Origin of the sequence: Flavobacterium alvei, from assembly GCF_002920895.1 — a bacterium.
Lineage (GTDB): Bacteria > Bacteroidota > Bacteroidia > Flavobacteriales > Flavobacteriaceae > Flavobacterium > Flavobacterium alvei.
The window spans coordinates 230686-346028 of the sequence record NZ_PQVG01000003.1 but is presented as its reverse complement, the minus strand read 5'-3'; the positions used below and the strand labels follow the sequence as shown (position 1 = coordinate 346028).

Annotated in this window: 112 protein-coding genes (2 of these 112 only partly in view); 65 read left to right on the top strand and 47 right to left on the bottom strand. The window is 34.3% G+C overall.

The genetic code is table 11. The annotated features are described in order from the left end of the window. The 7 genes from pgmB to C3L50_RS06845 form a co-directional block, all read left to right on the top strand. Positions 1–575: the 3' portion of a beta-phosphoglucomutase gene (gene pgmB, locus C3L50_RS06875; RefSeq protein ID WP_103805424.1), read on the top strand. It extends 79 nt beyond the left edge of the window; 575 of the gene's 654 nt are visible here — the last part of the coding sequence; its start codon lies off the left edge, out of view; the stop codon is at positions 573–575. A 72-nt stretch (positions 576–647) separates the two neighbouring features. After that, positions 648–2942 carry a glycoside hydrolase family 65 protein gene (locus C3L50_RS06870; RefSeq protein WP_103805556.1) on the top strand — a complete coding sequence of 765 codons (2295 nt, stop codon included), beginning with the start codon at positions 648–650 and terminating at the stop codon, positions 2940–2942. Positions 2943–3060: 118 nt separating this feature from the next. Next, positions 3061–4899, top strand: coding sequence for a glycoside hydrolase family 13 protein (locus tag C3L50_RS06865; RefSeq protein WP_103805423.1), 1839 nt, complete (start codon positions 3061–3063; stop codon positions 4897–4899). Positions 4900–4964: 65 nt separating this feature from the next. After that, the gene (locus C3L50_RS06860; protein ID WP_103805555.1) at positions 4965–7328 is read left to right on the top strand and encodes a glycoside hydrolase family 31 protein; all 2364 of its coding nucleotides are present in this window, start codon (positions 4965–4967) and stop codon (positions 7326–7328) included. A 53-nt stretch (positions 7329–7381) separates the two neighbouring features. Continuing rightward, positions 7382–9034, top strand: a complete 1653-nt coding sequence (locus C3L50_RS06855) for an alpha-amylase family glycosyl hydrolase (RefSeq protein ID WP_103805422.1) — start codon at positions 7382–7384, stop codon at positions 9032–9034. 106 nt (positions 9035–9140) lie between these two features. Beyond that, positions 9141–9809 carry a glycerophosphodiester phosphodiesterase gene (locus tag C3L50_RS06850; protein ID WP_103805421.1) on the top strand — a complete coding sequence of 223 codons (669 nt, stop codon included), beginning with the start codon at positions 9141–9143 and terminating at the stop codon, positions 9807–9809. Next, the gene (locus C3L50_RS06845; RefSeq protein ID WP_103805420.1) at positions 9806–11014 is read left to right on the top strand and encodes a BaiN/RdsA family NAD(P)/FAD-dependent oxidoreductase; all 1209 of its coding nucleotides are present in this window, start codon (positions 9806–9808) and stop codon (positions 11012–11014) included. The genes C3L50_RS06850 and C3L50_RS06845 overlap by 4 nt, the downstream gene beginning before the upstream one ends. A gap of 59 nt (positions 11015–11073) precedes the next feature. On the opposite strand, the gene C3L50_RS06840 is transcribed toward C3L50_RS06845, so the two are convergent. After that, the gene (locus C3L50_RS06840; RefSeq protein ID WP_103805419.1) at positions 11074–11445 is read right to left on the bottom strand and encodes a helix-turn-helix domain-containing protein; all 372 of its coding nucleotides are present in this window, start codon (positions 11443–11445) and stop codon (positions 11074–11076) included. A gap of 196 nt (positions 11446–11641) precedes the next feature. On the opposite strand from C3L50_RS06840, the gene C3L50_RS06835 reads away from it, so the two are divergent. Together C3L50_RS06835 and C3L50_RS06830 are read left to right on the top strand one after the other, a co-directional pair. Continuing rightward, on the top strand, positions 11642–12172 hold the full coding sequence (locus C3L50_RS06835; RefSeq protein ID WP_133158856.1) for a hypothetical protein: 531 nt from the start codon (positions 11642–11644) through the stop codon (positions 12170–12172). A gap of 27 nt (positions 12173–12199) precedes the next feature. Further along, positions 12200–12520, top strand: a complete 321-nt coding sequence (locus tag C3L50_RS06830; RefSeq protein ID WP_103805417.1) for a hypothetical protein — start codon at positions 12200–12202, stop codon at positions 12518–12520. A gap of 92 nt (positions 12521–12612) precedes the next feature. Here the strand turns inward: C3L50_RS06830 and C3L50_RS06825 are convergent, their stop codons facing one another. Continuing rightward, a complete protein-coding gene (locus C3L50_RS06825) occupies positions 12613–13044 on the bottom strand; it encodes a tellurite resistance TerB family protein (RefSeq protein WP_103805416.1) in 432 nt (143 codons plus the stop codon). Between the two features lie 199 nt (positions 13045–13243). Here C3L50_RS06825 and C3L50_RS06820 point away from each other — a divergent pair, with 199 nt between their 5' ends. From C3L50_RS06820 to C3L50_RS06805, 4 genes are read left to right on the top strand one after another with little or no spacing between them, the layout of a single operon-like run. After that, positions 13244–13837: a HupE/UreJ family protein gene (locus C3L50_RS06820; RefSeq protein WP_103805415.1), complete on the top strand. Its 594-nt coding sequence runs from the start codon at positions 13244–13246 to the stop codon at positions 13835–13837. 8 nt (positions 13838–13845) lie between these two features. Beyond that, the gene (locus C3L50_RS06815) at positions 13846–14274 is read left to right on the top strand and encodes a deoxycytidylate deaminase (RefSeq protein WP_103805414.1); all 429 of its coding nucleotides are present in this window, start codon (positions 13846–13848) and stop codon (positions 14272–14274) included. 1 nt (position 14275) lies between these two features. Next, positions 14276–15847, top strand: coding sequence for a S41 family peptidase (locus C3L50_RS06810; RefSeq protein WP_103805413.1), 1572 nt, complete (start codon positions 14276–14278; stop codon positions 15845–15847). Positions 15848–15895: 48 nt separating this feature from the next. After that, complete coding sequence (locus C3L50_RS06805) at positions 15896–16723, top strand: alpha/beta hydrolase (RefSeq protein WP_103805412.1); 828 nt, start codon at positions 15896–15898, stop codon at positions 16721–16723. 14 nt (positions 16724–16737) lie between these two features. On the opposite strand, the gene C3L50_RS06800 is transcribed toward C3L50_RS06805, so the two are convergent. From C3L50_RS06800 to C3L50_RS06790, 3 genes are read right to left on the bottom strand one after another with little or no spacing between them, the layout of a single operon-like run. Further along, positions 16738–17346, bottom strand: a complete 609-nt coding sequence (locus C3L50_RS06800) for an FAD-dependent oxidoreductase (RefSeq protein ID WP_103805411.1) — start codon at positions 17344–17346, stop codon at positions 16738–16740. After that, positions 17346–17549: a hypothetical protein gene (locus C3L50_RS06795; RefSeq protein WP_103805410.1), complete on the bottom strand. Its 204-nt coding sequence runs from the start codon at positions 17547–17549 to the stop codon at positions 17346–17348. Before C3L50_RS06795 ends, C3L50_RS06800 begins: the two co-directional genes overlap by 1 nt. Positions 17550–17595: 46 nt before the next feature. Continuing rightward, complete coding sequence (locus tag C3L50_RS06790) at positions 17596–18171, bottom strand: MarC family protein (protein ID WP_103805409.1); 576 nt, start codon at positions 18169–18171, stop codon at positions 17596–17598. Positions 18172–18374: 203 nt separating this feature from the next. Here C3L50_RS06790 and C3L50_RS06785 point away from each other — a divergent pair, with 203 nt between their 5' ends. The 5 genes from C3L50_RS06785 to C3L50_RS06765 all read left to right on the top strand — a co-directional run bounded on the left by C3L50_RS06785 (position 18375) and on the right by C3L50_RS06765 (position 23930). Continuing rightward, positions 18375–18947 (top strand): DUF3109 family protein, encoded by a 573-nt coding sequence (locus C3L50_RS06785; protein WP_103805408.1) that lies wholly within the window; start codon positions 18375–18377, stop codon positions 18945–18947. A gap of 245 nt (positions 18948–19192) precedes the next feature. After that, complete coding sequence (locus tag C3L50_RS06780; protein ID WP_103805407.1) at positions 19193–20170, top strand: ribonucleotide-diphosphate reductase subunit beta; 978 nt, start codon at positions 19193–19195, stop codon at positions 20168–20170. Between the two features lie 276 nt (positions 20171–20446). Further along, positions 20447–22849 (top strand): ribonucleoside-diphosphate reductase subunit alpha, encoded by a 2403-nt coding sequence (locus C3L50_RS06775; protein WP_103805406.1) that lies wholly within the window; start codon positions 20447–20449, stop codon positions 22847–22849. A 62-nt stretch (positions 22850–22911) separates the two neighbouring features. Further along, entirely contained in the window at positions 22912–23397 is a 486-nt protein-coding gene (locus tag C3L50_RS06770) for an RDD family protein (protein WP_103805405.1), read from the top strand. A gap of 74 nt (positions 23398–23471) precedes the next feature. Next, positions 23472–23930 carry a GNAT family N-acetyltransferase gene (locus C3L50_RS06765; protein ID WP_103805404.1) on the top strand — a complete coding sequence of 153 codons (459 nt, stop codon included), beginning with the start codon at positions 23472–23474 and terminating at the stop codon, positions 23928–23930. A gap of 34 nt (positions 23931–23964) precedes the next feature. Here C3L50_RS06765 and C3L50_RS06760 read toward each other — a convergent pair whose 3' ends face one another. Then, entirely contained in the window at positions 23965–25713 is a 1749-nt protein-coding gene (locus tag C3L50_RS06760) for an ABC transporter ATP-binding protein (RefSeq protein ID WP_103805403.1), read from the bottom strand. Between the two features lie 123 nt (positions 25714–25836). On the opposite strand from C3L50_RS06760, the gene C3L50_RS06755 reads away from it, so the two are divergent. From C3L50_RS06755 to C3L50_RS06745, 3 genes are all read left to right on the top strand, one after another. After that, complete coding sequence (locus tag C3L50_RS06755; protein ID WP_103805402.1) at positions 25837–26124, top strand: ArsR/SmtB family transcription factor; 288 nt, start codon at positions 25837–25839, stop codon at positions 26122–26124. A 73-nt stretch (positions 26125–26197) separates the two neighbouring features. Further along, a complete protein-coding gene (locus tag C3L50_RS06750) occupies positions 26198–26947 on the top strand; it encodes an SDR family oxidoreductase (RefSeq protein WP_103805401.1) in 750 nt (249 codons plus the stop codon). A 156-nt stretch (positions 26948–27103) separates the two neighbouring features. After that, positions 27104–28450 carry a deoxyguanosinetriphosphate triphosphohydrolase gene (locus C3L50_RS06745; RefSeq protein ID WP_103805400.1) on the top strand — a complete coding sequence of 449 codons (1347 nt, stop codon included), beginning with the start codon at positions 27104–27106 and terminating at the stop codon, positions 28448–28450. A 106-nt stretch (positions 28451–28556) separates the two neighbouring features. On the opposite strand, the gene cysK is transcribed toward C3L50_RS06745, so the two are convergent. Further along, positions 28557–29468: a cysteine synthase A gene (cysK, locus tag C3L50_RS06740; protein ID WP_103805399.1), complete on the bottom strand. Its 912-nt coding sequence runs from the start codon at positions 29466–29468 to the stop codon at positions 28557–28559. Between the two features lie 154 nt (positions 29469–29622). Between cysK and C3L50_RS06735 the strand changes: the two genes are divergently transcribed. Both C3L50_RS06735 and C3L50_RS06730 read left to right on the top strand, forming a co-directional pair. Further along, positions 29623–29916 (top strand): nucleotidyltransferase family protein, encoded by a 294-nt coding sequence (locus C3L50_RS06735; protein WP_103805398.1) that lies wholly within the window; start codon positions 29623–29625, stop codon positions 29914–29916. After that, positions 29906–30253 carry a HepT-like ribonuclease domain-containing protein gene (locus tag C3L50_RS06730; protein WP_103805397.1) on the top strand — a complete coding sequence of 116 codons (348 nt, stop codon included), beginning with the start codon at positions 29906–29908 and terminating at the stop codon, positions 30251–30253. The genes C3L50_RS06735 and C3L50_RS06730 overlap by 11 nt, the downstream gene beginning before the upstream one ends. Before the next feature lie 13 nt (positions 30254–30266). On the opposite strand, the gene C3L50_RS06725 is transcribed toward C3L50_RS06730, so the two are convergent. Further along, positions 30267–30767 (bottom strand): hypothetical protein, encoded by a 501-nt coding sequence (locus C3L50_RS06725; RefSeq protein WP_103805396.1) that lies wholly within the window; start codon positions 30765–30767, stop codon positions 30267–30269. Positions 30768–30904: 137 nt separating this feature from the next. Next, entirely contained in the window at positions 30905–32221 is a 1317-nt protein-coding gene (ahcY, locus tag C3L50_RS06720; RefSeq protein ID WP_103805395.1) for an adenosylhomocysteinase, read from the bottom strand. A gap of 252 nt (positions 32222–32473) precedes the next feature. On the opposite strand from ahcY, the gene C3L50_RS06715 reads away from it, so the two are divergent. The 6 genes from C3L50_RS06715 (at position 32474) to C3L50_RS06690 (ending at position 40452) form a co-directional block, all read left to right on the top strand. Continuing rightward, a complete protein-coding gene (locus C3L50_RS06715; protein ID WP_103805394.1) occupies positions 32474–33109 on the top strand; it encodes a 4'-phosphopantetheinyl transferase family protein in 636 nt (211 codons plus the stop codon). A gap of 195 nt (positions 33110–33304) precedes the next feature. Next, a complete protein-coding gene (locus C3L50_RS06710) occupies positions 33305–33778 on the top strand; it encodes a GNAT family N-acetyltransferase (RefSeq protein WP_103805554.1) in 474 nt (157 codons plus the stop codon). Positions 33779–33837: 59 nt separating this feature from the next. Beyond that, positions 33838–35094, top strand: coding sequence for an aspartate kinase (locus C3L50_RS06705; RefSeq protein ID WP_103805393.1), 1257 nt, complete (start codon positions 33838–33840; stop codon positions 35092–35094). 126 nt (positions 35095–35220) lie between these two features. Continuing rightward, positions 35221–38634, top strand: coding sequence for a hypothetical protein (locus tag C3L50_RS06700; protein ID WP_103805392.1), 3414 nt, complete (start codon positions 35221–35223; stop codon positions 38632–38634). 76 nt (positions 38635–38710) lie between these two features. After that, positions 38711–39244 (top strand): hypothetical protein, encoded by a 534-nt coding sequence (locus C3L50_RS06695; RefSeq protein WP_103805391.1) that lies wholly within the window; start codon positions 38711–38713, stop codon positions 39242–39244. Positions 39245–39387: 143 nt separating this feature from the next. Next, on the top strand, positions 39388–40452 hold the full coding sequence (locus tag C3L50_RS06690; protein ID WP_103805390.1) for a glycosyltransferase: 1065 nt from the start codon (positions 39388–39390) through the stop codon (positions 40450–40452). A 34-nt stretch (positions 40453–40486) separates the two neighbouring features. On the opposite strand, the gene C3L50_RS06685 is transcribed toward C3L50_RS06690, so the two are convergent. Further along, the gene (locus C3L50_RS06685) at positions 40487–41509 is read right to left on the bottom strand and encodes a LacI family DNA-binding transcriptional regulator (RefSeq protein WP_103805389.1); all 1023 of its coding nucleotides are present in this window, start codon (positions 41507–41509) and stop codon (positions 40487–40489) included. 471 nt (positions 41510–41980) lie between these two features. Between C3L50_RS06685 and rplM the strand changes: the two genes are divergently transcribed. The 6 genes from rplM to C3L50_RS06655 all read left to right on the top strand — a co-directional run bounded on the left by rplM (position 41981) and on the right by C3L50_RS06655 (position 46382). After that, positions 41981–42436: a 50S ribosomal protein L13 gene (gene rplM / locus C3L50_RS06680; protein WP_103805388.1), complete on the top strand. Its 456-nt coding sequence runs from the start codon at positions 41981–41983 to the stop codon at positions 42434–42436. Further along, entirely contained in the window at positions 42436–42822 is a 387-nt protein-coding gene (gene rpsI, locus C3L50_RS06675; RefSeq protein WP_103805387.1) for a 30S ribosomal protein S9, read from the top strand. Before rplM ends, rpsI begins: the two co-directional genes overlap by 1 nt. 216 nt (positions 42823–43038) lie before the next feature. Further along, positions 43039–43821 carry a 30S ribosomal protein S2 gene (gene rpsB, locus C3L50_RS06670; RefSeq protein WP_103805386.1) on the top strand — a complete coding sequence of 261 codons (783 nt, stop codon included), beginning with the start codon at positions 43039–43041 and terminating at the stop codon, positions 43819–43821. A gap of 136 nt (positions 43822–43957) precedes the next feature. Then, positions 43958–44920 carry a translation elongation factor Ts gene (gene tsf, locus C3L50_RS06665; protein ID WP_103805385.1) on the top strand — a complete coding sequence of 321 codons (963 nt, stop codon included), beginning with the start codon at positions 43958–43960 and terminating at the stop codon, positions 44918–44920. 179 nt (positions 44921–45099) lie between these two features. Next, positions 45100–45816, top strand: coding sequence for a hypothetical protein (locus tag C3L50_RS06660; protein ID WP_103805384.1), 717 nt, complete (start codon positions 45100–45102; stop codon positions 45814–45816). A 5-nt stretch (positions 45817–45821) separates the two neighbouring features. Next, entirely contained in the window at positions 45822–46382 is a 561-nt protein-coding gene (locus C3L50_RS06655) for a DNA-3-methyladenine glycosylase I (RefSeq protein ID WP_103805383.1), read from the top strand. A gap of 43 nt (positions 46383–46425) precedes the next feature. Here C3L50_RS06655 and C3L50_RS06650 read toward each other — a convergent pair whose 3' ends face one another. Further along, positions 46426–47451, bottom strand: coding sequence for a LacI family DNA-binding transcriptional regulator (locus C3L50_RS06650; protein ID WP_103805382.1), 1026 nt, complete (start codon positions 47449–47451; stop codon positions 46426–46428). 154 nt (positions 47452–47605) lie between these two features. Between C3L50_RS06650 and C3L50_RS06645 the strand changes: the two genes are divergently transcribed. The 4 genes from C3L50_RS06645 (at position 47606) to C3L50_RS06630 (ending at position 54213) form a co-directional block, all read left to right on the top strand. Further along, the gene (locus C3L50_RS06645) at positions 47606–50026 is read left to right on the top strand and encodes a TonB-dependent receptor domain-containing protein (RefSeq protein ID WP_103805381.1); all 2421 of its coding nucleotides are present in this window, start codon (positions 47606–47608) and stop codon (positions 50024–50026) included. 96 nt (positions 50027–50122) lie between these two features. Then, positions 50123–51436 (top strand): MFS transporter, encoded by a 1314-nt coding sequence (locus tag C3L50_RS06640; RefSeq protein ID WP_103805380.1) that lies wholly within the window; start codon positions 50123–50125, stop codon positions 51434–51436. A 110-nt stretch (positions 51437–51546) separates the two neighbouring features. Beyond that, positions 51547–52473, top strand: coding sequence for a carbohydrate kinase family protein (locus C3L50_RS06635; protein WP_103805379.1), 927 nt, complete (start codon positions 51547–51549; stop codon positions 52471–52473). Between the two features lie 6 nt (positions 52474–52479). After that, entirely contained in the window at positions 52480–54213 is a 1734-nt protein-coding gene (locus tag C3L50_RS06630) for an alpha-amylase family glycosyl hydrolase (protein WP_103805378.1), read from the top strand. Here C3L50_RS06630 and C3L50_RS06625 read toward each other — a convergent pair. Both C3L50_RS06625 and aat read right to left on the bottom strand, forming a co-directional pair. Next, positions 54210–54998, bottom strand: coding sequence for an MOSC domain-containing protein (locus C3L50_RS06625; protein ID WP_103805377.1), 789 nt, complete (start codon positions 54996–54998; stop codon positions 54210–54212). The two genes, C3L50_RS06630 and C3L50_RS06625, sit on opposite strands and share 4 nt — an antisense overlap. Continuing rightward, on the bottom strand, positions 54995–55639 hold the full coding sequence (gene aat, locus C3L50_RS06620) for a leucyl/phenylalanyl-tRNA--protein transferase (protein WP_103805376.1): 645 nt from the start codon (positions 55637–55639) through the stop codon (positions 54995–54997). Before aat ends, C3L50_RS06625 begins: the two co-directional genes overlap by 4 nt. A 66-nt stretch (positions 55640–55705) precedes the next feature. Between aat and C3L50_RS06615 the strand changes: the two genes are divergently transcribed. Further along, positions 55706–56443: a phosphatase PAP2 family protein gene (locus tag C3L50_RS06615; RefSeq protein ID WP_103805375.1), complete on the top strand. Its 738-nt coding sequence runs from the start codon at positions 55706–55708 to the stop codon at positions 56441–56443. A gap of 55 nt (positions 56444–56498) precedes the next feature. Here C3L50_RS06615 and C3L50_RS06610 read toward each other — a convergent pair whose 3' ends face one another. Further along, entirely contained in the window at positions 56499–56876 is a 378-nt protein-coding gene (locus tag C3L50_RS06610; protein WP_103805374.1) for a DUF3127 domain-containing protein, read from the bottom strand. Between the two features lie 186 nt (positions 56877–57062). Between C3L50_RS06610 and C3L50_RS06605 the strand changes: the two genes are divergently transcribed. Next, positions 57063–58208, top strand: a complete 1146-nt coding sequence (locus tag C3L50_RS06605) for a sensor histidine kinase (RefSeq protein ID WP_103805373.1) — start codon at positions 57063–57065, stop codon at positions 58206–58208. A 47-nt stretch (positions 58209–58255) separates the two neighbouring features. Here the strand turns inward: C3L50_RS06605 and C3L50_RS06600 are convergent, their stop codons facing one another. Both C3L50_RS06600 and greA read right to left on the bottom strand, forming a co-directional pair. Continuing rightward, a complete protein-coding gene (locus C3L50_RS06600; RefSeq protein WP_103805372.1) occupies positions 58256–58642 on the bottom strand; it encodes an HIT family protein in 387 nt (128 codons plus the stop codon). A gap of 99 nt (positions 58643–58741) precedes the next feature. Continuing rightward, complete coding sequence (gene greA, locus C3L50_RS06595; protein ID WP_103805553.1) at positions 58742–59218, bottom strand: transcription elongation factor GreA; 477 nt, start codon at positions 59216–59218, stop codon at positions 58742–58744. Between the two features lie 166 nt (positions 59219–59384). Here greA and C3L50_RS06590 point away from each other — a divergent pair, with 166 nt between their 5' ends. Then, complete coding sequence (locus C3L50_RS06590; RefSeq protein WP_103805371.1) at positions 59385–59834, top strand: Rieske (2Fe-2S) protein; 450 nt, start codon at positions 59385–59387, stop codon at positions 59832–59834. 61 nt (positions 59835–59895) lie between these two features. Here the strand turns inward: C3L50_RS06590 and C3L50_RS06585 are convergent, their stop codons facing one another. From C3L50_RS06585 to C3L50_RS06560, 6 genes are all read right to left on the bottom strand, one after another. Then, positions 59896–62058: a TonB-dependent receptor gene (locus tag C3L50_RS06585; protein WP_103805370.1), complete on the bottom strand. Its 2163-nt coding sequence runs from the start codon at positions 62056–62058 to the stop codon at positions 59896–59898. A gap of 236 nt (positions 62059–62294) precedes the next feature. Further along, positions 62295–62696 carry an alternative ribosome rescue aminoacyl-tRNA hydrolase ArfB gene (gene arfB, locus C3L50_RS06580; RefSeq protein ID WP_103805369.1) on the bottom strand — a complete coding sequence of 134 codons (402 nt, stop codon included), beginning with the start codon at positions 62694–62696 and terminating at the stop codon, positions 62295–62297. A 2-nt stretch (positions 62697–62698) separates the two neighbouring features. Next, entirely contained in the window at positions 62699–64819 is a 2121-nt protein-coding gene (locus C3L50_RS06575) for a DUF4301 family protein (protein ID WP_103805368.1), read from the bottom strand. Continuing rightward, positions 64777–65403 carry a nicotinamide riboside transporter PnuC gene (gene pnuC, locus C3L50_RS06570; RefSeq protein WP_103805367.1) on the bottom strand — a complete coding sequence of 209 codons (627 nt, stop codon included), beginning with the start codon at positions 65401–65403 and terminating at the stop codon, positions 64777–64779. The genes C3L50_RS06575 and pnuC overlap by 43 nt, the downstream gene beginning before the upstream one ends. After that, a complete protein-coding gene (locus C3L50_RS06565; protein WP_103805366.1) occupies positions 65404–66126 on the bottom strand; it encodes a geranylgeranylglyceryl/heptaprenylglyceryl phosphate synthase in 723 nt (240 codons plus the stop codon). 5 nt (positions 66127–66131) lie between these two features. Continuing rightward, positions 66132–66608, bottom strand: coding sequence for a TspO/MBR family protein (locus C3L50_RS06560; protein WP_103805365.1), 477 nt, complete (start codon positions 66606–66608; stop codon positions 66132–66134). A 93-nt stretch (positions 66609–66701) separates the two neighbouring features. On the opposite strand from C3L50_RS06560, the gene C3L50_RS06555 reads away from it, so the two are divergent. The 5 genes from C3L50_RS06555 (at position 66702) to C3L50_RS06535 (ending at position 72115) form a co-directional block, all read left to right on the top strand. Next, complete coding sequence (locus C3L50_RS06555) at positions 66702–67790, top strand: diphosphomevalonate/mevalonate 3,5-bisphosphate decarboxylase family protein (RefSeq protein ID WP_103805364.1); 1089 nt, start codon at positions 66702–66704, stop codon at positions 67788–67790. Positions 67791–67796: 6 nt separating this feature from the next. Next, positions 67797–68735, top strand: coding sequence for a mevalonate kinase family protein (locus tag C3L50_RS06550; RefSeq protein ID WP_103805363.1), 939 nt, complete (start codon positions 67797–67799; stop codon positions 68733–68735). A gap of 85 nt (positions 68736–68820) precedes the next feature. Further along, positions 68821–69738, top strand: a complete 918-nt coding sequence (locus tag C3L50_RS06545; protein WP_103805362.1) for a geranylgeranylglycerol-phosphate geranylgeranyltransferase — start codon at positions 68821–68823, stop codon at positions 69736–69738. A 225-nt stretch (positions 69739–69963) separates the two neighbouring features. Then, positions 69964–70980 carry an STM3941 family protein gene (locus C3L50_RS06540; protein WP_103805361.1) on the top strand — a complete coding sequence of 339 codons (1017 nt, stop codon included), beginning with the start codon at positions 69964–69966 and terminating at the stop codon, positions 70978–70980. 226 nt (positions 70981–71206) lie between these two features. Beyond that, a complete protein-coding gene (locus tag C3L50_RS06535) occupies positions 71207–72115 on the top strand; it encodes a pseudouridine synthase (RefSeq protein ID WP_103805360.1) in 909 nt (302 codons plus the stop codon). 86 nt (positions 72116–72201) lie between these two features. Here the strand turns inward: C3L50_RS06535 and serB are convergent, their stop codons facing one another. Next, positions 72202–73437, bottom strand: coding sequence for a phosphoserine phosphatase SerB (serB, locus tag C3L50_RS06530; protein WP_103805359.1), 1236 nt, complete (start codon positions 73435–73437; stop codon positions 72202–72204). 340 nt (positions 73438–73777) lie between these two features. Here serB and C3L50_RS06525 point away from each other — a divergent pair, with 340 nt between their 5' ends. The 6 genes from C3L50_RS06525 (at position 73778) to C3L50_RS06500 (ending at position 78573) form a co-directional block, all read left to right on the top strand. Beyond that, positions 73778–74257 (top strand): hypothetical protein, encoded by a 480-nt coding sequence (locus tag C3L50_RS06525; RefSeq protein ID WP_103805358.1) that lies wholly within the window; start codon positions 73778–73780, stop codon positions 74255–74257. A gap of 78 nt (positions 74258–74335) precedes the next feature. Next, the gene (locus C3L50_RS06520; RefSeq protein WP_103805357.1) at positions 74336–75115 is read left to right on the top strand and encodes a hypothetical protein; all 780 of its coding nucleotides are present in this window, start codon (positions 74336–74338) and stop codon (positions 75113–75115) included. A 169-nt stretch (positions 75116–75284) separates the two neighbouring features. Further along, positions 75285–75953 (top strand): hypothetical protein, encoded by a 669-nt coding sequence (locus C3L50_RS06515; RefSeq protein WP_103805356.1) that lies wholly within the window; start codon positions 75285–75287, stop codon positions 75951–75953. Positions 75954–75956: 3 nt separating this feature from the next. Then, a complete protein-coding gene (locus C3L50_RS06510) occupies positions 75957–76523 on the top strand; it encodes a hypothetical protein (RefSeq protein ID WP_165783982.1) in 567 nt (188 codons plus the stop codon). Between the two features lie 15 nt (positions 76524–76538). Then, positions 76539–77354 (top strand): hypothetical protein, encoded by an 816-nt coding sequence (locus tag C3L50_RS06505; RefSeq protein WP_103805354.1) that lies wholly within the window; start codon positions 76539–76541, stop codon positions 77352–77354. Positions 77355–77448: 94 nt separating this feature from the next. Then, the gene (locus C3L50_RS06500; RefSeq protein ID WP_103805353.1) at positions 77449–78573 is read left to right on the top strand and encodes a hypothetical protein; all 1125 of its coding nucleotides are present in this window, start codon (positions 77449–77451) and stop codon (positions 78571–78573) included. Positions 78574–78660: 87 nt separating this feature from the next. Here the strand turns inward: C3L50_RS06500 and clpX are convergent, their stop codons facing one another. From clpX to C3L50_RS06470, 6 genes are all read right to left on the bottom strand, one after another. Next, complete coding sequence (clpX, locus tag C3L50_RS06495) at positions 78661–79893, bottom strand: ATP-dependent Clp protease ATP-binding subunit ClpX (RefSeq protein WP_103805352.1); 1233 nt, start codon at positions 79891–79893, stop codon at positions 78661–78663. A 77-nt stretch (positions 79894–79970) separates the two neighbouring features. Beyond that, on the bottom strand, positions 79971–80642 hold the full coding sequence (clpP, locus tag C3L50_RS06490; protein WP_103805351.1) for an ATP-dependent Clp endopeptidase proteolytic subunit ClpP: 672 nt from the start codon (positions 80640–80642) through the stop codon (positions 79971–79973). A 228-nt stretch (positions 80643–80870) separates the two neighbouring features. After that, positions 80871–82196: a trigger factor gene (locus tag C3L50_RS06485; RefSeq protein WP_103805350.1), complete on the bottom strand. Its 1326-nt coding sequence runs from the start codon at positions 82194–82196 to the stop codon at positions 80871–80873. 118 nt (positions 82197–82314) lie between these two features. Beyond that, positions 82315–82659 carry a phage holin family protein gene (locus C3L50_RS06480; RefSeq protein WP_103805349.1) on the bottom strand — a complete coding sequence of 115 codons (345 nt, stop codon included), beginning with the start codon at positions 82657–82659 and terminating at the stop codon, positions 82315–82317. Positions 82660–82688: 29 nt separating this feature from the next. Then, positions 82689–83450: an alpha/beta fold hydrolase gene (locus tag C3L50_RS06475; protein ID WP_103805348.1), complete on the bottom strand. Its 762-nt coding sequence runs from the start codon at positions 83448–83450 to the stop codon at positions 82689–82691. 71 nt (positions 83451–83521) lie between these two features. After that, entirely contained in the window at positions 83522–84235 is a 714-nt protein-coding gene (locus C3L50_RS06470; RefSeq protein WP_103805347.1) for a pyridoxine 5'-phosphate synthase, read from the bottom strand. A gap of 99 nt (positions 84236–84334) precedes the next feature. Here C3L50_RS06470 and C3L50_RS06465 point away from each other — a divergent pair, with 99 nt between their 5' ends. The 8 genes from C3L50_RS06465 to murI all read left to right on the top strand — a co-directional run bounded on the left by C3L50_RS06465 (position 84335) and on the right by murI (position 93188). Then, positions 84335–84994 (top strand): CBS domain-containing protein, encoded by a 660-nt coding sequence (locus C3L50_RS06465; RefSeq protein ID WP_103805346.1) that lies wholly within the window; start codon positions 84335–84337, stop codon positions 84992–84994. Between the two features lie 94 nt (positions 84995–85088). Next, complete coding sequence (locus C3L50_RS06460; protein ID WP_103805345.1) at positions 85089–85973, top strand: NAD kinase; 885 nt, start codon at positions 85089–85091, stop codon at positions 85971–85973. A 170-nt stretch (positions 85974–86143) separates the two neighbouring features. Further along, entirely contained in the window at positions 86144–86821 is a 678-nt protein-coding gene (gene porG / locus C3L50_RS06455; protein WP_103805344.1) for a type IX secretion system protein PorG, read from the top strand. Between the two features lie 4 nt (positions 86822–86825). Beyond that, on the top strand, positions 86826–87566 hold the full coding sequence (locus C3L50_RS06450) for an isoprenyl transferase (RefSeq protein ID WP_103805552.1): 741 nt from the start codon (positions 86826–86828) through the stop codon (positions 87564–87566). Continuing rightward, positions 87499–90255, top strand: a complete 2757-nt coding sequence (locus C3L50_RS06445; protein ID WP_103805343.1) for a BamA/OMP85 family outer membrane protein — start codon at positions 87499–87501, stop codon at positions 90253–90255. The genes C3L50_RS06450 and C3L50_RS06445 overlap by 68 nt, the downstream gene beginning before the upstream one ends. A gap of 35 nt (positions 90256–90290) precedes the next feature. Beyond that, complete coding sequence (locus C3L50_RS06440; RefSeq protein WP_103805342.1) at positions 90291–91790, top strand: OmpH family outer membrane protein; 1500 nt, start codon at positions 90291–90293, stop codon at positions 91788–91790. A gap of 15 nt (positions 91791–91805) precedes the next feature. Further along, the gene (locus C3L50_RS06435; protein ID WP_103805341.1) at positions 91806–92306 is read left to right on the top strand and encodes an OmpH family outer membrane protein; all 501 of its coding nucleotides are present in this window, start codon (positions 91806–91808) and stop codon (positions 92304–92306) included. 105 nt (positions 92307–92411) lie between these two features. Beyond that, the gene (gene murI / locus C3L50_RS06430) at positions 92412–93188 is read left to right on the top strand and encodes a glutamate racemase (RefSeq protein ID WP_103805340.1); all 777 of its coding nucleotides are present in this window, start codon (positions 92412–92414) and stop codon (positions 93186–93188) included. Between the two features lie 5 nt (positions 93189–93193). Here murI and C3L50_RS06425 read toward each other — a convergent pair whose 3' ends face one another. Next, positions 93194–93712, bottom strand: a complete 519-nt coding sequence (locus tag C3L50_RS06425; RefSeq protein ID WP_103805339.1) for a gamma carbonic anhydrase family protein — start codon at positions 93710–93712, stop codon at positions 93194–93196. Positions 93713–93742: 30 nt separating this feature from the next. Next, positions 93743–94741, bottom strand: a complete 999-nt coding sequence (locus C3L50_RS06420; RefSeq protein WP_103805338.1) for a PorP/SprF family type IX secretion system membrane protein — start codon at positions 94739–94741, stop codon at positions 93743–93745. A gap of 156 nt (positions 94742–94897) precedes the next feature. Between C3L50_RS06420 and C3L50_RS06415 the strand changes: the two genes are divergently transcribed. The 3 genes from C3L50_RS06415 to C3L50_RS06405 all read left to right on the top strand — a co-directional run bounded on the left by C3L50_RS06415 (position 94898) and on the right by C3L50_RS06405 (position 98779). Next, the gene (locus C3L50_RS06415; protein WP_103805337.1) at positions 94898–95797 is read left to right on the top strand and encodes a NifU family protein; all 900 of its coding nucleotides are present in this window, start codon (positions 94898–94900) and stop codon (positions 95795–95797) included. Positions 95798–95920: 123 nt separating this feature from the next. Further along, a complete protein-coding gene (locus C3L50_RS06410; protein ID WP_103805336.1) occupies positions 95921–97936 on the top strand; it encodes a thioredoxin domain-containing protein in 2016 nt (671 codons plus the stop codon). Between the two features lie 18 nt (positions 97937–97954). Beyond that, positions 97955–98779 carry a mechanosensitive ion channel family protein gene (locus C3L50_RS06405; RefSeq protein WP_103805335.1) on the top strand — a complete coding sequence of 275 codons (825 nt, stop codon included), beginning with the start codon at positions 97955–97957 and terminating at the stop codon, positions 98777–98779. A 4-nt stretch (positions 98780–98783) separates the two neighbouring features. On the opposite strand, the gene tsaB is transcribed toward C3L50_RS06405, so the two are convergent. The 7 genes from tsaB to C3L50_RS06370 form a co-directional block, all read right to left on the bottom strand. After that, positions 98784–99452: a tRNA (adenosine(37)-N6)-threonylcarbamoyltransferase complex dimerization subunit type 1 TsaB gene (gene tsaB, locus C3L50_RS06400; RefSeq protein WP_103805334.1), complete on the bottom strand. Its 669-nt coding sequence runs from the start codon at positions 99450–99452 to the stop codon at positions 98784–98786. Positions 99453–99512: 60 nt separating this feature from the next. Beyond that, entirely contained in the window at positions 99513–100799 is a 1287-nt protein-coding gene (locus C3L50_RS06395) for an efflux RND transporter periplasmic adaptor subunit (RefSeq protein ID WP_103805333.1), read from the bottom strand. Positions 100800–100805: 6 nt separating this feature from the next. Beyond that, positions 100806–102164 carry a TolC family protein gene (locus C3L50_RS06390; RefSeq protein WP_103805332.1) on the bottom strand — a complete coding sequence of 453 codons (1359 nt, stop codon included), beginning with the start codon at positions 102162–102164 and terminating at the stop codon, positions 100806–100808. Between the two features lie 82 nt (positions 102165–102246). Continuing rightward, the gene (locus tag C3L50_RS06385) at positions 102247–103362 is read right to left on the bottom strand and encodes an efflux RND transporter periplasmic adaptor subunit (protein ID WP_103805331.1); all 1116 of its coding nucleotides are present in this window, start codon (positions 103360–103362) and stop codon (positions 102247–102249) included. A gap of 39 nt (positions 103363–103401) precedes the next feature. After that, entirely contained in the window at positions 103402–104670 is a 1269-nt protein-coding gene (locus C3L50_RS06380; RefSeq protein WP_103805330.1) for an ABC transporter permease, read from the bottom strand. A 2-nt stretch (positions 104671–104672) separates the two neighbouring features. Further along, entirely contained in the window at positions 104673–105920 is a 1248-nt protein-coding gene (locus C3L50_RS06375) for an ABC transporter permease (protein WP_103805329.1), read from the bottom strand. Continuing rightward, a complete protein-coding gene (locus C3L50_RS06370) occupies positions 105913–106614 on the bottom strand; it encodes an ABC transporter ATP-binding protein (RefSeq protein WP_103805328.1) in 702 nt (233 codons plus the stop codon). The genes C3L50_RS06375 and C3L50_RS06370 overlap by 8 nt, the downstream gene beginning before the upstream one ends. Positions 106615–106786: 172 nt before the next feature. On the opposite strand from C3L50_RS06370, the gene C3L50_RS06365 reads away from it, so the two are divergent. Further along, positions 106787–108196, top strand: a complete 1410-nt coding sequence (locus C3L50_RS06365; RefSeq protein WP_103805327.1) for a DUF4403 family protein — start codon at positions 106787–106789, stop codon at positions 108194–108196. Between the two features lie 47 nt (positions 108197–108243). Here C3L50_RS06365 and C3L50_RS06360 read toward each other — a convergent pair whose 3' ends face one another. From C3L50_RS06360 to C3L50_RS06320, 9 genes are all read right to left on the bottom strand, one after another. Beyond that, the gene (locus tag C3L50_RS06360; protein ID WP_317044954.1) at positions 108244–108417 is read right to left on the bottom strand and encodes a hypothetical protein; all 174 of its coding nucleotides are present in this window, start codon (positions 108415–108417) and stop codon (positions 108244–108246) included. A gap of 73 nt (positions 108418–108490) precedes the next feature. After that, the gene (locus C3L50_RS06355; RefSeq protein ID WP_103805325.1) at positions 108491–109039 is read right to left on the bottom strand and encodes a DUF420 domain-containing protein; all 549 of its coding nucleotides are present in this window, start codon (positions 109037–109039) and stop codon (positions 108491–108493) included. A gap of 2 nt (positions 109040–109041) precedes the next feature. Next, positions 109042–109728, bottom strand: coding sequence for an SCO family protein (locus C3L50_RS06350; protein WP_103805324.1), 687 nt, complete (start codon positions 109726–109728; stop codon positions 109042–109044). A gap of 12 nt (positions 109729–109740) precedes the next feature. Next, positions 109741–110382 (bottom strand): hypothetical protein, encoded by a 642-nt coding sequence (locus tag C3L50_RS06345; protein ID WP_103805323.1) that lies wholly within the window; start codon positions 110380–110382, stop codon positions 109741–109743. A 75-nt stretch (positions 110383–110457) separates the two neighbouring features. Beyond that, a complete protein-coding gene (locus C3L50_RS06340) occupies positions 110458–110808 on the bottom strand; it encodes a cytochrome C oxidase subunit IV family protein (RefSeq protein ID WP_103805322.1) in 351 nt (116 codons plus the stop codon). A gap of 20 nt (positions 110809–110828) precedes the next feature. After that, positions 110829–111806 carry a cytochrome c oxidase subunit 3 gene (locus tag C3L50_RS06335; RefSeq protein WP_103805321.1) on the bottom strand — a complete coding sequence of 326 codons (978 nt, stop codon included), beginning with the start codon at positions 111804–111806 and terminating at the stop codon, positions 110829–110831. 42 nt (positions 111807–111848) lie between these two features. Continuing rightward, positions 111849–112436: a cytochrome c oxidase subunit 3 gene (locus C3L50_RS06330; RefSeq protein WP_103805320.1), complete on the bottom strand. Its 588-nt coding sequence runs from the start codon at positions 112434–112436 to the stop codon at positions 111849–111851. Between the two features lie 2 nt (positions 112437–112438). Further along, complete coding sequence (gene cyoE / locus C3L50_RS06325; RefSeq protein ID WP_103805319.1) at positions 112439–113341, bottom strand: heme o synthase; 903 nt, start codon at positions 113339–113341, stop codon at positions 112439–112441. A 150-nt stretch (positions 113342–113491) separates the two neighbouring features. Next, positions 113492–115343 carry the 3' portion of an energy transducer TonB gene (locus C3L50_RS06320; protein ID WP_103805318.1) on the bottom strand. It continues 269 nt past the right edge of the window, so the window shows 1852 of its 2121 coding nt (coding positions 270–2121); its start codon lies off the right edge, out of view — the gene reads right to left on this strand; the stop codon is at positions 113492–113494.

Sequence of the window (115343 nt, the reverse complement as noted above, 5' to 3'; positions counted from 1 at the left end):
AAATCGCCGATTCTCTAGGTTTCGAATTCACACACCAAAACAACGAATTACTAAAAGGAGTTAGCCGTGTGCGCTCGCTTGATATAATTTTAGAATTAGGAAAAGTAAAAGCTCCACAAGAAGACAAAAACAGATGGCTCATTCAAAAAAATGAAGATTATTTGTCCTATTTAGTCGATATGGACGAAAGCGAAATCCTACCAGGAGTGATGCCTATTTTAAACTATTTGAAAGAAAAAAAACAACTTATAGCCTTAGGCTCTGCCAGTAAAAACGCTAGACCTATTCTCGAAAAAACAGGGACTTTATCTTATTTCGATGCTATTGTTGACGGAAATGACGTGTCGAATGCCAAACCCGATCCCGAAGTTTTCTTGCTTGCTGCCAAATTGTTAAACACTAAACCAGAAGATTCAATTGTTTTTGAAGACTCAGTTGCAGGAGTTCAAGCAGCCAATATTGGCGGAATGACAAGCGTGGGAATTGGTGAAGCAGCAACCCTGCACGAAGCAAAATATTTATTCAAAGATTTTACCCAAATGGATAAAACCTTTATCGATAATTTGATTAAATAAATTTGTTTCAAGTTTCAAGTTTCAGGTCAAAGAACTTGAAACTTGAAACCTGAAACCTTTAAACTAAAAAAAATGAACCAAGATTATATAAAAGCAGACAATTGGTCCATCATTGAAGAGGGATTTGATGCAGAGAGCGTAAAATCGTCCGAAAGTCTTTTCAGCATTGGCAACGGTGCGATGGGGCAACGCGCGAATTTTGAAGAAAATTACACAGGGAAAACCTTTCAAGGAAGTTATATAGCAGGAATTTATTATCCTGATAAGACCAAAGTAGGTTGGTGGAAAAATGGTTATCCAAAATATTTTGCCAAAGTACTCAACGCTCCAAACTGGATTGGAATCGACATCGAAATCAATGATGAAATCCTCGATTTGAACACTTGCACAGAAGTAAAAAACTTCCGTCGCGAGTTGAATATGAAAGAAGGTTGGTACAACCGTTCCTTCGAAGCTACTTTGCAAAACGGAACCGAAATTGGCGTAACTATTCGTCGTTTCCTGTGTATGAATCTGGACGAAGTGGGAATCATTAACTATGAAATCACCGCCTTAAATAAAGATACAAAAATAGTTTACAAACCTTATGTTGATGCTGGTGTAACCAATGAAGATGCCAACTGGGAAGAAAAATTCTGGGAACCATTGGATGTAAAAAGAACCGGAAATGCTGCATTTGTAACCGCTCAAACCTTCAAAACGCATTTCAAGGTTACAACTTTTATGCAAAATAGCATTTTTGTAAACGACAAAAACGGCAACATTTCTCCTTCCAATATAAAAACAGGAACCGATAAAATTCAATTTTCATACGATGTGATTATTGCCAAAGGACAAAAATCGTCCATTCAAAAAATTGGTGGTTACACGGTTTCTATGAATCACGAAAACACTGTTACTGCCGCAGAAACTGTAATAAAAGAAGCTTTAGCAAAAGGATATGACCAATTATTAGCTGACCAAATCGAAGCTTGGTCCAAAATTTGGGAAATGTCAGACATCACCATCGAAGGCGATGTGAAAGCACAACAAGGCATTCGTTTTAATATTTTTCAATTGAATCAAACCTATTCTGGCAAAGATTCTCGTTTGAATATTGGTCCAAAAGGATTTACTGGCGAAAAATACGGAGGCTCGACTTATTGGGATACCGAAGCCTATTGTATTCCATTCTATATGGCTACAAAAGACCAACAAGTCGCCAGAAATTTATTGACATACCGATACAATCAATTGGACAAAGCCATTGAAAATGCGAAAGACAATTTGGGTTTTACAAACGGAGCCGCTTTGTATCCAATGGTGACCATGAATGGCGAAGAATGCCACAACGAATGGGAAATCACTCACGAAGAAATCCACAGAAATGGCGCGATAGCTTTTGCGATTTTCAACTATCATCGTTTCACTGGCGATTACAGCTATATTCCCGAAAAAGGTTTGGAAGTTCTAATCGGAATTGCCCGTTTTTGGTATCAAAGAGCGAATTTTTCTACCGAAAAAAACCAGTATGTAATCCTTGGAGTTACTGGTCCAAACGAATATGAAAATAACGTAAACAATAATTTCTACACCAATTATATAGCCAAATGGTGTATTGATTATGCTCACGAACAAATTCAAAAAGTATCATTGGAATATCCATCAGACCACAAAAGCATCATCGAAAAAGTACAATTATCCGATGCTGAATTGCAAGATTGGAAAAAAGTTTCGGGCAATATGTACTTCCCTTTCTCAGAAAAATATGGTGTTTATTTGCAACAAGACGGTTTCTTAGATAAACATTTAGTACCTGTTAAAGATTTAGACAAATCGCAACGCCCCATCAACCAAAAATGGTCTTGGGATAGAGTTTTGCGTTCGCCTTACATCAAACAAGCCGATACTTTACAAGGGTTTTACTTCTTTGAAGATCATTTTACAACGGAACAATTAGAGAAACATTTCGATTTTTACGAACCGTTTACCGTTCACGAAAGTTCGCTTTCGCCTTGCGTGCATTCCATTCAAGCGGCAAAATTAGATAAGATGGATTTAGCCTATACATTTTATCTAAGAACCTCACGTTTAGACCTTGACGATTATAACAAAGAAGTAGAAGAAGGTTGCCACATCACCTCGATGGCAGGAACTTGGATGAGTATTGTGGAAGGTTTTGGCGGAATGAGAGTCAAAAATGATGCGCTTCATTTCTCTCCAAAAATTCCAAAAGAATGGACTGGATATACCTTTAAAATCAATTTCAGAAACCAGATTTTGAAAGTGGAAATCAATCACAATGAAACCAAATTCTCGCTCGAAGGAACACAAGAACTGACTGTATTTGTCAATGAAGATGCCGTTTTGGTGAAACCAAATCTTTAGAAACGGTTTAAAAATTAAAATCACATAAGGCATATAAGGACATATAAGAAAACTTAAATGAACTTATATGCCTTATATGTTTAATAATAAAGTTGAAATAAATTTAATTATTTGTCAAATGAAAAAACTATTTTTATTGTTCTTAATTTTTACGTCCTCAACTATGTTCGCACAAATCGAAAGAATAGAACCTCCTTTTTGGTATGCCGGGATGAAAAATCCCGAATTACAAATCATGTTTTATGGCAAAAACATTACGAAATATAATGTTTCTACCACCAATTCTATTCCCATTACAAAAGTGGAGCGAACATCAAATCAAAATTACATTTTCGTTACCATTAATACCAAAAATATACCTCCAAAAGAGTTTCATTTCCTTTTTAAAGAAAAAGATAAAGTTGTTTTTACTGAAAAATACAACTTAAAACAGCGAAGAGAAAACTCAGCCGAACGCAAAAGTTTTGACGCTTCAGATATGATGTATTTGATCATGCCAGATCGATTTTCTAACGGCAATTCTAATAACAACAGCGATGCCTCAACCACCGAAAAATACAACCGAGAATTACCCGAAGGACGACACGGAGGCGACATTCAAGGCATTATCAATCATTTAGATTACATCAAAGAACTCGGCGCAACAACCCTTTGGATTACACCACTTTGCGAAGACAACGAAGCCGTATATTCCTATCATACCTACGCCCAAACCGATGTTTACAAAATTGACCCTCGCTACGGAACCAACGAGGATTATGCCAGATTAGCTTCTGAAATGCATAAAAAAAACTTAAAATTAGTGATGGATTATGTTACCAATCATTGGGGAATGCAACATTGGATGATGAAGGATTTACCTACTCAAGATTGGATTCATCAATTTGAAAATTTCACACAAACCAATCATAGAAGAACAGTAATTCACGATATAAACGCATCAAAAAGCGATACCAAAATATGCATGGATGGATGGTTTGCGCCATCGATGCCCGATTTGAATCAAACCAATCCGTTGGTATTAAATTACCTTACTCAAAACGCCATTTGGTGGATTGAATTTGCCAACTTAGACGGTTTCAGAGTCGATACTTACAATTATGCCGATCCAACTGCCATCACAAAATGGACCAAAGCCATCACCGACGAATATCCAAATTTTAATATCGTTGGCGAAATTTCGATGCGCGATCAAGCTCAACTTTCCTATTGGCAAAAAGACAGTCCGATAGGTAAAATCCAGAATTTTAATTCCCATTTACCCAGCGTAATGGATTTTAATTTATCAGATGAATTATTACAAGTTTTCAATGTAGATGAAGGAAAGTGGGGACTTGGAATGGACAAAATCTATGATAATTTCACCAATGATTTTCTGTTTCCAAACCCCAACAATTTGTTGATTTTTGCCGAAAATCACGACACGCATCGCATCAATCACATCTATCAAAACGACCTTCGAAAATACAAAATGGCGATGGCATTGATAGCCACTGCAAGAGGAATTCCACAAACCTATTACGGTTCCGAAATTGGAATGGCAGGAAACAAAGACAAAGGCGATGCCGATATTCGTCAAGATTTTCCGGGCGGATGGGAAGGCGATACCAATAATGCTTTTACCAAAGAAGGCCGAAGCCAAGTTCAAAATGACTATTTCGATTTTACTTCCAAACTCTTCAATTGGAGAAAAAACAAATCGGTCGTTCATTTCGGAAAAATGACGCACTACATTCCAGAAAACAATACTTATGTCTATTTCAGACACAATGCAACTGAAATCGTGATGGTTGCATTCAACAACAGCAACGAAACCAAAACACTAAAAACGGAACGCTTTGCCGAAAATATAGGAAACTTCAAAACGGGGAAAGACATCATCACTGACCAACTAATTGACATTACACAAGAAGTTAGATTGGAACCCAAATCAGTTTTGATATTGGAATTGAAATAATTTAAACCATATAAGAAAAACTTAAATGACCTTATATGACTTATAGGGTTCAAAAAACACAAACAATGAAAAAATTACTTTTCTTATTATTGATAAGTTCACTTTCCTTTGCACAAAACGCAAATAGAAAATTCGAAAGCTTCAAAGAAGTCAACAATACATTAGAAATAAACACTTCGGAAGGTCAATATATCATCAAAGCCTATTCTGAAAAAATTGTAGAAACCTCTTTTATTCCAAAGGGAGAAACCTTTAATCCAAACTCTCAAGCCGTCGTTTTAGCTCCAAAAACTGGAATTTCAAAAATAATTGAAACGCCAAGTTTTATTCATCTTTACACCAAAGGAATATTAGTTTCAGTTCAAAAATCACCTTTTCAAATTTTTTATGGAAAAGGAAATCAAATGTTTTTGTCGGAAAAAAACGGCTACTCCAAAAAAGAAAACGCCGAAGTCATCGATTTCAACCTTGACAGTTCCGAAATGATTTACGGTGGTGGCGCAAGAGTTTTGGGAATGAATCGTCGCGGGAATCGTTTGCAATTGTACAATCGCGCCAGTTATGGTTACGAAACCCGAGCTGATTTAATGAATTTCTGCATTCCAATGGTGTTATCGTCGAAAATGTATGCGGTTCATTTTGACAATTCCGCTATTGGCTACTTGGATTTAGACAGCAAGAAAGAGAATACTTTGGCGTATGAAACCATTTCCGGCCGAAAAACCTACCAAGTAATCGTGGGCGATTCCTGGACGGATTTGATTTCGAATTATACCGATTTAACTGGAAAACAACCTTTGCCCGCTCGATGGACTTTGGGGAATTTTTCCTCTCGTTTTGGGTATCACTCCCAAGAAGAAGTCGAAAAAACCATCAAGAAATTCGAAGACGACCAAATTCCTGTCGATGCCGTGATTCTCGATTTGTATTGGTTTGGCAAAGAAATGAAAGGCACAATGGGCAACTTAGATTGGGAAAAAGAAACCTTCCCAAACCCCGAAAAAATGATGGCCGATTTGAATGCGAAAGGAATCAAAACAGTTCTCATTACCGAACCTTTTGTACTCACAACTTCCAAGAAATGGCAAGAAGCCGTGGACAAAAAAGTGGTGGCAACCGATAAAAACGGAAATCCATTTACCTATGATTTCTACTTTGGCAACACCGGAATCATCGACATTTTCAAACCAGAAGGAAAAGATTGGTTCTGGAATATATACAAACGATTGATCAACCAAGGAGTTGGCGGACTTTGGGGTGATTTGGGCGAACCCGAAGTTTTCCCTTCCGAAGCCTTGACTGCTGGCGGAAAATCCGACGAAATCCACAATGTTTACGGACACAATTGGGCAAAATTAATCGCCGACGGTTACAAAAAAGACTTTCCAAATCAACGTCCGTTTATATTAATGCGTGCCGGCTATTCGGGTTCGCAACGTTTCGGGATGATGCCTTGGTCGGGTGACGTGAGTCGTTCTTGGGGTGGATTGCAATCGCAAACCGAAATTTCCCTTCAAATGGGAATGCAGGGAATGGCTTATATGCACTCGGATTTGGGCGGTTTTGCCGGCGATTATTTCGACAACGAATTATACCTTCGTTGGTTGCAATACGGCGTTTTCCAACCGATATTTCGTCCGCACGCCCAAGAAGAAGTGGCATCAGAAGTGGCTCGCAAAGACATCATCACCAAAGCAAAAGCCAAGAAACTAGTAGAATTGCGTTACCAACTTTTACCGTATAACTACACTTTGGCTTTCGAAAACAGCCAAAAAGGAACACCTTTGATGCGACCTTTATTTTTTGAAGAACCCAACAACACCAAATTATTGACCGTTTGCGAAACCTATCTTTGGGGGAATGACTTCTTAGTTACACCCATCACAAAATCTGGAGTGACTTCAACCTCCGTGTATTTTCCAAAAAACAACAACTGGTTTGATTTCTATTCCGATGAAGAACAATTGGCTGGAACGACTTCAACCATTACCGTTGTTGAAGACCATATACCTGTATTTGTTCGTGGAGGCGCTTTTATTCCAATGATAAAAACCATCCAAAACACATCGAAATATTCTTTAGACAACTTCGATTTGCATTATTATTTTGATGCGAAAACCACTCAAAGTTCCGGAAAATTATACAATGATGACGGAAAAACGGCAAACGCTTTTGAAAAAGGAGCATTTGAAGTTTTGAATTTTAATGGCAATACCAATGGCAAAACAGTAGTTGTTAAATTGAGTTCTGAAGTTGGGAAAAACTTTCCATCATCTGATAAGAATGTTTCATTTATCGTTCACAATATAAAAGCAAAATCAGTAACCGGAAACGGAAAAACTATTGCTTTCAAAACCGTTAAAAACAATATAGAAATTCCAGTTTCTTGGAAAAAAGGAACAGCAATGGAAATCAAAATTCAATTATAATTTATAAAACCTAAAAGGTTTTATAAACCTGTTAGGTTCAAAACAAAACAAATATGAAAAAAAATATCATCTTTTCAATCGCATTTCTTTCGCTGCTTTTCATCAGTTGTTCTTCAACAAAAACATCGACAGCATCATCAAAAACTCCTTTTGTTTGGGAAAATGCTAATGTGTATTTTCTTTTAATCGACCGATTCAACAATGGAGATAAAACGAACGATCATACTTTCAATAGAAATAAACCAACGGGAAAATTGCGTGGTTTTGAAGGAGGTGATATTCGAGGTGTAATCCAAAAATTAGACGAAGGTTACTTTGAAAAACTGGGGATAAATGCCATTTGGATGACGCCCGTTGTCGAACAAATTCACGATGGAGTTGACGAAGGAACTGGTTATAGCTATGGATTTCACGGCTATTGGACCAGAGATTGGTCAGCATTAGATCCAAGTTTTGGAACTAAAAAAGATTTGGCCGAATTGGTTCAAAAAGCGCACGCAAAAGGAATTCGTATTTTATTGGATGCTGTCATTAATCACACCGGACCAGTCACTACCGAAGATTCAGCTTATCCAAATGATTGGGTTAGAACGACGCCAAAATGCACTTACAAATCTTATGATACTTACATCAATTGTACCTTGGTCGAAAATCTTCCAGATGTAAAAACCGAAAGCAATGAGGTTGTAGCTTTGCCGCCATTTTTAGTTGAAAAATGGAAAAAAGAAGGTCGTTATGAACAAGAAGTAGCCGAATTGGATGCGTTTTTCACCAAAACAGGTTATCCTCGTGCGCCAAAATATTACATTATGAAATGGCTGTCAGATTACATCACCGATTATGGTATTGATGGCTACCGAGTGGATACGGCGAAGCACACTTATGAAGATGTTTGGGCTGATTTCAAGAAAGTTTGCGATCAATCCTTTGCAGATTTCAAAAAAAACAATCCTGAAAAAGTATTGGACAACAATGCGTTTTTTACCGTTGGCGAAGTATATGGCTATAATATTGGAGCAAAAAAACTATTTGATTTTGGAGACAAAAAAGTGGATTATTTCGCAAATGGATTTACTGGTTTAATCAATTTTGATTTTAGAAACGAAGCCAAAATGAATTACGAAAAATTATATTCTAAATACAATTCAATACTTCAAAATGACTTGAAAGGCAATACGGTGATGAACTATGTTTCTTCGCACGATGACAGTTCTCCTTATGACAAGAAACGTGAAAAAACCTTCGAAAGTGGCACAAAATTATTGCTTGCGCCGGGAATTTCACAGGTTTATTATGGCGACGAAAGCGCTCGTCCGCTAGACATTCCGGGAACTATAGGAGATGCAACTTTGCGTTCGATGATGAATTGGGAGGAAATAAAAACCAATCCCGAAACCCAAAAAGTGCTTTTACATTGGCAAAAGCTAGGTAATTTCAGAAAAAATCATCCCGCCATTGGAGCAGGAATTCATCAAGAAATTTCGGCAAGCCCTTATGTTTTTAGCCGAACTTTTACCCAAGATAATTTCACGGATAATGTGGTTATTGGACTGGATTTACCAAAAGGACCGAAAGAAATTTCAGTAGGAACCATTTTCGAAAACGGAACGAAATTGAAAGATGCTTATTCTGGAAAAAAAGTCGTGGTTTCGAATGGAAAAGTTAGTATTGATAGCGAATTTGATATCGTTTTATTGGAAAAATAATTCAGAGCAAGAATTCAAACAATTATTCGCAAAGTTCCCAAAGTAAATGAATCCTTTGGGAACTTTGCTTTTTTCTTAAGTACCTTTGCGGTAAATTTAGCTGCAAATGAATCAACTTCTCAAAATTGGACATCGTGGTGTAAAAGGGTATGAACCTGAAAATACTTTAATCTCTTTTCAAAAAGCGATTGATTTGAAAGTGGACGGCATCGAACTGGACGTACATTTGAGTTCGGATGGTGAAATAATAGTCATTCACGACGAAACTATTGACAGAACTACCAATGGAAAAGGTCTTGTAAAAAATTTTTCTTCTTTGCAATTAAAACAATTTGGAATTCCAACTTTATCCGAAGTTTTAGAATTGATTAACAAGCAATGTTTTGTGAATATTGAGCTAAAAGGAATTGGAACTTCAAAACCTGTAGCCGAATTTATTGCTCTTTTCATTTCACAAAAAAACTGGAATCACACTGATTTTCTAGTTTCCAGTTTCGATTGGAAAATGTTGGAAGAAGTACAATTATTGAATCCAAAAATCCGAATTGGTGTTTTGACTGAAGAATCTGTTGACTTAGCTTTGGCTTTCGCCAAAAAAATAAAAGCCTATTCCATTCATCCTGATTATAGATTGCTAACAAAAGAAAATGTAGCTTTGATGCAAGAAAACGAATTCGAAGTTTATCCTTGGACTGTGAATTCAAAAGAAGACATTCAAAAAATAAAATCATTCAACGTAAACGGAATCATTTCCGATTTTCCTGATAAAATATGAACCAAAATTTTGACATAATAATTGTAGGCGGTGGCGCAGCGGGATTTTTTACGGCAATCAATATTGTGGAGAAAAATCCGAAGCTGAAAGTAGCTATTTTGGAACGGGGAAACGAAGTGTTATCTAAAGTACGAATTTCTGGCGGCGGAAGATGCAATGTGACCCACGCCTGTTTTGAACCCAACGAATTGGTAAAATTTTATCCGCGTGGCGAAAAAGAATTGCGCGGGCCTTTCCATCAATTTTGCTCTGGCGATACGGTGGAATGGTTCAGTAATCACGGAGTAGAACTGAAAATCGAGGATGATGGAAGAATGTTTCCCGTTTCGAATTCTTCGCAAACCATCATTGATTGCTTTATTGAAGCCACTCAAAAACTCAAAATTACTGTTTTGACTGGGCAAAGTCTAAAATCGATTTTCAAAAAAGAAAATTTTTGGAAAATAGAAACCCAAAGCAATAATTTTACAGCCGAAAAAATAATTCTCGCTACGGGAAGCAATCCAAAAATTTGGGAAATGGTGCAAACTTTGGGGCACACCATCGTAACTCCAGTTCCTTCCTTATTCACCTTCAACATCAAAGATTCGAGAATAAAGGAATTGCCTGGAGTTTCGGCACAAGTTTCTGTAAAAGTCAAAGACACAAAACTTACCTCAACTGGACCATTGTTAATCACGCATTGGGGAATGAGCGGCCCAGCTATTTTGAAATTATCGGCTTGGGGAGCCCGAATACTATCTGAAAAAAAGTATCAGTTCACCATTTTTATTAATTGGTTGAATGATTTGGACGCTGAAGATTCCGAAAAAATCCTTAAAAATCTAAAGCAAGAACACGCCAAAAAAATGGTTTCTAAGAAATCACCATTCGAAATCACCAACCGCCTTTGGGAAAGTTTGGTTTTAGCATCGGGTATTTCTGCCGAAACCAAATGGGCTGATTTATCTAAAGTTCAAATGCAAAACTTGGTCAATCAACTAACGAATTCTAGTTTTCAAGTGAACGGAAAAAGCACTTTCAAGGAAGAATTTGTAACTGCTGGCGGCATTGATTTAAAAGAAATTAACTTCAAAACGATGGAAAGCAAATTACACAAAAACCTTTATTTTGCTGGCGAAATCGTGAATATTGATGCTATTACTGGAGGTTTTAACTTTCAGAATGCTTGGACAAGCGGGTTTATTTTGGCGAGCAATTTATAATACAAATGTCCTGATTCAAACTCTAACTGGTTTTGCTTTATCAATTCAACTGCCAAATATTAACATTCGAAATTGCATAAGCACTGAGCAAAAGCATATAAAGGCGATAAATAGATTATCAAAAATGATTTAATTTGACTTTTTAACAACGCAATAATTTCTTCTTTTTCTTTAATGCGTAATTCGTATTGTTCTATCAACTTTTCGTCAATTGAAACCGTTTGATTGATGGTAGTTTCTTCTCCAAACAAATATGCAACACTGCTTTCCAGCAACTTCGAAATTTTAACAATTTCATTAGGCGTAAATGGAATTTCCCCTTTTTCTCTTCGGCTATATTGTGATTGATCTAAACCCAACTCGAATGCTAGATAACCTTGAGATAGTTTTTTTTCATCTCTAATAGCTTTGATTGTTTCGTGTAGCTGCATCTTTATTTGTAAGGATTATCAATTATGTTTAATTCACATAACAAATGTTGTTTTCACATTTGCCCATACAAATATATGCTTTTATTTGAAAGAAAAAAATTACTTATACAAATAAGTAAAAAAATAAAGCTGGTACAACAATAACAACTAATCCATTAACGTTTAACTATTTAACCTTTTAAAAAAATAAATAATTATGAAATCGAAAAAAATTAGCCTCAGATTTAAAAATCAATTGCTATTGAAGTGTTTTGCAATAGCACTTGTGTTCTTTAGTATGTCTTGTTCTAAAAATTCTTATGAATCATTAAGCAGCAATAATAGCGCTTTTGCAAAGAAAGTATTAGCAGATCCTCTTTTTGAAAATCTGGACAAAGCTTCTTATGAAGTAAAAATAAATGCCCTTAAATATGGTGGCGAAAAAATAGACCAAAATTTAGCCGCAATTCTTACAGAAGACATAAAAAACAATAAAATAACATCACAAGAAGAGTTAGTAAAGCGCAAAGAAGCAATAGGCTATAAGGACTATGATCTTCGGTCAAAAACAAGAATGGAATATGCAATGGCCTATTTAGCATTAATGAAAAAATATCCAGAATTAGCTCAAAACAAGACGGCTTTTTCAGAGTTTTTAGCAAAAAACAGTAAACACCAAATATCATTTGAAACCTCCCGAAAATTATTAGCCGAAAATAAAAACTCTAGAATGTATGTTGAAAAATAAAATAAATAATAATTCGGAATACTAATTATGTTGATTTTCTCAACGAGTTTTGTTAGTGCACAACCTCCAGCGCCGACAGCTGAAAGTTGTTATGCAAAATGGCTAGAGGGTATGACTATTGTTAATTCTACTTCGTATAGTGCAGAATGTGATGCTATGATACCATATATGCCAGAAGTTTCGAACCCTCCAACTGTTGAAGAATTTTTAGTTTTTACCCTATGGTATGAAGAGTGGAGTAATTGTGATATGGTAGCCGAATATCGATATCAACAGGATGTTGATTTAGTTAATACAGCCTATGATGAATGTATTGCACGAGTACCTGACCCTGAGGAAGAAAACTAAACAAAGAATAATTAAAATTTTCAATTATAAAATAAAAACAAACCCCGTTAGTTTTAAACTCTAACAGGGTTTGTTTTTATTTTACAATTTTCCTATCGATTCATATTTTGCATTTCACTAATAAAAGTATCTAAATCTACTTTTTTATCCACTAATGCCAATGCTTTATTTACTATATAATTGACATTAGCAGTAGTAAATCCTAGGGCTATAGCGAATTTTCTCAAAAGCGTTTCTTGCTTATCGCCTAGATGATGATCGTGATGCACCACTCTCGAAATATTGTATAAACTCTCCAACCTTTCAACATATAAATAAGGTGGATTTAATGGATATTTCAAAGGATTCTTCAAAATCTCTTTATATTCTTCCTCAGAAATATCAAGTTTTATCGCTAATTTGTCTAAAAACTTTTTCTCATCGGGATCAAATTCCCCATCTGCATACAAAACACGTACTACCGCAGAAAAACGTCCTTTTACTCGGTGTTTAAATTCACTATCAAATAATTCAGCTATTGACATAATAAACAGATTTTAAAGTTGTCCTATAAAGATACAACTTATTTCGATTTTTTCAAATACCAAAATCAATATTTTCATATGAATTTCTCTGCTTAGATAAAATAAGTGAAGCAAGAAATGCTTTTAACAGTATCCTATAAAACTAATTTCAAAATAAATTGTAAGTTTGACAACCCCTAATCTTATAAAACTATTAGTAATGTCAGAATTTTGGATTTTTTTCGAAAAAGGCTTGCGGCATATTCTAAACCTAACCGCTTATGACCACATATTATTTCTAATGGCTTTGACGATTCCGTATGCTTTCAAAGACTGGAAAAAATTATTGCTTTTAGTAACCATTTTCACCGTTGGACACACCTTAGCATTGCTTTTGTCTGTTTATGGAATTGTGATTATAAAAGTCAATTTGGTCGAATTTTTAATTCCAATAACCATTCTAATCATCGCTTTTTTTAATCTTTTCACGGCAGGAAAATCTTCAAAAGGCGAAAGCATTAGCGTAATTGGATTCGTAACTTTGTTTTTTGGAATTGTACACGGTTTGAGTTTTGCGGGATATTTTAAAACCTTAGTAAGCGGTTCGTCACAGTCAAAATTATTGCCCTTAACTGAGTTTTCATTAGGGATAGAAGCATCACAAATAGTTGTGGTTTTTATTGTATTGATACTTTCGTATATTGTTCAAACGGTCTTTAGATTTTCAAAACGCGATTGGACACTCGTAATGTCGTCATTTATCATCGGAGTTGTTTTGCCAATGATCATTTCGAGTAAAATTTGGATTAGATAAAATTAAAAATGGAAAAGAAAAAATTAAATAAATACGACAAAGCCTATCTTCGAATTGCCAAAGAATGGAGCCTTTTGTCCTATTGCAAACGCAAACAAGTAGGTGCTATAATCGTTAGAGATAAAATGATTATTTCTGACGGATACAATGGAACGCCTTCTGGTTTTGAAAATTGCTGCGAAGACGAAGAAGGTTTAACCAATTGGTATGTACTTCACGCAGAGGCAAATGCGATTCTAAAAGTAGCCAAATCTACCCAAACTTGCGAAGGAGCAACGCTCTATATCACGCTTTCTCCTTGTAAAGAATGTAGCAAATTAATTCACCAATCAGGCATAAAAAGAGTGGTTTATCAATTAGGTTACCGAGACACTTCTGGAGTTGATTTTCTAGAAAAAGCAGGTGTAATAGTAGAACAAATTGAAGTTTTAGACTAAAATGAAAACAAACCCTAAATACCTTCCAATACTCCTTTTTGCAACACTTGCCTTTGGAATTCTTTTGGGTGGATGGCTGAATTTTCCTGGGCAAAACCAGTTTTTGGCTAAAAACAATTCAAAAAACAAACTCAATAAATTACTTGATTTTATTGACAACGAATATGTCGATAAAGTAAACGCTGACACCATTACCAATCGAGCAATCGACAACATTTTGGCACAATTGGATCCGCATTCAGTCTATATTCCACCCAGCGAGCAAGCACAAGTTGCCGAAAGTATGCGTGGCGAATTTGTGGGAATTGGGGTGAATTTCTATATGTATAAAGATTCTGTTGCGATAATAAAACCAGTCGAAAATGGGCCTTCGGAAAAAGCGGGGATTCAATCTGGCGACCGAATTCTTTATGCCGACAAGACCAAATTGTTTGGACGAAAATTACCCACAGATAGTTTATTTTCTAAACTAAAAGGAAAAGAAGGTTCCGAAATTTTAGTCACCGTTTATCGAAAATCCGAAAACAAAAAAATAAACATTAAGATCAAACGAGGTGTCATTCCTATAAAAAGTGTGGATGCAGCCCTACTTTTGAACCCAACTACAGGTTACATAAAAATTAATCGATTTGCCGAAAGCACTTTCGACGAATTCAAAACGGGTTTGACACAACTGAAAGAAAAAGGCATAAAATCACTCGTTATCGATCTTCGTGACAATGGCGGTGGCTATCTCGAGCAAGCTGTGGCGATTGCAGACGAATTTCTAACAGACAAACAATTAATTGTTTATACCAAAGACAAGAATGGCACAATCGAAAAAACAATTGCTACAAAAACAGGTAGTTTCGAAAACGGAAAATTATTTGTTTTAATCAACGAAAACAGTGCATCGGCGAGCGAAATATTGGCTGGAGCCATTCAAGATAATGATAGAGGAACTATTGTAGGTCGTCGTTCTTTTGGAAAAGGATTGGTGCAAAGAGAAATGGATTTTGAAGATGGCTCAGCCGTTCGATTGACAATTGCTCGATATTACACTCCAACAGGACGATCGATACAAAAACCCTATACAAAAGGTACCGAAGATTATATGAAAGAATCTGAATCGCGTTTTAAAAGCGGAGAATTGTATCATAAAGACAGCATAAAAACACCAAACACACCCAAATTTAAAACCCCAAAAGGTAAAATAGTATATGGTGGTGGCGGGATTGTTCCCGATATTTTTGTCCCTCTTGAATTGGAATCGAGCAAAGAACACACGGCTTATTTATTGCAAACAGGAATTTTGGGTCAATTTGTTTTTGAGCAGTTAGACCACAACCGAAACGTTTTTAAAGGATTGACTTTCGAGCAATTTAAAGCCAAAATGGAGGGAACGGATTTGTATTTCAACGCCTTTCAAAAACACCTTTTCAAGAATGGCATAAATATGAGTTTAGACAATAACAAATTATTGGTTAAACGCTATTTAGCAGCCGAATTCTCTCGACAACTCTATAATGAAAGTAAATTTTATGAAATTATACTAAAGAACGATGCGATGGTAAAAAAGGTAGTAGCTCAATAATTTGTCTAAATAAAAATTAGATTATTTCATTAATAAACTTCAAAATTTATGAGAAAAACATTTTTTTTAATGTTGTTATTGGCATCATTTTCTCTGTTCGCTCAACAAGAATATGGCATAGAAAAAGACATACATTACTATCCAGAATCAGTTAACAAAAACGACAAATATATAGCTTCAAAATGCACTCTTGATGTTTATTACCCTAAAGGCAAGAAAAACTTTAGCACTATTGTATGGTTTCACGGTGGTGGCCTAACTGAAGGAAACAAAGAGATTCCAAAAGCACTAATGGAAAAAGGGTTTGCAATAATTGGAGTCGAATACCGATTTTCGCCTGTAGTTAATGCACCAGCATATATCGAAGATGCAGCTGCGGCAACTGCTTGGGTTTTTCAACACATTAACAATTATGGAGGAAATTCTAATTTAATTTTTTTATCGGGGCATTCAGCCGGAGGTTACTTGGCAATGATGATTACATTAGACAAAAAATATTTGAATAAATATGCCATTGATGCCAATAGTGTTGCAGGAATTATCCCTTTTAGTGGTCAGGCAATAACTCATTTTACGATTCGAAAAGAAAAAGGAATTGCTGAAACACAACCAACAATAGATGAATATGCTCCCCTCTATTTTGTTCGAAAAGATGCACCACCAATGTTTTTAATTACAGGCGACCCTGAAATGGAACTGTACGGACGTTATGAAGAAAACGCGTATTTGAACCGTATGATGAAACTTGTGGGAAATAAAACAACAACCCTTTGCAAACTCGAGGGCTTCAATCACGGCAATATGCCAGAACCAGCTTTCCCGTTACTAATCAATGAGGTCAATAGGATTAGTAAAGAAACTTTAGATAGAAAATAAAAGTAAAAACAGGATTATTTCTTAATACTATCGTGAACTTGAACTGAAAGACCTCCATTCCATAACGTAAGAATATCTAACCCAACAGAGGCACCACTTCCCACAGCAATCGCTACTTGGCTTCTTAATCCAGCAAGTGTTCCAGTTACATAAATGCCGTCTGCCACTTTGTGGTCGTTGTTTTGGAGTTGAATTCTTTGTTTTTCGGCTGGTGCTTTTTGATGAGGCATCACAAAATCCATTAAACCTTCGATGGCAAAAGTATTGGCAGCACCAATTCCCACAACAACCATTTTGGATTTATAACTGTTTTTATTTGTAGTAATGGTAAATTCAGGCGATTGGCCTTCAATCTTAAGAACTTTTTCGCTTGAAATTTGAGTAATATGAGGATACGTTTCAGATAAATGTTGAATACTTTCGACCAGTAAATCGGCACCTAATTTGCCTGGAGAAATTCCGTAAACATTATTTAAAACCGCTTCTTGAAGATTAGAATTTTTCTGATGAGCAATAACTCCAATAGTTTTATCAGTAACAAAAGGTTTGTTCTTGGCAGAACCCAAAACCAAAGCACAAGACATTCCAGAAACACCTCCGCCAATAATTAACACATCAAACATTAGAATTTATCGTTCATTTTTTCTTCGATGCTTTTTGACATTCTAAATATCAATAGAATTAAAATAGCGCAAAAAGAAGCAGCAATCCCGATAAAAGCAATCATACTATTGCCTTCGAAAGGATTTTTGAAGTCAAGCAAGCTAATATTAAATAAAATTAGCCCAATTGCCAAAACTACTAATATGTTAGTAAAAATTTTCATGTTCAGTATTTTAGTAAAATGATGGGTAAATTTATAAAAAATTAATCTACAGGAACAAATCTTTAACATTACCAGCAAATAATTTAACAGCTATAGCCAAAAGAACCACTCCAAAAGCCTTTCTTATCACTCCCAAACCATTTTTTCCTAACATTCTTTCGATTTTGGCTGATGATTTCAAAACGATATAAACCACAATAATATTCAAAACTATGGCAATAAGAATATTTACCGTTTGATATTGTGCTTTTAATGACAATAAAGTCGTCATTGTTCCAGCTCCTGCAATCAACGGAAAAGCAATAGGAACAATCGATGCCGAACTGGATTCTTCGTCGCGATAAATGCGAATTCCTAAAATCATTTCAAGAGCCAAAAAGAACAATACAAAAGAACCTGCAACGGCAAATGAATGCACATCAATACCAATTAATTTTAGTAATTCTTCACCAACAAATAGAAAAACAATCATAATCATTCCTGCAACAATAGAGGCTTTCTCTGATTCAATATGCCCGTGTTTGGACTTCAAATCAACCATAACAGGAATCGTTCCTACAATATCAATCACAGCAAAAAGCACCATTCCGACAGTCGCTATTTCTTTAAAATCCAATTCCATATTTCATAATTTTATGAGACAAAAGTAGTGTATTCTATGCGATTAACTCATAAATAAGGGTTAATTTTTAGCAAAACCATCAAACACACAGACCAACTACATCAGTTTCAAACTAAACTGTTTTACGATATTCAAATTATTTTTGAATTAAAAAACTAAAAATTTAACAGTCAAAATTCAGAATTGAAACCTATATTTGCAAAATGTTTCAACTAGGAAAAACCATCGTATCGGAAGATATTCTCGAAAAAGAATTTGTTTGTAATTTATCAGCTTGCAAAGGGGCATGTTGCGTCGATGGAGATGCTGGCGCACCATTAAGCGAAGCCGAAACCAAAATTATGGAAGCCATTTATCCAAAGGTAAAACCATTTCTACGCAAAGAAGGTGTTGCAGCCATCGAAGCACAAGGAACTTGGACCAAAGGCACCGAGGGCGATCTAGAAACACCTTTAATTGACAATAAAGATTGCGCATACGTCATCTTTGACGGAAAAACTGCATTATGCGGAATCGAACAAGCCTACAATCAAGGAATCGTGGACTGGAAAAAACCTGTTTCTTGCCACTTATACCCTATTCGTGTAAAAGATTTTACAGAATTTGCCGCAGTCAATTATGACAAATGGGACATATGCAATGACGCCTGCTCTTTAGGTAAAGAATTGGAAGTTCCTGTATATAAATTTGTCAAAGAAGCACTCATTAGACGATTTGGCGAAGACTGGTATTTTGAACTCGAAAAAGTCGCCAAGGAACTGAAAGAAGAACGTTAAAATAATTTAGAAACTTTCTTTTTTATCTCTTTTAAATCCCTATGTTTTAGGGTGTTTTCCATATTTTGCTGTTTATAACTATTTGACATACAATTATTTGTGATTTGTATGAAAAATATTCAAATTGTTAAAAACTCAAGCCGATTGTGAATAAGTTTGGCTTTTAATAACCGTGATAATTCACAATCTTTGTAATCGACGAAAAGCACATATTTCGTTAAAATCTCAAAAAAATAAAAATCGCAATGTCACAAATTGAACCAATCTTACAAGAAAACAAAAATCGATTCGTAATTTTTCCTATTAAACACCAAGATATTTGGGAATTTTATAAAAGTATGGAAGCCAGTTTCTGGACTGCAGAAGAAATTGATTTAGCTCAAGATTTAAACGATTGGAACAATAAATTAAGTGAAGACGAAAAATATTTCGTAAAACATATTCTTGCCTTCTTTGCAGCTTCTGACGGAATCGTAAACGAAAATTTAGCTCAAAACTTCGTTAACGAAGTGCAATATGCCGAGGCAAAATTCTTCTATGGCTTTCAGATAATGATGGAAAATATTCATAGCGAAACCTATTCGCTTTTGATTGACACTTATGTAAAAGATGAAGCCGAAAAGGACGAATTATTCAATGCCATCGAAAGATTTCCAGCTATTCAGAAAAAAGCAGAATGGGCTTTGAAATGGATCGAATCCGATTCTTTTGCCGAAAGATTAATTGCTTTTGCTGCGGTAGAAGGAATTTTCTTTTCAGGAAGTTTTTGTTCCATTTTTTGGTTAAAAAAACGAGGTTTGATGCCAGGATTAACCTTTTCAAACGAATTAATATCGCGTGACGAAGGCGTTCACTGTGATTTTGCTGTGCATTTACACAATCACCATTTGAAACATAAAGTATCAAAAGCACGTATCAGAGAAATTATTGTTGATGCTTTGAATATCGAAAGAGAATTCATTACTGAATCTATTCCGGTGAGTTTGATTGGAATGAATGCCACTTTGATGACTCAATATTTAGAATTTGTAACCGACAGATTATTAGTAGAATTAGGTTGCAAAAGAGAATACAACACAGCCAATCCTTTTGATTTTATGGATATGATTTCGCTTCAAGGAAAAACTAATTTCTTCGAAAAGAAAGTAGCCGAATATCAAAAATCAGGAGTAATGAATACCGATTCTGATGCTCAAAAAATTAGCTTCGACGCTGATTTTTAATATTTTTTTACCGCAAAGACGCAAAGTCGCTAAAAAAACAATTGTTAGTACTCTTTGTCAAAGTTTTAAATTTTGACAAAGATTTTTATAACATAAAACTAAAAAACTTTGTCAAAGTTTTAAATTTTGACAAAGTTTTTTATAACATAAAACTAAAAAACTTTGCGCCCTAGCGCCTTTGCGGCAATAAACCCTCGGGATTAGTTTCCCAAAAAATAATACAAATTCACCAAAATAGAAAAGGGATTTTCTGTTTTAAAAAACAACAACAAGATTATGTACGTAGTAAAAAGAGACGGCCACAAAGAGCCCGTAATGTTCGACAAGATCACAGATAGAATTAAAAAACTATGCTATGGTTTGAATGATTTAGTAGATGCCGTGAAAGTGGCAATGAGAGTAATTGAAGGACTTTACGATGGAGTTTCAACATCAGAATTAGATAATCTTGCAGCAGAAACTGCCGCTTCTATGACCATTGCGCATCCTGATTATGCACAATTAGCAGCTAGAATTGCCATTTCGAATTTGCATTCTAATACTAAAAAATCATTCTCGGAAACCATGAACGATATGTATCATTACATCAATCCGAGAACCAATATGGAGTCTCCTTTGCTTTCAGACCAAGTACATAAAGTGATTATGGAAAATGCTGAATTTTTGGATTCACACATTATATACAATAGAGATTTCAACTACGATTATTTTGGTTTCAAAACTTTGGAGCGTTCGTATTTATTGAAAATAAACGGAAAAATCGTAGAGCGTCCGCAACATATGTTGATGCGTGTTTCGGTTGGAATTCACTTAGATGATTTAAAATCGGTAATAGAAACCTACGACTTGATGTCGAAAAAATACTTTACTCACGCTACTCCAACTTTATTCAACGCTGGAACTCCAAAACCTCAAATGTCTTCTTGTTTCCTTTTGGCAATGAAAGACGATAGTATTGATGGAATTTATGACACTTTAAAAAACACCGCAAAAATTTCGCAATCGGCTGGTGGAGTAGGACTTTCTATTCACAACGTTCGTGCAACAGGTTCTTATATCCGCGGTACAAACGGAACCTCCAACGGAATTGTACCAATGTTGAGAGTATTTAACGATACGGCTCGCTATGTAGATCAAGGTGGTGGAAAACGCAAAGGAAGTTTTGCTGTTTACATTGAACCTTGGCATGCTGATATTTTCGAATTCTTAGACTTGAAAAAGAATACTGGAAAAGAAGAAATGCGCGCCAGAGATTTATTCTTTGCGATGTGGACTTCGGATCTATTTATGAAACGTGTACAAGAAAATGGCGATTGGACATTAATGTGTCCGAATGAATGCCCAGGTTTGTATGACGTTCACGGTGAGGAATTCGAAAAAATGTACACCGATTATGAAAAAGCAGGTAAAGGTAGAAAAACCATCAAAGCACACGAATTGTGGGAGAAAATTCTAGAATCGCAAATCGAAACTGGAACCCCATATATGTTGTACAAAGATGCTGTTAACAGAAAATCAAACCAAAAAAATCTAGGAACCATTCGTTCATCGAATTTGTGTACCGAGATTATGGAATATACTTCTGCAGATGAAATTGCGGTTTGCAATTTGGCTTCACTTTCGTTACCAATGTTTGTAGAAAACAAAAAATTCAACCACGAATTATTGTTCACAGTAACTAAACGAGTGACTAGAAACTTGAATAAAGTAATCGACAGAAATTACTATCCTGTTCAAGAAGCCGAGAACTCCAATATGCGTCATCGCCCAATTGGTCTAGGAGTACAAGGTCTTGCCGATGCTTTTATTATGTTGCGTATGCCTTTTACTAGCGACGAAGCTAAAAAATTAAACCAAGAAATTTTCGAAACTTTATACTTTGCAGCCGTAACCGCTTCGATGGAAATGGCAAAAGAAGATGGTCCATATTCTACTTTTAAAGGATCGCCAATTTCGCAAGGAGAATTCCAACACAACCTTTGGGGATTGAAAGATGAAGAACTTTCAGGACGCTGGGACTGGGCATCTTTAAGAAAAGAAGTTATGGAGCACGGAGTTCGTAACTCATTGTTGGTAGCACCAATGCCAACCGCTTCGACTTCACAAATTTTAGGAAACAACGAAGCATTCGAACCTTACACTTCTAATATTTATACTAGACGTGTGCTTTCGGGAGAATTTATTGTGGTTAACAAACATTTACTGAATGATTTGGTAGAACGCGGTCTTTGGAACGAAACATTGAAACAAGAAATAATGCGTAACAATGGTTCTGTTCAAAATCTCGATATTCCTCAAGACTTGAAAGAATTGTACAAAACCGTTTGGGAAATGTCGATGAAAGACATTATCGATATGTCTCGCCAACGTGGTTATTTTGTAGATCAATCGCAATCGTTGAACTTGTTTATGCAAAACGCCAATTACTCTAAATTGACTTCAATGCATTTCTACGCTTGGCAGTCTGGATTGAAAACCGGAATGTATTATTTGAGAACCAAAGCAGCAGTTGACGCGATTAAATTTACGTTGAACAACGATAAAAAAGCAGAGCCAGCACCAGCCGTAGAAGTTGAAGACACTACATCTTCAGTCGAAATGAGCGTCGAAGAATACAGAGCAATGATCGAACTGGCCAAAAACGCTGGTCCAGAAGATTGCGAAATGTGTGGGTCTTAAAATGAAAAATTATCTTATATTTGAAACAGTTATCTTTTTGGCAACTGTTTTTTTTTAATTAAATGGAAACAAAATTCACGATACCACACTACATTTTAGCATCAAAAACCACTCGTTTATTGAACTTTGTTATTGATATATTTTTCATCAATATATTGTCTGTATTTGTGTATTTATTGTCCAGTTTCGTAAAGGTCAATGCAAATTTTCCTAAATTGTCAAATTGGATTGATTCATTAGATCAATATGAGAAAATTATTTACAGAATCATAATTTGTTTTTTCTATTATGGATTAACCGAATATTTGCTTTCAAAAACTTTTGCTAAATATTTTACAAAAACAATTGTTGTTTCAGAAGATGGTTCAAAACCAAATTTCATTACTATTTTAGCCAGAACTTCTTTAAGAATTATGCCGTTTGAATGTCTTACTTTTTTGAGAGGTAGAGAGCCAGGTTTTCACGATGACTATTCTAAAACATTTGTGGTAATAAAAGACAAACTAGAAAATAGTAAAAAGGAGTTTTTAGAGTTTCAAAATTTTTAAGATAATAAGTTGACACTACTTCCTCTCCGCAAGCGCAACCGTCAAGCTTGTACCCATAAATTATTTAAAACAAAATGAATACAATTAAAATTCTTCGAACCACTTCAGAAAATCAAGATTTTGCAAAATTGGTTATTGCACTTGATGCTTATTTGAAGATATTAGACGGAGAAGATCACGAGTTTTATGCCCATTTCAATAAAACTAATTTATTGAAAAACGCGGTGATTTGCTATGAAAATGACATCCCTGTAGGCATTGGGGCTTACAAAGAATATGAGCCTAAAACAGCAGAAATAAAACGAATGTACACTTTACCCGAATATCGTGGAAAAGGAATTGCTTCAAAAATTATTCACGAATTAGAACTTTGGGCAAAAGAAGAAAATTACACTACTAGCATCCTCGAAACAGGCTTCAAACAAGAAGATGCAATCTATTTATACCAAAAATTAGGATATACAATCATTGAAAACTATGGTCAATATAAAGGTGTTGAAAATAGTGTTTGTATGAAAAAATCATTAGATTAAAACGTGTTTTTAGAACAAATACAATCGCATAAAACTACTTCCTCTCTCCTATTTGTTGTCTCCACATTGCATAATACAAACCTTTCTCATCCAATAAATCTTGGTGCTTGCCTTGTTCGATGATTTGTCCTTGTTCCAGAACAAATATCTTATCAGCGTGCATAATGGTTGATAAACGGTGCGCAATCAAAACCGTAATTTGATCTTGTTTGGACGAAATACTTCGAATAGTTTTGGTGATTTCTTCTTCGGTAATTGAATCTAATGCAGAAGTGGCTTCATCAAAAAGCAGTAAATGCGGATTTCTAAGTAAAGCTCTTGCGATTGACAAACGCTGTTTTTCGCCTCCTGAAACTTTTATTCCGCCTTCGCCAATGGTGGTGTAAATGCCATTTTCAGCACGAGCCAATAAATTTTGACAAGCCGATTTTTGTAAAACATCATCAATTTCTTCATCGGTGGCATTGGGTTTTACAAACAATAAATTGTCTTTTATCGTTCCCGAAAATAGTTGGGCATCTTGGGTTACAAAACCCAACTGTTGTCTTAATTCAGTGAGGTCAATTTCTTTGGCATTTTTTTCATTGTAAAAAATAGCGCCTTCGGCAGGATTGTATAATCCGACCAACATTTTTACTAAAGTAGTTTTTCCACTTCCAGATGGGCCCACGAACGCAATGGTTTCGCCAGCTTTTGCATCAAAAGAAATGTTTTTTACAGCATAAGAACTTGCCGTTTGGTGTTTGAACGAAATATTCTCAAAACGCAAGTGATTGATAGCGCCAATAGTTTTAGGATTCTCAGGTGTAATTTCGCTTTCGGAATCCATTAAGTGGGCAAAATTATCCATAGATGCTTTTGTCTCATTGAAAGTAGCAATCACGTTCCCCAATTCCTGCAACGGATTAAACAAAAAGAAAGAGAAAAACATCAATGTAATCATATCTCCTGGTTTGATGATGCCATTAAAAATGAACATATAAAGCGCAAAAACCAAAGTAGTTCGCATAAAATGAACCGTTGTTCCTTGAATAAAACTCAAAGACCGAATGAAACGTACTTTTTTGAGTTCTAAGCCAAGAATTTTTAGCGTTGTTGTGTTCAATCGATTCACTTCTTGTTCGGTTAAGCCTAAACTTTTTACGAGTTCAATATTTCGCAATGATTCGGTTGTAGCTCCAGCCAATGCCGTGGTTTCTCCTAAAATTTCTTTAGAAACTTTTTTGATTCTTTTGCCTAAAAACGAGCTAATGAAAGCAATCACCGGAACAGTCGCCAAGAATATTGGCCCCAAAAGCCAATGAATACTTACAGCATAAACCACCACAAAGACAATCCCAACTATAGACTGAAAAATCAATGAAATAGATAGGGTGATGAATTTTTCGCAATCAGTTTTTACTTTCTGAAGTTTCCCTAAAGTTTCTCCGCTTCGTTGGTCTTCAAAATCCTGAAAAGGCAATTGCAAGGCTTTTTGAATGCCATCGGTGTACATTTGCGCACCCGTTCGTTGAATGATGATATTGGTATAATAATCCTGAAAGTTTTTGGCAATTCTCGAAACCATTGCTGCGCCTAAAGATAGCGCCAGCCAGCCTAGAACCGCTTTGGTGAAACTGAGCTGATTGTGATTGAAGTTGGCAACACCAACGCCACATTCATTAAGCAGCTTACCAATAATAATGGAATCAAATAAAGAAAAACACTGATTGATGGTGGCTAAAAATAGCGCAATGTATAAAAGCGTTTTATGGGTTTTGATGTAGGCATATAATATTTTCATAGAAAATGTTTTAAAAGGAAATAATTCAAGCTAAAAGTAACTGTTGAACTTATTTATAGTGCAAATTTAAAAAATATATCGAAATATTTCGATATATTAAAAATATATTTTTATCTTTGCTCTATGATTACAAGTTTAAGCATAAAACAAGTCGAAAAAATCTCAAAAGCTTTGGGCGATCCATATCGTTTGAAAATTATGAAGATTGTCAGCAACAGCGAAAGTTGTGTGCAATGTTGTGATGTTTCTGCTGAATTTAATTTAGCTCAATCAACGATGTCGCATCATATAAAACAATTGATTGATGCTGATTTATTGATAGCTGACAAAGACGGACGTAATCTTAAATTTGTCGTTAATAAAGAAGTTTGTACTGCCTATGCGGATTATATCAACAGTTTAGTGCTTTAGCTTTTTTTTAATCAAAAACATCGAAATATTTAGATATTTAAATACTTAAAACAATAAAATTATAATAAAAACTATGAAAAAACTACAAAACAAAGTAGCTGTAATTACAGGAGGCAACAGCGGAATAGGATTAGCAACAGCAAAATTATTTGCAGAACAAGGAGCTAAAGTGGCCATTACTGGTCGCAATAAAAAGACCATTGACGAAGCGGTTTTCGAAATTGGAAATGCTTCTATTGGTTTGGTAAGCGATGTTTCGGATTTGAACAGCATTGATACTACTTACGGAACTATTAAAAATACTTTTGGAAAAATAGATGTATTAGTTGTGAATGCAGGTGTATTTATTGCAGCACCTTTAGCAGATTTTACGGAAGAAATGTTCGATCAAACGAGCGATATTAACTTCAAAGGTGTTTTCTTCACAATTCAAAAAGCGTTACCTCTTCTAAATGATGGCGCTTCGATTGTTATTACTGCCTCGACTGTAGCGCACAAAGGTTTTGCAACTACTGCGGCTTATTCTGCTTCCAAAGCAGCGGTTCGTTCACTGGCCAGAACTTTATCTGCCGAATTATTAGATAGAAATATACGTGTAAATGTACTTTCTCCTGGGCCTATTGATACGCCTTTATTTGAAAGAGGTGGAGCTTCCAAAGAAGAAGCAAACGGAACAAAAACACATTTCGCTTCAGGAATACCAGCCAAACGCTTAGGAACTTCAGAAGAAATGGCGGCAGGATTTCTTTATCTGGCTTCCGATGATTCTAAGTTTATGATTGGTGGTGAGCTGTTATTGGATGGTGGAGCAGCAACACTATAAAATTTTAGTTATTAATTTGTTTTTAAAAGAAGAAGCTCTTGTTGAATAAATCGACTAGGGCTTTTTTGATAAGAGAATAAAGCAAATCACAGCATTGGCGATTTGATTCTATTTTCTATTATCTTTGAATTCAAAAATCCAAAATCTCCAATCACAATGAACTGGGAACAACTATTGTCTTTAAAACGCCAAGGCGACAAAGGAAAACGATTACGAATTGAACAAGACGACACCCGTTTGGGTTTCGAAGTCGATTATGATCGAATTATATTCTCGTCGGCTTTCAGAAGTTTGCAGGACAAAACACAGGTTATTCCACTTTCAAAAACGGATTTTGTCCATACCCGACTGACTCATAGTATGGAAGTTTCGGTTGTGGGACGTTCCATTGGAAGATTGGTTGGAAAGAAAATCATCGAAAAATATCCACATCTAAAAGAAGTTCACGGTTTTCAGGCCAATGATTTTGGAGCTATTGTGGCTGCCGCTTCATTGGCACACGACATCGGAAATCCGCCTTTTGGACATTCTGGTGAAAAAGCCATTGGAGAATATTTTTCTATTGGAAAAGGACAACAATACAAAGACCAACTTTCGGCAAAAGAATGGCAGGATTTAATCGATTTTGAAGGCAATGCCAATGGGTTTTCAGTACTCACAGCAAGCCGGCCTGGAATTGAAGGCGGTTTAAGAATTTCGTATGCCACATTGGGGGCTTTTATGAAATATCCAAAGGAAAGTTTGCCCAAAAAACCAACCTCCAACATTGCCGACAAAAAATACGGTTTCTTCCAGTCAGACAAAGATTTTTTTCAAGACGTAGCTTCTGAATTGGGAATGATTCCAAACAAAGACGGTAACGACATTGGCTATGAAAGACATCCTTTGGCTTATTTGGTCGAAGCTGCCGATGACATTTGCTACACCATCATTGATTTTGAAGATGGCATCAATTTAGGTTTAGTTCCCGAAGATTTTGCCTTAGAATATTTGATAAAATTAGTTAAAGACAGTATTGACTCTTCCAAATACAATACTTTAACGACCAAAGAAGACCGAATCAGTTATTTGAGAGCTCTGGCAATAGGCAGTTTGATTAACGATGCTGTAAAAGTTTTTATCGAAAATGAAGAAGCAATTTTGGACGGAAGATTTCCTTTTGCTTTGACCGACAAAAGCAAATACAAAGTACAGATGGACGACATCATCAAATTGAGTGTCAAAAACATTTATCAAAGCCGCGAGGTTATCGAAAAAGAAATTGTGGGTTACCAAATTATCCAAACCTTGTTGGATAAATTCATAACTGCATTCAATAATAAATTTGATGGTAATTCGTCTAATTACGATAAACTTTTGTTGAAAATGTTACCCGAAAAATTCTTAGAAGAAAAAGCGGATTTATACCAAAGACTCCTTCATATTTGCCATTATGTTTCCCTTTTGACCGACGGAAATGCTTTGGAATTATACGATACTATCAATGGTAGGAAAACGCATTAAATACGAAGTTCGAGGCAAATCAAGAACAAAATCATTCTAAAAAACCTTTGACAAAGTTGGATTTATAACTTTGCCAAAGGTTTATTTTTTATAATTTATATGGATTTTAAAACAATCCTTCGATAGATAAATATCTTTCTCCTGTATCATAATTAAACGTCAATACAACGGCTCCATCTGGAATAGCATCTAGTTTTTTTGCTACTGCTGCCAAGGAGGCTCCTGTTGAAATTCCCACAAGAATTCCTTCTTCTTTGGCAATTTTTCTGGCGAATTCAAAAGCATCCTCTTTGCTTACTTGAATTACTTCGTCAATTAAATCACTGTTGTAGATTGATGGAACAAAACCGGCTCCAATGCCTTGTAGTGGATGTGGACCAGGAGTTCCGCCACTTAATACGGGAGACAATTCAGGTTCAACGGCAATTACTTTAAGATTAGGAAATTTGGCTTTCAAGACTTTAGCCACGCCGGTAATGTGCCCACCAGTTCCAACTCCTGTGATGACATAATCTAAACCATTAGGGAAATCAGCAATAATTTCTTGGGCAGTAGTTCTTTCGTGAACGGCTACATTGGCTGGATTGTCAAATTGTTTGGGTGACCAAGCATTTGGAGTTTCAAGAACTAATTCGGCAGCTTTTTCGATAGCGCCTTTCATCCCTTTTTCGCGTGGTGTAAGCACAAATTCTGCTCCATAGATTTCCATTAATTTTCTGCGTTCTACGCTCATTGAATCTGGCATCACTAGAATCACTTTGTATCCTTTCACTGCCGCAACCAATGCTAAACCTATTCCTGTGTTTCCTGAAGTTGGTTCGATAATAACGCTGTCAGCATTCAATAACCCTTTACTTTCCGCATCTTCAATCATCGCAAGAGCAATTCTGTCTTTGATACTATTTCCCGGATTCGTTCTTTCTAACTTAATCCAAACTTCTTTCTTGTTTCCAAACAATTTGTTGATTTGAACCACGGGTGTGTTCCCAATGGTTTCAATAATGCTTTTTGCTTTCATATTTGTTATGTTATGATTTGAATAGTATATTTTATGCTTTTTTAAGCAATGGCTAATTTACGGAAAAAAATAGAGCAGATTGGAAGGAGGAGAAAATCAATTTGTAATTTGTTTTGAATTTTTAATTAAATTTGTAAAAACCAATTAAAAAAAAATGAGTCTTACTAATTCTCAAATAAATATCATAAAAGATTTTTTTTCAAAGCAACCCGTTTTGAAAGCCTATCTCTTTGGTTCTTACGGAAGAGGAAGTGAAAACAAAGACAGTGATATTGATTTATTGGTAGAACTTGATTACAGCCAGCCCATTGGTTTAGAATTCATTCAAATGCAATTGGATTTACAAAAATTACTGTCTAAAAAAATAGATTTAGTTTCGGCCAGAGGACTCTCAAAATACATTCAGCCTATTTTAGATAAAGAAAAAAAGCTAATTTATGCAAGATAGATTAGGAGATAATGTTCGCTTGCATCACATCGCAGATGCTATAAATGAAATAGAAAACTATATACAAGATGTGGATTTTGATCATTTTGTAAAAAATTCGATGATGTTTAATGCTAGTTTACGTCAACTCGAAATAATTGGAGAAGCCAGTAACCGACTGTCTGAAATGATTTTAAACGATAATTCTTCCATCCCTTGGGCAAGAATTATTGGGTTACGAAACCTTGTCATTCACGAATATTTTGGCATAGATGATTTTACTATTTGGGATGTCATTAAAATAAATCTTCCTGATTTAAAAATTAAAATTTTGGATTTGCTGGAAGAAATTGACTAATTCAATTTGAAGATTATTTCCGATATTTGTTCTTCATATAATTTTCCTTTTTTATAATTTTCCCATCTTTAGAATAAAACTCCCAAATACTATCTTTTATCCAGCCATAACCAGTACTTATATAATATTCCTTTCTTTCTGGTTTTAAATTTGAGTAGGTATATTCAATTTGTTTATATTTTAATCCGCTTCTTTCATATTCCGATGTAGAATTTATATGTGAGACTGGTGAAATAGAGTGCCAAATAATAAGAAAAATAAAGAATGGTAGTGGAGTTGAAAAACCTAAAACTATTTTTTCTAAATAATTAGTTATTTTGATTTTATCAGTCCGAATATAAATTGCAATTGATATTCCAGCTACAATCCAAAATAATGGAAAAATAAATAAATAGCTTAAGGAAATACTTTCATCTTGATTTATATTATGAACCAAAAAGAATGTAATTAAGTTATAAAAAAAAGCAAATGCTAATAAAATAGGAATGTTTTGGTATTTGTTTTCAGCATTCATAAGTTTTTTTATTCAAATATAGCATGTTTTTTAATTTAAGATTTAAGAGCATTCTAAAGTCTTGAATAACAAAAACCCTCACATTTCTGCAAGGGTTTCTATCGTAATTCGTAATTTTTAATTCGTAATTAAAAATACTAATATCTGTAATACTCCGGTTTAAAAGGTCCTTCAACCGCAACACCAATATATTCTGCTTGGTCAACACGTAAAGTTTCCAATTCAACACCTAGTTTAGCCAAGTGCAACATAGCCACTTTTTCATCCAAATGTTTAGGCAACATATACACGTCGTTGTTGTATGCTGCGCTGTTTTTCCACAATTCGATTTGAGCTAGAGTTTGGTTGGTAAATGAGTTACTCATTACAAAACTTGGGTGACCTGTAGCACAACCAAGGTTTACCAAACGACCTTCGGCCAAAATGATAATGTCTTTTCCAGCGATAGTATATTTGTCAACTTGTGGTTTGATTTCGATTTTCGATGCACCGTGGTTTTTGTTCAACCAAGCCATATCAATTTCGTTATCAAAATGTCCAATGTTACAAACGATAGTTTTGTCTTTCATTTGTTCAAAATGAGAACCTAGAACGATGTCTTTATTTCCAGTTGTTGTGATGATGATATCCGCATTTCCAACAACAGTATCTAATTTTTTAACTTCAAAACCGTCCATTGCTGCTTGTAAAGCACAAATTGGGTCAATTTCAGTTACAGTTACAATAGAACCAGCACCTCTAAAAGAAGCTGCTGTTCCTTTTCCTACGTCTCCGTATCCACAAACTACAACTCTTTTTCCAGCCAACATAATATCGGTAGCACGACGAACTGCATCAACTGCAGATTCTTTACAACCGTATTTGTTATCAAATTTCGATTTAGTAACCGAGTCATTTACGTTAATTGCAGGCATTGGTAATGTTCCAGCTTTTACTCTTTCGTACAATCTATGAACACCAGTTGTAGTTTCTTCGCTCAATCCTTTGATTCCAGCAACCAATTCTGGGTAACGATCAATAACCATATTGGTCAAATCTCCTCCATCATCCAAAATCATATTCAATGGTTTTCTGTCTTCTCCAAAGAATAAAGTTTGTTCGATACACCAGTCAAAAGATTCTTCATCAAGACCTTTCCAAGCGTAAACCTGAATTCCAGCAGCAGCAATTGCAGCAGCAGCCTGATCTTGAGTAGAAAAAATGTTGCAAGATGACCAAGTCACTTCGGCACCAAGAGCAATAAGTGTTTCTATCAAAACCGCAGTTTGAATCGTCATATGCAAACATCCTGCAATACGAGCGCCTTTCAAGGGTTGTTCGTCTTTATATTCTGCACGAAGCGCCATCAAACCTGGCATTTCAGCCTCGGCCAATTCAATTTCTTTTCTTCCCCAAGCTGCTAGAGAAATGTCTTTTACTTTGAAAGCCACATAAGGCGTAGTCGTTGTACTCATTTATAGTATATTTGTATTGTAAAATTTTTTGCAAATTTACGCAATAACTTTATAATTTAAAAAGCGTTCGGGAATATTTATGATTTGTTTAATTTCCTAATCTTTTGAATTGTAATGAAATAATTTTTTTTAGAAGCTAATCCTGCTGTTCACTATATCTTTTGTGGCGAACCCCGCCACAAAAGGATGCCGTTTCCATCAGGGCTAAAACAACCTTCATAATTCAAAACGCCTAATTCGTAATTTAAGGAAATGCCTTTATTCAAAATCATAAACATAACTCCCACGACACAAATCTTGATTTGGAAAGTAACCGAATCCTTTGATGAGTTAGTAGAAAAAGTAGTTTTAAAAGAAAAAACACAACTTCGATTAAACGGAATGAAGTCCGAAATGCACCAACGTGCTTTTTTGAGTGTTCGTATGCTGATTCAAGAAATCGGGATTAACGATTTTGATTTACATTACGACGAATTCGGCAAACCCTATTTAAATGACCATCAACACATTTCAATCACCCATTCCCATAATTTTGCCGCGATAATTGTCAGCGAAGAAACCGTTGGAATTGATATGGAAATGCAACGAGAAAAAATAATTCGCATCGCCGATAAATTTGTAAACGAAAAAGAATTGAAGCGTTTGCAAAGTTTTGACTCTCTAGATTACATCAAAAAACTAACAGTAAAATGGGGAGCCAAAGAAGCCATTTTCAAAATTAGAAACGAAAAAGGAATCAGTTTCAAAGATCATATTCAAGTGAAACCATTCGAAATAGGAGAAAAAGAAACAACTGCCATTCTTGAATTCGAAAACCTAAAACAACCCTTCACCATATTCTTTGAAGAAATAGAAAACTTTACTTTGGTTTATGCTTTCGAAAAGTAAATTCTCCTAAAAATTATTAACCCACAACAATTTTGTTGTGTTTCTTCAATGAAATCGTTTTAGCAAAATTGAAGTCACAAATCTCGCTTTTTTTGTGAAATCAAAACTATTTTGTACCTTTCGATTATCATAATTGTATATTTGCCAAGTATTTTAGCAAATTTTGGCTTTATAATTATTTTCACAACCCAAATTATGATTATCAGAAAAGGAAATCCCGAAGACATGACAGGCGTATTAAGCCTTATTCAGGAACTAGCTGATTTTGAAAATGAACCAAACGCTGTAGTCATTACGGTCGAGGATTTAATTCGCGATGGCTTTTCATCCACTCCTTTATTTCATGTTTTTGTTGCTGAAGTCGAATCTACTATCGTCGGAATTGCTTTGTATTACTACCGATATTCCACTTGGAAAGGCAAGACTATTCATTTAGAAGATTTGGTTGTAAAAGAAAATATGCGTGGTTCAGGAGTAGGTTTTGCTTTGTATTCTGAAATTATGAAACAAGGAAAAAAAGATCAGGTTCGAAGAATTGAATGGAATGTTTTAGACTGGAATACGCCCGCCATAAATTTCTATAAAAAATCGGGCGCAAAAATCCTTGACGATTGGAGAGTTGTACAAATGGACGAGGCTGCAATTGATGCGTTTTTAGAAAAAAATTAATAAATACAAAACTCCAAATTTGGAATTTGGAATTTTAAAAAAATAGAATTTTAATAATTATGAGAGTATTCAAATTTGGTGGTGCATCAGTAAAAGATGCCGCAGGAATAAAAAACGTATATGACGTTTTACAAAAAGTAGGTTATGAAGATGTATTGTTGGTGGTTTCAGCAATGGGAAAAACAACAAATGCACTGGAAGATGTAATCAAAAATTATTTCGAAAAATCGGAAGAATTAAATGCATCGGTTCAAGAAGTAAAAAAATACCACAATCAAATTTTGTTGGATTTATTTGAAGACGAAAAAAACGAAGTTTTTGCCGCTGCAAACACGCTTTTCTCAGAATTAGAATATTTTTTGGCACACAACAAATCACCCAATTACAATTTTGTTTATGACCAAATTGTAAGTTATGGAGAATTAATTTCGACCACTATTTTAAGCCATTTCATGAGTTATATGGGCATCAAAACCCAATGGTTGGACGTTCGTAATTTTGTAAAAACCAATTCAAATTATAGAGATGCAGAAGTAGATTGGGAATTAACTCAAAAAAATATTGCCAAAAACGTAAAGAAAAAAATGCTAAACATTACCCAAGGATTTTTGGGTTCTGACGAAAATAATTTCACCACAACTCTAGGTCGTGAAGGCTCAGATTACACCGCAGGAATTTTTGCTTATTGTCTCAATGCCGAAAGTGTAACCATCTGGAAAGACGTTCCGGGAGTAATGAATGCCGATCCAAGATATTTTGAAAATGCGAGTTTGTTGAGTCATATTTCATATCGTGAAGCTATTGAAATGGCGTTTTATGGAGCAACCGTTATTCACCCAAAAACGTTACAACCACTACAAAAAAAGGAAATTCCTTTGTATGTAAAATCTTTTATAAACCCAATGCTACCTGGAACTTGCGTATCTAAAGGATCTGATTCTGAATGGCAAATCCCTAGTTTTATTGTCAAAAGAAATCAACTTTTGATTTCGCTTTCCTCTATAGATTTCTCTTTTATTATGGAAGAAAACATTAGCGAAATATTTGCTTTGTTTCATCAATTTAAACTGAAAGTTAATTTAATTCAAAATTCAGCCATCAGTTTTTCGGTTTGTGTTGAAGACAAATTCGAGAATTTTAAAGATTTAAATCCAATTCTTTCTAAGAAATTCAAAGTCGATTTTAATGAAAATGTAACGCTTTACACCATCAGACATTTTAATGATAAAGCGGCACAAACTGTCGAACAAAACAAAACCGTTTTGCTAAAACAAGTAAGCCGCGAAACGATGCAAGTGGTTACTAAGGAAAGTTAACAAACCTCTTCCAAATAATTTTACCGCAAATTCTCAAATATTTAAATTTGAGAATTTGCGGTTTTTTTATGAATACTTTTTCCCAATTATAAATACTACTTTTGACACTTTCGAGTTAAAGTATTTATGTTAAAAAATATCTTGATTTTGTTGGCAATATTAGGCTTTTCTGAACTCCACGCTCAGGAAAGCAATTCGCTATACAAAACCAAAAAAATTTTGGTTTCAAACGACACTATTCCCATTGAAAAAGAAAGTCTAAATTCCAGTTTTTTCAAATTGCTTGACGCCAATAACCATCCAATTGATAGTAGTTTCTACAAAATAAATTTCGAAAAAGGCATTTTATTATTAAACGAAAAATTGACTTCAAAATCAGATTCTATAACAGTTCAGTATTTAAAACTTCCTGAAATTTTAACCAAAGAATATCGGATTTATGACTCCAATAAAATGGTCAGTAATGAAGCTTCTAAGGGAAGTTTATATACCGTAGAAACTATTTCGCAGAAAAAAAACATCCCTTTTGAAGGCCTTAACACATCAGGAAGTATTTCGCGAGGCATTACCATTGGCAACAACCAAAACTCGGTTTTAACCTCCAATCTCGATTTGCAAATCACCGGAAAACTTTCAGACAAAGTAAGTCTGAGAGCTTCCTTGCAAGACAACAATATTCCGCTTCAAGATGGCGGATATTCTCAAAAGCTAGATCAATTTGACAATATTTTCATGGAACTTTTCAGCGAAAAATGGAATATTCGTGCTGGTGATGTTTTTCTTGAAAACCACAAAAGCCAATTTCTAAATTTCAATAAAAAAGCCCAAGGAATTTCGACCAGTTTTGACTTTGGAGGCGAGGACAACAAAACCAATATTTTTGCTTCGGCGGCATTGGTCAAAGGGCAATATGCTAAAAGTAATTTTGTAGGACAAGAAGGCAATCAAGGTCCATACAAATTAGTAGGCAAAAATGGCGAATTGTATGTTCTTGTCATTTCAGGTTCCGAACGAGTTTATGTCAACGGAATTCTTTTAAATCGTGGCGAAAACAAAGATTACACCATAGATTATAATGCTGGTGAAATCCTGTTTACACCGCTATTTACCATTACTTCCGAAATGAGAATTACAATAGAATACCAATATTCTGAACAAAATTACACCCGATTAGTCACTTATGTTGGCGGAACTCACGAAAATAAAAAATGGAGTTTAGGCGGCTATTTGTATTCTGAAAGCGATTTAAAAAATCAACCTCTGCAACAAAGTCTTTCGACTGAACAAACGCAAATTTTGGCCGATGCAGGTGATGATATGAATTTAATGGTAGCACCATCTGCCTATCTGGACTCTTATTCTGATAATAAAATTTTGTACAAAAAAACGATCATCAATGGGGTCGAAGTTTTCGAATATTCGAATAATTCACAGGATGTTTTGTACAATGTGAAATTTAATCAAGTGGCTGCCAATAAAGGAAATTACATTCTGAAAAACGCTGCCGCCATTAGTAGAATTTATGAATATATCGAACCCCTAAATGGAATTCCACAAGGAAATTACGAACCTATTATTCTATTGGTGGCACCAATAAAAACTCAGGTTGCCACCTTTTTAGGAAAATACAATCCCACCGAAAAAACCTTGATTGATTTTGAAATTGGCCTTAGCAACAACGATAAAAACTTGTTTTCGTCCATTGACGATTCTAATAATACAGGTTTGGCAACAAAAATAAATGCACGCCAGCGACTGTTTTCTAAAAAATGGAAGGTAGATGCTTTTGCCAATTATCAATTTGCACAAAAAGATTTCAGCACAGTCGAACGCCTTTACAGCATTGAATTTGGGCGAGATTGGAATTTGGGAACCACCACAATTGGCAACCAAAGTTATCTAGTTTCGGGTTTGCAAATGACTCTTCCTGAAAAAGGAAATTTGACTTATCAATTCGAAAAATTGGATTTTACTGGAAATTTCTCTGGCAATCGTCATATTTTAAATGCTAATTTTAAATTGAAAAATTGGGATATTCTTAGCCGAGGTAGTTTTTTGAATAGTGATGCAACAGTTTCAACATCAAAATTCTTGCGAAATCAAACCCAAGTAAAATATCATTTCCAAAAAAATTGGGTTGGAACCAGCTTGAAACTGGAAGACAATCAAGAAAAAGACAAAGTCAATAATCAATTTTCGGCATTAAGTCAAAGATTTACGGAATATGGTTTGTTTGCTGGACGTGGCGACAGCACCAAAGTTTTTGTGGAATTGGGTTATTTTAAAAGAGCCAACGATAGTTTGCAAAACGGAAGTATTCAACGGGTAAATAATTCGCAAACTTTGGCTTTGAGATCAAAATTGATTCAAACTAGTAAAAGTGATTTGTCGCTTTTTGTGAATTATCGTGTTTTAAATTTTGTAGATGCTACCCGAAAAAACGAACCTTCATTGAATTCCAGAATGATGTACAACGACCGTTTTTTCAATCAATTAGTACAATGGACTACTGTATTTGAAACCAATTCAGGTTCTATCCCACAACAGGAATTTACTTATCTTGAAGTGCCCGTTGGGCAAGGTGTTTATACTTGGAATGACTACAATAGCAACGGAATTCAGGAATTAGAAGAGTTTGAAGTGGCTCCTTTTCCTGACCAAGCCAAATATATTAGAGTGTATTTGCCCAACCGAATTTATATTAAAACACACCAAAATAAATTTTCACAATCCTTGATTTTAAACCCCAATCAATGGCAAAACGAAGCGGGTTTCAAGAAAATAGTCTCTTATTTTTACAATCAAACTTCCTATCTCGTTGATCGAAAAATTGAAAACAAAGGCGATAATTTCGATTTAAATCCGTTTAGCAAATCAGAGAAAAATGTTTTAGGATTGAGTTCAAGTTTCAGGAATAGTTTGTTTTTTAATCGAGGAAAACAATGGCATTCTGTAACCTACACTTATGTTCAAAACGAAAATAAAAATTTACTTTCCATTGGTTCTCAAGAAGCCAAAAATAGCTCTAATCAAATACAATACAATCATTTATATAAAAAAAGTTGGTTGTTTGGAATGTTTGCAAAAACCATCCAAACCTCTTTGACATCTGAAAATTATCCGGACAAGAATTATGAAATAAAAGGCTATCAATTGGCGCCAAAAATCAGTTATTTATTTTCCAAAAGCACCAGTTGGGATGTATTTTATGAACTTCAAAACAAGGAAAACCAAATTGGAAATTTAGAAACTTTACTCCAAAATAGATTTGGAACCTCCTTCACTTATGCTGGCAAAAAGAATTTTACGATGAATGGAGAAATCTCTTTTTACCAAAATAAATTTGTTGGCAACGACCTTTCATCAGTTGGATTTCAAATGCTTGAAGGATTGCAAGCAGGACAAAACCTGACTTGGCGATTGCTTTTTCAAAAAAATCTAACCAATTTTCTGGATATAAATTTCAACTATCAAGGGCGAAAAAGCGAAACTAGCCAAACCATTCATACGGGAAGTGTACAACTGAGAGCTTATTTTTAAAATATTGTTTTAGAAATTTAAACCCGTACTATTTTTTTTATTAACTTTATTCTTCAAACCTTAAAATCAAATTATTATGAAAAAATTAATTTTGTTATGCTTCCTTTTTGTTTTCTCAAACACTTTTTATGCTCAAACCACAAAATCAAAAAGTGAACCTACAAGTAAAGAAACCACCAAAAAAAAATCAAGTTATAATTACGACAAAGATGTTCCTGTAAAATCTACCAAAAAAGAGGCAGATTCGAAAACAAAATCAACAAAAGAAAAGACTAAAAAAGAAGCCGATTCAAAAGTCAAATCAACTAAAGAAGCTACTAAAAAATCGGGTTATGATTATGACAAAGATGTTTCTGTAAAATCAAAATCTAATAATGCCACCAAAACTAACAAATCGGATGTAAACAAAATTGATGCTAAAATAAAAGACGAAAAATACACTAAGGGAAATTCTAACAAGAAAACTACTTATAAAGAAACCAACGAAAAAGCACCAAAAACTCCAGATAGAGTAACAGGAGAATACAAAGGCAAAAAAGTATATACAGGTTCTAGAGGAGGGAAATATTACATCAATAAAAACGGAAATAAAACCTATATTCAAGACTAACTCTTTAGAAAAATATAAAACTGTCCAAAATTATTTTTTTTTGGACAGTTTTTTTATTCCTTAACTTAACGGTAAATTAATACTTTCAAAATAGGATTTGCTGTTGAATTCATACCTTTCGCTTTTAATTTGATGTAAAAAATATGAGTTTCAATACTACTAACAAAACCATTTTGATTGCCCCTTTAAATTGGGGTTTGGGTCACGCAACACGCTGCATTCCAATTATTAAAGCCTTGCAAGAAAATAACTTTATTCCCATTATAGCTTCTGATGGAATTGCACTTGAATTATTGCAAAAAGAATTTCCTTATGTTCAAACGCTTAAATTGCCTTCTTACCAAATTGAATATGCTAAAAATGGCAAAAATTTTAAATGGAAATTATTGAAAAACTTTCCTGAAATGATTAAGGCGATTTGGAAAGAAGAGAAAAAAGTCAGGAAATGGATTAAAAAATATGATATTGACGGCATAATTTCTGACAATAGGCTAGGTGTTTTTAGCAAAAAAATTCCCTCGGTTTATTTGACCCATCAATTGAATGTAATGACTGGAAGCACCACTTGGTTTACCAGTATATTGCACCAACATATCATCAAAAAACACGATGAATGTTGGGTTCCCGACTTTGAAGGAACGTCAAATTTATCATACAAATTAGGTCATATTGAAAATCCTGATTTTAATTTGAAATATATTGGAGCATTGAGTCGAATGCAAAAAAAAGAAACACCAAAACTATATGATTTGATGATTATTCTTTCTGGCCCTGAACCCCAACGCGAATTATTGGAAGACAAACTAAAAATAGAAATTCTGAAATACAAAGGAAGTGTTGTTTTCATAAAAGGAATTGTCGAAAAAGACCAAAAAAAGGAACAAATTGACCATGTTACTTTTTACAATTTTATGAATAGTAGGCAGCTGGAACAAACGTTTAACGAAAGTGAAATTGTGTTATGTCGCTCGGGTTATACCACGATTATGGACTTGGTGAAATTGGAGAAAAAAGCTTATTTTATCCCAACGCCAGGTCAGTATGAGCAAGAATATTTAGCCAAAAAACTAAAAGAAGAAGGTCTTGTTCCTTATTCGAAACAAGACAATTTTAGTATAGAAGATCTAAAGGAAATAGAAAATTATAAAGGATTACCATTATTGGAAATCCCTATTAATTGGAAACATTTATTTGAAGTTTTTGAATAATAAAAACTTCAAATAAATCTCTCAATTCCAATTATTAGGTTCTTGTTGACTCTCGAAATCTTAATTCGGTTTTGATTACAGTAGTTTTATACGGGGCTTCATTTTCTCCTTTTTCTAATCTTTCGATCAGTAATTCTGCTGCTGCTTCACCAATTTCTGGTCCGTGTTGACTAACTGTAGTTAAACTTGGAGATAATCTTCTTGAAGCAAGAATACCATCGGCAAAACCAATAATTGATAGATTTTCTGGTATTTTAAATCCTTTTTTTAGACTAATTCTCAAGGCAGCAACCGAGTCATTTTCATCTAAAGCAAAAACGCCATCAATTGATTTATTGTCGAATAAAATTTCGGCCTTTTCTTTTAAATCCTCCTCAGAATCGGTACGGATAATTAAATCTGGATTTACCTTAATATTATTGTTTTGCAAAGCTTTTAAATACCCATTGGCTCTTAATTTCCCAACACTTAAATTATCTGCCGAAGAAAGTAAAGCTATATTTCTACATCCAATATCTATCAAATACTGAGTTGCATTTAGAGCTGAATCAAAATCATCAACAACCACTTTATCACATTCTACTTCGTCAACAACTCTGTCGAACATAACAATTGGTGTTCCTTCGCTTATTATTTCTTTGAAGTGATTGAATTCATGAAGTTTTTGAGCTTCTTCTGATGGAGACAAAATAAAGCCATCGATTGTTCCATTGCTCAACATATCCATGGTGCTAATTTCTTTCTTCAAAGACTCGTTAGAAATACAAGTGATTACATTATATCCTTTCTCTTCGGCAACTTTTTCGATTCCAGTAAAAACTTTGGCGAAAAATGAATTTAAAATATTAGGAATGATTACGCCAATGGTTTTGGTCTTTCTGTTTTTTAAATTCAGACCAATTACATTGGGTTTATAATTTTTTAGTTTTGCGTATTCCTTAATTCTGGTTTTGGTTTGTTCACTAATTTCAGGACTATCATTTAGAGCTTTTGAAACAGTAGAAACGGAAACATTTAGTTCTTTAGCGATTTGTTTTAAAGTAGCTTTAGCTTTCATATATAAAATTAGTTTTAAATTGCTAAGGTAATAAAAAATACGAAGAATGAATTGTTGCCTCAATGATAAACCTTAATAAAATACTTTATTTGATAGAAATTGGGTTGTGAGTAAAGTCCTCAAAGAAAATTAAACCCTGTTTTAATTTAACTTACCAATTTCGGATAGCGAAAAACAAACTTTTGTATTGTTATTCAAAACTAAAAAGACAGCCATTCTCATTGCTGCAACAACTCTTTTAGAATAAAAAAAGGACTTGCTTAATGGTCAAACAAATCAAACAAGCTTCATCAAAAAACCAACACAAAGAGATTCAAAACAATTTGAAAAGCACAGTCCAAAAAAACAAACCGTTTACAGACTGATTATCAGAATAAAATAAAAATTACTGAGTATTTGCATTTCAAAAAAATAATTGTACTTTTGCACTCCCTTTATTGGGAATGGAATGTTTAATTAAAATAAATTATTGTGAACGCATTAAGCTACAAAACAGTATCGACAAGCAAAGCAACCGCATCTAAAGAATGGATCGTGGTAGACGCTGACGGTCATAACTTAGGACGTCTTGCAACTAAGGTCGCTATGATCCTTAGAGGGAAGTACAAGCCAAGTTATACCCCACACGTGGACTGTGGAGATAACGTAATTGTTATCAACTCAGAAAAAATCAACCTTACAGGTAACAAACTAGACGAAAAAACATATGTTCGTCATACAGGTTATCCAGGAGGACAAAGAACTTTAACTGCTAAAGTATTGCAAGCAAAAAACCCTGCATTATTAGTAGAAAAAGCCGTAAAAGGTATGTTGCCTAAAAACAAATTAGGAGCAGAACTTTTTAGAAATTTAAATGTTGTTGTAGGACCAGAGCACAAACAAGGAGCTCAAAAACCTAGAACTGTTAACCTAAACGATCTTAAGTAATGGGAGTAATTCACAAAATCGGTAGAAGAAAAACCGCTGTTGCACGTGTATATGTTTCAGAAGGAACAGGAGTTATCACTGTAAACAAAAAACCATTCGCAACTTATTTCCCAACTGCAACTTTACAATACAAAGTGTTACAACCAATGTCTATGACAGAAAATGCAACCAACTTTGATGTAAAAGTAAACGTTTACGGAGGAGGTTCAACTGGTCAAGCAGAAGCTGTAAGAATGGCTTTAGCAAGAGTAATGTGTGAAGTTGGCGAAGGAAACAGAGCTATCTTAAAACCAGAAGGTTTATTAACAAGAGACCCAAGAATGGTTGAACGTAAAAAATTCGGTCAGAAGAAAGCTCGTAAGAGATTCCAATTCTCTAAACGTTAATATTGCCTGTCTTGTGCAATTCGTACAAGACAAATTGATAATTAAATTAAAAAACAATGTTGTTGTTGTCCCGATGCGTTGGGAAATTAGTTTAGCATCTAAATGGGTTGAAAAGTTTATAGTTTATGGTTTATAGTTTCGAGTTGAAACAACAAACAATAAACAACAAACCAAAAAAACACATTGCTAATCAACAGAACGTAAACTAAATAAAAAATGTCAAACAAAGTAGAAGTAAAAGAATTACTAGAAGCAGGTGTTCACTTCGGACACATGACTAGAAAATGGGATCCAAATATGGCTCCATACATTTATATGGAACGTAATGGAATTCACATTATCAATCTATATAAAACTGCAGCAAAAATTGAAGAAGCTAACGAAGCCTTGAAAAAAATTGCAGCATCAGGTAGAAAAATATTATTTGTTGCTACCAAAAAACAAGCAAAAGACATCGTTGCCGAAAAAGCAGCAGCTTGTAACATGCCTTACATTACTGAAAGATGGCCTGGTGGAATGTTGACTAACTTTGTAACTATCAGAAAGGCAGTAAAAAAAATGTCTTCTATTGATAAAATGAAGAAAGACGGAACATTCAATACACTTTCTAAAAAAGAACGTTTGCAAGTAGATCGTCTTCGTGCTAAATTAGAGAAAAACTTAGGTTCAATCGCAGATATGTCTAGACTTCCTGCAGCATTGTTCGTAGTAGATATCAAAGCTGAACACATCGCAATTAAAGAAGCTCAAAAATTAAACATTCCAGTTTTTGCAATGGTTGATACCAATTCTGACCCAAGAGAGGTAGATTATGTTATCCCTGCAAATGACGATGCTTCCAAATCAATTGATAAAATTTTATCTATTGTAACTGCTGCGGTAGTTGACGGTTTATCAAACAGAGGTGCTGAAGCAGATATTCAACCAGAAGCTGCTACTGAAGAAGTAGATGCTGAAGTTGCAACTGCTGAAGTTGAAGCTCCAACAACTGAAGAATAAAACAAATTTTAAATTCCAAATTTTAAATTCCAAATTCCAAAAAAGTTAGTAACGTTTAGTTAGTAATTTGTTAAAATTGGAATTTGGGATTTGAAGGTTGGAATTTTTACTTTTATAACATTAAAAACATATTATTATGGCAACAATTACTGCTGCAGACGTAAATAAATTAAGACAAACTACAGGTGCCGGAATGATGGACTGTAAAAAAGCTTTAGTTGAAGCTGATGGAGATTTCGACAAAGCCATACAAAACCTTAGAGAAAAAGGACAAAAAGTGGCTGCTAACCGTTCTGACCGTGAGTCTAGCGAAGGAGCTGCCGTTTCTTTTATCAATGCTGACAAAACCAAAGGAGCTATCATCACTTTGAACTGCGAAACTGATTTCGTAGGTAAAAATGAAGCTTTCGTAACTTTAGCTAAAGAATTAGTTGAAAAAGCAATCAACTTTTCTTCTAAAGAAGAATTTTTAGCTTCAGATTTCAACGGAATTACTGTTGCTGAAAAATTAATTGAGCAAACTGGAGTTATTGGCGAAAAAATCGAAATCGGTGGTTTCGAAATTTTAGAAGGCGCTTTCGTTGGATCTTATGTTCACGTTAACAAAATTGCTGCATTAACTGCAATTTCTGCACCAATTGCTAATGGTGATGTTTTAACTAAAGACATCTCTATGCAAGTTGCTTCTATGGGAGCTGACACCTTATCTTACAAAGATTTTGATCCAGCTTTCGTTGAATCTGAACTTGCTGCTCGTATTGCTATCATCGAAAAAGAAAATGAAGAAGCTGCTCGTTTAGGAAAAACATTGAAAAATGTTCCTAAATACATTTCATTCTCTCAATTAACTCCTGAAGTTATTAAACAAGCTGAAGAAGATGCTAAAGCAGAATTAAAAGCTGAAGGCAAACCAGAACAAATTTGGGATAAAATTATTCCAGGAAAAGTGCAACGTTTCATCTCTGACAACACTACTTTAGACCAAGAGAAAGCCTTATTGGATCAAAACTTCATCAAAGATGATAGCAAAAAAGTGGGTGATTATGTTAAAGGATTCAATGTTGAAATCACAGGTTTTAAAAGAGTTACTTTAGGATAATTATAATTCATTATTCAATACCAAAAAGGGAGACTTATTAGTAAGTCTCCCTTTTTATTTTACATCCTTTTCCTTTGAAAATACTGACATCATTCTAATTTTATTACTAAAAAACAAAATACAAAATTTACTATATTTGCTTCTATAAAGACTTATTTTAAAATTCACAACTACAATCAATGGCTCATTTCAAAAAAACACTCCTGTTTTTAATTATTTTCAGTTTAATTAGTTGCGGAAAAAACAAAGAAAGCCAGGAACACGAATTAGAACAAAAAAAAGAACCTAGCTACGAACAAACTATCGAAACTATTAATGCAGAAGTCCCTAGAAAAGACACCACAAAAACTTCAAAAGAAGACAGCATAATAGCCATCAAACACTCTATTTTAAGAGAAAAAAAATACACAAAAAAGAAAGCAAATACTCCAACTGAAGAAAAAAAAGTAACTGAAACTAAAACAGTAACTGAAAACACCTCAGAAACAAATACCACTAAACCAGAAATAAAAAAAGTAAAAGCACCTTCATTTGTTTACATCAAAAAAATATTAAACGAATGTGAAACAGGAGTAACAATGACTCAAGAAGATTTAGTAGCCAAATTTAAGATTCCAAAAGAGGCAATGAAATTAGTTAAAAGTGTAACCAAAACCGCTCCAGACGAGCTGGATATTAAATGGAAATCAACTTGGCTCGTAGAAAAAATATCCGATGCTAAATTCAAAGACGGAAAACTTAAAATGAGATTCGAAGACAACAAAATGTACACTTCAGGCGGGGCCATCTCCATCAAATATGAAAAGAAATTATACTCTGATTTAATTTTGATAGGACGTGCTGCATACATTCCTACAGTAAAAGGGTTTTATTGGCAAATTGGAAACGGAAAATAATAAATATGGAACTTCAAAGATGCAGTTGGTGCTTATCCAGCGATTTGTATAAAAAATACCACGACGAAGAATGGGGTGTTCCTGTCTATGAAGACCAAAAATTATTCGAATTCCTATTGCTCGAAACTTTTCAAGCGGGTTTGAGTTGGATTACGATACTCAACAAAAGAGAAAATTTCCGCAAGGCCTTTGATGATTTCGATTACATCAAAATAGCCAATTATTCTGAGGCTAAAATTCAAGAATTGCTTTTGGACGCTGGGATTATTCGAAATAAACTTAAAGTATATTCCGCTGTATCTAATGCACAGGCTTTTATAAAAATACAAGAAGAATTTGGCAGTTTTTCCAAATATATCTGGGGTTTTGTAGATGGAAAACCAATCGACAACCATCGTAAATCACTAAAAGAAGTACAAGCTGCTACTCCACTTTCTGATACCATCAGCAAAGATTTAAAAAAACGTGGATTTAAATTTGTAGGCTCAACAGTAGTTTATGCACACATGCAAGCTACTGGAATGGTCAATGATCACGTTGAAGATTGTTGGACGAGAAATCAATAGGCAGTGTTCAGCTGTAATCAAACATATTTTCAAAAAAAGAAAATCATTTCTTCAAAGTAGATTCACGCACAATAACACTTGTTCCCAACTCGACTATTTTGGGTTCAAAAGGCTTACCATTCTTTCTACAAACTATTTCTTCAAGCAACAAGCCAAAAGCAGCAACCCCCATTTCATAATTGGGCTGATCTACAGTACTCAACTTTGGCGAGATTACTTGAGAAACAAACCAATTACTAAAACCAATTATGGCAATTTGGCCAGGCACTTGTATTCCGATTTCATTGAAATGCGCCAAAACTCCGATAGCCACTAAATCTGTAATGACAAAAATACCGTCAATACCCAAATCATCCTCAATAATTTGCTTTGCAAATACAACACCTTGCTCAAAAGTAATGCTTTTGCAGGCATACACTAATTTAGGATCAAAAGGAATTCCGTTTTTTTCTAAAGCTTTTTTATAACCTATAAAACGATCAATGGAGTTTTGAGGATTTTCAAGACCCCGAATATGGGCGATTTTTTTACAACCTTTGTCAATTAAATGCTGAACAGCCTCCATAGCCGCCTTTTGGTCATTAATAATCACTTTAGAACTCGGAATTAATTTAGAGATTTTATCAAATTGAACAAAAGGAATTTCTTTCCGAAGGATTTCCTTGATGTGAAAATCATTATTAGATTCATTAGAAAGTGACATAATAATGCCATCCACTCTTTTATTAATCAAAAGTGCCACTTGCTTTTTTTCCAACTCCAAAGATTCATTTGATTGCAGAATGATAACGAGGTATCCATTTTTTTCGGCCTCGGCAATAATTCCGTTAATTACATTGGAGAAAAAATGATGCACCACTTCAGGAATTATCAAACCAATGGTTTTAGATTCTTTGGTTCGCAAATTGACAGCAAAACTATTGGGTGTGTAGTTAAGTTCCTCAGCCAAAGCATAAACAGCCTTTCGAGTTTTCTCACTTACATCCGAATAATTTTTTAATGCTTTGGAAACCGTAGTTATTGATATTCCTAAAGTTTCAGCAATTTCTTTTAAGGTGGTCTCTTTCATATAACAAATATGAGAAAAATTTTTTTATGAAATCGAAAACGTTTTCGGTAATTTCGAAAACGTTTTCGATTATATTTATCTATTTTAAAATGGTTAAAAAAGTAGTTTTGATAAAAAATTACCAAATAAATTATTAACTAAACAAATTTAAACCATGAAAAAAAACCATTCATCATTTAAAAAAATCGGGCTGATTATAGCATTATTGCTTTTCAATTTGGGTTTTTCACAAAATGAAACTAATCCAGTTGTTGACACCACAAAAACAACAAAACTAGAAGATATTGTAATCACTGGAGTTGCCAACCCAAAAGCAAAAATCAAATCGAGTGTTTCTATCACTACTATGGACGTAAAACAAGTTGAACAATCGGCACCAAGATCGACAGCAGAAATTTTTAGATCCATTCCTGGAATTCGTTCTGAATCTTCTGGTGGAGAAGGAAACTCAAACATTTCGGTTCGTGGTGTGCCTATTTCTTCTGGTGGTTCTAAATATCTACAAATTCAAGAAGATGGCCTTCCTGTACTTTTGTTTGGAGATATAGCTTTTGCAACAGCCGATATTTTTACTAGATTTGATGGAAACACAGCAAAAATCGAAGCCATTCGCGGTGGATCGGCCTCTACTTTATCATCAAATTCCCCTGGTGGAATCATTAACTTTATCAGCAAAACTGGAAAAACTGAAGGCGGAATGGTAAGAACCAGTTTCGGATTGGATTACAACAATTTTAGAACCGATGTTGACTACGGAACAAAAATTGGTGAAGGACTTTATTTTCACGCAGGTGGTTTTTATAGAGCTGGCGAAGGAGTAAGAAAAACAGGTGTTACATCTAATAATGGTGGTCAAGTAAAATTCAATCTTACCAAAGAATTTGAAAACGGAAAAATTACGGTTTATGCTAAATTCTTAAACGACAGAGCTGCTGCTTATATGCCAATGCCGGTAAAAGTTACAGGAACAAACTCGAATCCAAGTTGGGGAAGCGTTAGCGGTTATGATGCTACGACTGGTGCTTTACAATCTATCTATTTGAACCATAATGTTGGTCTTGGCCCTGATGGTCAATTAAGAAGAGAAAGTGTTGCCGATGGAATGAATCCTGTTTCAAAATCAATTGGTGTAAACGCTTCATTTGATTTAGAAGGCGGTTGGAAAATAACAGAAAACGGTCGTTATTCTTCTAATAGCGGTGGTTTTATCGCTCCATTTCCAGCAGAAGTGGGTTCGGCAGCAGCAATTGCAGCTTCTTTTGGAGCAGGTTCTAAATTGACTTATGCCGATTCAGGAACTCCGTTTAACAACCCAAATGGATTGGTTTCTAGAATTCATATGTTCGACACTCAATTAAATGATTTAAGCAATTTCATGAATGACTTGAGAATAACCAAAAAATTTGATAAAATCGGTATTACTGCTGGTTACTTCAAATCACTTCAAAATATCTCAACTTCGTGGTTATGGAATTCTTACTTACAAGAAGTTTCAGATAACAATCCTCGTTTAATAAACGTAACAAATGCTACGGGAACATTATTATCAGACAACGGTTTGTATGCTTATGGAACTCCAGCTTGGGGAAATCTTGCTAGAAATTATGACACTCAATACAATGTTTCTGCTCCTTATGTAAACTTGTCTTTTGATGCTACCGAAAATCTTTCTTTTGAAGGAGGTTTGCGTTATGATTTAGGAAAAGTTTCAGGTTCATTCGCTGGCGGTACATCAAGAGCTTATGACATCAACAACAACGGAACAATATCAGTTCCAGAACAGAATGTTTTTGCTGTAAACACTGCTAATGAAACTGCTGTGAATTACGATTACGATTATGTTTCTTATACTTTGGGAGCCAACTATTTGTTGACTGCAAAACAATCTCTTTTTGCAAGATATAGTAAAGGAGCTGCTGCAAAAGCCGATCGTATTTTATTTTCAGGATTGGATTATTTAGATGGAAGCAAAATCAACGCTTTAGACTTTTTGACACAAGCCGAATTAGGATACAAACTTAAATTCCCAAAAGGGTATGCTTATGCAACCGCTTTTCACTCAAAAACGGATGAGCAAGCAGGTTATGAAGCCTCTACAAACAGCTTTATTAAAAACAATTATAAATCATATGGTTTAGAAATAGAATCGTCTTATAATGTGATGGATAACTTCAATTTAAAAGGAGCTTTCACTTACACCAAAGCCGAAATTACTTCTGGAGATAACGATGGAAATGAACCAAGAAGACAACCAAAATTGATGTACAATTTGATGCCAACTTATAACTTTTCATCTAATAAAAACACAGTTGGATTGAGTTTTATTGGTCAAACCAAAGCATATGCTCAAGATTCAAATCAATTAGTGATGAATGGTTTTGTAATTGTAAACGCCTTTGTTGAAGTTGGAATCACAAAAGGATTATCTGTAAACCTTTCTGGAAACAACCTATTCGATACTTTAGCAATTACCGAATCTGAAGAAGGAAATATCACAAACAATGCCGTAAATTATGTTAGAGCAAGACCAATGCCAGGAAGATCTATCTCAATGGCTTTGTCTTATAAATTTTAACAATGAAGTTAAATGTTAGTTAGTTTATAGTTAGTTACCAATTCCTGTACCATAAAAAGTACAGGAATTGATTTTTAAAAAATTAAAAAAATAGATATGGCATTTTCTAAACCTAAACTGAATTTTTGGCAAATATTGAGTATGAATGTTGGCTTTTTTGGCATTCAATATAGTTTTGGTTTACAGCAAAGTGCTGTTAACCCTATTTATGATTTTCTTGGTGCAAGCCCTGATGAGATTCCATTGCTGAATCTTGCTGGGCCAGTGACAGGATTATTGGTACAACCTTTAATTGGAGCCTTAAGCGATAAAACTTGGCATCCTAAATGGGGAAGAAGAAAACCGTTTTTTTTAATTGGAGCACTACTTTGTAGTGTGGCGCTATTATTATTTCCTTTTAGCAGTTCACTATGGATGGCGGCAGGATTGCTTTGGATTTTAGATGCCGGAAATAATACAGCAATGGAACCCTACCGAGCCTTTATTGCCGATAAATTAGATGAAGAACAACAACCTTTAGGCTTTCAAATGCAAAGTTTCTTTACGGGTTTAGGACAAACATTAGCCAATTTATCGCTGTTTATTTTTCCGATGATAATCATAGGAAAAACAGGTTCGTTACCCACTTGGGTTTACGCTTCCTTTTTTCTAGGAGCTATTTGTTCCATAACCACAATTTGGTGGAGCATTAAAACCACACCCGAAATCCCGCCAACAAAAGAAGAGTTGGCAGCAATACGAGCCAAAAAAGGAGGCCTATTCGAACCGCTTATCGAAATAATTGATGCCATAAAAGAAATGCCAAAAGTAATGTGGCAATTGGCTTTAGTCTATCTTTTTCAATGGTATGCTTTGTTTTGCTATTGGCAAAACTCCTCAAAAAGTATTGCTTTATCAGTTTGGGATGCGACTCCCAAAAGCAACCCTTCAGCTTATGAAGAAGCGGTAAGTTGGACTGGATTGGTCAATGGATGGTACAATATTGTTACTTTTTTGACTGCATTTGCTTTAGTAGGTCTCGCCAAAAAATTAGGTCCCAAAAAAGTTCACACTTTTTGCTTACTATTAGCTGCAGTTGGATTTTTATTGTTTCCACACATTCAAAACAAATACTTACTATTCTTTGCCATCACAGGATTTGGAATTGGATGGGCAAGTATGATGGGAATACCTTATTTAATGGTGGTTGGCGACATTCCAAAAGAACGATATGGCGTTTATATGGGTATTATCAATATGATGATAGTCATTCCAATGATAATTCAAAATCTATCTTTTGGATATGTATTGAAACATTTCTTAAATAATGATCCTCGTTTGGCTATCACTTTTGCTGGAGCACTTTTACTATTGAGTGCCGTTGCAACGCTTTTAATCAAAAGTAAAAACAGCATTCAAAACAAAAACTAAATTAAAAATTACGAATTACGAATTACGAATTAAAAATACGTTGCTAACAACCATTTTACAAGAGGAAAATACAGCGTTAAATTATTTGTAATTACTTAAAAACTAAAAAAATGAATACTATAGACATCCTTTGTGTTGGCGAGGTTCTTGTAGATTTTATTGGACATCAAACAGGAGTTCTCATCAACAACACCAGAGATTACCATAGATATATTGGAGGCTCTCCTACTAATGTTGCTATGAATGCTGCTCGATTAGGTTTGAATGCCACAATGATTGCCTCGGTTGGAAACGATGGTTTTGGAGACTATATTTTTGAAAGATTATCGAATGTTGGCGTAGATACAACTCACATAAAATCGTTAGATGACAAATCGACTAGTGTCATTTTTGTTTCTAGATCCGATGGAACACCCGATTTCATTCCGTATCGTGAAGCCGATTCGTATCTTTATGAAGAGCAAATTTCAACAGATACCCTATCCAAAACTAAAATATTTCACACCACTTGTTTTGCTTTAAGCAAAAATCCTGCACAAGAACTCATTTTAAAAAAGGCAGAAGAAGCCTTTCATTTAGGTTGCAAATTGAGCATCGATTTGAATTATGCCAAAAAACTTTGGAACAGTCAAGCCGAAGCTTTACAAGTAATTAAAACCTATTGCAAGTTTAATCCCTTAATCAAAATCAGCGAAGATGATATGCTGCGTCTTTTTGAAAAAGAACTGCCACACGATGAAATTTTTGATTTTTTTCATAATGAAGGAGTAGAAACAGTTTGCCTGACATTAGGAAGCAAAGGCGTTAAATTATCTCAAAAAGGACAAGAAGTGATTGAAATGCCAGCCATTAAAATTGATGAAGTGGTTGATACCACTGGGGCTGGAGACGCTTTTTGGTCGGGATTTTTATTTGCCTACATCAAGAAAAAAAACGTTACAGAATGCTTGGATGTCGCTTTAAAATTAGCGGCTTTAAAACTTCAAAATGTGGGACGATTGCCAGATAACATCAATATTTTATCTAATCTTTTATAAAATACTATGCTACAGAACGACAAAATAATCGCAAATGGTGTTATGCTTAACGGCTATCCCGATAGCATTGGAGAAAAATTAAGTGACACAATAAAGATGCTTCAAATGCCCGAATTTGATGGTGTGTTTTCTTTGTATTATGTATTACCCACCTTTTTTAATAGCGATTTAGACCGAGGTTTTTCTATTATTGATTATAATATTAACCAAGATTTAGTTAACACTGAAGATTTAAAGACTTTAAACAAACTCCATATAAAGCTGAAGTTTGACATTGTTTTAAATCATCTTTCGGTAGCATCTCCACAATTTAAAGACTTGCTCAAAAACGGAAATCAATCCAAGTACAAAGACTTTTTCATCAATTGGAACGAATTCTGGCAAGGAAATGGAATGGAGAATGAAGAAGGCATCATCATTCCGAATCAAGATTTTCTGAATAAATTATTTATGAGAAAATCGGGTTTACCTACATTAAAAGTCCGTTTTCCTGACGGAACAGAACAACCGTATTGGAATACCTTTTATCAACAGATAACCTATGCAAAAATCACCACTTCTGATTTAGAAACTTTAAAATTAACACCCGAACAACATGAATTTATTTGCAAAAAAGTAAATGATGCCATAGAAAAAAATGAAGATTTTAGCAGTATTAATTTTGAAAACTACACTAATTTAAAAGCTGAAATAATACAAATTGTAGAACAACATCGTTCGTATCTCGGGCAAATGGATGTGAACGCCGCATCGCCATTGGTTTGGGAATTTTATGAAGAAACCCTAAAAAAGTTAAGTCAATATGGTTGCGAAATTCTTCGTTTAGATGCTTTTGCTTATTTGCACAAACAAATTGGCGAATCCAATTTTTTCAACAAACCCGGTACTTGGGACTATTTAGAACGCATTAAACAAATAGCTACCAAAAATAATTTAATGCTTTTGCCTGAAATTCACGCTGAATACGGATTGCATCTGCACGACGAAGTGGCCAATGAAGGCTATCCCATTTATGATTTTTTCTTACCCGGATTGACAATACACACCATTGAAAACAAAACTAGTAAAGCATTACTTTCTTGGGCAAAAGAAATTATTTCCAAAGGATATAAAACAGTAAATATGCTGGGTTGCCACGATGGAATTCCTGTTTTGGATTTAAAAGGAAAAGAAGTTAATGGTCAATACAATAAAGGTTTATTAGAAGATAATGAAATCGAAGGTATTATGAATACCATCATAGAACGTGGTGGTCGCGTGAAAAATCTCTATGATCCTGCAGGGAACAAAATTTCATATTATCAAGTAAACGCTACTTTTTTTAGTGCATTGGGAGAGGACGAACAAAAGTTGCTATTAGCCAGAGCCATACAATTATTTATGCCTGGAATTCCACAAGTTTGGTATTTGGATCTTTTTGCTGGAAAAAATAATTATGAAGCTGCCGATAACGGCGGTAGTGCAGGTCATAAAGAAATAAACCGCACCACATTGACTATGGAAGCCATTGAAGAAGGGCTAAAAACAGCAATTGTAAAAAATCAGCTTGAAATCATTAGACTCAGAAATACTTCGAATGCTTTTTTGGGAACAGTCACCATAAACGATGCTTTTGAAGACAGAATTGACATTAAATGGACAAACGACACAACCATAGCCCATCTTGAAGCAAACCTAAAAACCTATAATTTCACGATTCATCATATTGAAAATAGCATCACAAAAGAAATGAATTTTTAGAAATTCACAACATCTCCAACAGCAATAATCCCTTCATTCAAACAGAATATATTGGTTCCAAAATAAACATTATTATTCGACGTTCGGTAGGTGCTTAAGGTTTTTAACGGTTCTTTAGCAACTTTTGCCGTTGCAGGATTATTGTTGACCATCACGCATCTGCCGCAAGGTTTGGCGTTTTTAAATTGTACATTTCCAATTTGAAAGGTATCAAAAAAATCTTCTTCGTGAGCGGTTAAACTACTAATAACAATATTGGGTCTGAATCGTTTAATGCTCACTTTTTCTTCCAATCTTTCGTTTAAAAATTCCAAACTTTTAGAGCCAATTAGCAAATATGGAAAAGCGTCGGCAAGGCTCACATTCAAGGTTTGATTCAATCGGGAACTGCTGTGTTTTCGATCACCATTATTTAAAATTTTAACCAATTTACAACTAAAACCCAAAGCATCGCTAAACCATTGGGAAGTCAATTTACTTATTTCAACAACTTGAGTATCATCGTCCCAAACTTTCGAAAAAATAGGTTTTTCTATATGTTCATCCATAAAAAATTCGTGGGTTGAATCCTGATGCGAAATGGTTATTTTACCTTCGTTAATCTCGGGATAAAACTGACTTAAATTAGGGTGTTCGCGCTGAGTAATCAATTCATTATTCTGATCAATCAACATCCATCTGCGGTCATTTTCGAAACCCATTTCTTGTGCTTTGGCGCTGGAAACAGCAATACCTGCAAGACTTTTGATGGGATAAATGTATAATTCGGTTACGATATAACTCATAATGATTTACTTTTTAGTATTTTCATAAAATCAATTCTGTCAATTTCTCGACAGCCTAAACTTTCCAAATGTTCGTTATAAACCTGACAGTCTAAAAGTTTATAATTATTGGCTTTTAATTGATCGACCAAAGCAATAAAAGCCACTTTAGAAGCATTTGAAACTTTGGAAAACATACTTTCTCCACAGAAAATATGTCCCAAATCGATGCCGTACAAACCGCCAACTAATTCCTCGTTTTGCCAAACTTCGACTGATTTGGCAATGCCCATTTCATTTAATTTGCAATACCCTTCAATCATATCATTAGTAATCCAAGTTCCGTTTTGACCGTTGCGTTTTATGTTTTGACAATTGGAAATAACGGCTCTAAAATTCTGATTGAAAGTAACTTTAAAAATATTCCGATTCAGGATGTTTCGCATACTTTTGGAAACCACCAATTCGTCCAAAAATAAAACCATTCTAGGATTGGGCGACCACCAAATAATAGGTTCATCGTCTTCAAACCAAGGAAAAATGCCGCTTTGGTAAGCCAATAATAATCGTTTTGGAGACAAATCGCCGCCAATAGCAAGAATTCCATCGTCATTGGCTTCGGAAACGGGAGGGAAAAATAATTCTTGGGTTAATAAATACATAGTTTGAAACAAAAGTATAAATTTGGCAAAGCTAATTTACATTTAAAAAAATCAATCTTAAAATCTATGAAATCAAAACTTGTTATTATTGTATTTTTATTATTGGTTTTCATAGGAAATGCGCAAACCAAAGATTCTATTTCAAGCCTAAAACCCAAAGAAAAAATAACTTACAAACAACTTATTGCTCCCGCTGCCCTGATAACCACAGGAACCTTGCTTTTGAACACTAAACTGAATGATGATTTACAAAAGAATGCTAACAAATTGTTTGGCGACAATTTTCATACTTCGGCTGATAATTATCTTCAATTTGTTCCTGTTGCTCAAATTTATTTAGGAAAGACCTTTGGATTTCAACCCAAAAACAATTTCAAACAGCAAACCATTAATATAGTCGTTGCCAATTTGATTATGGGAACCACTGTTTTCGCCCTAAAAAATACTACCAACCAAGAAAGACCCGATCAATCCGATAATTTAAGTTTTCCTTCAGGCCACACGGCACTAGCTTTTACCAACGCTTCTTTATTATATTACGAATACAAAGATTCAAATTTGTGGTATGCTAGTAGCGGATTTTTGTTTGCCACAGCAACTGGAGTTCTTAGAATTGCTAACAACAAACATTATACTTCGGATGTTCTTGCCGGAGCTGGAATCGGATTAGCATCAGGATTGATTGTTTCCTATTGGAATCCGTTTCATTCGATGACTTTGGGTAAAAAGAAAAAAACAACGGCCTTTGTTTATCCCCAAATTGGAAGTCAAATCGGGATGGGAGCATTAATTCAGTTGAATTAATTTCGTCAAAGTCCAAAAAAAATCCTTGAAAATTTCAAGGATTTTTTAGTTTTATTTAGAACGGTAAATCGTCTGGTTCATCTTCGTTGATGCTTGTTGCTGGCGGAAATGCTGCAGCGGCAGGTATTGGTGGCGCTGGAGCCGCAGGAGCTTCTGCTTGTGCTTTTGCTATTCTCCATCCTTGAATAGTATTAAAATAAACGGTTTCTCCTTGTGGATTAGTCCATTCACGACCTCTTAAATTAATGTCAATTTTTACAGCTTCGCCTACTTGATAATTATTCAACAAATCACATTTGTCTTGAACAAACTGAACCAAAATATGTTGTGGATATTGTTCGTCAGTTGTAACAACAACATCTCTTTTTTTGAAACCCGATGACCCAACCTCTTTGGTTTGATCAATCATTTTGATTTTCCCTATAACTTCCATCTTAATTTTTTATTTTTTTTGTGATACACAAATATAGTATTTTATCAGTTAGTTTCAAATTAAATACAATTTTCAGAAAATATTTTAATTCGATTGTTTTCGGATATTCTCTAAAAAGAATAACTCCCAAATAAACACAATCATACTTAAATTATTTCGTTATATTTATGCCTCAAAAATTAATTTATGCAGTTTTCCAAAAGTAGAAACACCAGTCGTTGGATTATTATTTTTGCTTCCTTTTTTATTATTTCATTAATACTTTGGAACACCTATACTTTTTTTCAGATTTTCAAACACGAAGAACGATTGAAAATGAGTCTTTGGGCCAATGCTGAAAAAATTCTAATCAATGCTGGAGAAAACACTGACTTAGAACTTCCCCTTCAAATTTTCAGCAACAATACTTCTATTCCGATTATGCTAACGGAGAACGACAGCATCATCAATTCTAAAAATATAGACGAGAAAATTATTGAGGATAAAAAAAGAGCAAATGCCTTTTTGTCTGGACTAAAAAATGAAAACGACCCCATCATTATTGAATATGTGCCCGGAAAATTTCAAAAAATATATTATGGAGATTCAGAGTTATTGAAAAAACTCAAATATTATCCTATTGCTTTATTACTCATCATTATCTTGTTTGCAGCATTGGTTTATAATTTTTATAAGAGTACCAAAATGGCAACTCAAAACAAGCTTTGGGCAGGAATGGCCAAAGAAACTGCGCATCAAATTGGCACACCATTGACATCATTAGTAGGCTGGGTCGAAATTCTTAAATCTGAAAATATCGATAAATCGACAACCGATGAAATCGAGAAAGATATTGAACGCTTGCAAACCATCACCGAACGTTTTTCGAAAATTGGCTCAGAACCTAAACTCGAAAACAGAGATATTGTTGAAGAAACCCATCAATCGTATAAATATTTGCAATCCCGATTTTCAAAACAAGTGGAGTTCTCATTCAAAGGTCCTGATAATCCAATATTTGCTTCTTTCAATCCCACTTTACACGGCTGGACAATAGAAAATCTTGTAAAAAATGCTATTGACGCCATGAAAGGTCGCGGAAAGTTATCTGTTTCTGTTGAAGAAGAGGGCGAATTTGTAAAAATAAAAGTATCGGATACAGGAAGTGGAATTCCAAAAAACCAATACAAAAGCGTCTTCGAACCTGGTTTTACGACCAAAAAAAGAGGTTGGGGTTTAGGACTTTCGCTAACCAAAAGAATTGTCGAAGAGTACCATAAAGGAACAATAAAAGTCTTGCATTCTGAAATTGGAAAAGGAACGACAATGCAAGTGAGTATTCTAAAAAATTGATTTGTCGTGTTTTAGTTTAGTGTTTTTTATTTTACAACTCACTTTCCTTACAAATTAGCCTGAATTTCCTTAGCCAAAACTTCAAATTCTTCTTTAGTCAAATTCACTTTATGTTTGAATGTCATTTCTCGCATTTCGTTCAAAGGAATCAAATGAACGTGAGCGTGTGGCACTTCAAGTCCTATGACAGTCATTCCAATTCTATCGCAAGGAACTGTTTTTTTGAGTGCTGCTGCAATTTTTTTGGAGAACTGCATTAGCCCAAGATAAGTAGTGTCATCGAGATCGAATAATTTATCTATTTCTTGTTTTGGAACACATAAAGTATGTCCTTTTGCATTTGGATTAATATCCAAAAAAGCAAAGAAATTTTCGTCCTCGGCTATTTTGTAGCAAGGAATTTCTCCGTTTATGATTTTAGTAAAAACTGTCATTTTTAATAAATTTACTATTTTGTTTAAAATAGTTTAAAGGTTTAAACTTCTAAAAACAACTTAAACCTTCAAACAATTTTTAAACTCTTAAACAAAAAATTAGTCTCTCGAAACTTCTAATATTTCAAATTTCAGAACACCGTTTGGGACTGTGATTTCAGCAACTTCTCCAACAGATTTTCCCAACAAACCTCGACCAATTGGTGAAGTCACAGAGATTTTTCCGGTCTTCAAATCAGCTTCACTTTCGGCCACAAGTGTGTATTTCATTTCCATTCCATTGGTTTGGTTCTTGATTTTCACGTTCGATAATACCAAAACTTTTGACATATCTAATTGAGTTTCGTCAATTAATCTCGCATTCGAATGTACTTCTTCTAGCTTAGCAATTCGCATTTCCAACATTCCTTGTGCCTCTTTGGCAGCATCGTATTCGGCATTTTCGGATAAATCGCCTTTATCTCTTGCATCTGCTATATCTTGAGATGCTTTTGGACGCATCACGCTTTTTAAATAGTCTAGTTCGTCTCTTAATTTTTTTAATCCTTCGGCTGTGTAATAAGATACTTTCGTCATAACTTCATCATTTATATAAAATAGAAAAAATCCCATCAGGACGGGATTTCTTTTCACAAAGATAGTACTATTTTTATTTTAATCTATAAATATAAGTTAAACATATCCATTTAAAAACTAAATAAATTAAATTTGTCTGACTAATAAATCAATTATATTCTGAATAATGAAAAAATATCTTCTTCTCTTGATTGCCTTTCCATTGCTTTTTGGTTGCGACACGAATTCTACGAATAACAACAATCCTTACATCCCGAATTACTCTTTTACTCTTGATATTAACATGAGTTTGCCTGCTTATTCCAGTCTAAAATTCGTGAGTAATGCTGTTTATTACCCAAGTCAAGGCGCTAGAGGTTTGTATATTTTCAATACTGGAAGTGGTTATGTTGCCTTTGATGGTGCTTGTCCTAACCAAGCATTGACAAGTTGTTCTACAATGAATTTCAAAAAATTAGACCCTAATGACCCATTAAAAATTGACAAAACAACAATTGTTTGCCCTTGCGACAACGCAGAATACAGTTTGTTTTCAGGTCAAAGTGCTGGCAAACAATATCCATTGAAGCAATATCGCGTGGAGGTTAACGGAGAAGTATTACGCATTTACAATTAGCAAAAAAATCCTGACAGTTTGAAATAACTGCCAGGATTCAACAAAGCATTATAAAAATAATCTAAAACTTCAAAGTCATTCCTGCCAAGAAATTAATTCCTGATTGAGGATAATAATACGGATAGACATCCCACATATAGCCATTTGACACATATTTCTTGTTCAACATATTATTGACCAAACCTGTTAAAACTATTTCTTTGAAAATGGTTTTAGGTTTTATGGAATATACAATGTTAAGATCGTTGACAAAATAATCTGGCAATCTGGATTCTACTGAATCAAAATTGTTCATAAACTGATCTCCAACAAATTTTTGCAACAACGAAATATGCAATTGCTCTATTGGAGAATACACTAGAATATTTCCGAAAATTACCGAAGGTGAATAAGCAATATTAGTGGTTACATCTCCTAACCCAATATTCATATCGACATTTTTATTATCACTCAAAGTAAAATTAGGTCGAATAATAAACTTTTTAGACAATTGAATTGTTGCATCAACTTCTAACCCCAAACGGTAACTTGTATCGCTGTTAGAACGAATTGGACTTCCTACATCGTCTAGTTTTCCAGTCAAAATCAGTTGGTCTTTGTAGGCCATATAATAAATATTTGTATTGATTTTTACTTTCTCAGCATTCCATCTCCAGCCCAATTCATAGTCATTTAGCTTTTCAGGTTTGGGGTTTCCATTTTCATAATCGGTTCGATTCGGCTCGCGATTGGCTCTTGCGTAGGAGAAATACAATTTGTTCTTTGCATCAATATCATAATTCAAACCTGCCTTTGGATTGAAGAAAGTAAAGGTATCATCGACTGTTCCTGTTTCCCAACTGTTGGCTTTGTAAGTTACATTTCGCAGTTGTAAATCACCAAACAAACTTATTTTTGGGGTGATTTGATAATTGGCTTTAGCAAAAATATTTCCGTCGGTTTTGGTTGCTTGATCTTCATAATAACGGTCGCCCAATTCGCTTTGCGAAGCATATCTAGCCCAAATTACTTTGCCAAAATGCACGCCTTCGTATTTGTTCCATCCACCGCCAAGAATTACATCCAGTTTTTCACTTTTGTAATTAGCTGAAAAAGTAGTGCCATAAAAATCGTTATCCAACCATTTCTGACGTACCAAATCGGTTGTATTTATGGTTGTCCCGCCAATAACAATTGGAGTTAATCCATAACTCGAAAATTTAGCATCTTCTTTATAGTTTTCATAATATCCTTTCCCTTTGGTATAATGAAACGCTAGATTGGTACTCCAATTTTCGGATAGCTTTTCGTTCCAATGCAATTGATAATGGTCTTGCTTATAATTATCGGTTTCATTGTCATAAAAACGAGTTTTTCCTGCTTCGTCAGTATATATTCCTGCCGAGTTGAAAGTTCTATCAGTTGCCATTGTTGCAGCATCAATTCCGTTCCAAGATTGGTATGTTTTTTCAGTTCCTCCAAAAACCAAAGCTTTGATTAAGGTTGTATTTCCGATATAGGTTCCTTGCAGAAAATAGGATTTCAAATTAGAACTGGCTCTATCAATATATCCATCAGATTTTAATACAGACAAACGTCCTGCCATTTCAAAATGGTTGTTCAATAAACCTGTACTGAATTTTACTGTGTTTTTATTAGTATTAAAACTCCCTAATGAACTTGAAATTTCGGCTGTTGCTTTTTTAGAATACGTTTCAGTCAGCATATTCAAACTGGCTCCAAAAGCTCCAGCACCATTAGTAGAAGTTCCAACTCCGCGTTGCAATTGAATACTTTCTAATGAAGAAGCAAAATCGGGCATATTGACCCAATAGGTTCCGTGGCTTTCAGAATCGTTATAAGGTATTCCGTTGATGGTCACGTTTACCCGAGTGGCATCGCTACCACGAACTCGAATTCCGGTATAACCCACACCATTTCCAGCATCGGAGGTGGTCACTACTGAGGGCAAATAGTTCATCAAAATAGGAATATCTTGCCCTAAATTTCGGGTTTTAATTTCCTTTTTGTCTAGATTACTAAAAGAAACAGGCGTTTTTGTAGTTACACGAACTGCAGAGACCAAAACTTCGTCAAGTTGATTGACTTTAGTAGTGTCTTTTGGTTTTTCTTGTGCAGTAGAGAAAATAGAAGTTAGAACAAAGAAACTAGATGTTATAAAAAGTTTGGACTTTGGACTTTGGACTTTGGACTTTAGTCTTTGTAAATAAAATAAATGGTTCATCCGTAAATAGTTTTACGAATAAAAGGGGGAATTATTCTTTTGTTAAATTAATAAATGATTGTTGTTCCAGACTTTTCGGATGACGTGCACTTCATCTTTATTTCTGTTTTCCCTTAACAGCATTACCTGTTCAGGTTCTATGGGTATAATCTCAGCTCGTTATTTAGAGCACCCCTTTGAGACGACGCAAACTTAAATATAAATTATGAATTATGAATTATTAGTTGGCAAAAAAATTAAAAATCAGGTTTCCGGCGCGACTTTTTAATTTCAGAAATATGATTTTTGTCCTTCATTCGTTTTCTAATCACCGATTTAGGGATTTTTGTGGCTTTTCTAATTTTTGGAACTACGAGGCCAGCGGTAATAATATCCAGAAACCTTTTGATAACAATGGCTTTGTTTTTGAGCTGACTTCGATCTTCGTCACAATTCAAAATCAAAATAGTATCAGAAGTTAATCTTGATGCCAATTTGAATTCTAACAGTGCTTTTTCATCTTCTGACAAAGCTTGCGAATTTTTCAAATCGAATGACAAGACCACTTTTGAGGACACTTTATTCACATTTTGACCTCCGGCTCCACTACTGCGAACCGCTTTGAACTGTAATTCGGATATGATTTTCTCTGGTTCCAAAACTATTGTGGTTGATGTGCTGTTTTTAATAAATCATTGACTGTTTTCACTGGATTGAAGGTAATCAAAGGCACTTCAACAAAAACAGTGATCCATTTTGCCATCGCACCATTCCACAAACCAGGCAATTCATAGCTTTTTACTATCTTACCGTAACTATTTTTTTCGACAATAAAACCGCTATTATGATCTATAAATTGAGTCAGATCAAATTTCTCATTTTTATAATTGCGGATTCCACAAACCAAATCTACAGGATTAAAATGAGTGGAACTCGACAGTATTTTTACTTGATTTTCATTAACCAAATCCACTTGTGAGGTTTCAACAATTTGCAAGGAATGATTTCCTCTGTTATCCCTAACCCAAAAAGGGCCTCCACCAGCTTCACCTTCGTTTTTTACCATTCCGCAAACACGAATGGGTCGATCCAGAATGGTTTTTAGGTAATCAATTTTATATTCTAACTTGTATTTTCTAAAATTTTCTTCTAATTCAATATTCAATTCATTAGTGGCAAAAGCAACAATTTCATTTAAATCATCTTCTTGAAAGTGATCCATTTCATTCAAATACCTAAAAACTTGTTGTTGCAATTCCGTCAAAATTCCCGCCAATGCTTTTTTGTACATTTCGATACTCTTGATGCGATTTTGAGCAACATTGTCTATGTTTTTAATAAAAACAATATCAGCTCCAAGACTATTTAAATTTTCAATTAAGGCTCCGTGGCCTCCAGGTCTGAAAAGCAATTTTCCATTTTCTTCTCTGAATGGTTTGTTGTTTAGATTAACAGCTATCGTATCTGTACTTTTATTTTGAAAAGAATAATGCGTTTCTATTGCTATTCCCGATTCCTTTTCAACTTTCTTTTTGGTGTTTTTTTCGATGTCTTCAAATAGCATTTTATGCGATTCAGAAACTGTAAAATGCAAACTTGCTTTTCCATTCGAACTAGAATAATTAGCACATTCATAGAAATGTTCCTCTATTGCTGTTGCAATATGAGCGGTGTATCTATGAAAGGGAAGAACTCCTTTTGGTTTATTAGCAAAATCAAAATAATCGGGTGAGAGCAGGTATTTTATAAAATAATAATTTTTATAATCTCTTTCTAAACTGTCAAAATTGGGAAACTTAGATTTTAATTTTAAATAGACGGTTTCAAAGAATGGAAATTTATTCATCCCAACAATAAAGATGGATAATTCGCTAGCTTTTTTTCTGTTAATATAGGCATTGATGGTTTCTTTTTCGATGTCAAATTCATTCAAAAATTCATTCAAAAATTTAAACATTCTGCTGGCGGCACCTGATGCAGGAACAAATTTTTCTAATTTAAAATTCGCTTTATTAGCATCAAAAAAATCGGCTTTTGCTTGAAAATCTTTTTCCGAAAGTTTCAAAATGCCTTTAGAAACCATTGCAGGCTCTACCAAAATTGCTTTTGAAATTCCGTTTTTAAATAAATCCAATTGACTTATAATGTTATCTATAGAAATTCCGTGTTCGAAAATTTGAACAAAATCATGGGAAGAAAGCCCCATTTTTTTAGCTTTTGCCAAATCATCAACAATCTGAATAGCTTTTTCTAAACGCTGCTTTTTAGTGCCAGAAATAGTAATAAAAGGTTTATTGTTATCTATTAACGATTGTTTGAAAACCGAAAAAACAGTTGCACGACCTTCAGGTTTGTCCCTCAAATCGTCTTTTTCCCAAGGCACATCAATATCGGTAAGAAAAAACAAATCGTACTCATGTTTTCGAGCTGCTTTGTCTAATAATGGGTCACAAAAGTTGTAATATACTTCCGAAAACACTTTGGTTACCATCAAATTGGTATCACAAAAAAGGAATTTATTAGCCGAAACAAGACTTTGGTTTTCTAAATTCAATTGACCATAAGCAATAGGCAACATATCGTTTACATCACAAATTTGTCCAGAAGTATCCCATTTCTCTTGTAGATAATCACGGGCAAATTCAGGAACAAATGCCGTCTGAAAATGCTCGGCAAGTTCTTTTGCCAAAGTAGTCTTCCCCGTAGATTCGGGGCCAAATAGGGCAATTTTAAGTATTGCTAAATCTCCTTTATTTGAGAGTTGTTTAAGTTTTTTTTCCATTCTAAATAACCATAAATGGCAACAATTGTGAATATTAAATACTGAAAACTCGTAAAAGTAAACCCTTTTGAAAAATACAAAGGAATGGAAATGATGTCACCAATAATCCAATATAACCAATTTTCGATTTTTCTTTTAGCCATCAACCACATTCCTACGAAAAAAATTCCCGTTAGGAAGGTATCTACATAAGCATACCAAGTGGTAAATTTGTCGAAATAGTGATACACCAAAACTACAAATGTGACCGTAAATATAAAAATAATTAGGCTCATTCGTTTCTCAGCCCTCGAAATTACCGAAATTGGGAATTCAACAACATCTCCTTTTTTTCTTGTCCAATGATACCAACCGTAAATACTCATTATGAAATAATACCCATTAATCATCATATCGCCCCACAAAACCCATTTCCACAGCAAATAAACATAGATTGATGTACTGACTAATCCTGTTGGGAATACCAAAATATTGTCTTTTTTGGCATACCAAACACTGAGTAAACCAAAAATCACCGCGACGATTTCTAAAGTAATATCCAAGGTGGAATAGGTTGCATATTGCGAAAAAAAGTACTCTATCATCTACGCATTTGAATTAAAAAAATCTATATTATTTTCAAAAGCTGTTCCAATCACCACCAAATCGGCACCCGAATCATAGGCTTTTTGAATTCCAAGCAAATCTACAATTCCACCGCCAACTAGCAACGGGATTTTTATATTTTGAGCTACTTTTTGAATCATTTCTAACGGAACAGCTTGTTTGGCACCACTTCCAGCTTCGAGATAAATTAATTTATTGCCTAATAATTCGCCAGCTTGTGCGGTTTGAACAACATATTCAATATTGTTTCGGTCTAATGGTTTAGTTTTACTAACTCGTTCTACAGCCGTTTTTGTCCCGCTTTCGATGAGAATATACCCAGTAGAAATAATTTCGAGTTGGGTTTTCTTTAAAATCGGAACGGCTTGAACCTGATGTTCGATTAGAAAATCCGGATTTCTACCAGAAATTAAAGACAGGAATAAAATCCCATCGGCTTGACCTGAGATTTGAGATGGATTTCCAGGAAATAACACAACAGGCAAATTACAATTTTGTTTCACTTTTATGATGAGTTCGTCCAAAATATTACTTTCGACAAGACTTCCGCCAATAAAAATATGTGTCGCTGGTGACTGATTTATTTTTTCGATTAATGTTTCTACATTCTTCAAATTGATTTTGTCTGGATCTAGAAGAATGGCGAGCAATTTCTCGTTTTCTAATTTTGATTGTAGAATTTGGCTGTAGAGGTTTTTCATAAATATTATTGATTCAACCACCAAATACTAGCATTCAAAACACTGGCAAAACTCACCCAAAGCAAGTAAGGAATCATTAAATAACCCGCAATTTTATTGATTTTTGAGAATTTAAAATAGGTTTCATAAATCATCAACCAAAGAATTATGATTTCGAGTCCAGCCAACATTGGATTTTTTAAACCAAAAAACAAATAGGACCACAAAGCATTCAATGCCAATTGAACGGCAAAAAACACCAAAGCTTTTTTGACAATTTCTTTTTCAAAATCTATTCGATCCCAAATCAATCCTGCCGCAACTCCCATCATTATGTAAAGCATACTCCAAACGGGAGCAAAAATCCAATTCGGCGGATTAAAGCTAGGTTTTATTAATGTAGGATACCAAGTCGTGATTGCCGAACGCGTAACCACTCCCGAAAAATATCCAACAACTAAACAAGTGGCAACCACAACGAGAATTTTTGAGATTTTATTCATCTTTATTTTTTTTCAAAATTAATCAAAACTTTTAAACGATTAAACGGTTAAACTTTTAAACGATAAAAAGTATCTTTGCAAAAAAAATAATTGATGTTTTCAGCAAACGATTTCATACCAACTGCCTATTCTCATTCAATAGAAAAAGGAAACTTCGAGTGGAGTTCTCCTAGTAACATCGCCTTGGTAAAATATTGGGGCAAAAAAGACAGTCAAATTCCAGCCAATCCTTCGGTGAGTTTTACGTTAAATAATTGCAAAACAATTACAAAACTGGCTTTCGACAAAAAACAAAATCAAGATACATTTTCTTTCGACTTGCTTTTTGAAGGCAAACCCAAAGAAGATTTCAAACCCAAAATTCAGCAATTTTTCGAAAGAGTTTTGGTTTACTTGCCTTTTTTGAAAGACTATCATTTTACCATTGATACTCAAAATACTTTTCCGCACAGTTCAGGAATTGCTTCTTCAGCGTCAGGAATGGCAGCGTTGGCAATGAATTTGATGAGTTTGGAAAAAGCGTTAAACCCTGAAATGACCAATGATTACTTTTACCACAAGGCTTCATTCTTGGCTCGTTTGGGTTCTGGAAGTGCCTGCCGAAGCGTAAAAGGTGAAGTTGTCGTTTGGGGCAATCACAACAATATTCAAGGAAGTTCTGATTTGTTTGGAGTAGCATTTCCGAAAGCCATTCACGAGAATTTCAAGAATTTTCAGGATTCTATTTTATTGGTGGACAAAGGCGAAAAACAAGTTTCGAGTTCTGTGGGTCATAATTTAATGAACGGACATCCATTTGCCGAAAGGCGATTTAAACAAGCGCACGAAAATCTGGATAAATTGATTTCTGTTTTCGAAAGTGGCAATTTGGAAGAATTCATAACCATTGTCGAAAGTGAAGCCTTGACATTGCATTCGATGATGATGACTTCGATTCCGTATTTTATTTTAATGAAACCCAATACCTTGCAAATCATCAATGCCATTTGGAAGTACAGAAACGAAACCAAAATACCAGTTTGCTTCACACTGGATGCTGGTGCAAATGTTCACGTTTTATACCCAGAAACTGTGAAAGAAACTGTTTTACAATTTATTAAGGACGAATTAGTTGGCTATTGTCAAAATGGTCAGTACCTTTGTGACCAAATTGGAATTGGAAGTCAATCATTAATTGATTAATTACATATGAAAGGACCTTTATTTTACTCAAAAATATTACTCTTTGGAGAATACGGAATCATTCGTGACTCGAAAGGTTTGTCTATTCCTTACAATTTTTACAATGGCGCATTAAAGAAAGATGAAAATCCTTCGGAAGCAGCCATCAAATCCAATGGCCATTTGAGACGCTATGTTTCTTATCTGGAAAATCTTCAGAGTGAGCAACCTGAATTAGTGAGTTTCGATTTAACTACTTTAAAAAACGATGTCGAAACTGGAATGTACTTTGATTCCAGTATTCCGCAAGGTTATGGCGTAGGAAGCAGCGGTGCATTGGTTGCGGCGATTTATGATAAATATGCTCAAAATAAAATTACAGTTCTTGAGAATTTGACTCGTGAAAAACTATTGCAACTCAAAACCATTTTCGGGCAAATGGAATCCTTTTTTCACGGAAAAAGTTCTGGATTAGATCCTTTAAACAGTTATTTGAGCATTCCTATTTTAATCAATTCTAAAGACCATATTGAGGCTACTGGAATTCCAACTCAAAGTTTACAAGGAAACGGCGCTGTGTTTTTAATAGATTCAGGAATTGTGGGCGAAACCGCTCCGATGGTGAATATTTTTATGGAAAAATTGAAAGACCAAGGTTTCCGTACTATGTTGAAATTGCAATTTATCAAACATACCGATGCTTGTGTCGAAAATTTCTTGGGAGGCGATATGAAATCGTTGTTTGCCAACACTAAAAAATTATCCAAAGTAGTTTTGAATCACTTCAAACCAATGATTCCAGAACAGTTTCACGGCATTTGGCAAGAAGGAATTGACTCTAACGATTATTATTTAAAACTTTGCGGTTCTGGCGGCGGTGGTTATATCCTAGGTTTTACACAAGACTTAGAAAAAGCAAAACGCGCCTTGAAAGAGTATAAACTGGAAGTCGTTTACCAATTCTAAATCTCCTCACCCCCAAGCCTCTCTGCAAAGGAGAGGGGAGGAAAAAACATACCTAGCGTTTTTCCGTTGCCAACCAAAATAGAAAATGAACAGAAAGTCCAAGATTCTTTTAATGAAAATTGCCAGTTTGTTCTCTGTGATTAGAGGGTACAACATTCCGATAATCGTTTTGGCACAATATCTTTCGGCTATATTCATTCTCGCTCCCGAAAAAAGAGCCTTGTCTGTTCTACTCGATTTTGATTTGTTTATTATTGTTTTTGCTTCTGCGTTGACTATTGCTTCGGGTTATATTATCAATAATTTCTACGACAGCAAAAAAGATTTAATTAACCGCCCCAACAAATCAATGCTCGACCGATTGGTCAGCCAAAAAACTAAACTTCAGGTTTATTTTGCACTTAATTTTATTGTGGCTTTGCTGGCGATTATAGTTTCTTGGCGAGCCTTTTTATATTTTTCAGCCTATATTTTCCTGATTTGGTATTATTCACACCGAATCAAAAAACTAGTCATTATAGGAAATTTGACCGCAGCTTTTTTGGCTATTTTGCCTTTTTTTGCCATTCTTTTGTATTACAAAAATTTCTATGAAGTCATTTTTGGACACGCCGTTTTCTTGTTTTTATTGATTTTAATTCGGGAGATGATCAAAGATTTAGAAAACATCAAAGGCGATTTGGCCAATGACTACAACACAATTCCAATACTTTATGGCGAAGAAACTTCTAAGAAAATAATCACTATTCTCACCATCACGACAATCATTCCGGTTTATGTTTTAATCGAAATTTTCGACGTGGGCTATATGGATATTTACTTCTATGCTTCTTTCATTATTTTGATTTTTTTCCTGCTGCATCTATGGAAATCTAACACCAAAGAACAGTATATTTTACTTCACAACGTCTTGAAATTCCTCATCGTGGCGGGCGTTTTCTGCATCATACTTATCAATCCGAGCGTACTTTGGCACGGAGAGAAATTGTTACGGTCGATTTGATTTTTCAGGAGCTTAATCCTGCTGTCCACTATATCTCTTGTGGCGAACCCCACCACAAGAGGATGCCGTTACCATCAGGGCTAGGGCATTTGTTTTCATAATGACGATTACAGGAAATTTTGTATCTTTCGAGAGTAATACTAAGCTATATAATTGAAATAATCATCCAAATTAACTGGATTGTGGTGATATATTTGCAATTTGTGGAAAAAGACGAAATTGAAAATGACAGAACTAAAATTATATAAATCTAACTCGAAAGGAATTAAAATTTTGGCTTTAAGCTTACCTTTTATATTAATTGGAATTTGGATGATTTCGGAAAAGCAAAATGGAACTTTTGATTATTATATGGGTTGGTTTGCTATTTCATTTTTTGGTTTAGGAATTCCAATTAGCATTTTTAATTTATTAGACAAAAGACCACAAATTATAATAAATGAAAATGGAATTTGGGACAGAACAATAAAGCAGAATGAAATCAAATGGGAACAAATTAAAGAAAGCTATTTGATAGATATATATAATCAAAAATTTATTTCAATTATTGTCGATGATACTTTTGTGTTTAAAAAAAATGCGTTTAGTTGGTTAAGCAATTTAAATAAATATGTTGGCGCCCAAAAATTAAACATAAATTTAAGTCAAATCAAAATTAACGAAGCCAAGCTGACAGATTTTATCAATAATATTAGAAGAACTGAAAAATATCAGCGAAATAATCTAATCAAAAACTTCAATTCTGATCAAACAATAAATACAATTTCAGACAATCAAAAATATGTTGCATACGTACTAATTTTAATATGTATGTTCGTTATTTCTTTGAGTAATTTTTATGCTTTTTGGGTAATAATGATTGCGATGGGTATTGGTGGATTGATAGCAAGATGGTATAGAGGAACAAATAACAACTCCAACTTAAGAAAATACTCGGAAAGAATAGCTTATTTAGGATTTACAAATATGATTTTAATAGTTCTTGCTTTTAAAACATATGATTATACAACAAATAAAATTGGAGTTCAATTAACAAATAAAATAGAAACTTATAAAACTGAATTTGGCAATTATCCAAATGAAGTAAAAACCATCATTGATAACCTTGATTTTAATCCAATTGAAAAATACATCGCTGACAATATTATTTACAAAAAAACAGATAAAGAATATGTTTTAGAACTTAAATTCTTAAATCATAACACCAAAGAATTTGACAGTGAAGTAAACGAATGGAATTAGTACTGCTTCAAAAACGGTAGTTTTGCACGACTTCTTTAGAAAGTGAATTCCTAAATCAACAAAAACAAGACGCTTTCAGCCTGACAAATAACAAGAATCAATAATTTAAAAACTGTAACTTTTATTAATATTGTCTTGCTTACAAAATTGAATGCCGTGTCCTAATTCAAAAACAATCAACAATTAAGCAATAATAAACTATCTTTGCAGCAAATTATAGCATATTATGAATAACAAGGAAGGCAACAATAAAAAAAGCGGCGGTAGAGCAAACAGCTCCAGACCAAGCTCTAATAAGCCAAAACCTGCGATGCCAAAAAGAGCACAAGGACCTAAAAAAGTAAAACCAGCAGTAAAAATAGCGGAGGCGGAAGCGGCAAAAACTGCTAAAAAACCAAATCAGGCTCCAAAGAGACAAAAAGAGAAAGACGAAATTCGTTTGAATAAATACATTGCCAATTCGGGAGTGTGTTCGCGTCGTGATGCGGATATTTATATTCAATCTGGAAACGTAAAAGTAAACGGAATTCCAGTAACCGAAATGGGTTATCTAGTAAAACCAAGCGATGACGTTAATTTTGATGGGGTAAAATTAACTCCAGAGAAAAAAGTATATATCTTGTTGAACAAACCAAAAAACTTCACAACAGCACTTGACGAAGGTCAGGAATACCGCAATGTTTTGGAATTGGTAAAAGGTTCCACCACTGCCAAAATTGGCGCTGTTGGAAGAATGGATAAAAACACAACTGGTCTTTTATTGTTTACCAACGATACGGATATGATTCGTAAGTTTACTTTGCCAACCAATAAATCATCCAAAATATACCAAGTTTCTTTAGACAAAAACTTGAAATTTGAAGATTTAGAAAAAATACAAAAAGGATTGGTTCTAGACGGACACCGTGTTTTTGTAGAGGAAGTAAGTTATATTGAAGGTGAGGCTAAAAGCGAAATTGGTCTAAAATTAAGATCGTCTAACGTGAAGGTAGTTCGTTCTATTTTCGAACATTTCAGCTACGATGTTTTGAGAATTGACAGAGTTGCTTTTGCAGGTTTGACTAAAAAGAACTTGCCTCGTGGAAACTGGAGATTACTTACCGAACAAGAAATTATCAATTTGAAAAACTCATAGCTTTTCAAAATCAATAGTTTTACCGCATAAAAAAAGCCTTAGTTCAAAGAATCTAAGGCTTTTTTGTGTGACTATGTGACTATAAGTTACTCTTGCATCATATCAATATGTCGGTCGTGGTAGCCTAATAGATATAAAACTCCATCAAGACCTAAACTAGAAATGGATGTTGCTGCGCTTTCTTTTACTTTGGGTTTAGCGTGAAAAGCAATTCCTAATCCCGCCAAATTCAACATTGGCAAATCATTGGCACCATCACCCACTGCAATGGTTTGGTTGATATTGATGCCTTCTTTTTCGGCAATGGCTTTCAAATATTCGGCTTTCTTTTGACCATCAACAATTTCACCTAAATATTTTCCGGTCAGTTTACCGTCTTTTATCTCCAACTGGTTGGCATAGACATAATCAATTCCTAATTCCTTTTGCAAATAATCACCAAAATAGGTGAATCCTCCCGAAAGAATTGCCGTTTTATATCCATAATATTTCAGGGCTTTCATCAATCGATGGGCTCCTTTGGTTATTGGTAAATTGATAGCAACATTTTGCAATACATCTTCGCTCAACCCTTCAAGCAAAGCCATGCGTTTTTTGAAGCTTTCGCTAAAATCAATCTCGCCATTCATGGCTGATTCAGTAATAGCTCTTACTTGTTCGCCTACTCCTGCCAACTCGGCTAATTCATCGATTACTTCGGTTTGAATTAAGGTTGAATCCATATCAAAACACACCAAACGTCGGTTTCTTCTGTACATATTGTCTTCTTGGAAAGAAATATCTACATTTAATTCCTTCGAAATTTCCATAAAACTGGCAGTCATTAGCGTTTTATCATTTATATTTCCAGTCACAGACAACTGCACACAAGAACGCGGATATTCTTCTTTTTCTACAACCGAAACCCTACCCGTTAATCGAATGATAGAATCGATATTCAATTTTTGGTTTGACATAATTTGAGTCACAGCCGCTAGTTGTGCTGCTGTCAAAGTTTCGCCCAATACATTGATAATATAGCGTTGTTTGCGCTGACCTTTTACCCAAATTTCATAATCTGGAATAGATATTGGAATAAACTTCACATTAATACCCAATTCATACGCTCTGAACAATAAGTCTTTTAAAACTGCTGCCGAACTAGAACCTGCTTTTATTTCAAACAAAATACCTAAAGATAATGTATCGTGAATATCGGCTTGACCAATATCCAAAATAACTGCGTCATAATTAGCTAATATAGAAGTCAGCCCAGCTGTTACCCCAGGTTTATCCTGACCTGAAACTTTCAATAAAATAATCTCTTTCTCAACTAGTGCCATTTGTATTGTATTAATTTAAGATGGGCAAAAATCGACAATCTATTGTAGATAAAAAAGGATATTGGATGTTTTTTTGGGAAGAGAAAAATGGAAGTTCAAACTTGATTTTAAACTAACCAACAATAACACAACCTCATATTCGTTCTAAATTAACATAAAAAAACGGACTTTGAGGAAAACCGTAAAGAGAATAGAAAATTAGGGTTTAGATTTGTGGAGAGAATAACCAGTATTGTTAAGTTCCTTTTTTTTTACTAATATTTGAATACATTTTATTTTTTACTCTTTTTCAAATCTTTTTTTGTGAAAGAAAAAATTTACTTAATAAAATTAATATATTATGAATAGAGAGGAATTGGAAAAAATAATTCATTTATCACTGGACAGATTGTATCTAAATGAAAAAAAGATACTAAAAAAAGAATATAATATAGGTGAAAGAACAATTTCAAATAAACTTGGAAATTATATTGACCTATTTATTGATAACAAATATGATGTTGACGTTGAATACAATAGGATGAGGACAAAATATGAACACGATGATTTAGGTAATTTAATGGGAAAAATATTGAATTGGGAAGATTCAGGAGAGGGAAATAGTTTTGTATACCCAGACATTATAATTCATAAAAGAGATACGAGTATAAATATAGCAGAAATTGAAATCAAAATGTCTTGGAAAAACAGAAAAAAAGATTTTGACTATTTAAAAATAAATGAATATATGAAACAATTAGGATATCAATTTGGAGTATACGTTGAACTCTATGAGGAAAGAGAAAATTGTTTGATTGAGTTTGGCCCTTTTGATGTGTGATTATATACAAGTATTCATTATTTGAATTAAAAATAGAATTGTTATATACTGAAAAATGATACTTTAATACTTAAAATTATGAAATCCAAACTAATAAAAATAATTTGCTTGATTTTTTTATTCTCAAGTTGTAATAACAGACTAGATAAAAGTAAAATTCCTTTAAAAAAAGAAAAAAAAACATATCAATCAATTTTTTTAGGGTTAAGTCCAAATATGTCCGAAAATGAATTTTCTACTAAAATAAAAGAGTTGAATAAAAATGGTAAACTTGAAGATGGTAAATTTCCGTTGTTGGTTGATGGTCAAGAATTTTTATTTGAAATCAAAAAAAGACAAAACTCAATTAAGTTAAGTTATTCTGAAGAATATAGTGTTCAAGAAAAATATTATTTATTATATGAAAAATTCGCCAAAGAGTTTTCAAAAAAAGGAATATGGTTTGATAAGTGTAAAAATAATTTTTTTAAAATCTTAAATAAAAAATACAAATTAAATAAACTCCAAATCCCTTCAAAGATTGATTTAGAAAAAATAGGTTTAGAATATTGTGATGATTACAAAATATTTGTAGACCAAAATAAGTATATCCTCTTTGGAACAAAGTTTTATGGATTAAAAGATCCTATAATTTCAATGGGTTTTAAACATAATAAAGAAGAAGAAGAAAAAAGTGTAATTGGAAATATCGTTTCAACTCACGATTACGGAATGAAAATATTTATTTATTATATACCTGTTGAAAACTATCAAGAATTAAAAAATAGAATCATTAAAGAAATAAAATCAAAAGAATATAGAGAGAAATCATACAGAAACAAACAGAAAGAAAAAATTCAAAATACAAATGAGTTGTGAGAAATTAGAAACACCCAAATCCCTCACCGTTATTTATTTTTAGGACTAATATCCATAATATTAGATACAATGTCTTTGATTGTTACTTGTAAGTAATTTGACGAATGGAAAATTAGACCGGAATACTTTTAAGTGGTTTATTGAATTAAGAAACTATAAAAACTACAATATGAAAATCGCAGGAGAATTAACAATTAAAGATTGGGAAGATTTAGAAAAAAAATTAGTGCTAAACAATGATGAATTATGGGGTTTAGCTTTCCATTTTTTTGAAGAAAGGATAAGAACAAGATACTTGAATCCAATAAATGCAATTTTAGATCTAAAAATAAATAACGGTGAGGGATTTGCTGTTGTTAATTTGCAATGCTCTTTAATTGAAACTATTGAAAGTTTTATAAATGGTTGGAAATACGAACATCCACACTATATTAAAATGGATGGAGATAGTTTTAAAGGAAATAAAAACGTTTTTATGTCATTTTTTAAAAATCATAATGCATTTAAGATAATGGAATCAAAAGCTTACGATTTTTATATAAATGTAAGATGTGCTTGTTTACACGAAACACAAACTAAAAACGGTTGGACAATTCTTTCTGACACTGAACAAACTAAGCTTGTTTTTAATGGCGAAAAAATAATTTTTAGAGAAAATTTCCAAAAAGAACTAGAAAATATAATTGCAAAATATAAGTTGGCAATACAAATAGGCACTTCATATAAAAATATTGCGCAGGCAATAAATACAGGCAATTCATTTGAAAATTTAGAAAAAAACACTGAATTAAGAGATAATTTCAAAGCCAAAATGAAGCATATCTGCGATAAATCATAAATTATGAAAATAGCAGTCCTCGGTTGGGGTTCCTTAATTTGGCAACCCAAAGATTTAAAATTTGATACAAACATAGGTTGGAAAGAAAACGGCCCCGTTTTACCCATTGAGTTTGCTAGAATTTCTAAAGATGGAAGATTAACATTGGTCATTACACCAAATGGCACAGAAGTTCAAACATTGTATGCTGTTTCTAGTTTTGACAACCTTGATTTGGCTGTATTAAATCTTAAAAAACGTGAAGGAACTGTGAAAGAAAACATTGGATATTATGATAAAACTAAAGATGAATTTTCTCCAATAGATTTTCTGTTTAAAGAAAGTATTAAAAACTGGATTCAAACCACTGATTTTGATGCCGTAATTTGGACAAATCTTCCTGAAAATTGGGAAATAAGAAATGAAGAAAAAGTAGTTATCAAAACAATTGACCCAAACGATAGAATCGAATATCTACAAAATTTAAAAGGTGCTGAAAGTGCTTTAGCCGAAGAATACATTCGCAACACTCCAAAACAAATAGCCACTACCTACCGAAAACAAATAATTGAAGTTTTGGGTTGGGATTAAAAAAAAAAACGAATTATGAACTACAAAAACTGTACACATTACAATGAAGTTGTTCGGGTATTATCGGAAAACGGTAGCTTAGAGGATGTTAATTTTAAACTTGAAGACAATATAGGATGCGAATGCAAAACAGAAGGAGATTCGGTTTGTGAATTATGGGTTACTTTAGCATTTGCACACGACTTGGCACCACAATTTGGTATAGAACACGCCGAACAAACCATAGCCAATCTAGACAAACGTATGAAAGAAATAGCAACTATGATGGTTTCTAATGTAGGTAATAAACCTGAAAGCGTAGAAGAGATAGAAACTATTTCTGAAACAAATATTGACAGTCAATTATTTGCAGCATTGTCAGAAGAGAAACAGAAACTCATTGAACAACTCTTGGAAATGGGCGATGTTACTTTTATCAAAAGTGATTCTAGCCGAAATAAACTTATTGTAAAAGCCATTTCAGAAATGGATCTGGAACAACTTGAAATCTTGACTGAAAATTATTTAAGTAAGTATAAAAGAGAAGAATTTTTAAAATATATTAAGTCAAAATTTAACGAATTCAAAGAAAACAACGACACTCAATTAATAGCCCATAGTGGAAGTTGTAATGCTTATGATTGTAATATAGGTACTAGTGGTTATACATTTATAGGTAACAATTCCAATTCCTATTGCAATATTATTTTTGAACAAGAAAATGGAGTTTGTACAGATATATGTAAATGCAATAGTTTTAAAGTGGATGACATATTCATCAATAAAGCTCGAGAAAAAAAATTAGACTCCTACAATTTTACAGATGAAGAACTAGATGATTTGCCTTTCTAATTTAGAAAAAAACAGCAACACCCCAAAACAAATGGCCACCACCTACCGAAACCAAATAATTAAAACTTTGGGTTGGAAATAAAACAAAACCATTATGACTCCTGAAAAACAAAAACTACTCGAACAACTCGCTGCATTAGACAATCAGGGCGATGCTGCACAAGAACCAACAAAGGCGGAACATATAATAAAAGCCTTTACCGAAATGAATATTGCGGCTTTGGAAGTCCTTTTGGATGATGCTAAAACCTATCAAGATGCCACCAAGGAAGTTTTTTTGGAGAAGTTAGAAGAATTATACCTAGCGCATAAAAAAATAGGTGATGACTATTATATAGCGTATCAAGGAAAATGTGGTGCCGAGATTAGCCACTGCGATAATTGTGGAAAAACAGGATATCGGTTTGTGGGCAATCATTCTCATAATTATTTTGATTTTATTTTTGAATTGGTAGATGAAAACATCAGCAATATTTATGATTGTTCCCGTTTCGCGACTACCGAAACTATTGAATACCTGGAGTGCAAGGCTAGTCTGGAGTTTGATGAGGATGAACTTACCTCTTTTGTAAAAACACCTGAATATCTATATAAAGTAAATGCTGCCGAGAAAGCCTTTGCTGAAATATGCACTAATCCTCCACAGTTGTTAGACTTTGAACAATTATGTTATTGGGTTGATAAATATGCTGTTTTGTCTGAACGAATTGGCGAGTATGATTTTTTTGAACCCACAATGAAATGGACTCCTTTTACTCATTTATATTACAATTTAAAAAGAAGAAAAGACTATTTCAATACAAACTTAAAGCTCATCCAACTGGCTAATGTACAATATAAAACATTCCAAACAGAGCAACATTATATTGATTGGATTGTAAAGTATTACCCCATTTTTGACCAAACTCCCTATGATTTTAAATACAGCACCAATATTGATAAAGGATTCGTAAATTTTAATTTTGATAATAAATCCATAATTCTATTTCACGGACAAGAATGTATGGAAGCCTATCATTTTTATAATAACTACAGCCCCAAAAACGAGGAGTTGCTCAAAAAATATTGCGTTTATAACGATAATGAATATAGGGAAAAATATAATGACGATAGCTTTGAAGATGATTTATCCAATTTAAATTACCATCTAAAACAAAGAGAAGCTTTGGCAAAAATTGGAATCGAAATTCCTTTTTATATTATTAAGAATAGATTTTAATTTATCAAGCTCCCATCATTAACGAATAAAGCTCAAAAACATACGTTTTTGAGCTTTATTTTACTTTTTATTGAGCTTGAAATTGAGTTACGAAGCGATTTCCAATCGTTTCAATAAATTTCTATTCAAAGTTTCTTTGGCGTAATCCACGTCGATTTCCAATGTTTTATCATCAGAACTTGGCAATTCATACATCGCATCGGTCAGGATGGCTTCGCACAACGAACGCAATCCACGGGCTCCGAGTTTGTACTCCAAAGCTTTGTCCACAATAAAATCCAAAGCTTCGTCCGTGATGCTGAATTCCACCTCATCCATCAAAAATAACTTTTGATATTGTTTGATTAACGCATTTTTGGGTTGTGTCAAAATCGCTCTCAAGGTTTCCCTATCCAAAGGATCCATATGCGTCAACACCGGCAAACGACCAATGATTTCAGGAATTAATCCAAAGTCCTTGATGTCTTTCGGGATGATGTATTGCAACAAATTATCTTTGTCGATATTGTCCACATTTTTGGAAGTTGAATAACCAACAGCTTGACGGTTTAGTCTTTTGGAAATAATTCTTTCCACACCATCAAAAGCACCACCAGCAATAAACAAAATATTTTGAGTATTCACCTCAACAAATTTTTGGTCTGGGTGTTTACGTCCTCCTTTTGGTGGCACATTGACAACCGTTCCTTCTAATAATTTCAACAAAGCTTGTTGCACGCCTTCGCCCGAAACATCTCGAGTGATGGATGGATTGTCGCTTTTGCGGGCAATCTTGTCAATTTCGTCAATGAAAACGATGCCTCTTTCGGCTTTGGTCACGTCATAATCGGCGGCTTGCAAAAGTCGTGTCAAAATACTTTCGACATCTTCTCCCACATAACCAGCTTCCGTCAATACGGTCGCATCAACAATTGCCAAGGGAACATCGAGCATTTTGGCAATGGTTTTGGCCACCAATGTTTTCCCTGTTCCGGTTTGGCCCACCATTATGATATTACTTTTTTCAATCTCCACTTCGTCGTGCAATTCTTGTTGCATCAAACGTTTGTAGTGATTGTAAACCGCCACCGCCATTACTTTTTTGGTTTGATCTTGACCAATAACATATTGATCCAGAAAAGCCCTGATTTCTTTTGGTTTTCTTAAAACCAAGTCCGTAGGCAAATGATTTTTGCTACTTGATTTTAATTCTTCTACTACAATTCCGTGGGCTTGTTCGATACATTTATCACAAATGTGCGCATCGATTCCGGCAATCAATAAATTGGTTTCCGGTTTTTTTCTTCCACAGAATGAACATTCTAATTTTGGTTTTGCCATCTTTTGAGGTTGGAGGTCAGAGATTAGAAGTTAGAAGTCCGCAATCGTACCTCTAACTTCTAACCTCTAACTTTAATTTATCTTCTTAACACTTCATCAATCATTCCGTATTCTTTGGCTTCATCGGCAATCATCCAATAATCGCGCTCGCTATCGGCATATACTTTGTCAAAAGGCTTGCCTGAATGATGCGAAATAATTTTATACAATTCGTCTTTCAGTTTCAACATTTCGCGCAAGTTGATTTCCATATCCGATGCCACTCCTTGTGCTCCACCCGATGGTTGGTGAATCATTACTCTTGAATGCGGCAAAGCCGAACGTTTTCCCGCTGCTCCGGCACACAAAAGAACGGCTCCCATAGAAGCTGCCATTCCGGTGCAAATTGTTGCTACGTCAGGTTTGATGTATTGCATTGTGTCATAAATTCCCAATCCTGCATACACGCTTCCTCCTGGGGAATTCAAGTAAATTTGGATATCTTTTGAAGCATCGGCACTTTCCAAAAACAATAACTGCGCTTGAACGATGTTGGCGATTTGATCATCGATTCCTGTTCCCAAGAAAATAATTCGATCCATCATCAATCTTGAAAAAACGTCCAATTGAGAAATATTCAACTGACGCTCTTCAATAATATAAGGAGTCATGTTCGTTGGAGTCATTGCTGCCACGATTTTGTCGTAGTACATTGCGTTTACACCTTGGTGTTTTGTTGCAAATTTTTTAAATTCTTTACCGTAGTTCATTTTTAAAAGTTTAAAGGTTTAAAAGTTTAAAATTGTTTAATGGTTTATAATTATTTAACCCTAAACGATTCAAACAAAAGAGCGCCAAAAAAATATTTTTGACGCTCAAATATAACTATTTTTTATGGTTTAGGCTTTGTAAAAAAATCATAAAGTTATTTGAATTTTTGGATTGAATCCAATTAACTTTCGACTTCTAACTTCTAATTTCTTACCTCTAACTTTAATTTATTCTCCGTAAGACGCAGCAATAAATTCTTCGTAAGTTACTTCTTTGGTTGTTGGATTGGCTTTTTCTTTGAAAATTTCCAACAATTTCTCTGCAACCACTTGGTCTGAAAGTCTTTTCACTTCTTCTTGGTTAGACAAAACTCTCGCCACGATTCCTTGAACTTCTTCGTCGGTTGGATTCGTTTGCCCGAATTGTGCCATTTGCTGACGGATATTTTTAGCTGTAAAAGTTTTCAAATCTTCGAAAGTAATTTTGATGTCGCTTTGCGCCAATGCTTTTCCTTCTATTAATTGAAAACGCAATCCTTTTTCAGAACGTGCATATTCCACTTCAGCTTCTTCTGGAGATAATTTTTTCTCACCAACGGTTTGCAACCATTTTTTAAGGAATTCAGCCGGCAAATCGAATTTTGTGTTTTCGATTAAAAACTCGGTTACATCTCCTAATAATTTTTGATCTGCTTGAGCAGCAAATTGAGATTCAGCATCTTCCTTGATTTTTGCTTTCAAGTCTTCCAATGAAGCCACATTTCCAGCACCAAACAATTTGTCGAACAATTCTTGATTCAATTCAGCTGGTTCAGAAATAGTGATGGCTTCGATAGTAAAATCAACATCAATAGCCAAACCGTGTACATTATCGTGGCCTACTTTCAAGTAATCCATCAATTGGTGATCGTCTTCGAATAAACCGCTTGTGTTTACAGTCACAACATCACCTACTTTTTTACCAATGAATTTATCGGCAGTCGCTTTGTCTTTGAAAACAGACAAAGAAATCGTAGTTTCATTTCCAATTCCTTCCGCTTCGTTGGTAAAAATACCTTTCAAATCAGCACCTTCAGTTACAACATCCTGAGGAATTGCAGTTCCAAATTGTTTTTGGATACGAGCCACTTGACCGTCAATCAATTTATCGTCGGCAGTAACCACATATTTAATGATGTCGTTTTTAGCATCCAAATCAATTTCGAAAGATGGAACCAAACCAATTTCGAATTCAAAAGTTAATTCTTCGGCAGACCAATCCAAGTTTTCGTTTACTTTAGGAAGCGGAGTTCCCAAAAGATTCAATCTTTCAGACTGGATGTAACGCTCTAAAGCCAAATCAACCACTTTTTTAATTTCTTCTTGTTTGATTGCTTTTCCGTATTGTTTTTCAACAAGGTCTTTAGGCACGGCTCCTTTTCTAAAACCTTTTACTTGTGCCAAAGGCATTTTTTCGTTTATTCTTTTGGCTACTTGACCTTTGTAATCCATATGAACAACTGTCATTACAATTGTTTCGTTTACTGCGTCTAATGCTACTCTTTTAATATCCATCTTCTTCGTTAATTTACATAATAAAATTGGGTTGCAAAATTATAAAAATTTTACAACCCAAACAAGTTTTTAATCTATTGAATTTAAGTCCCTTATTTGGAACAAAATATACTGTGATTTATTTGTCTTCGCCTACAATTTTATAAACAATAGACTCACAAATGGAAAGAATTATACTAAAAATAATAGCCGTCCAAAATGAATTTATCCTGAATCCGTCAACTAATCTTGAACATAACATTATTATACCCCCATTTATTACAAATAAAAACAAACCAAATGTTAGTATTGTAGCTGGCAATGACAAAATTACTAAAATAGGTTTGATAAAAATATTAAGCAATCCCAACACGGCCGCAACAATTACAGCTGTAGTAAAACTGTCAACATCTACTGATGTCATTGCTCCTGCAATAAGCACCACTAAAACCGCTGTGATAAAAATCCTAAGAATTAGCTTCATAATTTTTTTATTTCAAATGTATAAAATAATTATTTCAAAAACAAACTCGTCATTTCGTAAAACATCTTGGGGTTTTCGGCGTGAAGCCAATGCCCAACATTTGGAATCGTTTCTATTCTAGAATCTGGAAAATGTTGTTGGATTTTTGGAAAATCATCGTCCAAAATATAATTCGAATTGCCGCCGCGAATAAAAAGTGTTGGTTTGTTGAAAACCGCATCCTCAGGAAGTGGTTTTCCAATTTCGTCCCTGTTTAGATTGAAAACTGCCAAATTAAATCGAAAAGCCAATTGCCCTGGCTCTTTCCAATACAAACTTTTTAACAGAAATTGTCTTGTTCCAAAATCGGTTATGTAGTGAGACATAATTTCTTCGACTTCGGCACGACTTGGTTTTAGTGAAAAATCTACCGCATTCAAGGCTTCAAAAATAATTTGATGATGTTGCGGGTAGAATTTGGGACCAATATCGGCAACTATTAATTTTTCGACCATTTCGGGGTGATTGGCTGCAAAAAGCATGGCAGTTTTTCCTCCCATCGAATGTCCAAGAATACTTATTTTTTCTAGATTATTGGCATTGCAATAGTCAAAAACATCTTGAGCCATTATCTCATAATTGAATTCATCAGAATGAAAACTCTTGCCGTGATTGCGTAAATCCAATAAATGCACTTGAAATCCATCGGCTGCAAATTGTGTTCCTATAGTTTTCCAATTGTCGGACATTCCAAGAAATCCGTGTATAATTAGGAGTGGTTTACCTGTTCCTTCTATTTTTGAATAAATCATTTTTTGATGTTTTTTCAACCACAAATTTCACAAATTATCACAAATTTTAATTCGTGAATTCGTGGCAAAATTTATTTTAGCTTATGCAAATACATATTCACTACATTTTCTAATCCGAGATACAGCGATTCGGCAATTAATGCGTGACCAATGGAGACTTCAAGTAATCCGGGAATATTTTGATGAAAAAACTGGATATTATCCAAACTCAAATCGTGTCCAGCATTGATTCCTAATCCCAATTCATTAGCCAAAACTGCCGATTTTACGTAGGGATCGATTCCATTTTTGTTTCCTAAACCATATTGATGCGCAAAAGCCTCGGTGTACAATTCGATTCTATCGGTTCCTGTTTTTTTGGCACCTTCGATCATTTCCGCAATTGGATCGACAAAAATCGAAGTTCGAATTCCATTGCGTTGAAATTCTTGAATAACTTCAGTTAAATAGGATTCGTTTTTTATTGTATCCCAACCAGCCGAAGAAGTAATTGCACCGATAGCATCTGGAACTAAAGTCACTTGCTCAGGTTTACATTCTAAAACCAAGTCAATAAAATTATGCTGAGGATTCCCTTCGATATTATATTCGGTATAAACTATCGGTTTTAAATCTCGAGCATCTTGATAGCGAATGTGCCTTTCGTCAGGTCGTGGATGTATGGTGATTCCCTGACCTCCAAATTTTTGAATATCAGTTGCTACTTTTAGTAAATCTGGAACATTTCCGCCACGAGCATTTCGTAAAGTTGCTATTTTGTTAATATTTACGCTTAATTTTGTCATTTGAATAAATTTCAGGTATTGAGGGGCAAAAATACAAAGTAAAACTAGCTGTTATTACATATTTTTGATTATTTTGCATTAAATATTTAGCATTAATTTATGACCGAGATTACAAACTATATCACCAATGATTATAAAGCGATTGACAGTCAAGAAACTATTGCAACTGTTCAAGACTTTTTTGGAGAATTGACTTTTTCACATTTCCCTGTGGTTAATGAAGGAATATATATTGGCAGCATCGCATCTGAGGACATTGAAACATTTGATAGTCACAAAAAAGTTTACGATTACAGATATGCTCTCGAAGGTTTTTTTGCCAGAGAAAAAATGATTTGGCTAGACGTTTTGGAAGTTTTTGCTAAAAATAACACCGATTTAGTTCCTGTTTTGAACGACAATAACAACTATTTGGGGTATTATGAAATTAGAGATATCATAAAATTTTTTCATGAAACTCCTTTTTTACAAGAAACTGGCGGAATAATTGTGGTTCAAAAAAAGACTTTAGGATACTCGGTTGGAGAAATCACTCAAATCATTGAAAGCAATAATGGTAAAATATTGGGGTTATTTGTTTCACAATCTGATTTTGAAAACACACAAGTAACCATTAAAATAAGTTTAAGAATAATGAACGAAATTATTCAATCTTTCAGAAGATACAACTACGAAATTATTTCGGAACATTTTGAAGATAATTATATCAATACGTTAAAGGATCGCTCCGATTATTTGGACAAATATCTTAATATTTAAAAACCCAGCCTCTGAAGGGGAAAAAGAAATTAGAATACAGCAGTTTGATGTTAAATCTGTAATCTAAAATCTGTAATCTAAAATCTAAAATTTCATGAAAGTAGCCATTTACGGTCAATACTATCAAAATAGCACCGAGCCCATCATCAAAGACATTTTCATTTTTTTGATTAAGAATAATGTTGAGATGTCCATTGAGTCTAATTTCCTGAACATATTATTCGAAAAAAAACTCATCGACAAAGAGTATCCGACTTTCGAATCCTATACGGAGTTGAATAGTAGTTTTGATATGCTCATTAGCATTGGTGGAGACGGAACTATTTTGAGAGCTGCAACTTTAGTTCGAGATTCGGGTGTTCCTATTTTAGGAATAAATGCTGGGCGATTGGGATTTTTAGCTACCGTTCAAAAAGACAATATCGCTGAATTTATGCAGTTTATCATTGATAAAAAATATTCTATTTCAAAAAGAACTTTACTGAGCTTGACTTGTTCTCCCGACAATGAAGCGATTCAGGATATTAATTTTGCCTTGAACGAGATTTCGGTAAGCCGAAAAGAAACTACATCAATGATTACTATTGATGCCTCTTTGGACGGAGAATATTTGAATTCTTATTGGGCAGATGGTTTAATAATAGCCACACCAACAGGAACAACAGGTTATTCTATGAGTTGTGGCGGCCCCATTTTGACACCAAATGTAAAAAGCTTTGTTTTGACACCTATAGCACCTCACAACTTAAATGCTCGACCACTGGTTGTTCCTGATGAAACCGAAATTAGACTAAAAGTTTCAGGAAGAGACGATCACTATATGGTGTCTCTGGATTCTAGAATTATTTCGGTAAAAAACGAAACTATTTTAGTCATAAAAAAATCACCTTTCGAAATAAATATGGTCGAAATTCCTGACCAAACCTTTTTTAAAACCCTTCGTAGTAAACTTTTTTGGGGTGAAGACCGAAGAAATTAATTGTTTTTAGCGAACAGGCTATACAATTTCACGCTTTTTATCGTTTCTGATATAAAGAATCGATAATTTCCATTAGTTTTTGACTCAATTATTCAATTAGTTGCACATTTAGACTAATCAGCATTGATTCGTGTTGATTATTATTATATTTGCACGCAATTTTTATTTAAATGTATAAATTTTTCAATTTAATATTCTTGTTCTTATTTGTTTCTATGAATGCACAAATTCATGAAGTGGGCGTTTTTGTTGGCGGGAGCAACTACATAGGCGATGTTGGAGCTACAACGTATATAGCACCTAACAAATTAGCACTAGGAATACTATATAAGTGGAATAAAAATCCAAGACTTGCCTATCGTTTTTCGTTTAATGGCGCCTATATTTATGCCAATGACATAGACTCAAATGAGCCTGGAAGAAATCTGAGAGGTTATCATTTTAGAAATAGTATAAAAGAAGTATCTTTAGGCCTTGAATTTAATTTTTTTGATTTTAATTTACACGAAGGTAAAAGAAAATATACGCCATATGTTCACTCAGGGCTCAACTATTTCAGTTCGCACGACGCCTATGTTTCGTCGGGTCAAATTGTCATGAGTGGAGATCACAAGGAGGCATTTGCTATTCCAATGACTTTAGGAGTGAAATCGAACATTTGGCCAAAAATTATTTTAGCTATAGAAGTTGGAGCAAGATATACATTAACAGACAATTTAGACGGAAGTAATCCAAAGGACGATAGTTTACTGAAATTTGGAAATATAAATAATAATGATTGGTATGTTTTTTCAGGGATGACATTAACTTATACCTTTGGAAACAAACCTTGTTATTGCGCAGAATAAAAAAATGGATTTAAAAGATAAAATAGACTTAACCAATTTACCCAAACACTTAGCCATTATTATGGATGGCAATGGCCGTTGGGCAAAAAAACAAGGCCTTTTGCGAGCTTTAGGTCACGAAAGTGGCACAAAATCGGTAAAAGAAAACATAAAATCTTGTGCCAAATTAGGAATAGAATGTCTTACTCTATATGCGTTCTCTACTGAAAATTGGAATAGACCCAAACTTGAGGTCGAAACTTTAATGAAGATATTAATCAAATCATTAAAGAAAGAACTTAAAACCCTTCAAGAAAACGACATCAAATTGAATGCCATAGGCAATTTAGGAAAATTACCTAAATCAGCTCAAAACGAACTTCAAGATGTCATGGACAAAACAAAAAACAATTCGCGTATGACTTTAACTCTCGCACTAAGCTATGGTTCGCGAGAGGAAATTGTCAATGCAGTCAAAACCATTAGCGATAAAGTTAAAAATAATATAATTTCATTAGACTCTATTGACGATTCAATTATAAATGAGCATCTTTACACGCAAAATTTACCAGAGGTAGATTTATTAATACGAACAAGTGGAGAGCATAGAATAAGTAATTTTTTGTTATGGCAAATCGCCTACGCAGAGTTATATTTTACTGATATATTATGGCCAGACTTTAAAGAAAAAGATTTGTATGAGGCTATCATTAGTTATCAAAAAAGAGAGCGCAGATTTGGAAAAACAAGTGAACAAATTAAATAATTTTTTAGTGTTACAAAAAAGCATAAAAATACTCCTAAGCCTATTGATTTTTGGAAGTTTTTCACAAATTAAAGCCCAAGACAGAGTCCCATTCGATCAAGGTAAAACATACATACTTGCTAAAGTTGATATAGTTGGTAAAATCAGTTTCAACGCCAATACCGTAACCACATTTGCAGGCCTTGAAAAAGGACAAGAAATTACCGTTCCAGGAGAAGAAATAAGCAATGCCATAAAAAAATTAGGAAAATTAGGCCTATTCGATGAAATTTCGTTTTATGTAAATAGAATAGAGCAAGATAGCATATACTTGGATTTGCATGTAGAAGAATTGCCTAAATTAAATGAAGTAAAATTTGTAGGCATCAATAAAAGTAAGATTGAAGGTTTAATAAAAGACAACGGACTCACAAAAGAAAAAGTAGTTAACGAAAATTTAATTACAACCACAAAATACTACATCGAAAATAAATACAAAAAAGATGGTTTCTACAATACCAAAGTAACCATAAATACCGTTATTGATACTGCACAAACAAACCATGTAAATATGGTCGTAAAAATCGATAAAGGAACAAAAGTTAAAATCAAAGACATTGTCTTCGAAGGGAATAAGGAAGTCAAATCCGAAACTCTCCGTGCGGCAATGAAAGATACTAAACGAAAAACTCTGGTTAGTATCAAAACATCAAAATTCATTCAAGCAAAATACAAAGACGACTTAGATAAAGTAATCGCTGCTTATAAAGAGCGAGGATTTAGAGATGCCCGAATTATTAAAGATTCTGTTGCTTACAATGAAGATTTGAAAGCCATAATGATTAAAATAAAAGTCGAAGAAGGAAACAAATATCGTTTTGGAAACATAAAATTCTTAGGAAACACCGTATATTCAGACGAAGGTCTTCTAGGAATGCTTGGCATCAAAAAAGGAGATACTTATAACGGAGTACTTTTAGAGAAAAGAATCGCAGACAAATCAAAACCCGACGGCGATGATATTACCAATTTATACCAAAATAACGGGTATTTATTCTCTAATATCAACGCTGTAGAAACCAAAACAGCCAACGATTCTATCGATTTTGAAATTCGTATTACAGAAGGCCCAATAGCTTATTTCAACAAAATTACAGTAACTGGAAACGACAAAACCAATGACCACGTAATTTACAGAGAATTAAGAACCAAACCAGGAGAAAAATACAACAAAGATTTACTGATAAGAACCATTCGTGAAATTGGGCAATTAGGATTCTTTGACCCAGAAACTATTGAGCCTAAATTCAAAAATGTAGATGCAGCAGCAGGAACAGTTGATATCGAATATCCATTGACCGAAAAAGGAGCTAGCCAAATTGAACTTCAAGGAGGTTATGGAGGCGGTGGTTTCATCGGAACATTAGGACTGTCATTCAACAACTTCTCGGCTAGAAATTTATTCAACAAAAGTGCCTACAAACCACTTCCAATGGGAGATGGACAAAAAGTATCTTTACGATTGCAAGCAAGTTCATACTACAGAACCTACAGTTTGTCTTTTTCAGAACCTTGGTTTGGCAAGAAGAAACCAGTACAATTAAATACATCGCTGTCGTACACGAGCCAGTTTTATAATGATTTTCAAACCCAAAAAGTAGATAAAACTAGAAGTTTTAACATCTTGACTCTTTCGGCTGGAATCTACAAAAGACTTACCGTTCCTGATGATTACTTCGGATTGTCACAAACCATTAGTTACCAACATTATGATTTGCATAATTATAACACTGGTTTATTTACCTTTGGAAATGGAGCCTCAAGAAATTTAGCCTATACCATTGGATTATCAAGAAGCAACAAAGGAATCAACCCGATATTCCCAACCTATGGAGCAGAATTTAGCTTAGTGGGTAAATTCACACTTCCATACTCATTATTCAATGGAGTTGATTATGCTACTTTAGGCGATCAAAAAGAATATAAATATATCTATACTGGTGCATCTTACAAAGGGAATAATGGTATAATGGTTAATAATGGTGATTATTTAGAATCACTTCCAACAACCACAAATCCAACACCAAATAGTGTTGTTAATTATCAAGATGCGGTTGCCGACCCAGCAAAAGTGGATCAAAAAAAATACAATTGGTTAGAATATTACAAAATTAAGTTCAAAGCCGATTGGTACACCAAAGTTTATGGTAAATTAGTACTCCGATCTTTAGTAGAATATGGATTCTTGGGTGCCTACAATCAAGAAAGAGGCATAATCCCTTTTGAAAGATTCTATTTAGGAGGAGATGGAATGGCCAATTATTCTATGGATGGTAGAGAAACAATAGCATTAAGAGGGTATCCAAATAGTTCGTTAACTCCTGTAAATAATTCAAGTGAGCCGATTGGAGCAACCATATACAACAAATATTCATTAGAGTTGAGATATCCAATAACCTTGAAAGCATCAGCCTCTATTTATGCACTCACTTTCCTTGAAGCTGGATCCTCTTTTGACACGTTCAAAAACTACAATCCTTTTGCTTTAAGTCGTTCTGCAGGAGTAGGTTTAAGAGTATTTATGCCTGCATTTGGATTATTAGGAATTGATTTTGGTTACGGATTTGACGGATTACCAAAAGCAAACGGCACACTAGGAACAACACCAAACGGATGGGAAACGCACTTTATTATTGGACAACAATTTTAAAAGAAGAATATAATTTTTTCTAAAACATCAAAGTTATGAGAAAAGGATTTTTAATTCTATTTTTAGCCCTGATTGTAATAAATACAGTTCAGGCGCAAACTAGAGGTACGAAAGTTGGCTATATTGATATGGAATACATTTTGCAAAATGTACCCGAATATACCGAAGCTCAAAACCAATTAGAACAAAAAGCTCAAAAATGGAAGCAAGAAATTGAAGCCAAAAAAATAGAAATCAATAAACTCAAAGAAGCCCTAAAAGCGGAGAAAGCCTTATTGACAAAAGGTCTTATAGAAGAAAGAATAAGTGAAATAGCATTTCTTGAAAACGAAAATTTAGAATACCAACAAAAAAGATTTGGGCCAAATGGTGATTTAATGACGCAAAAAAATGCGTTAGCAAAACCTATCCAAGACCAAGTTTTTACAGCTGTTCAAGATATTGCTGAAGTAAAAAAATACGATTTCATTTTTGACAAAACGTCTGATATGACTATGCTTTTTGCAGCAAAAAGATTTGACATCAGTGACCAAATCGTTCGAATTTTGAATCGAATAGAAAAAAGAGAACAATTAACAAAAAAACAACTTCAAGAAGAAGCAGCTAAAGAAGCCAAGGAAGAAGCAATAGCTGACAACCCTGCTCTTTCTGAAAGACAAAAAAGTTTAGACGCTAAAAAAGCAGCCAGAGATGCAGCCATAGCAGCAAGACTATTAGCCCAAGAAGAAAGAAAGAAAGCAGCTGAAGAAAGAAAGTTGCAAATAGTTGCCGACAAAGAAGCTAAAAAAAATGGAACCAAAGTTGTTCCGACAACTACTGCTGAAGCACCTAGCACAATAGTTACAAGCAACGAACAACAAAAAGAAGTTGCCAAAATAACTGCTGCAGAAGCTAAACAACAACAAATCGATGCCAGAGCAAAAACACTGGAAGATCGCAAAAAAGCAGCTGAAGAAAATAAGAAAGCTCAAGAAGAAAAAAGAAAACAAATACTAGAAGAAAGAGAAGCTAAAAAAACCGGAGCTGCTCCTAAAGCGACAACACCAGCAGTTGAAAACAATGTAGAAAAACAGGCCGCAAAAACTACAGAAGCAACAACGGCAGCCGCAGAAGCTAAACAAAAACAAGCTGACGCTAAAGCAAAAACGCTAGAAGACCGCAAAAAAGTGGCAGAGGAAAATAAAAAAGCACAAGAGGAAAAAAGAAAACAATCCTTAGAAGCAAAAGACACTAAAAAAACTGGCACGGTTTCTGAGAATACCGTAAAAGAAGATGTAAAAACGCCCGTAGTTGCTACTGAACCAGCTAAAACAGAAACAGAAACGACTAAAGATAAAACAACAAAAACAGCTGCTGAAGAAGCAAAACAAAAACAAGCCGAAGCAAGAGCAAAAACGTTAGAAGAACGAAATAAAGTAATTGAAGAACGCAAAAAAGCTTTAGAAGAAAAAAGGAAAAAAATTCTAGAAGATAGAGAAGCTGCCAAAAAAGCGAATGAAGAAAAATTAAAAACAACAAATACAAACAATAATTAATTAATATTTTAAACGATGAAACAAATCAAAACTTTACTAATTGCTGCAATACTTGTTTTAGGAGCCAGCACTACTATGAATGCACAAGCAAAAGCAGCCCATGTTGATGTAAGTGAAATTATGACAAAAATGCCTGCAATGTTGGATGCCCAAAAACAATTAGAAAAATTGAGCGCTACTTATGATGCAGATTACAAAAAAATGGCTGAAGAATTTCAAGCAAAATTAAAAAAGTATGATGCAGAAGCTGCAACTGTAACTGATGCTGTAAATGCTGAACGTCAAAAAGAAGTTCAAGATATGCAAAAAAGAATCCAAGATTTTGGACAAAATGCACAAAAAGAATTGCAAACAAAACAAGAAGAAATCACAAAACCTATCTACGAAAAAGTTAGAGCTGCTATCCAAAAAGTGGGTAAAGCTAAAGGTTTTCAATATGTTCTTGATGGATCAACTCTTTTGCTTGCTGACGGTCCTAACTTGACTCTTGACGTAAAAAAAGAATTAGGTTTCTAAAAAAAATCACTCTAAACAAAACGCTCAATCAAAAAATTTGGTTGAGCGTTTTTTTATACCCACAATTTTTAGGTTTTTAAAAAAGCAGCGACTAACTTTGTTTCTATGGAGAACAACAAACCTATCGGAATTTTTGACTCAGGCATTGGAGGCACTTCCATTTGGGCCGAAATTCATCGCTTACTTCCTAACGAGAAAACGATTTATCTTGCCGATAGCAAAAATGCCCCTTACGGACAAAAATCAAAAGAAGAAATTATTGCTCTAAGCAGCAAGAATACTGAATTCTTGCTCCATATGGACTGCAAGTTGATAGTTGTAGCTTGCAATACTGCTACCACAAATGCTATTCAAGAATTGCGGGCAAAATATAACGTTCCCTTCATTGGAATTGAACCTGCCATAAAACCTGCAGCCACGCATTCAAAAACCCAAACTATTGGAATCTTAGCCACACAAGGCACCCTAAATAGCGATCTTTTTCATAAAACTGCCGAGAAGTTTCACGACACAAAAATAATCGAGCAAGTAGGTCACGGATTAGTTCCACTCATTGAAAGCGGCCAAATTAATTCGCCAGAGATGACCAATCTTCTTCAATCTTATCTCACTCCAATGATTGAGGCAAACATCGATTACCTAGTGTTAGGATGCAGTCATTACCCTTATTTGATTCCTCAAATAAAAAAAATAATTCCATCACAAATCCACATCATCGATTCGGGTGAAGCAGTGGCTAGACAAACACAAAATATTTTGAATGAAAAAGTGGGGGTTTCAACAATTAAAAATAGAGAACCCTTGTTTTATAGCAATTCTGACCCAAAAGTACTTTCGGAAATCTTAAAAAATAAATATAAAGTAATCGAAAAAGATTTCTAAAAAAGTTACTCTTCTGTTTTATACCAACTAGAATACATTACATAATTATTAGCAATGCGTTCAATCTCACCTGCAAAATCAGATTGATTGATTGATTTTACTTTCTTTGCTGGAACTCCTGCATAAATACTACCCGCTTCAACCACCGTGTTTTGAGTAACAACGGCTCCTGCTGCAATAATGGAATTGCTTTCAACAATACAATTATCCATAACAATCGCTCCCATTCCTATCAAAACATTATCGTGAATCACACAGCCGTGAACCATTGCATTGTGACCAATAGACACATTATTCCCAATAATTGTAGGGTGCTTTTTATAGGTACAATGAACAATTGCTCCATCTTGAATATTCACTTTATTTCCAATAGTTATAAAATGAACATCGCCCCTAATCACTGCGTTAAACCAAACACTGCAAGAATGTCCGAAGCTAACATCGCCAACAATAGTAGCATTTTCGGCTACATAACAATCCTCAGGAATAGAAGGTGTTTTTCCGTTTACAGATTTGATTAGCATTTTAAGTAAATTAATTTGATATAAACAAAATTAGTTAATAGCAGGACAGTTGCATTCGTATTTCTCACGCTTACAAAACAAATCAATTCCCAAAGTAATTTGATGAAAACCACCTGTATTAAAATTTACATCTCCTGCCAAATAGGAATACGTATAGGCAAACATAAAATTTTTATAATTTACTCCAAAAATAGGCGTAAGATAGTTTAGCTTTTGAGAAGAAACACCGCTACCACTAAGATATTCAGCACCATCAAAACTAGAACGATAAGATAAAGCAGCCCAAAGCTTTCCAAAATCAAAACTTTTATAGGCCTTTATATTAAAGTCAATCGATTTTTCTTTAGTTAGATCAACGAGCTGAAACATTAGGGAGGGTTCCCATAAAATTCGGTTTTTATCTCCAAAAACATATCCTGCACTCAAGATATATCGTCTCAAATTGGCACTTTCAAATTCAGTGTAAATTTTCCTTTTAGTCTCAATTACATTTTGAATAGTTCCATGAACATAAAAATCTAGATAATTATAAGAAGCTCCAATATCAAGGTTAAAATAAGAGGCATCCTGAACAATAATTCCGTTAATAATTGGATCAAAATCACCCGACTGCAAGAATTCTGTTTCGTCTAATTGGCTTTGAAGTATATTGGCACTCATACCAAATGACAATTGATTCAAATCAATCTCATCCCTTGAAAACATAAGGTGATGGGCATAAGTAAGTTTTGCCCCTTTTTGAGAATGATACCCGTTTTTATCATTATAGAGAATAACTCCAATTCCCGACCTTTCGCCAACTCGCCCATTATAACTTAAGGTTTGTAATGCAGGTGCATCGGTCTGATCAAACCATTGTTTACGAGCAGTAAGCCTAACTTTATCGCAATTTGCAGCACCAGCCATAGAAGGGTGGAGCAAATAATAATTATCCGACAAATAGTCTGAATACACTGGAATTCCTTCTTGTGAAAAAGAATTTTGGACTATAAATAATAAAACTATAGCAATCTTTAATTTTTGATACATCCAAATAATATTATGTTTTGATAATGAAGAATCAATTCAAAAAAGGCATTCTTATTTAACTGAAAACGCCATTAAAGTTAATTTATTCTTTAAAAAATCAAATATAGTTAATAGTGGAAAATAACTTTGTTAAATTTGTAAAAAAATAAAAAAATTATGTCTAAAATAACAATCAAAGAAACACAAAACCCAAGTATATTAAAATTTGAATTTGAAAATTTTATCACAAATAATGAAAGCTTTGAGTTCAAAAATATTGACGAAACCAAAAATTCGCCACTTGCACAACAATTATTTTACTTGCCTTTTGTAAAAACAGTTTATATCTCTGGAAATTTTATTGCCATCGAAAAATTCAGTATTGTTGAATGGGAAGATGTGCAAGATGCTGTTGCCGATCAAATTGAAAAATTTGTTGCCAATGGTGGAATAATCATAAACCAATCTGAAAGCAAAACCAAAAAACAACCCATTACTGTTTATGGTGAAACCACACCAAATCCAGCTGCTTTGAAATTTGTAGTAAGCAGAATGTTGACTAAAAGCCCTGTTGAATTCAAAAATATTGATGAAACGGCGGCTTCTCCATTGGCAAAAGAATTATTCAAATTTCCGTATGTAAAAGAACTTTTTATGGATGAAAATTATATTTCTGTAACTAAATATGAAGTCAATAATTGGGATGAAATCACTCTAGAATTGAGAACATTCATTAAACAATATATCGAAAATGGCGGGACAGTTCTTGACGAAAGTTTAATCAAAGCCAGCGCTGAACAGGAAAAAACTAAAAATCAAAACTTCGATAATCTTGATGTCACTTCGCAACAAATCATCAATATTTTAGAAGAATATGTAAAACCAGCCGTTCAAGCCGATGGAGGGAATATTGCTTTTGACTCTTATGACGAAACAAATAAAATTGTCAATGTAACTCTTCAAGGTGCTTGTAGTGGATGTCCATCATCAACATTTACTCTAAAAAGTGGCATTGAAAATATGTTGAAAAGCATGCTTAATGACGAAAACATCAAAGTTGAAGCTGTAAATGGATAAATTCGGGTTAGCCCTAACAAGTTTTAGAAACCTGTTAGGGCTTAGCTGAAAATCATTAAACAACACAATTAGCATTCCGATTTCAGCATTCAGTCACTTCAAACTGAACAAATACTTAAAAAAATGAATCAACTTTCACAAGAAACCAGTCCGTATTTGCTGCAACACGCTAATAATCCTGTGCATTGGAAGGCTTGGAATGCCAATTCATTGGCCGAAGCCAAAGAAAAAAATAGCCTCATTATTATCAGTATTGGCTATTCAGCTTGTCATTGGTGTCACGTTATGGAGCACGAAAGTTTCGAAGATCAGGAAGTTGCTGATGTTATGAACAAAAATTTCGTCAACATCAAAGTCGATCGCGAAGAACGACCTGATGTGGATGCCGTTTATATGAAAGCCGTTCAAATAATGATTCGCCGAGGTGGATGGCCTTTGAATGTGGTGACACTTCCTGACGGAAGACCTATTTGGGGCGGCACTTATTTTAGAAAAGAGGAATGGATGCAAACGCTTGGTCAATTGCAAGAAGTTTATCAATCGAATCCTGATAAAGTGATTGATTATGCCGAAAGATTACACGAAGGAATTCAATCGCTGAATATTATCGAAAACTTGAAATCAGGGACCTCCGTAAATCAAGAAGATTTAACTCTATTAGTCGAAAAATGGAAAGAAGAATTTGATTTGGAATTTGGAGGAATGTCAAGATCTCCCAAATTTATGATGCCCAACAATTATCAGTTTTTGTTGCGTTTTGCATTCCAAAAAAAAGATATGAATCTGTTCGATTTTGTAAATCTAACCTTAACTCGAATGGCTTATGGAGGAGTTTTTGACACCGTAGATGGTGGATTTTCTCGCTATTCGGTAGATAATAAATGGCACGTTCCTCATTTCGAAAAAATGCTTTACGACAACGGGCAATTGGTTTCTTTGTACAGCGATGCTTATAAATTGACCCAAAACCCATTATATAAAGAAGTAGTCATAAAAACACTTTCTTTCGTTGAAAGAGAATTAATGAATGCCGAAAACGGATTTTATTGTGCGCTCGATGCAGATAGCTTGAATACAGAAAATCATCTTGAAGAAGGAGCTTTTTATGTATGGAAAATTCCAGAATTGAAGACAATCATTGGAGATGATTTCGAATTATTTAGTCAGGTTTTCAATATCAATACTTTTGGGTTATGGGAAGACGGGAATTATGTCTTGATACAAAACAAAAGCTTGAAAGACATTGCAGAACTCAACCATATCAAAGTTTCAAGCCTCGAAAAAAAGAAAATTTTCTGGGAGAAAATACTCTATCTCAAAAGAGAAAAACGCTCTAAACCCAGATTAGATGACAAGTGTTTGACTTCTTGGAATGCTATAATGCTCAAAGGATTTGTTGATGCCTACAAAGCTTTAGAAGACAAAAACTATTTAAAATTAGCTTTACAAAACGCCAATTTCATCATCAAAAATCTGTGGTCAAGCGAGGGCAATTTGTATCATAATTACAAAAACAAAAAAAGTACCATCAACGGATATTTAGAAGATTATTGCTTTGTAATTGCTGCTTTTATCAGTTTGTATGAAGTAACTTTTGACGAAAAATGGCTTCAAAAAGCAAAGCAATTAACCGATTACAGCTTAGAACATTTTTATGACGAAACATCAGGTTTTTTTGCCTTTACTTCCAATCTAGACGAAGCTTTGATCAGTTCGCATTTTGAAACAGAAGACAATGTAATTCCGGCCTCAAACTCGGTTATGGGTAAAAATCTATTTCAGTTGAGTATTTATTTCAATAATTCCTATTACGAAAAAGTAAGTCAACGCATGTTGCAAAATATAATTTCGTTTATAGAATATCCGTCGGCCTATTCGAATTGGATGGATTTGGCTTTGAATTATTCTGAACAAAATAAAGAATTGGCGATTTGCGGAGATTCAGCATTAGAATATTGCCATAAAATAAACAGTTTCTACTTTCCAAATGTAGTTTTGGCTGGAGCCAAAAAAGTTTCGAATCTTCCCTTTTTGAAAGACCGATTTGTTGCCGACCAAACCCTATTTTATCTTTGTCAAAATAAAACGTGTCAAACTCCAGACTCAGATTTTCAAGAAATTATTACTAATTTAATTTAAAACTTCACTTATTTCATAATGACAGTCAATCCAGAACACATTGCCAACTATGCTGAAACTTTTATTAAAGTTTTAATTGATTATTCACCAAAATTAATTTCGGCTTTCCTGATTCTATTTGTTGGACTTTATGTAATTCGAGTAATCAATAGACTCATTAGGAGAATTATGGTAAAAAGAGAATTAGACCCAACATTGACCAAATTTCTCGCTGACATTCTGCTTTGGATTTTGAGAGTCTTGTTGTTCGTGACTTTTATTTCTAAATTAGGAATCGAAACCTCCTCTTTTGTTGCCATCTTAGGCGCAATGGGACTTGCGGTAGGATTGTCACTTCAAGGCTCCTTGTCTAATTTTGCCGGTGGAATGCTGATTATTCTTTTCAAACCGTTCAAAGTGGGCGACACAATCGAAGCACAAGGCAACATTGGAACAGTAGCCGAAATCCAAATATTCGTGACCAAATTAATCAACTCCAACAACCAAACTATTTTTGTTCCGAATGGTTCGTTGTCGAATGGCACGATTATCAATTATTCTTTGCAAGGAATCCGAAGAGCCGATTTGACCCTTTCCATTTCTTATGACACCGATATCAAAAAAGCAAAAGACCTGATTACCGAAGTTTTAAACAACAATCCAAAAGTATTAAAAACCCCCGAAGCCGAAGTTTCCGTAAAACTTTTGACAGACAGCTCGATTCAACTCGCTGTTAGACCTTGGGCAAACAATGCCGATTTTGGTTCTGTTTCTTCCGATACTTTAGAAAATTGTAAATTAGCTTTTGATGCCGCTGGAATCGTGATTCAACCTTTTGTGAAAGAGGTTTCTAAGAATAATTAAAAAATTATTTCTTCGAAACGGTCATCATAAAGTCTTTCAAATAATAAGGTTCAAAATAAGCGACATCCACAGTGTCGTTTTTTTTGTATTTATCGAAACTTAAGTAACTCATTTCCCTTGCCGAAGGATATTTGATTTCTTCTAAAAAAATATAATTTTCCTTGGTCAAAATTGGCTTGCATTTCTCCGCACAATCACCAACAAAATAAAGGGTTTCCTGTAAATCTTCGAAAGAGTTTTCGGTGATGATTTCGGCTTGAACGGCTCTTTTATTTTCGAAATTGGGTGTAAAAATAGCACTATAGACTTCCATTCTTCGGGCATCGAGCATTGGAATTATCCATCCATTAGAAACCTTGGCTTGCGAAGCCAAAACTTGTAAAGTATCTACTGCAATCAGCGGAATTCCCAAGGCATAACACAAGCCTTTTGCCGCAGAAACACCAATTCGCAAACCTGTGTAGGAACCTGGGCCTTGACTCACTGCAATCGCAGAAATGTCTTTGAAAGTTATTCCAGCTTCTTGGATGATTTGTTCGATAAAAACATGCAAACGTTCAGCATGCGAATAGCCTTCTTCGGCAATTTCTTTGCATAGAATTGTTTTTCCTTCTTTTGCCAAAGCAACAGAACAATTCTTGGTAGCGGTTTCGATGTTTAAAATATAAGACAAAACGGGAATGAATTATGAGTTATGAGTTTTCTGTAATTACCGATCACTGAACACTGATCACTATTTTTTCTCTTCGACTTTATCGGTAGTTACTTTATCACCAGAATTTAAATCTTTTGAAACTGTCGAATAGGGTCCTGTGATGACAACATCTCCTTTTTTAAGTCCAGTAAGCACTTCGATATTGGTATCGTCTTGAATACCAGTTTTGATAATGCGAATTTTAGCTTTATCACCCACTTTTACGAATACACATTCCAGTTTTTTGTCGCTTTTGGGAGCAGCTTTTTTCTCATCTTCATCTTCTACCTTAAATCCTTTTACGGCTGTAGTATCTGATTTTACAACTACAGAACTAATTGGTACTGCCAAAACATTGGCTCTAGTTTTGGTAATAATATCAACCGTAGCGGTCATTCCTGGTCTAAAAGGCGAATAAGTAGCTGGTTTCCCTTCCAATAAATCTTGATAGGATTCTTTCAAAATTCTAACTTTTACTTTAAAATTAGTTACTTGATCCGCAGTTAAAGTCGAACTGGCTGAATTGGAAATACTGGTCACAATTCCTTTGAATTGTTTTTTCAAATAAGCATCCACTTCCACTTTGGCTTCGTTTCCTACTTTTATTTTTACGATGTCGTTTTCATTTACATCTACTTCAACTTCCATATTATTTAAATTGGCTACTCGAAGAATTTCGGTTCCTGCCATTTGTTGGGTTCCCAAAACTCTTTCGCCCAATTCCACGTTAAGTACAGAAATTGTTCCATCGGCAGGTGCATAAATGGTGGTTCGTCCTAGATTGTCTTTGGCTTCATTTACTGTTGCCGAAGCAGATTGCACATTGAAATAAGCCGATTGTTTGTTGGCTTTGGCCACTTCAAAAGAAGCTACTGATTTATCCCAATCCGATTTAGAAATAATTCCTTTGTCGAATAATGTTTTATTTCGGTCATAATTGGCTTTGGCTTCTTTAAACGAAGCATCGGCTTGGCTTAAATTTGCTTTAGTTCCCGACAAATTCGAAAGTGTTCGATTATATCCTGATGTGTACAAATCGGGATTTATCTTTACTAACAAATCGCCTTTTTTAACTACTTGACCTTCAATTACATTCAAAGCAATAATTTCGCCCGACACTTCCGAGGAAATTTTCACTTCGATTTCGGGTTGAATTTTCCCTGTAGCAGAAACGGTTTCGACGATTGTTGAAGAATTGACTTTTGCGATTTCAATAGATTTTCCTTTGTCTTTATTTCCAATAACTCCTGTTTTAGAAAGTGCTATTAATAAAGCAATTAGTGCAACTGCTCCTCCTATTAATAAATAAATGGTTTTTTTTGACATAATGAATTAGTTTTTTATGATTGGAATTCCAAAATAGAATTCGAGTATTTTTATTTTGAAAATGTAATCGTATTTAGTTCTAAGCACTTCGGATTGTGCTGCTGAAAATAAAGTTTGCGATTGGTTAAAATCGAAAGAATTCATCATTCCAACTGCGTATTTTTCTTTAGCATAATTGTAGGCCTCTTGTCTTGCTTCTAAAGCTGAAAGAGCCGATTCATAGGCATTTAAACCTCCTTTAGCATCCGTAAATGCAGTATAGACATTTCTTTGCAAAGCCAATTCTTCTTGTTCAACCGCAATTTTTGATTTTTCTAAATTTACTTTAGATCGTTCTACATTATTTTTTGCAGACCAACCATTAAAAATAGGTATATTTAGTTGTGCCCCAAAAGCTTGACCTCTATTGTCAGCAAATTGCTGTGAAAATGGAGGTGCTGGAGAACTTAAACCTGTTTGAAAATTATACGAATCAGCATAAGAAATTCGAGTATTAATATTGTAAAAACCTTGCAATGTAGGTTGATAACCTCCTTTGGCAATAGCTACATTTTTCTCGGCAATTTCAAGATTAGTTTTAGCAATTTTCAATTCAGTTCTTTGCTCTTTTGCCTTATCATAAATAGCCAATGGAGTTTGAGCCAAGATATTATTTTCATCTTTAACCGTAGTCTCATCTGTTACATCAAAATCATAAAATTCTTTCAACTGTAATAATTGAGCCAAAGATAATTTTGAAATCAACAACGCATTTTCAGCAGCCACTACTTTTTGGCCATCGGATGCTACAGTTGCTTTTATGTCTAATAAATCTCCTTTTGGAACAGAACCTGCTTTTACCAATTCTTCTGAACGAGACAATTGCTTTTCGTTATTGGCTTTTTGTTCTTTTTGTACTTTTAAATTTTCTTTATTAAAAAGCACTTGCAAAAAGGCATTAGCAACATTTAAAGCGACATCTTCCTGCATTTTTGTCAACTGATACTTAGCCGCAATTATGGAAAGATTAGCTCTTCGAAGTGTATTTTGATTTTGCATTCCTTTGTAAATATCAACACCAACACCAACTCCCATTGAGGAGTATTGAGTGGTTTGATTTCTTAAAAGTCCAGTAGTTGGGTCTTGATTTAAACCCACGTTCCATGAATGCGAAGCATTAGAGTTTAACGAAGGAATAAAATTCCCGATGGCTCCTTTTTTGTCAATATCGGCCGTTTTAGTATCTAATTCGGTTTGCTTGATAGAAATATTGTTGTCTATGGCGTATTTAACGCATTCTTCTAATGTCCAAGTTTTAGTTTGAGCCTGAATCGACAAGCCAAACAGCAAGAATATAACGAGACTGATACTTTTTATTTTTTTCATATTTTTGGAATGAAAGCATAGCAAAGGTACTACACAAATTTTACATTTTTTTTAAAATCGAAATTCTTTTTAAAAGCTAAACTTACGGTTTTGGCTCTTCTGTATTCAAGCCTTGATTCCATATTTTTATTTTGTCGGTAGATTTCAAACCGCTTTTTATTTCTACATAAATCCCATCGCTTACACCTAAAACAAGATCTTTTCTAACAAATTTTTGATTCGCAGTTTCAACTTCTACAAACGGTTTTTGTGTTTTGGCATCAAACTGTATTAAAGCTTCTTTTACAGCCATCACTTTATCGGCTTTTTCTAGAATAATCGAGGCATTGGCACTCAGACCTGCCCTGATAAAAGTATCGTCTCTGTTGGATAGCGAAGCTTTTATTTCGAATTGTATGGCTCCGTTTTCGGTTTTTCCTTTTGGAGCAATATCGGTTAAAACGGCATCAAACTTTTTATTTTCGATGGCTCCAACAGTAATTTCGATAGGCAAGTTTACTTTTATTTTTCCAACTTCGGATTCGTCAATTTTTCCAACGAATATCATTTTTCCAACATCGGCAACACTAGCAATAGTCGTTCCTTCGTTGAAATTATTGCTTTCAATTACCTGATTTCCAACTTTCACGGGAACTTCTAATACCATTCCGTTTACAGTAGAACGAATTAAAGTATTGGCATAATTACCCATTCCTGAAGTGGTACCTGTTTTTACAATATCGTTGCTTTTTTGGGCTGCCACATAATTTTGCTTGGCTTGTTTGTAAGCTACTTGAGCTGCATCAAAATCATTGGCTGAAATCACTCCTTTATCAAACAAGGTTTTTTGTCTTTGGAACAATTTTTCTTGGTTATCCAAATTTATTTTAGCCGTTTGAACTTGGTTTTGCGTATTGTTTAAACTAGAAACATTGGCAACCACTTTTATTTTTGCAATTAAATCGCCTGCTTTAATCGTTTGTCCAGCTTCGATATAAATTTCTTCGATAATTCCTGAAATATTTGGTTTTATGAGCACTTCTTCGTCTGGAACAATGTTTCCTGTTGCGATTGTGTTTTTGACAATAGTTTTAACTTCGGTTTTGTCTGTCTGAAAAACAACAGGAGATTCCTGGTTTTTGGCATACAAATAATAGAGCGCACCGAAAAATACAATGGCTATAAAGATTAAAATGGTTATGGTTACTCCTTTTTTCATATTGATGATTGTTTAATTCGATTTATATTGATTGCTGTTTTATTCGGTTCGTAATGCGTCAACTGGTTTTACTTTTATAGCGGTTTGAGCGGGAATAAGTCCGGCTAATAATCCAGAACCCACTAATATTACTAAGGCAAAAAACACTACTCCCAAATCGACACTTGGATTGGCAAACATTGACCCCTCGCTTGGCATTGAATCTAAAATATTATTGACAAGTATCAAAACTCCTGTTGCGGCGGCAATGCCTAACATTCCAGAAGATATGGTCAGGAAAATAGCTTCTAATAATATTTGGGATCGAATAGCCATAGGTGTTGCCCCCAAAGCTCTTCTAATTCCTATTTCTTTGGTGCGTTCTTTCACCACAATGAGCATAATATTCGAAATCCCAATAACTCCCGAAAGCAAAACCAAGGTTCCAACGAAATAAGCAATAAATCTAAGTATGGAAAACAATCCCAAAATCTTTGCAAATTGCTCGTACAAATCAAAATTTCCTATGGCTCTTTCATCATCTGGACTTATGGAATGTCTGGATTTCATAAACTCTAGAATTTGGGGTTTTAATTCGGTTATTGAAGCTTCATCTTTGGCGGTAATTGCCATCCAACCCACTTTGTCACCAAAATTAAAAGCCTGTTGAAAAGCTGTGAAAGGCGTGAAAATATTTTTTTGCTGTTCCTCGGCATTGCCATCATTACCATTTGCTTTTTTCTTATAAATGCCAACAACCATAAAATTCACACCATTGACTTTGATGTAAGAACCTATAACCTCCTCTGTTTTATCATACAATCCGTCAATTACACCCTGACCGATTACGGCCACTTTGCGACTCAACTCAATGTCTTGATAATTTACAAAACGTCCTTTTACAATATCCATAGATTCCTGCTTCACATATTCAGGATAGTCTCCATAAACACTAAAAGCAGCTGTTTTTGTTCCTCTAACCACATTATTTCCACCTCTAAAACCTCCTAATTGATTTCTAGGCGAAACATACAAAAGGTCTGGAAATTTTTCTTTTAAAGCAGGAACATCACTATTTTGAAAACTAAACTGTCTCGATTTTGGTAGCCCTTTATACGGTTTTGAAGTGGTTTGTGTCCACATAAACATCGTATTGGTTGCCATACCCGAAAATCCTTGTTTCACTCCATTTTCCAGCCCATTTCCTGCGGCAAGTAAAATTACCAAGATGAATATCCCCCAGAAAACACCAAAAGCAGTAAGCAATGTCCGAAAAGTATTTGCTGTCAATGCTTCTAAAATCTCAGCCCATTTATCTCTATCCAACATAATTATTCGTCTCTAAGTGCTACAATAGGTTTAATTTTGGCTGCTCGATATGCTGGAAAAAAACCAGCCAAAGCTCCTGCAATTACTAACAATATCAATGTGCTTAATGCTATGGTAAAATCGACTTCTGGATTTAAAAAATAGTCGCTTTTTATTTGTGGTCCAACTAATTCCAATAGCGCCAAGCTTGACAAAAGCCCAACAAATCCAGCTATTGTGGTAATAAAAATAGATTCGTGCAAAATCATCCCCACAATGGAAAGTGGTGTTGCTCCGAGGGCTTTTCTAATTCCAATTTCCTTGGTTCGTTCTTTTACAATAATCAACATAATATTACTTACTCCCACAACTCCGGCTATGATGGTGCAAATTCCCACCCACCAAAAAAACAATCTTATATACAAATTCAAATCATAAAATTGTTTGATATTTTCGACTGTACTATTAATTCCTATAGCACTTGTATCATCAGGAGCGACGGTATTTTTGCCTTTAAGCAATTGACTAACTCCGTCAGTAAATTTCTTCGATTCAGCAAGAGCTTCTTCATAAGTGTCTTTTTTGTGTAATGTAAAAGACATATCGTTTATTTTATCACTTCCGCTTCCAAAAACTTGTTGCACTGTTGTGACAGGCAAATAGGTTCTAGTTTCTTCTCGCTCACCACCTGGGTCTGTAAAAACGCCAACTACTTCAAATTTGACATTACTAATGGCGATTTGTTCTCCAATGGCATTTTTTTCTTTAAACAAATCATTTTTTAATTTCTGCCCAATAACAGCTACTTTTCTATTATTCTTTATATCAAGTAAATTAACAAACCTTCCTTCTGTAATGGTTACCTTTTCGATGGCTTGATGATCTGGAGAAACCCCCTGACAGTCATAGTTTCCGGTTTCTTTTCCGTAAACGATGTTGCCATTCCAAATACTGAATTTCGAACTTTTTTTATCAATTTGATCTTCAAATTTTTGTTTCGATATTTCAAAATCACTGTTTCGCAATTGAATGCGTCTTCCAGGATTTAGTCCTTTGTATTCTTTGGTTGTGGTTCCTGCCCAAATCCAAATTACGCCATCGGCATCGTTTTCAAATTGTTTGGCGATTCCGTTTTCGAGTCCTTTTCCTGCTCCGAGAAGAATGACCAAAATAAAAATCCCCGAGGCCACAGAAGTTCCCGTGAGAAAGGTTCTCAGTTTATTTTTGGCAATGGCCTCAAATATTTCCTGCCAGCGTTCAATATTAAACATAAGAAGAGGCTCTTACTTGTTCTACATATTTATCATCGATGATTACTCCATCTTTCAAAACCACGTTCCTTTTGCACATTGCGGCAATATCGGGTTCGTGGGTTACAATCAAAATGGTTTTTCCTTCATCGTTGATTCCCTGAATGAGTTCCATTACTTCATAAGAAGTCAAGGTATCTAAAGCTCCTGTTGGCTCATCGGCCAATAAAACTTTTGGATTTGAAGCTAATGCTCTTGCAATCGCCACACGTTGTTTTTGTCCACCAGAAAGTTCGCTTGGCAAGTGATGTGAATGCGAAACCAAACCTACTTTCTCTAGATATTTCATTGCAATTTCGTTGCGTTCTTTTCGTTTTACTCCTTTATAATACAATGGCATCGCCACATTATCTAAAGCCGATTTGTAATTTATCAAATTAAAAGATTGGAAAACGAAACCCAAAAATTGGTTTCGGTATTTAGAGGCAATTGTTTCATTAAGATTTTTGACTGGCATTTTATCTAAAATATAGTCACCAGAATCCGCTTCGTCCAGTATTCCAAGAATATTAAGCAACGTAGATTTTCCTGAACCAGAAGAGCCCATAATGGCAACCAATTCGCCTTCTTTAATATTGAAATTGATTCCTTTTAGCACGTGCAGCTCGGAATTACCCATTTTATAGGATTTGTGTAAATCTTTAATTTCAATCATATCTACCTGAATTAGAGAGCAATATTAATTATTCTGCGAAAGAAATTGTAATAACGGAATGTTAATACGGTATCGTATATATGTGAATAAGACTTATTTCGATTTAAAATGTTACAGTTTAATTCTAAAATATATTTGTTTTGTTAATTTTGTTGAATCAAACTAAAATAAAATGCTCAAATTCCTTTCCGTCCTAGTTGTTTTTCTAATCATTTTCTTGATTTCAAGTTGTTCTACTTCTAATAAAATAGCAGCCTTAAAACCAGAACCCGACAATGCCGACCCATTGGTTTATGAAAACTCTGTTTCCTTTATTAATTTGCCCATTAGTGTAAAATTAAAAGATGTCGAAAACCAAACCAACACACTCTTGAATGGTTTGATTTATGAAGACAACAATATCGAAGACGATAATATCGAGATGAAAATTTGGAAATTGGCTCCCATTTCTATCACGAACGATCCCCAAGTGAATGGCGGAAAAATAAAAACTATTTTACCTTTGAAAGTCTTGTTCAAATATAGAATTGGAACAAAAAGTTTAGGCGTAGATTTATATAATACGAAAGAATTCAACCTTAACGGAGTGGTTACTTTGATGAGCGATGTGGCTTTGACTAATTGGAAACTCATAACCAAAACCGAACTTAAATCGTTGGATTGGAACGAAAGTCCGACGATGGTTGTTTTCGGGAAAAACGTCCCTGTTACCTATCTTATGACTCCAGCAATCAAGATTTTCAGTTCAAAAATAGAGAGCAAAATTGATGGGGCGATAGAAAAATCGATGGATTTTAAACCTAATGTTTTGGCAGCTTTAGAAAAAATTTGTTCTCCTTTTCAAATGAGCGAAGCTTATGAAAGTTGGTTGCGTATTACTCCAATTGAAATCTATTCGACTGATGCTGTCCTCAAAAACGATACTTTTTTGATGGACATGGGAATGAAATGCACTATGACCACTTTGGTTGGCACGAAACCAGAATCAAAATTTGATGCATCCAAAATCATACTGAAACCCGTAACTAAAATTCCAAATCAAATCTCAGCAAATATTGCAGCCGTTTCAACTTTTGCCGAAGCTGCAAAAATTATGAACAAGAATTTTGCAGGCCAAGAATTTGGTTCTGGAAGTAAGAAAATAACTGTTCAAAAAGTTGATATCTGGCATAAAAACGACAAAATGGTTATTGCTTTGGACGTTATAGGAACTGTTAACGGAACTATTTATTTAACTGGTTTCCCACAATATAATGAGCAAACCAAAGAAATTTTTTTCGATAAATTAGATTATGCTTTGGATACCAAAAATAAATTAATGCGAACTGCCAATTGGCTTGCACAAGGACTAGTTTTAAGAAAAATTCAGGAAAGCTGTCGCTATTCTATCGTTCCAAATCTTGAAGAAGGAAAACAAACAATGGCAAACTATTTAAAAAATTATTCGCCAATGCCAGGTGTTTTTGTCAATGGAAAAATGGACAACCTACAATTTCAAAAAGTGCAATTGACCAACAAAGCCATTATTGCTTTTATAAAAGTAAACGGAACAGTGAATGTTGCTGTTGATGGGTTGAAATAGGCATTGGGTTCAGGGTCTTAGGTGTTGGAAAGTAGGACTCTGAAAAATTAATTATTCTTCTTTTTCCTCATTCGATAAATGTAATACCCAATTCCAGCCACAAGCACATAAGGAATTATCATCAAATAAACGATACCATCATTTACAGCTTGGGCTTTAACTTTATTATCTTCACCTGCCAAAGCTGCTCGACACATAGCGCATTGAGCATAGGATGACATTACAAAAAACAAAAAGCAAATTCCAAAAAGAACCAGCTTCCCGATCCCCGCTCCCCGCTTCTCACTTCTAACTTTACTGAACATAATAAGGCGAAATCATTAAATAAACAACTACTCCAGTTACAGCAACATACAACCAAATTGGGAATGTGATTTTTGCAATTTTTTTATGTGCATCGAATTTTTCTGCCAAAGCGCGAACATAAGTAATCATTACTAATGGAATAACCGCAATGGACAAAACAATATGCGATATTAAAATAAAGAAATAAATGGGTCTTATAAATCCCTCGCCTCCAAATTTAGTCGAATCAGTAGTCAAATGATAGGCAATATACATCACTAAAAAAACAACCGAAAGTGCAATAGCCGTTGTCATTAGTCGTTTGTGCAATTCTCTATTTCCATTTTTGATTGCCCAAACTCCAGTTACTAAAACTATAGCAGTTAAACCGTTTATCGTCGCATAAATGGGAGGTAGAAAATGAAGTGGCTCAACATTTATCCCAAAATCTTTTAGTCTAACACTAAGAAGAACCGCTACTGCAACCGGAATTAAAATAGAAACTAGTATTATAAATGTGCTGAATTTTTGTTCAATTGATTTTGATTTCTGTTCCATTTTTATTCTTTTAGTAAAATTGCTATATCTTGTTGAATGTCTCTAACTCCTTTTTTATCTAAACCATCATAATACAAAATGGGATTTCCATAATCATCTTTACGACAACGAATATCGCCATTTTTATCGATTAGGGCAAATAATCCAGAGTGTTCAAAACCACCTTTTGCTTTGTTGTCTTGCCCAGCATAAAGATTAAATCCTTTGTTAGACAAATCAAAAATATAGGTTTTATCGCCTGTTAAAAAATTCCAATTCGAAGATTTTACTCCTAATAACTCCCTGTGTTCTTTCAAAACTGCTGGAGTATCATGTTCTGGGTCAATTGTAATAGAAACGATTCCAAAATTAGGATTGCCAAAAAATGTTTTTTCGATTTGCAACATACTTAAATTCATTTTCGGACAAATGGAAGGGCAAGTAGAGAAGAAAAATTCTAAAACATACACTTTTCCCTTATAAGTTTCATTGTTAATCTTACTATTATCTTGATTAACCAGTTCGAATTTAGGAGCTGGTCCAATTTTTTCCAACTTTCCATTATCCACTGTTGCATTCGAAACCTTGTCCAATCGATCTCCTTTTACAATTTCATTGTTTTGAAAACGATTTACAATCTTGGGAATGGCATAAATTCCGAAAACCAAAATAACAAACGAAATCCCAATGTATGATTTGTTTTTAAGCATTATTTCTAAAGATTAAAGTTGTTTTGTTGCATTATGATTTTTCTTCAGAGCAGCACGATATTCGTAGAGAATAACTTTGAAATCGTCCAGCATTTCGTTGCTCAAATCTGCTGGATGAAAAGTACTGTACCCTTCTTTGTATCCTTTTTTCTCTTTACGTCCTCTAAGATTTCTTTCTTTGTCAAGAATATAAACATTAGGTGTTCCCAAATCTGCATCCAATTTCCCAACAAGTTTTAATTGGTTGTAATATTTAGTTATTTCTTCTGGCGATGTAAAAATAAAATGCCATTGACTAACATCTGTAAAATCATCCAAATTGTCCATTAATTTCGCAGCTTGAATTTCGGTTCCTAAAGGACAAACGACCACAAATTGCAAATCTTTGAAAGTATGGTATCGTTGATAAATTTTTTCGTTTAAATTGAAATAGTTTCCTCTATTTTTTAACAAATTAGTTCCCGAAAAGCCAAGAATTGTAATCTTGCCATTCAAACTAACTTTTTCATTTTTCAAAGATTTCCAATTGCCAAAATCAGCAACTTTAGTAGTAATAACGGGTAGCTTTGTGAAACTGTTTACACCTGATGCAAAAAAAAGATAGGCAACAATTGGCAAAACAAAAAGAATGAAGAGAACAATATTTTTTTTCATAATTGTGCCGAAGTATAGTCTGCAAAAATAAAAAAAGGCACGCAAAGCGCACCTTTTTATTGAATTAATATTTTGTTAAAAATTCCACTTAATGGTAGAGTTTTTAAATACCTCGAAGACATAATCACCTTCAGTCAAAAGGATGAAAAGCAAATAAATCACTAGGAAAATAAGCGGAAAAATTACAGCATATTGCAATGATTTTCTCTCCCCTTCCATATGCATAAAAGCATATACAATATAATAAGCTTTTACCAATGTCAAAATGATGAATATCCAGTTTAACAAATTTACACCTACCAAATTATTGTTATGCAAAAAACCAGGTTTTGCAATCCCCAAAGCTACTTCAACAATTGTTATTATGGATAATAAACCAAAAACGGTCCAAATTCTTTTTGTGTTAGAAACGTGTGCGTGTGACATAATAATATCTTTTTTGTGAATTAAATTAGATAGAAAACTGTGAATACAAAAACCCAAACTAAATCAACGAAGTGCCAATATAGTCCTACTTTTTCTACCATTTCATAACTTTTTCTTTTCTCGTAAGTTCCAAGTAATACATTAAAGAAGATAATGATATTGATAACTACTCCAGAAAATACGTGGAAACCGTGGAAACCTGTGATAAAGAAAAAGAAATCAGCAAATAACTTGCTACCATATTCGTTTCTTGTAAGGTTTGCACCTTCAACAACTAGACTCGCATCTTTCAAACGTAATTCTGATTCACTTCTAGAAAGAACTGTCTTTTTCTTATTGGCATCAATATGTTCGGTTCTTACCAAAATATTTGGATGCGCTTTGAAACCAGCTTGAACTTCGGCAACTGAATAGGCTGGCAAAGAAGCTTCATCCATAAACCAACGCCCTTTATTTCGTGTCAATTGCTCTCTTTCTTCAGGTAAAGTAGCAGCAAAATCAGCAAGTGCAACGCGGTGACCTTCTGTGTCAACAAACTGAAGTAAACTTCCTCCTTTGGTTTCTACTGCACCATATTCGCCTTTAATAAAGTTTTTCCACTCCCAAGCTTGTGAGCCAACGAATATTAAACCACCAATAATCGTTAAAAACAGATAAAGGACTACTTTATCTTTTTTTAATTGATGACCAGCATCAACAGCAAGCACCATTGTAACTGATGAAAAAATCAAAACAAATGTCATGAATGCCACATATAACATGGGCTGAGGATTTCCGTGCATAAACGGAAAGTGTGTAAATACCTCATCGGCTAAAGGCCAAGTTTCGATAAATTTAAATCTTGAAAATCCATAAGCGGCAAGAAATCCCGAAAAGGTTAAAGCATCTGATAGGATAAAAAACCACATCATCATTTTACCATAACTGGCTCCCATTGGTTGGTTGTCTCCACCCCCCCAAACTTTGTCTCCGCTATTCGCAGTTGTAACTGTGTCCATAAAAAAATATTAGTTAAAAGTTTTCAAATCTACAATTTTTTCTTATTCAAAGAAAAATAAAAATAAAAATAAATAAATCCACAACAAATCTAGAAAGTGCCAGTACATGGCACCTAGTTCTATTCCTAGTGTTTGATTCGAATTGTATTTGTGTTTTAGTTGTTTATAAATGATAATAAAAAGCGCAATTAATCCGCCAGCAAGATGAAGCAAGTGAACTACTGTAACAATGTATAAAAATGTAGTCGTAATCGAACTTTCGGCACCTGTGAAGTAATATCCGCTATCGATAATTTGTCCAAAGCCCATAAATTGCAATACTACAAATAAAATCCCTAAAGCTAAAGTCGCCAAAAGAAGGGATGTTGTTGCTTTTTGATTGTCTTTTTGAATGGCTTTCTTGGCCAAATGAAAAGTGATGCTACAACCAATAATAACTGCTGTACTGAAATAAAATGCAGTTGGCAATTGAAAATCTTTCAACCAATCGGCTCTTGATTTACTTACCACAAAAGCACTTGTAAGTCCTGCAAACATCATAATCATACTGATCATAGCGAACAATAGCAGCAATTTGTACGATCTTGCTGTTCTTGATTTATGCTCTTCGGCGGTCATTGTCGTTGCCATATCTATCTTAAAATTTTGTCAAATATATAAATTAATTGCAATAATGTAATGTAAGAAACACTTACTAACATCAATGTTCTTGCTGCTTTTGCTGTTCTTAATTGATACAATTTTACCGAATAAAAAAGCATCCAAAGACCAAGCAAAAAGACTAAAACTGCTGCCACTGGCGAGATAAACAATTGTCCTGTAAAACCTAAAGATGGCAAAAGCGACGCCACAATAAGCCAAATGGTGTATAAAATGATTTGCAAGGCCGTTCCTTTATCTTTTTTCCCTGTAGGCAACATAAAGAACCCTGCTTTTTCGTAATCTTCATATAAAAACCAACCGATTGCCCAAAAATGAGGAAACTGCCAAAAAAACTGAATCAGAAATAAGGTTCCAGCTTCAATGCCAAAATTGCCCGTTGCGGCAACCCAACCTAACATAAAAGGAATCGCTCCCGGAAAAGCACCCACAAAAACCGACAACGAAGTCACCGTTTTCAAAGGCGTATAAATGCTGGTGTACAAAAATATAGAAATCGCACCAAACATCGCTGTTTTAGGATTGATTGTATAAAGCAAAACAATTCCAACAACCGTAAGAATACTGGCAACAACCAATGCCGCATTCGACTTCATTCTTCCCGAGGCTACAGGACGGTTTTTAGTTCTGTCCATCAAAGCATCCAAATCTTTTTCGATCACTTGATTATAGGCATTTGACGCACCCACCATACAATAACCACCAACAGCTAGCTTTAATAAAATAATCCAATGCAAAGAATGAAAATCAGAAACACCCAACAAAAATCCTGCTATTGATGAGAAAACAACACTAATGGCTAAACCAGCTTTAGTAATTGCTTTGAAATCAGTATAAATTGATTTGATAGAAATGGTATTGGGCGTACTACTCAATGTTTGTTTTGTTTGTTTTTTAAAACTTTTGCAAAAGTAGTTTATCAAAAGGGATTTGGCAAATAAAAATAATTCTTAAAACAGGAGTTTTATCATTTTATAATTGAAAAAGTTTGCTTATACCCTTTTACCCGAAATATTCCCGAAATTTTAATAATCAAAATACCAATTAAACACATCTGAGCGAATTCCGAAAGAAAACCAAGTGGTGCTTTCGTTAAAGACTGTGGCTGTATTTTGATTTGGGTTGAAGTTTCTGTAAATAATACTACCAAAAAGTTTCAAATTCGTCATTGGATTGACCAAATAACCCGCTTGTAAATCGGTGATGAAAATATTGGTTTTGTTTCCTTGACCAACTGTTACTCCACTGTCAGCATAACGATCTAGCTCATAATCTCTGTAAATATTACCTCCGTAATTGGATTTGGCTCCTGAATTGGCAAAATCAAACCCTTTAGTACCAAAAGTAATTTTTGCATCGGCATACAATCTCCCTTTGTGATAGCGAGCAATGGCAAGAAGTTCTTCAAAATTTCCTCCCCAAGGATGCCCTACACTTTGATTATTGTGTCCGTAATTGGTAATCGGGTCGCTATGCGAATACACATAAGGACGCACATGATTGTATTCTAATTGCAATAATAAATTATCTACTTTGAATGCATTGAAATATTTCACACCCAATTGATAAGCAAATTTATTTTTCCAGCTGTTTTTTTCGTTTTTAACTTCATTTAGAGAAAACTCGTCTAACAGGAATTGCCCATAAAAGATTACATTATTATTCCATTTGTATTTAGAACTCAAGCCCAAAACAGCATTTCCAGTTCTTGCCGATGAGGCAAATTCGACTGAACGATAAAAAATAATTGGGTTTACAAAATGCATATCAAAACCTCGATTATTAGTATCTGTCCAAATCACCGATTCAAAAAGACCTAGATTAAAGCGATTAGAAATATTCCAACTCAAATAATGATTGGCCATATACTTGGTAGCATATGTTTTTTCTAAAGTGACTTCTGGACGCACATCTTTGAGCCACATATAGGTATTGGTGTATTTTATTTTCCAAAAATTGGTGTTGATTTTAAAATAAGGATACGGACTTGCTCCATCTCCTTCAAATAAAGAACGATACCCATCGCCAATAAAATTTCGACCATAACCCAATTGCAAATCAATAAATTTTGAGGGTGCAAAAGTCAAATTGGCATCAGCCGAAGGAATATCATAAGCATCAGTTTTAAAATCTTTTGCAATTCCAATTCCGGGAATAATGGCTGGATTTCCACCGGCAGGTCTAATAGATTCGGCATATCGATTGTAATAATCGGCAAAACGACCCTGACTTTCATAAATGGTGGTGGTAAAATTAAGCTGCGAACCCAATCCACCGCTCAAATTAATTCCGCGAGTGTTTGTAAATGTATTAACATGCTTGTTTCCAGAAGCCGAACCCACTTGTAAATCGAAAATTGGATTTAAGAGCAACCAATAATCTTCGCCTTGAATTTCGACCAAGTTTTCGTTCCACAATTTTCGTCCCCACCAGCCTGTTTTATTTTTTTTAATCTTTTCATTCTCTTCCGCAATATTGTAATATTTAGCCACTTCTACATAAGAATAAGGTTTAGAAGCAGTATGATTATTGGCTCCAACCTGATTCATTGCTCCATCAAAATGAGCATAATAACTGTGTGAAAAAGGAACATTCAAATGACTATTGAACTGCGGATTGTTGAATTTTTTATACACAATACTATCCAATTCGGTAAGTTGTTTGGGAATTGCTTTTGCCGTTTCAGCAACAACAACCGTTTCGGCTGTCATTTGTTCAGCGCTTTTTAAGGGAATTGCAATGGTAATATTATATTGTGCAAAAGTTGGATTTCCGTTGTAAGTAGGAGGATTTATCTTTGGAAATTTAGCAAAAACCCGTTTTGTTTCTTGGATTAATGCGTCATCAACAGCGTTTACATAAATCACATTGAATGAG

Bases quoted from the DNA above. Each gene is read 5' to 3' on its own strand.
- C3L50_RS06870 (WP_103805556.1), top strand. From the start codon at position 648: ATGAACCAAGATTATATAAAAGCAGACAATTGGTCCATCATTGAAGAG.
- C3L50_RS06865 (WP_103805423.1), top strand. From the start codon at position 3,061: ATGAAAAAACTATTTTTATTGTTCTTAATTTTTACGTCCTCAACTATG.
- C3L50_RS06860 (WP_103805555.1), top strand. From the start codon at position 4,965: ATGAAAAAATTACTTTTCTTATTATTGATAAGTTCACTTTCCTTTGCA.
- C3L50_RS06855 (WP_103805422.1), top strand. From the start codon at position 7,382: ATGAAAAAAAATATCATCTTTTCAATCGCATTTCTTTCGCTGCTTTTC.
- C3L50_RS06850 (WP_103805421.1), top strand. From the start codon at position 9,141: ATGAATCAACTTCTCAAAATTGGACATCGTGGTGTAAAAGGGTATGAA.
- C3L50_RS06845 (WP_103805420.1), top strand. From the start codon at position 9,806: ATGAACCAAAATTTTGACATAATAATTGTAGGCGGTGGCGCAGCGGGA.
- C3L50_RS06840 (WP_103805419.1), bottom strand. From the start codon at position 11,445: ATGCAGCTACACGAAACAATCAAAGCTATTAGAGATGAAAAAAAACTA.
- C3L50_RS06835 (WP_133158856.1), top strand. From the start codon at position 11,642: ATGAAATCGAAAAAAATTAGCCTCAGATTTAAAAATCAATTGCTATTG.
- C3L50_RS06830 (WP_103805417.1), top strand. From the start codon at position 12,200: ATGTTGATTTTCTCAACGAGTTTTGTTAGTGCACAACCTCCAGCGCCG.
- C3L50_RS06825 (WP_103805416.1), bottom strand. From the start codon at position 13,044: ATGTCAATAGCTGAATTATTTGATAGTGAATTTAAACACCGAGTAAAA.
- C3L50_RS06820 (WP_103805415.1), top strand. From the start codon at position 13,244: ATGTCAGAATTTTGGATTTTTTTCGAAAAAGGCTTGCGGCATATTCTA.
- C3L50_RS06815 (WP_103805414.1), top strand. From the start codon at position 13,846: ATGGAAAAGAAAAAATTAAATAAATACGACAAAGCCTATCTTCGAATT.
- C3L50_RS06810 (WP_103805413.1), top strand. From the start codon at position 14,276: ATGAAAACAAACCCTAAATACCTTCCAATACTCCTTTTTGCAACACTT.
- C3L50_RS06805 (WP_103805412.1), top strand. From the start codon at position 15,896: ATGAGAAAAACATTTTTTTTAATGTTGTTATTGGCATCATTTTCTCTG.
- C3L50_RS06800 (WP_103805411.1), bottom strand. From the start codon at position 17,346: ATGTTTGATGTGTTAATTATTGGCGGAGGTGTTTCTGGAATGTCTTGT.
- C3L50_RS06795 (WP_103805410.1), bottom strand. From the start codon at position 17,549: ATGAAAATTTTTACTAACATATTAGTAGTTTTGGCAATTGGGCTAATT.
- C3L50_RS06790 (WP_103805409.1), bottom strand. From the start codon at position 18,171: ATGGAATTGGATTTTAAAGAAATAGCGACTGTCGGAATGGTGCTTTTT.
- C3L50_RS06785 (WP_103805408.1), top strand. From the start codon at position 18,375: ATGTTTCAACTAGGAAAAACCATCGTATCGGAAGATATTCTCGAAAAA.
- C3L50_RS06780 (WP_103805407.1), top strand. From the start codon at position 19,193: ATGTCACAAATTGAACCAATCTTACAAGAAAACAAAAATCGATTCGTA.
- C3L50_RS06775 (WP_103805406.1), top strand. From the start codon at position 20,447: ATGTACGTAGTAAAAAGAGACGGCCACAAAGAGCCCGTAATGTTCGAC.
- C3L50_RS06770 (WP_103805405.1), top strand. From the start codon at position 22,912: ATGGAAACAAAATTCACGATACCACACTACATTTTAGCATCAAAAACC.
- C3L50_RS06765 (WP_103805404.1), top strand. From the start codon at position 23,472: ATGAATACAATTAAAATTCTTCGAACCACTTCAGAAAATCAAGATTTT.
- C3L50_RS06760 (WP_103805403.1), bottom strand. From the start codon at position 25,713: ATGAAAATATTATATGCCTACATCAAAACCCATAAAACGCTTTTATAC.
- C3L50_RS06755 (WP_103805402.1), top strand. From the start codon at position 25,837: ATGATTACAAGTTTAAGCATAAAACAAGTCGAAAAAATCTCAAAAGCT.
- C3L50_RS06750 (WP_103805401.1), top strand. From the start codon at position 26,198: ATGAAAAAACTACAAAACAAAGTAGCTGTAATTACAGGAGGCAACAGC.
- C3L50_RS06745 (WP_103805400.1), top strand. From the start codon at position 27,104: ATGAACTGGGAACAACTATTGTCTTTAAAACGCCAAGGCGACAAAGGA.
- cysK (WP_103805399.1), bottom strand. From the start codon at position 29,468: ATGAAAGCAAAAAGCATTATTGAAACCATTGGGAACACACCCGTGGTT.
- C3L50_RS06735 (WP_103805398.1), top strand. From the start codon at position 29,623: ATGAGTCTTACTAATTCTCAAATAAATATCATAAAAGATTTTTTTTCA.
- C3L50_RS06730 (WP_103805397.1), top strand. From the start codon at position 29,906: ATGCAAGATAGATTAGGAGATAATGTTCGCTTGCATCACATCGCAGAT.
- C3L50_RS06725 (WP_103805396.1), bottom strand. From the start codon at position 30,767: ATGAATGCTGAAAACAAATACCAAAACATTCCTATTTTATTAGCATTT.
- ahcY (WP_103805395.1), bottom strand. From the start codon at position 32,221: ATGAGTACAACGACTACGCCTTATGTGGCTTTCAAAGTAAAAGACATT.
- C3L50_RS06715 (WP_103805394.1), top strand. From the start codon at position 32,474: ATGCCTTTATTCAAAATCATAAACATAACTCCCACGACACAAATCTTG.
- C3L50_RS06710 (WP_103805554.1), top strand. From the start codon at position 33,305: ATGATTATCAGAAAAGGAAATCCCGAAGACATGACAGGCGTATTAAGC.
- C3L50_RS06705 (WP_103805393.1), top strand. From the start codon at position 33,838: ATGAGAGTATTCAAATTTGGTGGTGCATCAGTAAAAGATGCCGCAGGA.
- C3L50_RS06700 (WP_103805392.1), top strand. From the start codon at position 35,221: ATGTTAAAAAATATCTTGATTTTGTTGGCAATATTAGGCTTTTCTGAA.
- C3L50_RS06695 (WP_103805391.1), top strand. From the start codon at position 38,711: ATGAAAAAATTAATTTTGTTATGCTTCCTTTTTGTTTTCTCAAACACT.
- C3L50_RS06690 (WP_103805390.1), top strand. From the start codon at position 39,388: ATGAGTTTCAATACTACTAACAAAACCATTTTGATTGCCCCTTTAAAT.
- C3L50_RS06685 (WP_103805389.1), bottom strand. From the start codon at position 41,509: ATGAAAGCTAAAGCTACTTTAAAACAAATCGCTAAAGAACTAAATGTT.
- rpsI (WP_103805387.1), top strand. From the start codon at position 42,436: ATGGGAGTAATTCACAAAATCGGTAGAAGAAAAACCGCTGTTGCACGT.
- rpsB (WP_103805386.1), top strand. From the start codon at position 43,039: ATGTCAAACAAAGTAGAAGTAAAAGAATTACTAGAAGCAGGTGTTCAC.
- tsf (WP_103805385.1), top strand. From the start codon at position 43,958: ATGGCAACAATTACTGCTGCAGACGTAAATAAATTAAGACAAACTACA.
- C3L50_RS06660 (WP_103805384.1), top strand. From the start codon at position 45,100: ATGGCTCATTTCAAAAAAACACTCCTGTTTTTAATTATTTTCAGTTTA.
- C3L50_RS06655 (WP_103805383.1), top strand. From the start codon at position 45,822: ATGGAACTTCAAAGATGCAGTTGGTGCTTATCCAGCGATTTGTATAAA.
- C3L50_RS06650 (WP_103805382.1), bottom strand. From the start codon at position 47,451: ATGAAAGAGACCACCTTAAAAGAAATTGCTGAAACTTTAGGAATATCA.
- C3L50_RS06645 (WP_103805381.1), top strand. From the start codon at position 47,606: ATGAAAAAAAACCATTCATCATTTAAAAAAATCGGGCTGATTATAGCA.
- C3L50_RS06640 (WP_103805380.1), top strand. From the start codon at position 50,123: ATGGCATTTTCTAAACCTAAACTGAATTTTTGGCAAATATTGAGTATG.
- C3L50_RS06635 (WP_103805379.1), top strand. From the start codon at position 51,547: ATGAATACTATAGACATCCTTTGTGTTGGCGAGGTTCTTGTAGATTTT.
- C3L50_RS06630 (WP_103805378.1), top strand. From the start codon at position 52,480: ATGCTACAGAACGACAAAATAATCGCAAATGGTGTTATGCTTAACGGC.
- C3L50_RS06625 (WP_103805377.1), bottom strand. From the start codon at position 54,998: ATGAGTTATATCGTAACCGAATTATACATTTATCCCATCAAAAGTCTT.
- aat (WP_103805376.1), bottom strand. From the start codon at position 55,639: ATGTATTTATTAACCCAAGAATTATTTTTCCCTCCCGTTTCCGAAGCC.
- C3L50_RS06615 (WP_103805375.1), top strand. From the start codon at position 55,706: ATGAAATCAAAACTTGTTATTATTGTATTTTTATTATTGGTTTTCATA.
- C3L50_RS06610 (WP_103805374.1), bottom strand. From the start codon at position 56,876: ATGGAAGTTATAGGGAAAATCAAAATGATTGATCAAACCAAAGAGGTT.
- C3L50_RS06605 (WP_103805373.1), top strand. From the start codon at position 57,063: ATGCAGTTTTCCAAAAGTAGAAACACCAGTCGTTGGATTATTATTTTT.
- C3L50_RS06600 (WP_103805372.1), bottom strand. From the start codon at position 58,642: ATGACAGTTTTTACTAAAATCATAAACGGAGAAATTCCTTGCTACAAA.
- greA (WP_103805553.1), bottom strand. From the start codon at position 59,218: ATGACGAAAGTATCTTATTACACAGCCGAAGGATTAAAAAAATTAAGA.
- C3L50_RS06590 (WP_103805371.1), top strand. From the start codon at position 59,385: ATGAAAAAATATCTTCTTCTCTTGATTGCCTTTCCATTGCTTTTTGGT.
- C3L50_RS06585 (WP_103805370.1), bottom strand. From the start codon at position 62,058: ATGAACCATTTATTTTATTTACAAAGACTAAAGTCCAAAGTCCAAAGT.
- C3L50_RS06575 (WP_103805368.1), bottom strand. From the start codon at position 64,819: ATGGAAAAAAAACTTAAACAACTCTCAAATAAAGGAGATTTAGCAATA.
- pnuC (WP_103805367.1), bottom strand. From the start codon at position 65,403: ATGATAGAGTACTTTTTTTCGCAATATGCAACCTATTCCACCTTGGAT.
- C3L50_RS06565 (WP_103805366.1), bottom strand. From the start codon at position 66,126: ATGAAAAACCTCTACAGCCAAATTCTACAATCAAAATTAGAAAACGAG.
- C3L50_RS06560 (WP_103805365.1), bottom strand. From the start codon at position 66,608: ATGAATAAAATCTCAAAAATTCTCGTTGTGGTTGCCACTTGTTTAGTT.
- C3L50_RS06555 (WP_103805364.1), top strand. From the start codon at position 66,702: ATGTTTTCAGCAAACGATTTCATACCAACTGCCTATTCTCATTCAATA.
- C3L50_RS06550 (WP_103805363.1), top strand. From the start codon at position 67,797: ATGAAAGGACCTTTATTTTACTCAAAAATATTACTCTTTGGAGAATAC.
- C3L50_RS06545 (WP_103805362.1), top strand. From the start codon at position 68,821: ATGAACAGAAAGTCCAAGATTCTTTTAATGAAAATTGCCAGTTTGTTC.
- C3L50_RS06540 (WP_103805361.1), top strand. From the start codon at position 69,964: ATGACAGAACTAAAATTATATAAATCTAACTCGAAAGGAATTAAAATT.
- C3L50_RS06535 (WP_103805360.1), top strand. From the start codon at position 71,207: ATGAATAACAAGGAAGGCAACAATAAAAAAAGCGGCGGTAGAGCAAAC.
- serB (WP_103805359.1), bottom strand. From the start codon at position 73,437: ATGGCACTAGTTGAGAAAGAGATTATTTTATTGAAAGTTTCAGGTCAG.
- C3L50_RS06525 (WP_103805358.1), top strand. From the start codon at position 73,778: ATGAATAGAGAGGAATTGGAAAAAATAATTCATTTATCACTGGACAGA.
- C3L50_RS06520 (WP_103805357.1), top strand. From the start codon at position 74,336: ATGAAATCCAAACTAATAAAAATAATTTGCTTGATTTTTTTATTCTCA.
- C3L50_RS06515 (WP_103805356.1), top strand. From the start codon at position 75,285: ATGAAAATCGCAGGAGAATTAACAATTAAAGATTGGGAAGATTTAGAA.
- C3L50_RS06510 (WP_165783982.1), top strand. From the start codon at position 75,957: ATGAAAATAGCAGTCCTCGGTTGGGGTTCCTTAATTTGGCAACCCAAA.
- C3L50_RS06505 (WP_103805354.1), top strand. From the start codon at position 76,539: ATGAACTACAAAAACTGTACACATTACAATGAAGTTGTTCGGGTATTA.
- C3L50_RS06500 (WP_103805353.1), top strand. From the start codon at position 77,449: ATGACTCCTGAAAAACAAAAACTACTCGAACAACTCGCTGCATTAGAC.
- clpX (WP_103805352.1), bottom strand. From the start codon at position 79,893: ATGGCAAAACCAAAATTAGAATGTTCATTCTGTGGAAGAAAAAAACCG.
- clpP (WP_103805351.1), bottom strand. From the start codon at position 80,642: ATGAACTACGGTAAAGAATTTAAAAAATTTGCAACAAAACACCAAGGT.
- C3L50_RS06485 (WP_103805350.1), bottom strand. From the start codon at position 82,196: ATGGATATTAAAAGAGTAGCATTAGACGCAGTAAACGAAACAATTGTA.
- C3L50_RS06480 (WP_103805349.1), bottom strand. From the start codon at position 82,659: ATGAAGCTAATTCTTAGGATTTTTATCACAGCGGTTTTAGTGGTGCTT.
- C3L50_RS06475 (WP_103805348.1), bottom strand. From the start codon at position 83,450: ATGATTTATTCAAAAATAGAAGGAACAGGTAAACCACTCCTAATTATA.
- C3L50_RS06470 (WP_103805347.1), bottom strand. From the start codon at position 84,235: ATGACAAAATTAAGCGTAAATATTAACAAAATAGCAACTTTACGAAAT.
- C3L50_RS06465 (WP_103805346.1), top strand. From the start codon at position 84,335: ATGACCGAGATTACAAACTATATCACCAATGATTATAAAGCGATTGAC.
- C3L50_RS06460 (WP_103805345.1), top strand. From the start codon at position 85,089: ATGAAAGTAGCCATTTACGGTCAATACTATCAAAATAGCACCGAGCCC.
- porG (WP_103805344.1), top strand. From the start codon at position 86,144: ATGTATAAATTTTTCAATTTAATATTCTTGTTCTTATTTGTTTCTATG.
- C3L50_RS06450 (WP_103805552.1), top strand. From the start codon at position 86,826: ATGGATTTAAAAGATAAAATAGACTTAACCAATTTACCCAAACACTTA.
- C3L50_RS06445 (WP_103805343.1), top strand. From the start codon at position 87,499: ATGAGGCTATCATTAGTTATCAAAAAAGAGAGCGCAGATTTGGAAAAA.
- C3L50_RS06440 (WP_103805342.1), top strand. From the start codon at position 90,291: ATGAGAAAAGGATTTTTAATTCTATTTTTAGCCCTGATTGTAATAAAT.
- C3L50_RS06435 (WP_103805341.1), top strand. From the start codon at position 91,806: ATGAAACAAATCAAAACTTTACTAATTGCTGCAATACTTGTTTTAGGA.
- murI (WP_103805340.1), top strand. From the start codon at position 92,412: ATGGAGAACAACAAACCTATCGGAATTTTTGACTCAGGCATTGGAGGC.
- C3L50_RS06425 (WP_103805339.1), bottom strand. From the start codon at position 93,712: ATGCTAATCAAATCTGTAAACGGAAAAACACCTTCTATTCCTGAGGAT.
- C3L50_RS06420 (WP_103805338.1), bottom strand. From the start codon at position 94,741: ATGTATCAAAAATTAAAGATTGCTATAGTTTTATTATTTATAGTCCAA.
- C3L50_RS06415 (WP_103805337.1), top strand. From the start codon at position 94,898: ATGTCTAAAATAACAATCAAAGAAACACAAAACCCAAGTATATTAAAA.
- C3L50_RS06410 (WP_103805336.1), top strand. From the start codon at position 95,921: ATGAATCAACTTTCACAAGAAACCAGTCCGTATTTGCTGCAACACGCT.
- C3L50_RS06405 (WP_103805335.1), top strand. From the start codon at position 97,955: ATGACAGTCAATCCAGAACACATTGCCAACTATGCTGAAACTTTTATT.
- C3L50_RS06395 (WP_103805333.1), bottom strand. From the start codon at position 100,799: ATGTCAAAAAAAACCATTTATTTATTAATAGGAGGAGCAGTTGCACTA.
- C3L50_RS06390 (WP_103805332.1), bottom strand. From the start codon at position 102,164: ATGAAAAAAATAAAAAGTATCAGTCTCGTTATATTCTTGCTGTTTGGC.
- C3L50_RS06385 (WP_103805331.1), bottom strand. From the start codon at position 103,362: ATGAAAAAAGGAGTAACCATAACCATTTTAATCTTTATAGCCATTGTA.
- C3L50_RS06380 (WP_103805330.1), bottom strand. From the start codon at position 104,670: ATGTTGGATAGAGATAAATGGGCTGAGATTTTAGAAGCATTGACAGCA.
- C3L50_RS06375 (WP_103805329.1), bottom strand. From the start codon at position 105,920: ATGTTTAATATTGAACGCTGGCAGGAAATATTTGAGGCCATTGCCAAA.
- C3L50_RS06370 (WP_103805328.1), bottom strand. From the start codon at position 106,614: ATGATTGAAATTAAAGATTTACACAAATCCTATAAAATGGGTAATTCC.
- C3L50_RS06365 (WP_103805327.1), top strand. From the start codon at position 106,787: ATGCTCAAATTCCTTTCCGTCCTAGTTGTTTTTCTAATCATTTTCTTG.
- C3L50_RS06360 (WP_317044954.1), bottom strand. From the start codon at position 108,417: ATGTCATCCTATGCTCAATGCGCTATGTGTCGAGCAGCTTTGGCAGGT.
- C3L50_RS06355 (WP_103805325.1), bottom strand. From the start codon at position 109,039: ATGGAACAGAAATCAAAATCAATTGAACAAAAATTCAGCACATTTATA.
- C3L50_RS06350 (WP_103805324.1), bottom strand. From the start codon at position 109,728: ATGCTTAAAAACAAATCATACATTGGGATTTCGTTTGTTATTTTGGTT.
- C3L50_RS06345 (WP_103805323.1), bottom strand. From the start codon at position 110,382: ATGAAAAAAAATATTGTTCTCTTCATTCTTTTTGTTTTGCCAATTGTT.
- C3L50_RS06340 (WP_103805322.1), bottom strand. From the start codon at position 110,808: ATGTCACACGCACACGTTTCTAACACAAAAAGAATTTGGACCGTTTTT.
- C3L50_RS06335 (WP_103805321.1), bottom strand. From the start codon at position 111,806: ATGGACACAGTTACAACTGCGAATAGCGGAGACAAAGTTTGGGGGGGT.
- C3L50_RS06330 (WP_103805320.1), bottom strand. From the start codon at position 112,436: ATGGCAACGACAATGACCGCCGAAGAGCATAAATCAAGAACAGCAAGA.